This is a genomic window from Natrinema pallidum DSM 3751, assembly GCF_000337615.1.
In the GTDB taxonomy this organism is placed as follows: domain Archaea; phylum Halobacteriota; class Halobacteria; order Halobacteriales; family Natrialbaceae; genus Natrinema; species Natrinema pallidum.
Window position 1 is genome coordinate 1 of the sequence record NZ_AOII01000045.1, and the last position, 112716, is coordinate 112716.

Annotated in this window: 112 protein-coding genes and 5 pseudogenes (1 of these 117 only partly in view); 61 read left to right on the forward strand and 56 right to left on the reverse strand. The window is 65.2% G+C overall.

What is annotated here, in order from left to right:
- Positions 1 to 811 (forward strand): annotated as a pseudogene (gene tnpC / locus C487_RS08135) (IS66 family transposase); the annotation flags it as partial.
- A gap of 186 nt (positions 812 to 997) precedes the next feature.
- Here tnpC and C487_RS08140 read toward each other — a convergent pair.
- The gene (locus C487_RS08140) at positions 998 to 2164 is read right to left on the reverse strand and encodes an ABC transporter ATP-binding protein (RefSeq protein ID WP_006185243.1); all 1167 of its coding nucleotides are present in this window, start codon (positions 2162 to 2164) and stop codon (positions 998 to 1000) included.
- A gap of 99 nt (positions 2165 to 2263) precedes the next feature.
- The gene (locus C487_RS08145) at positions 2264 to 2734 is read right to left on the reverse strand and encodes a DUF5793 family protein (RefSeq protein WP_006185244.1); all 471 of its coding nucleotides are present in this window, start codon (positions 2732 to 2734) and stop codon (positions 2264 to 2266) included.
- A 331-nt stretch (positions 2735 to 3065) separates the two neighbouring features.
- On the opposite strand from C487_RS08145, the gene C487_RS08150 reads away from it, so the two are divergent.
- From C487_RS08150 to C487_RS08165, 4 genes are read left to right on the forward strand one after another with little or no spacing between them, the layout of a single operon-like run.
- On the forward strand, positions 3066 to 3539 hold the full coding sequence (locus C487_RS08150) for a 30S ribosomal protein S15 (protein ID WP_006185245.1): 474 nt from the start codon (positions 3066 to 3068) through the stop codon (positions 3537 to 3539).
- 6 nt (positions 3540 to 3545) lie between these two features.
- Positions 3546 to 4763: a hypothetical protein gene (locus C487_RS08155; protein WP_006185246.1), complete on the forward strand. Its 1218-nt coding sequence runs from the start codon at positions 3546 to 3548 to the stop codon at positions 4761 to 4763.
- Positions 4760 to 5074, forward strand: coding sequence for a KEOPS complex subunit Pcc1 (locus C487_RS08160; protein WP_006185247.1), 315 nt, complete (start codon positions 4760 to 4762; stop codon positions 5072 to 5074). Before C487_RS08155 ends, C487_RS08160 begins: the two co-directional genes overlap by 4 nt.
- Positions 5067 to 5705 (forward strand): 30S ribosomal protein S3ae, encoded by a 639-nt coding sequence (locus C487_RS08165; protein ID WP_006185248.1) that lies wholly within the window; start codon positions 5067 to 5069, stop codon positions 5703 to 5705. The genes C487_RS08160 and C487_RS08165 overlap by 8 nt, the downstream gene beginning before the upstream one ends.
- 106 nt (positions 5706 to 5811) lie before the next feature.
- Here C487_RS08165 and C487_RS08170 read toward each other — a convergent pair whose 3' ends face one another.
- Positions 5812 to 6243, reverse strand: coding sequence for a cupredoxin domain-containing protein (locus C487_RS08170; protein WP_006185249.1), 432 nt, complete (start codon positions 6241 to 6243; stop codon positions 5812 to 5814).
- Positions 6244 to 6350: 107 nt separating this feature from the next.
- Between C487_RS08170 and C487_RS08175 the strand changes: the two genes are divergently transcribed.
- The 3 genes from C487_RS08175 to C487_RS08185 all read left to right on the forward strand — a co-directional run bounded on the left by C487_RS08175 (position 6351) and on the right by C487_RS08185 (position 10292).
- The gene (locus C487_RS08175) at positions 6351 to 6965 is read left to right on the forward strand and encodes a CDP-alcohol phosphatidyltransferase family protein (RefSeq protein WP_006185250.1); all 615 of its coding nucleotides are present in this window, start codon (positions 6351 to 6353) and stop codon (positions 6963 to 6965) included.
- 66 nt (positions 6966 to 7031) lie between these two features.
- The gene (locus tag C487_RS08180) at positions 7032 to 8372 is read left to right on the forward strand and encodes a HEAT repeat domain-containing protein (protein ID WP_006185251.1); all 1341 of its coding nucleotides are present in this window, start codon (positions 7032 to 7034) and stop codon (positions 8370 to 8372) included.
- A gap of 117 nt (positions 8373 to 8489) precedes the next feature.
- A complete protein-coding gene (locus tag C487_RS08185) occupies positions 8490 to 10292 on the forward strand; it encodes a phospholipase D-like domain-containing protein (RefSeq protein ID WP_006185252.1) in 1803 nt (600 codons plus the stop codon).
- 292 nt (positions 10293 to 10584) lie between these two features.
- On the opposite strand, the gene C487_RS08190 is transcribed toward C487_RS08185, so the two are convergent.
- From C487_RS08190 to C487_RS08215, 6 genes are all read right to left on the reverse strand, one after another.
- Positions 10585 to 11019 carry a metal-dependent transcriptional regulator gene (locus C487_RS08190; protein ID WP_006185253.1) on the reverse strand — a complete coding sequence of 145 codons (435 nt, stop codon included), beginning with the start codon at positions 11017 to 11019 and terminating at the stop codon, positions 10585 to 10587.
- A gap of 133 nt (positions 11020 to 11152) precedes the next feature.
- Complete coding sequence (locus C487_RS08195) at positions 11153 to 11647, reverse strand: tumor suppressor TSBF1-like protein (RefSeq protein WP_006185254.1); 495 nt, start codon at positions 11645 to 11647, stop codon at positions 11153 to 11155.
- A gap of 91 nt (positions 11648 to 11738) precedes the next feature.
- Entirely contained in the window at positions 11739 to 12959 is a 1221-nt protein-coding gene (gene sufD / locus C487_RS08200; protein ID WP_006185255.1) for a Fe-S cluster assembly protein SufD, read from the reverse strand.
- 1 nt (position 12960) lies between these two features.
- Entirely contained in the window at positions 12961 to 14391 is a 1431-nt protein-coding gene (gene sufB, locus C487_RS08205) for a Fe-S cluster assembly protein SufB (RefSeq protein WP_006185256.1), read from the reverse strand.
- 60 nt (positions 14392 to 14451) lie between these two features.
- Complete coding sequence (locus C487_RS08210) at positions 14452 to 15363, reverse strand: ABC transporter ATP-binding protein (RefSeq protein WP_006185257.1); 912 nt, start codon at positions 15361 to 15363, stop codon at positions 14452 to 14454.
- A gap of 225 nt (positions 15364 to 15588) precedes the next feature.
- Positions 15589 to 19563 carry an intein-containing DNA polymerase II gene (locus tag C487_RS08215; protein WP_006185258.1) on the reverse strand — a complete coding sequence of 1325 codons (3975 nt, stop codon included), beginning with the start codon at positions 19561 to 19563 and terminating at the stop codon, positions 15589 to 15591.
- A 134-nt stretch (positions 19564 to 19697) separates the two neighbouring features.
- On the opposite strand from C487_RS08215, the gene C487_RS08220 reads away from it, so the two are divergent.
- From C487_RS08220 to C487_RS08230, 3 genes are read left to right on the forward strand one after another with little or no spacing between them, the layout of a single operon-like run.
- Complete coding sequence (locus C487_RS08220; protein ID WP_081603331.1) at positions 19698 to 19883, forward strand: DUF7331 family protein; 186 nt, start codon at positions 19698 to 19700, stop codon at positions 19881 to 19883.
- Between the two features lie 52 nt (positions 19884 to 19935).
- Positions 19936 to 20463 (forward strand): DUF7322 domain-containing protein, encoded by a 528-nt coding sequence (locus tag C487_RS08225; RefSeq protein ID WP_006185260.1) that lies wholly within the window; start codon positions 19936 to 19938, stop codon positions 20461 to 20463.
- Positions 20460 to 20921: a DUF7346 family protein gene (locus C487_RS08230; protein ID WP_006185261.1), complete on the forward strand. Its 462-nt coding sequence runs from the start codon at positions 20460 to 20462 to the stop codon at positions 20919 to 20921. Before C487_RS08225 ends, C487_RS08230 begins: the two co-directional genes overlap by 4 nt.
- Before the next feature lie 272 nt (positions 20922 to 21193).
- Here the strand turns inward: C487_RS08230 and rad50 are convergent, their stop codons facing one another.
- On the reverse strand, positions 21194 to 23878 hold the full coding sequence (rad50, locus tag C487_RS08235) for a DNA double-strand break repair ATPase Rad50 (RefSeq protein WP_006185262.1): 2685 nt from the start codon (positions 23876 to 23878) through the stop codon (positions 21194 to 21196).
- On the reverse strand, positions 23875 to 25215 hold the full coding sequence (mre11, locus tag C487_RS08240) for a DNA double-strand break repair protein Mre11 (protein ID WP_006185263.1): 1341 nt from the start codon (positions 25213 to 25215) through the stop codon (positions 23875 to 23877). The genes rad50 and mre11 overlap by 4 nt, the downstream gene beginning before the upstream one ends.
- A gap of 182 nt (positions 25216 to 25397) precedes the next feature.
- Between mre11 and C487_RS08245 the strand changes: the two genes are divergently transcribed.
- Positions 25398 to 25718 (forward strand): hypothetical protein, encoded by a 321-nt coding sequence (locus C487_RS08245; RefSeq protein ID WP_006185265.1) that lies wholly within the window; start codon positions 25398 to 25400, stop codon positions 25716 to 25718.
- Positions 25719 to 25826: 108 nt separating this feature from the next.
- Here C487_RS08245 and C487_RS08250 read toward each other — a convergent pair whose 3' ends face one another.
- The gene (locus C487_RS08250) at positions 25827 to 26096 is read right to left on the reverse strand and encodes a MarR family transcriptional regulator (RefSeq protein ID WP_006185266.1); all 270 of its coding nucleotides are present in this window, start codon (positions 26094 to 26096) and stop codon (positions 25827 to 25829) included.
- Positions 26097 to 26222: 126 nt separating this feature from the next.
- On the opposite strand from C487_RS08250, the gene pan1 reads away from it, so the two are divergent.
- Complete coding sequence (gene pan1 / locus C487_RS08255; RefSeq protein ID WP_006185267.1) at positions 26223 to 27440, forward strand: proteasome-activating nucleotidase Pan1; 1218 nt, start codon at positions 26223 to 26225, stop codon at positions 27438 to 27440.
- Between the two features lie 224 nt (positions 27441 to 27664).
- Here the strand turns inward: pan1 and C487_RS20985 are convergent, their stop codons facing one another.
- Complete coding sequence (locus C487_RS20985) at positions 27665 to 27802, reverse strand: hypothetical protein (protein ID WP_006185268.1); 138 nt, start codon at positions 27800 to 27802, stop codon at positions 27665 to 27667.
- Between the two features lie 215 nt (positions 27803 to 28017).
- On the opposite strand from C487_RS20985, the gene C487_RS08260 reads away from it, so the two are divergent.
- The 3 genes from C487_RS08260 to C487_RS08270 all read left to right on the forward strand — a co-directional run bounded on the left by C487_RS08260 (position 28018) and on the right by C487_RS08270 (position 31503).
- Positions 28018 to 28572 carry a GMP synthase subunit A gene (locus C487_RS08260; RefSeq protein ID WP_006185269.1) on the forward strand — a complete coding sequence of 185 codons (555 nt, stop codon included), beginning with the start codon at positions 28018 to 28020 and terminating at the stop codon, positions 28570 to 28572.
- A gap of 95 nt (positions 28573 to 28667) precedes the next feature.
- Positions 28668 to 29174: an LUD domain-containing protein gene (locus C487_RS08265; RefSeq protein ID WP_006185270.1), complete on the forward strand. Its 507-nt coding sequence runs from the start codon at positions 28668 to 28670 to the stop codon at positions 29172 to 29174.
- A gap of 1 nt (position 29175) precedes the next feature.
- Entirely contained in the window at positions 29176 to 31503 is a 2328-nt protein-coding gene (locus tag C487_RS08270) for an LUD domain-containing protein (RefSeq protein ID WP_006185271.1), read from the forward strand.
- A 51-nt stretch (positions 31504 to 31554) separates the two neighbouring features.
- On the opposite strand, the gene C487_RS08275 is transcribed toward C487_RS08270, so the two are convergent.
- The 14 genes from C487_RS08275 to C487_RS21835 form a co-directional block, all read right to left on the reverse strand.
- Positions 31555 to 31803: a DUF3194 domain-containing protein gene (locus C487_RS08275; RefSeq protein ID WP_006185272.1), complete on the reverse strand. Its 249-nt coding sequence runs from the start codon at positions 31801 to 31803 to the stop codon at positions 31555 to 31557.
- A complete protein-coding gene (locus C487_RS08280; protein WP_006185273.1) occupies positions 31804 to 32199 on the reverse strand; it encodes a prefoldin subunit beta in 396 nt (131 codons plus the stop codon).
- A 64-nt stretch (positions 32200 to 32263) separates the two neighbouring features.
- Positions 32264 to 32806, reverse strand: coding sequence for a DUF2243 domain-containing protein (locus tag C487_RS08285; RefSeq protein ID WP_006185275.1), 543 nt, complete (start codon positions 32804 to 32806; stop codon positions 32264 to 32266).
- Positions 32807 to 32912: 106 nt separating this feature from the next.
- Entirely contained in the window at positions 32913 to 33179 is a 267-nt protein-coding gene (locus C487_RS08290; protein ID WP_006185276.1) for a KEOPS complex subunit Pcc1, read from the reverse strand.
- Between the two features lie 5 nt (positions 33180 to 33184).
- The gene (locus C487_RS08295) at positions 33185 to 33319 is read right to left on the reverse strand and encodes a DNA-directed RNA polymerase subunit P (protein ID WP_006181151.1); all 135 of its coding nucleotides are present in this window, start codon (positions 33317 to 33319) and stop codon (positions 33185 to 33187) included.
- Positions 33320 to 33337: 18 nt separating this feature from the next.
- Positions 33338 to 33601, reverse strand: coding sequence for an eL43 family ribosomal protein (locus C487_RS08300; RefSeq protein WP_006185277.1), 264 nt, complete (start codon positions 33599 to 33601; stop codon positions 33338 to 33340).
- Positions 33602 to 33698: 97 nt separating this feature from the next.
- Entirely contained in the window at positions 33699 to 33905 is a 207-nt protein-coding gene (locus tag C487_RS08305; protein WP_006185278.1) for a hypothetical protein, read from the reverse strand.
- 239 nt (positions 33906 to 34144) lie between these two features.
- Entirely contained in the window at positions 34145 to 34906 is a 762-nt protein-coding gene (locus C487_RS08310) for a DUF2103 domain-containing protein (RefSeq protein WP_006185279.1), read from the reverse strand.
- 132 nt (positions 34907 to 35038) lie between these two features.
- Positions 35039 to 36646, reverse strand: coding sequence for an Ig-like domain-containing protein (locus C487_RS08315; protein ID WP_006185280.1), 1608 nt, complete (start codon positions 36644 to 36646; stop codon positions 35039 to 35041).
- A gap of 2 nt (positions 36647 to 36648) precedes the next feature.
- Positions 36649 to 38862 (reverse strand): type II secretion system F family protein, encoded by a 2214-nt coding sequence (locus tag C487_RS08320; RefSeq protein WP_006185281.1) that lies wholly within the window; start codon positions 38860 to 38862, stop codon positions 36649 to 36651.
- Between the two features lie 3 nt (positions 38863 to 38865).
- The gene (locus C487_RS08325; RefSeq protein ID WP_006185282.1) at positions 38866 to 40707 is read right to left on the reverse strand and encodes a type II/IV secretion system ATPase subunit; all 1842 of its coding nucleotides are present in this window, start codon (positions 40705 to 40707) and stop codon (positions 38866 to 38868) included.
- 82 nt (positions 40708 to 40789) lie between these two features.
- Positions 40790 to 41629, reverse strand: coding sequence for a 5'/3'-nucleotidase SurE (gene surE, locus C487_RS08330; RefSeq protein ID WP_006185283.1), 840 nt, complete (start codon positions 41627 to 41629; stop codon positions 40790 to 40792).
- A 68-nt stretch (positions 41630 to 41697) separates the two neighbouring features.
- The gene (locus C487_RS21830; RefSeq protein ID WP_006185284.1) at positions 41698 to 41934 is read right to left on the reverse strand and encodes a zinc ribbon domain-containing protein; all 237 of its coding nucleotides are present in this window, start codon (positions 41932 to 41934) and stop codon (positions 41698 to 41700) included.
- 15 nt (positions 41935 to 41949) lie between these two features.
- Complete coding sequence (locus C487_RS21835) at positions 41950 to 42129, reverse strand: hypothetical protein (protein ID WP_006185285.1); 180 nt, start codon at positions 42127 to 42129, stop codon at positions 41950 to 41952.
- A gap of 98 nt (positions 42130 to 42227) precedes the next feature.
- Between C487_RS21835 and C487_RS08340 the strand changes: the two genes are divergently transcribed.
- The gene (locus C487_RS08340) at positions 42228 to 42749 is read left to right on the forward strand and encodes a hypothetical protein (RefSeq protein WP_006185286.1); all 522 of its coding nucleotides are present in this window, start codon (positions 42228 to 42230) and stop codon (positions 42747 to 42749) included.
- 13 nt (positions 42750 to 42762) lie between these two features.
- Here the strand turns inward: C487_RS08340 and C487_RS08345 are convergent, their stop codons facing one another.
- From C487_RS08345 to C487_RS08365, 5 genes are all read right to left on the reverse strand, one after another.
- On the reverse strand, positions 42763 to 43089 hold the full coding sequence (locus C487_RS08345; protein ID WP_006185287.1) for a hypothetical protein: 327 nt from the start codon (positions 43087 to 43089) through the stop codon (positions 42763 to 42765).
- Between the two features lie 86 nt (positions 43090 to 43175).
- The gene (locus tag C487_RS08350; protein WP_006185288.1) at positions 43176 to 43472 is read right to left on the reverse strand and encodes a hypothetical protein; all 297 of its coding nucleotides are present in this window, start codon (positions 43470 to 43472) and stop codon (positions 43176 to 43178) included.
- Positions 43473 to 43618: 146 nt separating this feature from the next.
- Complete coding sequence (truD, locus tag C487_RS08355; RefSeq protein ID WP_006185290.1) at positions 43619 to 44980, reverse strand: tRNA pseudouridine(13) synthase TruD; 1362 nt, start codon at positions 44978 to 44980, stop codon at positions 43619 to 43621.
- 88 nt (positions 44981 to 45068) lie between these two features.
- A complete protein-coding gene (locus tag C487_RS08360) occupies positions 45069 to 45842 on the reverse strand; it encodes an ABC transporter permease (RefSeq protein WP_006185291.1) in 774 nt (257 codons plus the stop codon).
- Complete coding sequence (locus C487_RS08365) at positions 45839 to 46837, reverse strand: ABC transporter ATP-binding protein (protein ID WP_006185292.1); 999 nt, start codon at positions 46835 to 46837, stop codon at positions 45839 to 45841. Before C487_RS08365 ends, C487_RS08360 begins: the two co-directional genes overlap by 4 nt.
- A gap of 183 nt (positions 46838 to 47020) precedes the next feature.
- On the opposite strand from C487_RS08365, the gene C487_RS08370 reads away from it, so the two are divergent.
- Positions 47021 to 47977, forward strand: coding sequence for a TIGR03557 family F420-dependent LLM class oxidoreductase (locus tag C487_RS08370; RefSeq protein WP_006185293.1), 957 nt, complete (start codon positions 47021 to 47023; stop codon positions 47975 to 47977).
- Between the two features lie 60 nt (positions 47978 to 48037).
- Here the strand turns inward: C487_RS08370 and C487_RS08375 are convergent, their stop codons facing one another.
- A complete protein-coding gene (locus tag C487_RS08375) occupies positions 48038 to 49666 on the reverse strand; it encodes a potassium channel family protein (RefSeq protein WP_006185294.1) in 1629 nt (542 codons plus the stop codon).
- 263 nt (positions 49667 to 49929) lie between these two features.
- Between C487_RS08375 and C487_RS08380 the strand changes: the two genes are divergently transcribed.
- Together C487_RS08380 and C487_RS08385 are read left to right on the forward strand one after the other, a co-directional pair.
- Entirely contained in the window at positions 49930 to 50949 is a 1020-nt protein-coding gene (locus tag C487_RS08380) for an aldo/keto reductase (protein WP_049908035.1), read from the forward strand.
- Positions 50950 to 51034: 85 nt separating this feature from the next.
- Positions 51035 to 51499: a cupredoxin domain-containing protein gene (locus tag C487_RS08385; protein WP_241431073.1), complete on the forward strand. Its 465-nt coding sequence runs from the start codon at positions 51035 to 51037 to the stop codon at positions 51497 to 51499.
- 115 nt (positions 51500 to 51614) lie between these two features.
- Here the strand turns inward: C487_RS08385 and C487_RS08390 are convergent, their stop codons facing one another.
- Entirely contained in the window at positions 51615 to 52811 is a 1197-nt protein-coding gene (locus C487_RS08390; RefSeq protein ID WP_006185297.1) for a M24 family metallopeptidase, read from the reverse strand.
- Between the two features lie 103 nt (positions 52812 to 52914).
- Between C487_RS08390 and C487_RS08395 the strand changes: the two genes are divergently transcribed.
- The 3 genes from C487_RS08395 (at position 52915) to C487_RS08405 (ending at position 56981) form a co-directional block, all read left to right on the forward strand.
- Positions 52915 to 54060, forward strand: coding sequence for a LolA family protein (locus tag C487_RS08395; protein WP_049908036.1), 1146 nt, complete (start codon positions 52915 to 52917; stop codon positions 54058 to 54060).
- A gap of 120 nt (positions 54061 to 54180) precedes the next feature.
- Complete coding sequence (gene aroA / locus C487_RS08400) at positions 54181 to 55485, forward strand: 3-phosphoshikimate 1-carboxyvinyltransferase (RefSeq protein WP_006185299.1); 1305 nt, start codon at positions 54181 to 54183, stop codon at positions 55483 to 55485.
- Between the two features lie 353 nt (positions 55486 to 55838).
- Positions 55839 to 56981, forward strand: coding sequence for a thiolase family protein (locus tag C487_RS08405; protein WP_006185300.1), 1143 nt, complete (start codon positions 55839 to 55841; stop codon positions 56979 to 56981).
- Between the two features lie 205 nt (positions 56982 to 57186).
- Here C487_RS08405 and C487_RS08410 read toward each other — a convergent pair whose 3' ends face one another.
- Positions 57187 to 57762, reverse strand: coding sequence for a DoxX family membrane protein (locus tag C487_RS08410; RefSeq protein WP_006185301.1), 576 nt, complete (start codon positions 57760 to 57762; stop codon positions 57187 to 57189).
- Positions 57763 to 57993: 231 nt separating this feature from the next.
- Positions 57994 to 58827: a ZIP family metal transporter gene (locus C487_RS08415; protein WP_006185302.1), complete on the reverse strand. Its 834-nt coding sequence runs from the start codon at positions 58825 to 58827 to the stop codon at positions 57994 to 57996.
- 369 nt (positions 58828 to 59196) lie between these two features.
- Between C487_RS08415 and aroC the strand changes: the two genes are divergently transcribed.
- The 13 genes and pseudogenes from aroC (at position 59197) to C487_RS08490 (ending at position 73679) form a co-directional block, all read left to right on the forward strand.
- On the forward strand, positions 59197 to 60348 hold the full coding sequence (aroC, locus tag C487_RS08420) for a chorismate synthase (RefSeq protein WP_006185303.1): 1152 nt from the start codon (positions 59197 to 59199) through the stop codon (positions 60346 to 60348).
- A 1477-nt stretch (positions 60349 to 61825) separates the two neighbouring features.
- Positions 61826 to 62404, forward strand: a pseudogene (locus tag C487_RS22210) (eCIS core domain-containing protein); the annotation flags it as partial.
- Between the two features lie 631 nt (positions 62405 to 63035).
- Complete coding sequence (locus tag C487_RS08440; protein ID WP_006185305.1) at positions 63036 to 63995, forward strand: hypothetical protein; 960 nt, start codon at positions 63036 to 63038, stop codon at positions 63993 to 63995.
- A gap of 12 nt (positions 63996 to 64007) precedes the next feature.
- Positions 64008 to 64664: a hypothetical protein gene (locus tag C487_RS21305; RefSeq protein WP_006185306.1), complete on the forward strand. Its 657-nt coding sequence runs from the start codon at positions 64008 to 64010 to the stop codon at positions 64662 to 64664.
- Between the two features lie 68 nt (positions 64665 to 64732).
- On the forward strand, positions 64733 to 65620 hold the full coding sequence (locus C487_RS08450) for a hypothetical protein (RefSeq protein ID WP_006185308.1): 888 nt from the start codon (positions 64733 to 64735) through the stop codon (positions 65618 to 65620).
- Between the two features lie 88 nt (positions 65621 to 65708).
- A complete protein-coding gene (locus C487_RS08455; protein ID WP_006185309.1) occupies positions 65709 to 66974 on the forward strand; it encodes an eCIS core domain-containing protein in 1266 nt (421 codons plus the stop codon).
- A 3-nt stretch (positions 66975 to 66977) separates the two neighbouring features.
- Entirely contained in the window at positions 66978 to 67922 is a 945-nt protein-coding gene (locus tag C487_RS08460; RefSeq protein ID WP_049908030.1) for a hypothetical protein, read from the forward strand.
- 42 nt (positions 67923 to 67964) lie between these two features.
- Complete coding sequence (locus tag C487_RS21205; protein ID WP_006185312.1) at positions 67965 to 68831, forward strand: hypothetical protein; 867 nt, start codon at positions 67965 to 67967, stop codon at positions 68829 to 68831.
- A complete protein-coding gene (locus C487_RS08470) occupies positions 68831 to 69292 on the forward strand; it encodes a hypothetical protein (RefSeq protein ID WP_152422484.1) in 462 nt (153 codons plus the stop codon). Before C487_RS21205 ends, C487_RS08470 begins: the two co-directional genes overlap by 1 nt.
- Before the next feature lie 173 nt (positions 69293 to 69465).
- Positions 69466 to 69975 (forward strand): hypothetical protein, encoded by a 510-nt coding sequence (locus C487_RS08475; RefSeq protein WP_049908032.1) that lies wholly within the window; start codon positions 69466 to 69468, stop codon positions 69973 to 69975.
- Positions 69976 to 70097: 122 nt separating this feature from the next.
- Positions 70098 to 70444, forward strand: a pseudogene (locus C487_RS21475) (eCIS core domain-containing protein); the annotation flags it as partial.
- A gap of 392 nt (positions 70445 to 70836) precedes the next feature.
- Complete coding sequence (locus C487_RS08485; protein WP_006185314.1) at positions 70837 to 72741, forward strand: 2-oxoacid:acceptor oxidoreductase subunit alpha; 1905 nt, start codon at positions 70837 to 70839, stop codon at positions 72739 to 72741.
- A 2-nt stretch (positions 72742 to 72743) separates the two neighbouring features.
- Positions 72744 to 73679, forward strand: a complete 936-nt coding sequence (locus C487_RS08490; RefSeq protein WP_006185315.1) for a thiamine pyrophosphate-dependent enzyme — start codon at positions 72744 to 72746, stop codon at positions 73677 to 73679.
- 185 nt (positions 73680 to 73864) lie between these two features.
- Here C487_RS08490 and C487_RS08495 read toward each other — a convergent pair whose 3' ends face one another.
- Both C487_RS08495 and C487_RS08500 read right to left on the reverse strand, forming a co-directional pair.
- Positions 73865 to 75031 (reverse strand): LolA family protein, encoded by a 1167-nt coding sequence (locus C487_RS08495; RefSeq protein ID WP_006185316.1) that lies wholly within the window; start codon positions 75029 to 75031, stop codon positions 73865 to 73867.
- A 109-nt stretch (positions 75032 to 75140) separates the two neighbouring features.
- Entirely contained in the window at positions 75141 to 75455 is a 315-nt protein-coding gene (locus C487_RS08500; protein ID WP_006185317.1) for a hypothetical protein, read from the reverse strand.
- A gap of 153 nt (positions 75456 to 75608) precedes the next feature.
- On the opposite strand from C487_RS08500, the gene lrpA1 reads away from it, so the two are divergent.
- From lrpA1 to C487_RS08530, 6 genes are all read left to right on the forward strand, one after another.
- The gene (lrpA1, locus tag C487_RS08505; RefSeq protein WP_006185318.1) at positions 75609 to 76037 is read left to right on the forward strand and encodes an HTH-type transcriptional regulator LrpA1; all 429 of its coding nucleotides are present in this window, start codon (positions 75609 to 75611) and stop codon (positions 76035 to 76037) included.
- 79 nt (positions 76038 to 76116) lie between these two features.
- The gene (locus tag C487_RS08510; RefSeq protein ID WP_006185319.1) at positions 76117 to 76596 is read left to right on the forward strand and encodes an SRPBCC family protein; all 480 of its coding nucleotides are present in this window, start codon (positions 76117 to 76119) and stop codon (positions 76594 to 76596) included.
- Positions 76597 to 76677: 81 nt separating this feature from the next.
- Positions 76678 to 77283, forward strand: coding sequence for a nitrous oxide reductase accessory protein NosL (locus C487_RS08515; protein WP_006185320.1), 606 nt, complete (start codon positions 76678 to 76680; stop codon positions 77281 to 77283).
- Positions 77284 to 77338: 55 nt separating this feature from the next.
- Complete coding sequence (locus C487_RS08520; RefSeq protein ID WP_006185321.1) at positions 77339 to 78238, forward strand: DMT family transporter; 900 nt, start codon at positions 77339 to 77341, stop codon at positions 78236 to 78238.
- A gap of 58 nt (positions 78239 to 78296) precedes the next feature.
- The gene (gene mobA, locus C487_RS08525; RefSeq protein ID WP_049908033.1) at positions 78297 to 78929 is read left to right on the forward strand and encodes a molybdenum cofactor guanylyltransferase; all 633 of its coding nucleotides are present in this window, start codon (positions 78297 to 78299) and stop codon (positions 78927 to 78929) included.
- Between the two features lie 237 nt (positions 78930 to 79166).
- A complete protein-coding gene (locus C487_RS08530; RefSeq protein WP_006185323.1) occupies positions 79167 to 80393 on the forward strand; it encodes an iron-containing alcohol dehydrogenase family protein in 1227 nt (408 codons plus the stop codon).
- A gap of 93 nt (positions 80394 to 80486) precedes the next feature.
- Here C487_RS08530 and queC read toward each other — a convergent pair whose 3' ends face one another.
- The 4 genes from queC to C487_RS08550 all read right to left on the reverse strand — a co-directional run bounded on the left by queC (position 80487) and on the right by C487_RS08550 (position 83198).
- Positions 80487 to 81221, reverse strand: a complete 735-nt coding sequence (queC, locus tag C487_RS08535; RefSeq protein WP_006185324.1) for a 7-cyano-7-deazaguanine synthase QueC — start codon at positions 81219 to 81221, stop codon at positions 80487 to 80489.
- 34 nt (positions 81222 to 81255) lie between these two features.
- A complete protein-coding gene (locus tag C487_RS08540) occupies positions 81256 to 82050 on the reverse strand; it encodes a 7-carboxy-7-deazaguanine synthase QueE (protein WP_006185325.1) in 795 nt (264 codons plus the stop codon).
- Between the two features lies 1 nt (position 82051).
- The gene (locus C487_RS08545) at positions 82052 to 82519 is read right to left on the reverse strand and encodes a 6-pyruvoyl trahydropterin synthase family protein (RefSeq protein ID WP_006185326.1); all 468 of its coding nucleotides are present in this window, start codon (positions 82517 to 82519) and stop codon (positions 82052 to 82054) included.
- 322 nt (positions 82520 to 82841) lie between these two features.
- Complete coding sequence (locus C487_RS08550; protein ID WP_006185327.1) at positions 82842 to 83198, reverse strand: winged helix-turn-helix domain-containing protein; 357 nt, start codon at positions 83196 to 83198, stop codon at positions 82842 to 82844.
- Positions 83199 to 83385: 187 nt separating this feature from the next.
- Here C487_RS08550 and C487_RS08555 point away from each other — a divergent pair, with 187 nt between their 5' ends.
- Positions 83386 to 84087 carry a competence/damage-inducible protein A gene (locus C487_RS08555; protein ID WP_006185328.1) on the forward strand — a complete coding sequence of 234 codons (702 nt, stop codon included), beginning with the start codon at positions 83386 to 83388 and terminating at the stop codon, positions 84085 to 84087.
- Here the strand turns inward: C487_RS08555 and C487_RS21700 are convergent.
- Positions 84084 to 84218, reverse strand: a complete 135-nt coding sequence (locus tag C487_RS21700) for a hypothetical protein (protein ID WP_006185329.1) — start codon at positions 84216 to 84218, stop codon at positions 84084 to 84086. The genes C487_RS08555 and C487_RS21700 overlap by 4 nt on opposite strands.
- Before the next feature lie 152 nt (positions 84219 to 84370).
- On the opposite strand from C487_RS21700, the gene C487_RS08560 reads away from it, so the two are divergent.
- The 6 genes from C487_RS08560 (at position 84371) to C487_RS08585 (ending at position 88796) form a co-directional block, all read left to right on the forward strand.
- Complete coding sequence (locus C487_RS08560) at positions 84371 to 85549, forward strand: ATP-NAD kinase family protein (protein WP_006185330.1); 1179 nt, start codon at positions 84371 to 84373, stop codon at positions 85547 to 85549.
- A gap of 150 nt (positions 85550 to 85699) precedes the next feature.
- Complete coding sequence (locus C487_RS08565) at positions 85700 to 86731, forward strand: phosphate signaling complex PhoU family protein (protein WP_006185331.1); 1032 nt, start codon at positions 85700 to 85702, stop codon at positions 86729 to 86731.
- Between the two features lie 99 nt (positions 86732 to 86830).
- Complete coding sequence (locus tag C487_RS08570) at positions 86831 to 87016, forward strand: DUF7525 family protein (protein ID WP_006185332.1); 186 nt, start codon at positions 86831 to 86833, stop codon at positions 87014 to 87016.
- A gap of 113 nt (positions 87017 to 87129) precedes the next feature.
- A complete protein-coding gene (locus C487_RS08575; RefSeq protein WP_006185333.1) occupies positions 87130 to 87354 on the forward strand; it encodes a DUF7123 family protein in 225 nt (74 codons plus the stop codon).
- A gap of 125 nt (positions 87355 to 87479) precedes the next feature.
- Entirely contained in the window at positions 87480 to 87914 is a 435-nt protein-coding gene (locus C487_RS08580) for an SRPBCC family protein (RefSeq protein WP_006185334.1), read from the forward strand.
- A gap of 27 nt (positions 87915 to 87941) precedes the next feature.
- A complete protein-coding gene (locus tag C487_RS08585; RefSeq protein WP_049908037.1) occupies positions 87942 to 88796 on the forward strand; it encodes a carbon-nitrogen family hydrolase in 855 nt (284 codons plus the stop codon).
- Between the two features lie 390 nt (positions 88797 to 89186).
- Here C487_RS08585 and glmU read toward each other — a convergent pair whose 3' ends face one another.
- Both glmU and C487_RS20245 read right to left on the reverse strand, forming a co-directional pair.
- Positions 89187 to 90368 (reverse strand): bifunctional sugar-1-phosphate nucleotidylyltransferase/acetyltransferase, encoded by a 1182-nt coding sequence (gene glmU, locus C487_RS08590; protein WP_006185336.1) that lies wholly within the window; start codon positions 90366 to 90368, stop codon positions 89187 to 89189.
- Positions 90369 to 90515: 147 nt separating this feature from the next.
- A pseudogene (locus C487_RS20245) lies at positions 90516 to 90687 on the reverse strand (aldehyde dehydrogenase family protein); the annotation flags it as partial.
- A gap of 194 nt (positions 90688 to 90881) precedes the next feature.
- On the opposite strand from C487_RS20245, the gene C487_RS20990 reads away from it, so the two are divergent.
- A complete protein-coding gene (locus tag C487_RS20990) occupies positions 90882 to 91055 on the forward strand; it encodes a hypothetical protein (RefSeq protein ID WP_006185338.1) in 174 nt (57 codons plus the stop codon).
- Between the two features lie 172 nt (positions 91056 to 91227).
- On the opposite strand, the gene C487_RS08595 is transcribed toward C487_RS20990, so the two are convergent.
- Positions 91228 to 92037, reverse strand: a complete 810-nt coding sequence (locus tag C487_RS08595; RefSeq protein WP_006185339.1) for an RIO1 family regulatory kinase/ATPase domain-containing protein — start codon at positions 92035 to 92037, stop codon at positions 91228 to 91230.
- Between the two features lie 154 nt (positions 92038 to 92191).
- Here C487_RS08595 and C487_RS08600 point away from each other — a divergent pair, with 154 nt between their 5' ends.
- Positions 92192 to 93451, forward strand: coding sequence for a DUF7544 domain-containing protein (locus tag C487_RS08600; protein WP_006185340.1), 1260 nt, complete (start codon positions 92192 to 92194; stop codon positions 93449 to 93451).
- An 89-nt stretch (positions 93452 to 93540) separates the two neighbouring features.
- Here the strand turns inward: C487_RS08600 and C487_RS08605 are convergent, their stop codons facing one another.
- The 3 genes and pseudogenes from C487_RS08605 to C487_RS21895 form a co-directional block, all read right to left on the reverse strand.
- Positions 93541 to 94353 (reverse strand): DUF6517 family protein, encoded by an 813-nt coding sequence (locus tag C487_RS08605; RefSeq protein WP_006185341.1) that lies wholly within the window; start codon positions 94351 to 94353, stop codon positions 93541 to 93543.
- A gap of 126 nt (positions 94354 to 94479) precedes the next feature.
- Entirely contained in the window at positions 94480 to 95736 is a 1257-nt protein-coding gene (locus C487_RS08610; RefSeq protein ID WP_006185342.1) for a Glu/Leu/Phe/Val family dehydrogenase, read from the reverse strand.
- A gap of 575 nt (positions 95737 to 96311) precedes the next feature.
- Positions 96312 to 96791: pseudogene (locus C487_RS21895) on the reverse strand (HD domain-containing protein).
- A 253-nt stretch (positions 96792 to 97044) separates the two neighbouring features.
- On the opposite strand from C487_RS21895, the gene C487_RS08620 reads away from it, so the two are divergent.
- The gene (locus tag C487_RS08620; RefSeq protein ID WP_006185346.1) at positions 97045 to 98331 is read left to right on the forward strand and encodes a Cdc6/Cdc18 family protein; all 1287 of its coding nucleotides are present in this window, start codon (positions 97045 to 97047) and stop codon (positions 98329 to 98331) included.
- A gap of 235 nt (positions 98332 to 98566) precedes the next feature.
- Here C487_RS08620 and C487_RS08625 read toward each other — a convergent pair whose 3' ends face one another.
- Positions 98567 to 98779 (reverse strand): hypothetical protein, encoded by a 213-nt coding sequence (locus C487_RS08625; protein WP_006185347.1) that lies wholly within the window; start codon positions 98777 to 98779, stop codon positions 98567 to 98569.
- A 643-nt stretch (positions 98780 to 99422) separates the two neighbouring features.
- Here C487_RS08625 and C487_RS08630 point away from each other — a divergent pair.
- The 3 genes from C487_RS08630 to C487_RS08640 are packed head-to-tail and all read left to right on the forward strand — an operon-like array spanning position 99423 to position 100880.
- A complete protein-coding gene (locus C487_RS08630) occupies positions 99423 to 99647 on the forward strand; it encodes a hypothetical protein (RefSeq protein WP_006185348.1) in 225 nt (74 codons plus the stop codon).
- The gene (locus C487_RS08635; protein WP_006185351.1) at positions 99647 to 100273 is read left to right on the forward strand and encodes a PH domain-containing protein; all 627 of its coding nucleotides are present in this window, start codon (positions 99647 to 99649) and stop codon (positions 100271 to 100273) included. The genes C487_RS08630 and C487_RS08635 overlap by 1 nt, the downstream gene beginning before the upstream one ends.
- Positions 100251 to 100880, forward strand: a complete 630-nt coding sequence (locus C487_RS08640) for a PH domain-containing protein (protein WP_006185352.1) — start codon at positions 100251 to 100253, stop codon at positions 100878 to 100880. The genes C487_RS08635 and C487_RS08640 overlap by 23 nt, the downstream gene beginning before the upstream one ends.
- 30 nt (positions 100881 to 100910) lie before the next feature.
- Here the strand turns inward: C487_RS08640 and C487_RS08645 are convergent, their stop codons facing one another.
- Complete coding sequence (locus C487_RS08645) at positions 100911 to 101261, reverse strand: DUF5658 family protein (RefSeq protein WP_006185353.1); 351 nt, start codon at positions 101259 to 101261, stop codon at positions 100911 to 100913.
- A gap of 789 nt (positions 101262 to 102050) precedes the next feature.
- Between C487_RS08645 and C487_RS08655 the strand changes: the two genes are divergently transcribed.
- Both C487_RS08655 and C487_RS08660 read left to right on the forward strand, forming a co-directional pair.
- Complete coding sequence (locus tag C487_RS08655; protein ID WP_006185355.1) at positions 102051 to 103301, forward strand: hypothetical protein; 1251 nt, start codon at positions 102051 to 102053, stop codon at positions 103299 to 103301.
- A 53-nt stretch (positions 103302 to 103354) separates the two neighbouring features.
- On the forward strand, positions 103355 to 103591 hold the full coding sequence (locus tag C487_RS08660; protein WP_006185356.1) for a hypothetical protein: 237 nt from the start codon (positions 103355 to 103357) through the stop codon (positions 103589 to 103591).
- Positions 103592 to 103628: 37 nt separating this feature from the next.
- Here C487_RS08660 and C487_RS08665 read toward each other — a convergent pair whose 3' ends face one another.
- From C487_RS08665 to C487_RS08675, 3 genes are all read right to left on the reverse strand, one after another.
- Positions 103629 to 104498: a class 1 fructose-bisphosphatase gene (locus tag C487_RS08665; RefSeq protein ID WP_006185357.1), complete on the reverse strand. Its 870-nt coding sequence runs from the start codon at positions 104496 to 104498 to the stop codon at positions 103629 to 103631.
- A 1-nt stretch (position 104499) separates the two neighbouring features.
- A complete protein-coding gene (locus C487_RS08670) occupies positions 104500 to 105294 on the reverse strand; it encodes a class I fructose-bisphosphate aldolase (RefSeq protein WP_006185358.1) in 795 nt (264 codons plus the stop codon).
- A gap of 260 nt (positions 105295 to 105554) precedes the next feature.
- A complete protein-coding gene (locus C487_RS08675; protein ID WP_049908039.1) occupies positions 105555 to 106286 on the reverse strand; it encodes a hypothetical protein in 732 nt (243 codons plus the stop codon).
- Positions 106287 to 106493: 207 nt separating this feature from the next.
- Between C487_RS08675 and C487_RS08680 the strand changes: the two genes are divergently transcribed.
- Entirely contained in the window at positions 106494 to 107795 is a 1302-nt protein-coding gene (locus C487_RS08680) for a hypothetical protein (protein WP_006185360.1), read from the forward strand.
- 27 nt (positions 107796 to 107822) lie between these two features.
- On the opposite strand, the gene C487_RS08685 is transcribed toward C487_RS08680, so the two are convergent.
- Positions 107823 to 108242 (reverse strand): thiol-disulfide oxidoreductase DCC family protein, encoded by a 420-nt coding sequence (locus C487_RS08685; RefSeq protein ID WP_006185361.1) that lies wholly within the window; start codon positions 108240 to 108242, stop codon positions 107823 to 107825.
- A gap of 61 nt (positions 108243 to 108303) precedes the next feature.
- Positions 108304 to 109350, reverse strand: a complete 1047-nt coding sequence (locus C487_RS08690; RefSeq protein ID WP_006185362.1) for a phytoene/squalene synthase family protein — start codon at positions 109348 to 109350, stop codon at positions 108304 to 108306.
- A 130-nt stretch (positions 109351 to 109480) separates the two neighbouring features.
- Here C487_RS08690 and C487_RS08695 point away from each other — a divergent pair, with 130 nt between their 5' ends.
- The 3 genes from C487_RS08695 to C487_RS08705 all read left to right on the forward strand — a co-directional run.
- The gene (locus tag C487_RS08695; RefSeq protein ID WP_006185363.1) at positions 109481 to 110149 is read left to right on the forward strand and encodes an SDR family oxidoreductase; all 669 of its coding nucleotides are present in this window, start codon (positions 109481 to 109483) and stop codon (positions 110147 to 110149) included.
- Between the two features lie 292 nt (positions 110150 to 110441).
- Positions 110442 to 112094: a long-chain fatty acid--CoA ligase gene (locus C487_RS08700; RefSeq protein ID WP_006185364.1), complete on the forward strand. Its 1653-nt coding sequence runs from the start codon at positions 110442 to 110444 to the stop codon at positions 112092 to 112094.
- 200 nt (positions 112095 to 112294) lie between these two features.
- Positions 112295 to 112716 carry the 5' portion of an acyl-CoA dehydrogenase gene (locus C487_RS08705; protein ID WP_006185365.1) on the forward strand. 724 nt of this gene lie beyond the right edge of the window, so only the first 422 of its 1146 coding nucleotides appear in the window; its start codon is at positions 112295 to 112297; the stop codon falls past the right edge of the window.

Below are 112716 nucleotides of genomic sequence, written 5' to 3' on the forward strand. Positions count from 1 at the left end.
TCGGGGTGAACGTCATCTCCCAAGCAGCACTTTCTCGGTACGATCACCGCCTTCCCTACCGGAAAATCGCTGATCGCTTCGAGCAACTGCACGGGTTAGAACTCTCAGGCGCGTCCGCATGGCACGCGACCGAGCGCGCTGCGCGCGCCGGTCGCTGCGAATATGAACAGATTCGAAGACAGATTCAGCAAGCAGAGATCGTTCACGTCGACGAAACTGGTATCAAACGCGAGGGGGAGCAAGCATGGATCTGGACGTTTCGGACGGGAGAGCACACGCTGTACGCCGTAAGAGAGAGTCGTGGGAGCGATGTCCCCGCGGAAGTCCTCGGCGAGGACTTCGCGGGAACGGTCATCTGCGATGGGTGGACGGCGTATCCAGCGTTCACCAGTAATCTTCAGCGGTGCTGGGCACATCTTCTCCGGGAAGCCGAGGACATTGCTAGTGACCACGAGGAGGCAGAGCCGGTTCACCGGTATCTCAAACAGATGTTCGTCGGTCTCCAGTCGTGGCTGGAGACCGACCCGAGGCCTCGTGAGAGAGCACAGATGCACCGATCATGCCAGAACGGGCTTAGATCGCTCGTTGAGCGGTCAGTAACCGACGAGGCAGTGGCAACACTACTCGGGAAGATCGAAGGAGGGATCGACCACTGGCTCACCTTCGTCGGTGAGCCAGCGGTCTCCCAGACGAACAACGCAGCTGAGAACGCACTTCGNGCAATCCATACGAAGAACTTCGTCGAGTCGTCAACAACAATGAGATGCTCTCACGGGATCACGCTGTGCCGGCTGTCGAGACTTCGGGGTAAACTCATACGACACACGTATCAATATTTGGGGCAGTGGCTCGAACGCGACCGCGTGTCACGGCTGACCGACGGAGAAACTATCGTCCCAACTGAACGTCAGTGCACACCTGATCGCACGACAGCGTTGCGATCAGTGTGTCAATCGGTTCAGTCGTGACTATACAGTCGATGGCGTTTCGAAACGGATCAGTCGGCACCCGCGGAGGCTTCGTCCGTCTCCGGGTCCTCACGATGGTCGGCGGGGAACCACGCGAGTTCGTGGTCGGCGGTGACGCGGACGACGACGCGCTCGTCCAGGTCGATCCGGTCGGAGTGGTTGTGCATGCACTCGATGGTCTCGCCGTCGTCGAGTTCCACGCGATAGAGGACCGTCGGGCCGAGATACCGACGGTACACGACGCGGCCGTCGGCCTCGGCTTCCGCGGCTGGGTAGGCCGTCACGTCGTCGGGTCGGACCAGCAGGTCGACGATGCTCCCGTCGTACTGGTGGGCGAGCCCGTGGACATCGTCGCGGAGCACGCGGCCGAGCGCGGTCTCGACGTGGTCGCCGTGGACCTCGCCCGGGAGGAAGCTGGCGTGACCGAGGAAGCCGGCCACGAACCGTGATTCGGGCTGCTGAAAGACCTGTTGTGGGGTGTCGATCTGCTCGATATCGCCGTCGTTCATCACGGCGACCCGATCGGAGATCGATAGCGCCTCCTCCTGGTCATGGGTGACCGAGATGGCGGTGACGCCGGTTTCCTTGATGATGCGACGGACCTCCTCGCGCATCTCGACGCGCAGATCCACGTCGAGGTTCGAAAACGGCTCGTCGAGCAACAGCATCTCGGGTTCCGGGGCCAGCGAGCGCGCGAGCGCGATCCGCTGTTGTTGCCCGCCCGAGAGTTCGTCCGGATAGTCATCGCCGTGGTCCGCGAGTCCGACGAGTTCGAGGAGTTCGTCGACGCGGGCGTCGCGTTCGGCGTCAGCCCACTCCTGAAGGCCGAAGGCGACGTTCTCGTGAGCGGTCAGATGGGGGAAAAGCGCGAAATCTTGAAAGACGACGCCGACGCCGCGTTCCTCCGGCGGGACGAACCGCCCATCACCGGCGACGGTCTCGTCTTGCAGCCGGACTTGTCCGGCGTTCGGCTTCTCGAGGCCGGCGATCAGGCGCAGCGTCGTGGTCTTCCCACAACCCGACGGGCCGAGCAGCGTCAGAATCTCGCCGTCGCGAACGGCCAGCGAGAGGTCCCCGATGACGTCCTCGCTACCGAACCGTTTCGCGATGCCGTCGAGTTCGAGGACCGACTCCGCGGTCGTCGGTGCCTGCGCTTCGTCCTCGACCGCCGTCGTGAGTAGTTGTCCGTTCGCCATAAATCGACTCCGGCGTCTGCCGGCGTATGTTCCTTTAGGCATGCCTAAATGCTTATAACTGCCGGTCCGATCCTGGGCGATGAAAACGAACGGAGACGGCTACAGTTCGACGCCGCTGGGGATCAGGCTGTGCTGTCGGAGCAAGCTTCCCTCATCGTCGTAGACGAGAAACGTCCCTTTGTCGTAGCTGACGAACGGGTCCCCGTCGAGCGTAATCGCGACTTCGTAACGACCCTCATCGTCGGCGGCATCCTCGCCGTACCCCCGTGCCGCGCGGATAAACTGGAGGACGTCGTCGGCGTCCTCGTTGAGTTCGAGTATGAACTCGCCGGTGATGCGGTTGGTCACGCTCACTACCCCCGTGGTGTCGTCCCCGAGCGGTCCCTGCAGGCGGAGGGCCGCGTCCGTTTCGTTCGCCTCGAGAACGTCTCCGTCGGGACCAGTGAGGCGCTCGCGAAGCATGGTCGCCGGGCCGGTGAAATCGATCGATACCGATGGCTTCGCCGGCTCGCCGTCGGTTTCGACCCAGTCGATGTTGGTGACGTCTAACGTGAAGTGCTCGCGCCTCATTCCGTACCCGTCGCTTCGGACTCCCACGGTATGAACGTGACGCACGAAAAAAGACGGTCGACGGACAGTTCATCGAACGGACGGGTGGACACGGTCGCCCTCGAGCCGTCGGCGAGTCGAGAGCCGAACCGGCCGACCGTGCGCGGTGGGATGGCGATGTAGAAACCCTTTAGTCCCCGACGCGGGAAGTGAGCATGGGAAGCGCACGGCCGCAAATCCGACTGCGTCACCCCCTCTTTCGGGTGACTTGGGATTGCGGAAGTGCACGGCGAGAGCCAGTACTGTCGTTCGACAGTACACTGAGCGGTCAGTGCGATTCCTATCCTCAACAATGGCACGAATGCACACCCGCCGTCGCGGCTCGTCCGGTTCGGACAAGCCGTCGGCAGACGAACCGCCGGAGTGGAGCGACGTCGACCCCGAAGACATCGAAGACCGGGTCGTCGAACTAGCACAGCAGGGCCACGATCCCAGCCAGATCGGGATGAAGCTGCGTGACGAAGGCGTCACCGGCACCCCCATCCCCGACGTCAAGCTGGCAACCGGAAAGAAGATCACCGAGATCCTCGAGGAGAACGACGCGCGATCGGACATCCCCGAGGACCTCTGGAACCTGATGGAGCGCGCCGTGCGTCTGCGCGAGCACGTCCAGCAGAACCAGCAGGACCACCAGAACAAGCGCGCCCTGCAGAACACCGAAGCCAAGGTTCGTCGCCTGGTCAAGTATTACCGCGGCGACGAACTCGAGGCGGACTTCACCTATACGCCCGAGTTCGCGAAGGAACTCATCGAAGACGCCCAGTAACGTCAGATGTCCACCGAGGGTCGACCCGCCGAGCCGGCGTCCGCCACGAACGTCCTCGAGAGCGCTGGCTTCGTTCGCCTGATCGCTCGCGCCGACGGCGACGGGCTCGCGGCGAGCGGCCTCCTCGCGACCGCGTTGGCCGACCGCGGGACGCCGTTTCAGGTGACCGTCGGACGGACGGTCACGGAGCGCTCCGCGCGTGCTCGGACGCCGACGAACGAGGGCGACATCACGGTCGTCGTCGGCACCGCCGATACGGCAGCGGAGACCGACGACATCCGCCTCGCGGGGATCGACCGCCCGTCGACCCTCGAGGCCGTCGATCTCGTCCGCGAACTCGGCGCGACGCCGGACCCGGTGCTCGCGCTCGCCGGCGTCGTCGCCGGCGGGAGCGACCCCGGTGCGGGCGAGACCGAGTGGCTCCTCGAGACCGCGCTCGACCGCGGGCTCCTCGAGCAGCGGCCGGGCGTCGCGGTCCCGTCCGCCGACCCCGTCGACGGGCTCGCCCACTCGACGCGCGTACGCGCGCCATGGTCGGGGGATCTCGCTGCGACGCGCGATGCGCTTTCGGGCGTCGTCGACGACCCCGACGCACTCGATGTGGACGATCACCGCGCGATCGCCTCGCTGGTCGCGCTCGACGCCGTCGGCGCCGCGGAGGCGACCGACGCCGCGGCCACATCGATCGGCCGACTACTCCGCCCGTACGCCACACCCAGCCATGCCGTCGCAACGCTCGGCGGCTTGGCCGACGTGCTCGAGGCGCTGGCTCGAACCCAGCCCGGTACGGGAACGGCGCTCGCGATGGGACACGATGTCCGCGACGCCGCACTCGACGCGTGGCGTGAGCGCGGCCGCCGCGCCCATGCGGCGCTCGAGGGCGCGTCGACCGGCCGCTACGACGGTCTGTTCGTCGTCGGCATCGACGACGGTCCTGTCGAGGCGGTCGCGGCGATTGCGGCGGCCTACCGGTCGCCGGAGCCGGTCGTTCTCACCGTCGGAAACGGCGAGGCGGCGATCGCGACCCGCGAACCCGACCCCCTCGGAGCGACCGTCGAGGGAATCGCGCGCGATCTCGAGGGGACGGAGCCGGACGCGGAAACGGCGGCGGACGCCGACGGTACCGATGTCGAGTACGACATCGGCCGGCGGCGTGGCTACCTTCGGTACGACGGAGGCGTGGACGACTCGACGATCATCGCGGCAGCGAGGGACCTACTATGAGCCGGCGAGCGACGATTCGGACGGACCACGACGATGCGACGCTCGTCGCACGGGCGCTCGACCCGGACAACACCGACGAGATGACGACGACCGTCGAGTGCGACGGCAACGACCGCACAGGAACGGTCGTCACGCGGATCGACCGCGAGACGACCAGCGGCCTGCAGTCGACGGTCGACGACTACGTCGTCAACCTCACAGTCGCGATCGACGTCGCGTCGCAGGCGCGACCCGTACAGGACGACCGACCGACGGACACGGGACCTGTGTCCGACTACGATACCGACTCAGACACAACACACAATGAGTGAACGATCAGTTTCACGTGCGAAACAGGAAAAGCGGTGGTACACCGTTCTGGCACCCGAGCAGTTCGATCGCCAGGAACTCGGCGAAACCCCCGCTGACGAACCGGACAAAGTCTACGGCCGAACGCTCGAAACGACGCTCGGCGAACTCAACAACAACGCCAGCGAGAACAATACCAAGCTGACCTTCAAGATCACCGATGTCGGCAGCGACAGCGCGTACACGGAGTTCGTTGAACACTCCCTGACGCGGGACTACCTGCGCTCGCTGGTCCGTCGCGGTGCCTCGAAGATCGAGGCCTACGTCACCGTCCTCACGACGGACGACTACCGCGTTCAGATTCAGCCCGTCGCGTTCACGACCAAGAAGGCCGACGCGAGCCAGGAGAAGGCCATTCGCGAACGGATGGTCCAGATGATCGAAGAGGCGGCCGAGGAGCGTTCCTTCGAGGAACTCATCGACAGTGTCGTCGAGGGACGGCTCTCCTCCGGCATCTACGGCGAGGCCAAGACGATCTACCCGCTGCGCCGCGTCGAGATCCAGAAGGCCACCCTCGAGGCGCACCCCGAGGAAGTCGCCGAAGAGGAAGCGACCGCGGTCGACGTCGACGAAGACGACGTCTCCGCGGACTGATCGCGATCCGCGAGCCGACTCGAGTCTCGCCGGGGCGCGATTCGTTCTTTTGCAGTCGAACGCCGCGTAGCGCTCGCTGTCTTCGTGCGGGGACTCGACTGGGGAGTTACTCGACGACGATTTCGCCGATCATCTCGGCACCCTCGTGTGGGATACAGAAGTACTCGTAGGTCCCCGGCACCTCGAAGGTGTGTTCGAACGTATCGCGCGTTCCGAGGCGGCCGCCGCGGTCCTCCCAGGCCTCGTACGCGGCCGCTTGACTTTCGTAGCCGCCGGACGCGAAGTACTCGGCCTCGTCCGGAATGCCGCTCTCGTAGGCCGTGACGGTGTGGTCGGCCTCGCTGGTGTTCTTCCAGACGACCGTATCGCCGGCCGACACTTCGTAGACGGCGGGCGTGAACTCGGTGCGGTTCATACCGATGTGACACTCCTCGCCGCCACAGGGGTCGTCGTCGAACGCGCTGAGGACGGACGAACACCCGGCCAGGGTCGTTGAGAGCGCGGTTCCGACGGCGGCGAGACAGGCGCGCCGTTGCATACCGAAGCGTACGGAGAGTCGTGGTATAACCGCCCCGGTTCGGCTCTCGAAAACGCCGCCTGCGGAAACGAAAACACGTAAGGTAACGCCCCGCCGAATCCGGGCATATGCTTCCCCGGTTCGTCGGTCGGCTGGGTGTCGCCGACGCGGTGACGATCGCCAACGCCGCTCTGGGGTTCGTCGCGGTCGTCGTCGCGGTCGTCGACATCGATCTGGCCGCCCGCCTCATCCTGCTGGCGGCGATCGCGGACGGCCTCGACGGCATCCTCGCGCGTCGCTACGGCGGCACCGATGCCGGCCCCTATCTCGACTCGCTCGCTGACGTCGCCTCCTTCGCCGTCGCCCCCGCCGTCCTCTCCNGGATGTATACCGCCTACGACATCGCCGGCAGCCACACCGAGGGCGTCCAGACGACGCTGGCCGCGACGGTGCTCGGCGCGGCGATTCTCGCGGGCGAGCTTCGGCCGTGGCTCGTCCTCGCAGTGACCGGTGCGTTCTGTTACCTGATGGTCTCGCGAATTCGGTACCCCGATCTCCTGGCTCGAGACGCCGCGATCATGGGTGTCGTCCACGCGCTCGCGATCCTCGTCCCCGATTTCGCCGGTCGAACGTTTCCCTACGCCCTCCTGACGCTCGGACTGGCGTACATGACGTGCAGTCCCTGGTTGTACTGGGGCGACGCCGAACGGACCGGCGAGGTCGACGTGCATGGAAACGCTTAGGGCCGTGCTGACACGACCGTAGAGTATGTACACAGTCACGCGTCGGCGTCGTCCCGAGGTGGGACCATGAGCGAGGACGAGGCGAACGGTGACGACGCGGCCGACGAGACCGAGCCGGACGGAACCGCCGTCGATCTCGACGCCATCGGCGAACGGCTCGACGCTGTGGCGGCCGACATCGAGGAACTCGAGTCGACCCTCGAAGCGGCCGAGACCGAGGACGACTTAGACGTCGTCGAGGCCGATCTCGACTCCGTCCGCGCCGAACTCGAGAGCGTCGAGGTGCCGGAGCCACCAGAGACCGACGAGGAGGAAGACGAGGACGAGGAACCCGCCCCCGAAGAGGAACTGCAGGAGGAGTACGACGAACTGGAGAGCGATCTTTCGGATCTGGAGTCCGAACTGGACGACCAGCGCGGCCCCTACGGCGAGGACGTCGTGAGCGAAATCGACGACGCGAGCGACACGATCACGAGCACTCGCTGGACCGAAGAGGGCAACGCCGAACTGATCGAAGCGGTCGACGACTTCCTCGACGAGGTCGAGGGGCTGCTCGGGACATCAGTGGCGCTGGTCGACGAGGACGAGACAGTTGCCGCCCAACTCGAGGCGACCCTCGACGACGCGGCCGACGCCGTGGCGGACGCTGCCCTCGACGCCGACGACGACGCCGAAACGATCGCCGGGCTGCTCGAGGCGACTGACGACCTCCAGAGCGAGATCGACGACGCGACCGAGTGGACCGACCTCGAGGTCCGCGAACAACTCCGCCGGGAGGGCTACTACGACGTGCTCGACCACGTCAAGGACTTCCCGCCGGAGTGGCACGCACTCAAGGTCCACGAGAAGCAGGGCAACGTCGACCAGATCCTGCTCGCGCTCGAGACCTTCGACTCCGACTTCATGGAGGAGCACTGCATGGAGGCCTTAGAGCGGATGGGCCCCGAGGAGGCCATCGACCCGATGCTCCAGAAGGCCAACCGCCGCGATCAGGCGGCGATGCGTATCCTCGGCAAGATCGGTGTCGACGACGAGGAGGTCGTCGACACGCTCGTCGACTACGTCGACTCCAACCCGAACCTCCAGCGGCCGGCGTTCCGCGCGCTCGGCGAAATCGGTGCCACGGATGCGGTCGAGCCGATCGCCCACCAACTCGTCGCCGACGAGGACGACGTCCGCAGCTGGGCTGCGCGCGCGCTCGGACTCATCGGCGACACGCGCGCCATCGACCCGCTCGCGGATGTCCTCGAAGACGACGAGGCCGACCGCGTCCGGGCCAGTGCCGCGTGGGCGCTCAACCGCATCGGCACCCAGGACGCGCTCGAGATCGTCGCCAACTACGACGACGATCGGGCCTATCTCGTCCAGGCCGAAGCCGAAGGCGTGGACCTCGAGCCCGCGGCCTGACGAACGACGGGCCGGAACCGATTCGATCCGCCCAGTCCGACCCACTCGTCCGCAGTTAGCGCGAGACGGTCGAATTCTCCCGCGGGTTTAAGTACGAAAGGGCGGCCAGACGGAGTGATGAACCTCCGGCGTGTGGCCCTCGTCGCGGCGTTCGCGTGTGGTCTCGTCGCCAGCACCGCGCTAGTCGCGGGCTTCGTCGCCGACGGAACGACGGTGGACGGCCGGCCAATCGCTCAAGCACCTGCCGGCCCGGGCGCGAACGCAACCGCCCTCGACTGTCCGTCCCGAGCGAGCGACGCGACGGCCACGAGCCCGACGACGACCGACACACCGGCACGACCGCGGATCGCCGCTCTCGCCCCGAATCCAGCGACCAACGGCAACGTCGGCGAGTTCATCGTCCTCGAGACCCCGCCCGATACGCGACTCGAGAACCTCTCCCTCACTGACGGCCACACGACGGCACCCCTCCCGAACGAGACGGTTTCCGGCCGCGTCGCGCTGAGCACTGCCCCAAACGTCACGCGGACGCTGACCGACGCACCCGTCCTCGCACTCGCGGGCCGTCTTCGGCTCGCGAACGACGGTGACGAACTCCGACTCCAAAACGCCACGACCGAGATCGATTCGGTCTCCTACGACCGCGCGCCGACGGCAGCGCGGTGGTACCGAACGGAGCCGACTACCAACGGAGCGGGCGGCAGTAACGGCGGCCAGTGGTGGCCCACCGGCGCGACCTGTCTTCCCGTCGCGAGCACCGCGGTCGACGAGGCAACGGCGTTCGTCCTTCCCGACACCCCCGAGGTTCCGCGAGCGACGATCCGAACCGCGGACGACCGACTGCTGCTGGCGGGATACACCGTCACCTCCGACGCGATTGCCGCCGACCTCGTCGACGCGGCCGAACGCGGCGTCGATGTCGCCGTCCTCTTCGAGGCGAGCCCGGTCGGCGGCACGCCTGCACCGACCGAGAGCGTCCTCGAGACGCTCGAGGCCGGTGGCGTCGATGTCCGAGTCATCGGCGGCGAGAACGCTCGCTACCGGTATCACCACCCGAAGTATGCCGTCGTCGACGATCGCGTGCTGGTCACGACCGAAAACTGGAAACCCGCTGGCGTCGGCGGCGAGAGCAGTCGCGGCTGGGGGGTCCGTCTCGAAAGCGAGACGCTCGCAGCCCGACTCGCGACGGTTTTCAGCGCCGATTTCGAGGGCCGAGACACGACGGCCGGCAGTGCCTACCGCGCGAACGCCACGTTCGTCGACGATGAACCGCAGGGGCTCCCGTCGGCGGAAGCCGATCCCGAGTTCCCGACGGCTCACGATCCGGCGACGGTCCCGGTCGAGTCCGCCGAACTCCTGCTCGCGCCGGACAACGCCGACGCCCGGATGCAGGCATTGTTGGCCGACGCCGACGACGAGATCCTCGTCATCCAGCCCAGTATCAACGCCGACGTCTCACTGCTCGAGGCAACCCTTGCGGCGGCCCGCCGCGGCGTCGACGTCAAACTCCTGCTCGGCTCGACGTGGTACAACGCCGACGAAAACGAGGCGCTAGCCGCCGACCTCGAGCGAGTCGCCGACCGTGAGGACCTCCCGCTCGAGGTCCGCCTCGTCGAGGACACCGATCGGTTCGAGAAGATCCACGCCAAAGGCGTCGTGATCGATCGGGAGACGGCGATCGTGGGCAGTGCGAACTGGAATTCGAACTCGCTCGAGAACAACCGCGAAGTGCTCGTCGTGCTCCACGGTGTGGCGGCCGCGAATTACTATGCCGACGTATTCGACGCGGACTGGGCGGGCGACTCGTGGTCGCTCCCGATCGGCCTCGGCGTCGCGGTCGTCATCGCCCTCGCGGCCGGGGCGATCGTCGGCCGACGCTACGTCCGATTCGGTGATCGGGACGGGGCCGACGACCCCTGACCGGACGTGTCGTGCGGTGCAATCCGTTATTTCGGCGGTCGTTCCACCGAGTTCGGTTCAGCAGTCGCTCCCGATGTGGCGTTGCAGCACGTATCTCTGTAGTGGTCAATACGGCCCGCCGACCACGATAGCAATCGCTCGTGGGTATTTGAGAGACGGAGTAGGTCAGTCAGGTGAACACACGTGGAAACCACGCGTGCTGAAAGGTAGCTGTCTGACCGTGCCGTCTCCTAGTTCTCTCCGCTCCCCCTACAAAACAGCACCGGTATACGGGTCCGGTAACCGATCCGACTCAGTCGGCCCGACCGCTGGCCTCGAGTTCGAGCAGTTCACAGCAGTCCTGCTCGGCATCGAAACAGTCGGGACACTGGGCGGGCCGGTCGATGATGGTGTCGAGGCGTTCCGCAACGGTATCGTCGATGACGCTTTCCAGTGCGCGGGCCTCGTCGCGAAACTCCTCGACCTCGAGGACGTTCGCGAGGAATCGCTCGATGATACAGTAGGTCTGGAGGGCGTTGTGTGCCCGTTCGAGTCCGTCGTCGGTCAGACTGGCACCTTTGTATTTCTCGTGGTCGACGAGTTCCCGCTCCTCGAGTTTGCCGATCATCTCGTTGACGCTGGCCGGACTCACCTCGAGGAGGTCCGCGAGCGTGCCGGTCGATGCGGGGCCGTCCTCGATGCGCTGGGCCAGATAGATCGCTTTGAGGTATTGATCTGCAGTGTTCATGCCATCCCTCCGTCGGTCGCGTTCCGTGCGGTGTCGGTTCCTCGCCGGCGTGCTCGCGGCCGGGCGTCGATGCGTGTCGCGGACGGTGTCAACGCGGTAACTGCGGTGGCCGCAATCGTGGCGCTCACCCCGATCATGCTCGCTGCTCCATGACCTCGGTCACTTCCTCGACGCCCTCTTTCTCCTCCTCGCGGATGCTGTACAGCGTCTCGAGCAGCCGCTCGCGGTCGACGGCGAACTCGGACTCGGAGGCCTCGATCGCTTCGATCAGGTCGTCGTAGAACTTGTAGGCCGTTTCCTCGTTAGCCAACTGGTCGTAGAGGACGCCGTCCGTATCCTCCGGCGGCCCGTACTGGGCGTCGACCAGTGCGTTGATCTCCTCGTATCCGACCGTTTCCGCCTCGAGATCGTCGATCAGCGCCTCGAGTCGCTCGCGGTGGTCGGCCGACTCCGTGGCGGCCTCCGCGAGTAACTCTTCCACCTCCTCGTCGAATTCCGCCCGCTCGTCGGGGGGCAGGGACTCGATGTGGTGGGCGGCGCGTGACTCGACGAGTTCCTCCAGCACGACCCCGATCTGGAGCAATCGGGTCAGCTGGTGGTCGCTCGAGACACGCTGTCCCAGGCTCATATCACGACAAGGGAGCCGTGGTTACTTAGTCGTCTCGGAGCACGGACGGGGACAACGCGAAACGGCGGTCGGGACAGGGAACCGACAGCGATCAGTCGCGCTGTCGGAGTCGAGCGCCGATCAGCTCCTCGAGGTCATCGCGGAGCTCGTCGACGTCGACCTCCTCGAGAACGGGCACGAAAAAGCCCTCGACGAGCATGTTACGCGCCGCTCGCGGGTCGACACCGCGGGAGGTCATGTAGAACAGATCTTCCGCGTCGATCTGACCGACCGTCGCGGAGTGGCTGGCCTCGGTGTCGTGGTTGTTGATGATCAGCTTCGGGGAGGCGTCGGCCTCGCTCTCGTCGCTGAGCATCAGCGTATTCTCGCGCTGGTAGGAGCTGGTGTCCCAGGCATCGGCGCCGACGTCCTGGACGCCCTCGTAGACCGAGCGGGCGACGTCGTCAGTGACGCCGCGGGTGACGAGATCCGCGGTCGTGTGCTCGGCTCGGTGCCAGACCTTCGCGTCGAGATCGAAGTGTTGGTCGTTGTGGCCGTAGAACGCTCCGACGATCTGTGTCTCGGAGCTATCGCCGCTGAGCGTCGTCGAGACCTCCGTCTTCGTGAGTTGGGTCCCGAGGTTGCCCTCGATCCAGTCGACCGTGGCGTAGGTGTCGGCGACGCCGCGCTTGACGGTGAAGTTGTAGGCCTCCTTCGAGAGGTTCTGGAGGCTGCCGTACTGGACGTAACTGTTCTCGCCGGCGGCGACTTCGACGACGCCGCTGTAGTACTGTTCGTCCTGCTCGGCACCGGTCGACTGTCGCTCGAGGATCGTGACCGAGGACGATTCCTCGGTGACGACGAGCGTGTAGTTGAACAGCGAGCGGGAGTTCTGCTCGGTGCGGACGGTAACGTCCTCGGCGTCGACGCCTTCGGGGACGTAAATGACCGTCCCGGTGCTAAACAGCGCCGTCGAGAGCGCAGTTAGATAGTTCTCCTGCGGGTCGACGATACTGCCGAAGTGCTCCTTGAGGAGCTCCTCGTGCTCGGCGACGGCGTCGCTCCAGGCCAGGACCTCGGCCTCGTCGGGACCGACCTGATCCTTGTCCTCGGCCGCGTTGAGCGGATCGACGAGGGACTCGAAGTCCAGGTCGTGGAGGTTCGTCCAGTCCCGCCCCGGCGTCCGGATGACGTCGGGCATGTCGAGTTCCTCGAGGGCTTCGAGGGCCTCGAGACGGGTCTCCGTGAGCCAGTCGGGCTCGTTGAGGTCCCCGCTGATTTCGCGTACCTGTTCTTCGGTCAGATTGGCGTGTACCTGTGTTCCTGCGCTCATATTATCCGAGGCTCCCCTCCATCTCGAGTTCGATGAGACGGTTGAGTTCGACCGCGTACTCGATCGGCAGTTCCTCCGTGATCGGCTCGATGAAGCCGGCGACGATCATCTTCTTGGCGTCGTCGTCGTCCAGTCCGCGGGACTGGAGGTAGAAGATGTCCTCGTCGCCGATCTTGCCGACGGTCGCCTCGTGGGCGACATCGACCTTCGACTCCTCGATCTCCATGTACGGCATGGTGTCCGACGTGGACTCGTTGTCGAACATCAGGGCGTCACACTCGACGGCAGTGCTCGAGTTCTCCGCGCCGTCGGCGATGTGGACGAGCCCGCGGTAGTTGGTGCGGCCGCCGTCCTTGGAGATCGACTTGGACTCGATGGTCGAACTGGTCTCGGGCGCGTTGTGGTAGACCTTCGCGCCGGTGTCGATGTCCTGGCCCTCGCCCGCGAAGGCGATGGTGATGTGGGTGTCGGTCGACCCGCGGCCCTTGAGGATCGTACACGGGTAGAGCATGGTCGCTTTCGAGCCCATGCTGCCCGAGACCCACTCCATCGTGCCGTTTTCCTCGCAGATGGCGCGCTTGGTGTTGAGGTTGAAGGTGTTCTTCGACCAGTTCTGGACGGTCGAGTACTGGACGTGAGCGTCCTCGCCGACGAAGACCTCGACGCCGCCCGAGTGCAGGTTGTGGGTGCCGTACTTCGGCGCGGAACAGCCCTCGATGTAGTGGACTTCCGACCCTTCCTCGGCGATGATGAGCGTGTGCTCGAACTGGCCCATGCCCTCGGAATTCATTCGGAAGTAGGCCTGGACGGGCATCTCGACGGTGACGTCCTCGGGGACGTAGACGAAGCTCCCGCCGGACCAGACGGCCCCGTGCAAGGCGGCGAACTTGTTGTCGCTCGGCGGCACGCAGGTCGTCATGAAGTGCTCTTTGACGAGTTCGGGATGCTCCCGAACGGCCTCATCCATGTTACAGAAGATGACGCCTTTCTCCTCCCACTGCTCTTGCATGTTCTGGTAGACGACCTCGGACTCGTACTGGGCACCGACGCCCGAGAGGGCGTTCTTCTCCGCTTCCGGGATTCCCAGCTTGTCGAACGTGTCCTTGATCTCGTCGGGCAGCTCCGTCCAGTCGTCGACGCCTTCGCGCTTGTCGACGTCCGGTCGGATATACGGGATGATCTCTTCGACGTCGAGTTCGGAGAGATCGGGCATGCCGGGCCAGTCGGACGGCATCGGCATGTTGTGGTACTGCTCGAGCGCACGCAGGCGACGCTCGAGCATCCAGTCGGGCTCGTCCTTGTCCTCGGAGATCATGCGAATGACCTCCTCGGTCAGGCCTTTCCCGGATCGGACCGCGGCGTTCTCTTCCTTCTTGAACTCGAACCGGGCCTCGGTGTCTGTCTCTTGTAGGTGGTCTTGATCGGAACTCATTGGTTGATGTAGTTGTGGTTACGGCTGTAGCGTTATTACGGTTGTTCTAGTCGAATCCGGTTACGCGGTGCCGTAGACTTCCTCGCGGACCCAGTCGTACCCCTTGTCCTCGAGCTTCTCGGCGAGTTCGGGCCCGCCGCTCTTGGCGATCTGGCCGTCGAGCATTACGTGGACGTGATCGGGCTCGACGTAGTCGAGGATGCGCTGATAGTGGGTGATCTGCAGGACGCCGGTGCCTTGCTCGTCGCGCAGGGCGTTGATCCCGTTGGACACGTCCTGCAGGCGGTCGATGTCGAGCCCGGAGTCGATCTCGTCGAGGACGGCGATCGAGGGCTCGAGGATGGCGGCCTGTAGCACTTCGTTCTGTTTCTTCTCCCCGCCGGAGAACCCGGCGTTGAGGTAGCGCTGGGCGAACTTTTCGTCCATCTCCAGTTGCTCCATCTTCTCCTGGAGAATTTGCTGGAACTCGGCGACGCCGATTTCGCCCTCATCCGCGGGGCCTTCCATCGGCGAGGACTCGAAGCCCTCGTCGTCCGCCGCGTCGGACTCGTCATCCTCCTCGTCCTCGAAGAGTTCCTCGCGCTCCTCGATCTTGGCGTTCAGCGCCGTTCGGAGGAAGTTCGTCATCGTAACGCCCTCGATCTCCGCGGGATACTGGAAGCCGAGGAAGATACCGAGCGCGGCGCGTTCGTTCGGCTCGAGATCGAGGAGGTTCCAGGTACGCTGATCCTCGTCGATCTCGATATCCTCGCCGAACTCGTCGTCTTCGAGGTGAAGCAGGACGTCGCCCTCGGTGACCTCGTAGGCCGGGTGGCCGGCGATGACCTTCGCGGTCGTCGACTTCCCGGAGCCGTTCGGTCCCATCAGCGCGTGGATCTCGTCCGACTGAACCTCAAGGTTGACGCCCTCGAGAATGGTCTCGTCGCCCTCCGCTACTTCCGCATGCAGATTGTTGAGTTCGAGGCGTGCCATAGTATTCTGTCGTCTGAACAGTGGGTCGTATGACTGATAACGGTTTCGTATTCAATTGGATACAGTCCCGCAGAGTCAAAATAAGTTTTTGATTCGGAAACCACGGTTCGGGTAGTCCGATACGGGACCGTGATACGGCATCCGGATTTCGTCGGAGAAGCGGGCTTCAGATCGGCGTTACGTACCGATTCCCTGGACCGGACCGGTCGCAGTCAGTCGTTTAATTCACATGAACGAGTCGAGCCCCTTCTGCTCCTGCCCGCTTTTCACTTCGTCCCACGAGATATCCAGTGCTTCGAGGATGCGCTCGATCGGCCCCTGCAGCGTCTTCTCGAGCATCTTGTCGTAGTCGACTTCGAACGCCTCGGGGATCTGGTCTTCGTACTCGAAGCAGATGACATCGGGGTCGCGCTTGAACGCACCGTAGCGGGGGTCGGTGCGGGCGTCGAACCCCTCCTCGGCTTCAAGGCGTTCGAAGAAGGACGGATCGACGCGGTCGAGATAGAGTCGCTTGGGTTTGCTCCCGCGCTGGAAGTTGGTTCCGAGCAGGAGGTTGGCGTACTTCGCGCCCCGGACCTGGGCCGTGTCGGTGTCGTAGTTGTCGAGTCGTTTTCCGATCCCGCCGGGAATCGCGATCTCCTCGAGGGAGATGTCGCCCGCGAACACGTCTTCGATGACGCCGTTGACGTACTCCTTGGCACCCTCGACATCGCCCTCGCGGACGATCATCTCGATGACGCGGTGCTGGACCTCCTTGGTGATCGGCGCGATATCGGACCGCTGGTACTCGAAGCCGACGATGTCGATGTCGTTGACGTCCTTGCCCTCCTTCCAGGTGATGTGGCCCGCGTAGCGTTTCTTTTTGCCCGCCTGGAAGAACCGCCGGTAGAGTTTTTCGAACTCGATCTGGAAGCGATGGAACTCGGCACCTAGTTCTTCGCGCGCAAAATCGTCGTACCGACCGTTGATGTGGTCTTCGAGGTCGAACGACGTTTCGATAGCTTCCGCTTTCGATACGTCGGTACCGAGTTCGAGCATGACGCTGTCGGTGTCGCCGTAGGTAACCTCGTAGCCTTCCTCGGTAGCGGCGGTCTCGGTAAACTCGATGACTTCGCGACCAGTGGCAGTGATGGCAGATGCTGCTTCCTTGTCGTACAGGCGGAACTGCTCCCAACCCGAGACGCCGTACAGCGATTGACCGACGAACTGGAACTTCCCGTTTCGGCCGGCGAGCAGCGTGTGGTTGTCCTCGACGGTAACGCAGTAAACACCGTCGTCAGCAGTACTTCGAGACGCACTTCGGTGCATTCGAAGCGTGTTTTTCGAGCCCTCAGTGACATAGATGCGCCACGAGCCGCTATCACGATTGTAGTTTGCTGTTACGCCGAGATGTGCACAGAGACGGAGAACGTCGTCCCGAAGCCGGTCGCTCGAGGTCGTATACCGCCAGGAGTTGGCCTGCCGATCGCCATCGCCGTCGATGAGTACCTCGAGGAACTGTCGTTTCTGTTGGCTGCTGCACTCGAAGACAAACTCGGGGATTCGCTTCTCGAAACTGCCGTCGCCACAGTGCGACGTCAATAGATCACTGAGGAGTTTCGATGTGACCGTGTAACATCGATCATCGACGTAGTAGTCGAACTCCATGTCATCGAGCAAGTCGCCGATCGTCGCGTGGTGGTCAACGCCGCCGTCGGCAACCGGCAGTTTGTCCTGTGCCAGGGTTACCGTCGTTGCCGAACCGCGGAAATTCTCGCCGAACTGCTTGTCTTCGGACGTATAGACGTTTCCTTCCGTTACGAACCATGCAAGCAGGTCGAGGAAATCGTCTCCATCGTAGGTCCGGGGAATCCATTTCCGTCCGGATTCCCGGTGAATGAAACTTATCTCACAGACCTCTTCGATGTACTCTCGGTGTTCCTCGAACTCCTCGTTCGTGAAGACGTACCCCGTTTTGCCGACATCAGCTTTCGGTACGCGACGCGGCGTCCAGCCTAATTCCGCCGTGAACGTACGGCCGTGAACGGACGGCCTGACCCACACTTCGTATTCGCCGTCGATCAGTTCCGTGAGATCGACCTCCTCGAGCGTGTCTCCGTCGGGGCCCGCCCACCCGTGAGGGAGTTCATAGTTCGTCGCTCGGTCGAGGTTTCCGGCCTCGACAAAGCTGTACTCGTCGTCCGTGATCCCGTTTGTCTCGTTCTTTCGGACGAGCATGCGGTGATTCGGCGTGACGCGGAAGTCTATCTTGCTCGTCTCGATATCGATCAGATCGCCGTCGTAGTCGGGATAGTCGTGGGTTTCGACGACCGGCTTGATCTCCAGTTCTTCCGTCTCCGGATCGAGCGAATACACGTCGTCGCCGATCTCGAGATCGGTGATCTCGCGCACGCCACTAGGAGTCAAAACCTCCGTATCCGGCGTAAAGCAGTTCATGATAACCTTTACCGCCCCCTGCTGGCGGTCGTACTGCTCGTACTCGAGCGATCCGGGCTCGTGTTCGTTTCGCAGTTCCTTCTTCTCCTCGCGCTCGGCGAGCAGTTCCGTGATCATCTCGCGCATGACGCCGTCGGGTTCCTTGCGGAAGTGAATTTCATCCTCGCCGACCGGCGCGACGTAGGTGTCACCGTCGTACTCGTCGGGATCGACCCTCGTCTCGGGCGAGGCGTTGATCGTCGTCATACACATCGGGTACAGCGACTTCAGGTCCAGTACGGTGACGTTCTCCTTGACGCCCGTGATGGGCTCGAACACCGCGCCGCCCTCGTACTCCTCGCCGGCCTCCTGTTGCCCCTTCGATGGCAGCGCGAACCGCCCGTAGGCCTCGTGGAGGACGTACATGTCGACCGCATCGCCCGGCGTCGGCGCGTCCTCGAGTTTGCAGCCGACGAACGAGCGCACCTCGTCCCAGAAGGGGATGATCTCCTGTTGGCGGTCGAGTTCGACACAGAGTTCGACGTCCCGCAGGTTGTACTCGAGCAACTGCGTGGGGTCGCCCTCCCAGAGGTCGCCGATATCGCCGGCGTAGCGTTCCTTGCCGACGCCCAGCTCCGCCTCCCCGACGGCGTCGAGCCGGTACGAATCCAGTTCGGAGAAGACCATCCGCTGGTAGCCATAGAGGAGATCGAAGACGACCCGACCCTTGATGTCCGGGCCGCCCCAGTTGCTGCGCCAGACCTCGTCGACTCGCGAGAGGCGATCGATCGAGAGGTCGTAGTCGTGGTGAGGACCCGAAAGCTCCTCGAGTCGGTCGAGGAAGTACGGTGCGTCGAAATCCTCGAAGTTCCAGCCCGTGAGGACGTCGGGGTCGGTTGCCTCGATATACTCGATGAAGGCCTCGAGCATGGCCTCCTCCTCCCCGAAGCACCGCACGTCGTGGTCGATCTCGCCCTCGATCGGTTCGTACTCCGTAATCTCGGTCGGAATTTCGCCGTCGCCGACCGGGGCCTCGTAGAGCCACATGACGTACTCGTCGCGGTAGGAGTCGTGGCTGGTGAGACAGAGAATCGGCTCCTCGCCGTCCTCGGGAAAGCCCGAGCGGTCGTCGACCTCGATGTCGAAGGTATTCACGCGCGGAGCGGCGTCGACGTCGACCGCTTCGACCTCGTCGTGGGGGACGACCAGTGAGCCGTCGTCGGCGCGGCGTTCGGGGACCCGAATCCCGCTGCGAACGTCCTTGTCGATCAGAAGCCGGTTGGGAAACAGAATGTCGGCCTCGTAGTGGTCGAAGTCGTCGCGGACCTGCCCGACGTCACGGGGTGTCTGGCCGAAGATCTTGGTGAGTTTCTCGCCCCGAATACTCTCGTAGGGCTCGCCGTCCTCGTCGTACTCCCGACTACCAGTCAACCGGTCGTACTGTTCCTCCGGCGGTCGCTCTAAACTCTCCGTCGGCGCGTAGAAATACGGTTTGAAGCCGACGACCTGTACGTGCTCTAGCTCGCCGTCGGGCGTCCGTCCGAAGACGTGCATGATCGGCCGTTCCTCGTCGCCGTAGCCGGCGATCGTGTAGTCGACCTGCATCACGGCGAGTTCGAGGGTGCCCTCGGATTCGGGCAGCGTTTCCTCGACGACGTCGATAACCTCCGCGGCGTCGGACCCGCCGTTACCGGCGATGGCAACCGCCTCTTCGTCCGGCCGGTCGTCGGTCTCCGCGGAGTCGCCGCCGAACTCCGTGAGTCCGGTCTGGCCCGCCTCAGTCATGATGCCGAGATTCGCAGTCGGCGGATAAAAACCCCTGCAATCCCCATCTGCGATACCCGCTGACAGGAGTCCGTCAGCGGACGCTTGCGGGAGCAACAAGACATATAAAGTGGTAACACATAGCATGCGCTCAGGTGATCGACGTGTCCACCCATGTGAACGACGACGCGACGGATCGGAGCGAGCCGAGTAGTGAACCCGCGGGGACCGCAACGATCGAATCGTACGAGACCGAGGACGGCGTCGTCTTCTACGACGCCCAGAACCCGCTCGCGTGGGTCGAGACCTCTCGAACTCTCACGCTCGAGGATCTGGCCTGAGGCGACACTCGCGAAGCGAACGTTTTTCTCCTCCCTGGGCATCGACCCGCATGTGGTATTCGACCGGCCCGAAGACGAGCCCGACGAGTGGGACCCGGAAGTGGACCTCTACGACGAGGAGAGCGACGGGCTCACGATCCCACAGGTGTCGACCGAGGACGACGTTCCGGACAACGACCTGCCCGATCTGTCGGACGGGATCGACCCGCCAACCGTGTCCATCGACGAGACTGACGTCTCCGGCGACCTCCTCGAGGCGTTCTGGTCGCTGGTGTTGGTCATCAATGCCGCCGTGCTGGCCGTCTCGCTCGGGGCGCTATTGGTCGTGTTCGAGGGCGATCTGTCCCGCGGCGGCATCCTCGTCGCCGCCGGGGCCGTACTGTGCGGGTTCGCCGGCCGTCGATACAGAACGCTCAAGCGAGACCGCGACGCTAGTCTCGCCGACGGTTCAGAGGCCGACGACGGAGCCGATACCGACACGGGAACGGCTACACCGCGACCGACCGACGGTTCAGAGGCCGACCCGACGGCGGGAGACGTTCCCCGCTCACGATCACCGGAGCAAAACGACAGCCCATGAACACAGTCGAGGACGACACCGGCAAACGGTACCTGCTTCTCAAGCGATCGGACAGCGCGAGTCTCGTCCGTGACCCCGAAACCGGCAACGAGTGTTACATCCGCAACGACCGTCTCGAGGCCGTCGACGAGGGGTCCGTCCTCGAGACCGCGGCCCGAAGCGTTCCGGACCCCGTTCTCACCCTCCTGACGAACGTTCACGACGCGGAGACGCTGGGCCTGCTGATCGAACTCGCCGACCGGGGGCCGCTCGGGGTCCGGACCCTGCTCGACACCTACGACTGCTGCGAGAGCGATCTGCACGGCCGCCTAACGATCCTCTCGGCCGCCGACCTGCTCGAGGAAGCCGAAGTCGCGGGGGAACGCGGGTATCGAGTGACCGAGGACTGTGAGACGGCGCTCGAGACGCTCCGAACTGAAACGCCGGGACTCGACGAGTCCCCGTCGGACGATCCATGATGCACCTCTCGCCTCGACTGCAGTAATTCACGAATCGCGATAGTGATGCACGGAAGCGAAGTATCGACCATCCGGGACGGATTAGCGTGATACTGGGTGGTCAGTTACAGATCGGTGTTGTGCCGGGTATACTGGAACGATTCCGCTATTTGTCCCTTCGAGAGCCGATCGATGAGTAACCGGGAGCGGACCCCTCAATCGAACAGTCTCCCCCAGATCAGCATAACGTCTCGTGGTCGACCACCGTCTAGAGACGGTTCCAGCGAACGAGTCTAGTCGGACGCGAGTAGTTCTACGTCCGGCGGTTCACCATGTTCGAGCCGCGACCGGTTCGATGTCGCGTCCTTCTCGACGCGGACGAGCGAGTCGGCCGCGCCGACGAGTTCCTCGTCGTGGCTCACGACGACGATCTGTTCGACGCCGAGCTCGCGCATCGACTCGATCAGTGAGACGAGTTGGGTCACGTGACCCGAATCGAGAAACACCGTCGGCTCATCGAGAATCAGCGGCGGCATCGGTGCCGATCCGTCGACGCCCTCGGCGAGCAGCCGGTAGATCGCACACCGCAGGCTGAGGTTGAACAGTGCTCGTTCGCCGCCGGATAGCTGTTCGGGCTCGAGCGCCTCGCCGTCTTTCTGATACACCGTCAGCCGGTAGTCGCCGTCGAGATCGATCGCCGCGTAGGAATCGTTCTGATAGACCAGTTCGAACGTTTCGTTGAGCAGCCGCTCTAAGGTCTCGACGTTGTGTTGGCGCAGTTCCGCCCGCAGGTCACCGTACGTGGTCTGGAGGGTCTCGGCCTCCTCGTAGAGGGATTCGAGTCGCTCACAGCGATCCTCGACCGACTCGAGGCGGTCGCGAAGCCGCTCGAGTTCTTCGAGTTCGTTCTCGGCGGCACCGATGGCGTTTTGCATCTCGGTCCGCCGCTCCTCGAGTTCGGCGAGTTTGTCGTCGACCTGTTCGATGTAGCGCTCGGCGTTGGCCTTGTCCTCGCGTGCCGTTTCGATGCGGTCCTCGTCGAACTCCGACTCGAGGTCGCGTTTGCGGTCGCGCTTTTCGGAAAGGGTCTCGCGGCGCTCGTCGTTCATGTCCTTCCAGTCTTGCCGCCGTTCGCGGAGGGTTTCGATCTCGCTCTCGAGACTCGCCCGCTCGTCGGCGATCGCGGAAATGCGTTCGAGGGACTCGAGGGTCTCCGTGAGCTCCCCGCGCTCGGTGTTGATCTCGCCGAGTTCGGCCCGTGCGTCTGCCACCTCGTCCTCACGGTTGGCCGCCGCGGATCGCTTTTCGTCGGCGTCGGCGTCGTACTCCGCGGCGTCCGCTCGGAGCTGATCGCGCTGGTCGCGCCGGTCCGCGAGACGTTCGCGTTTCTCGGCGAGTAACTGTTCGATGTTGTCGCGATTTTCCGCGAGTCGCTCGACTCGCCGTTCGGCCTCCCGGAGCGCCTCGGCGCGGTCGATCCGGTCGTCGAGGTTCTCACGCTCCGCGTCGAGGTCCTCGCGGTCGGCCTCGAGGTCGGCGAGTTCCTCCCGGCGGTCGTCGAGCACGTCGACGTGGGGCGAGTCCTCGACCGGCTGGCCACACTCGGGACACTTCCCCTCCTCGAGCAGCCGTTCGCCCTCCTCGATCGCGTTCTCGGCGGTGCGTATGTCGGCAGTGATGTCGTTGATCGCCGCGTCCAGCTCCTCGCGTTCGGTCTCGAGGTCGTCGAGGTGGGACGCCGCCTCGCCGAACGTGATCGGCGCGTCGTCGAACGTCGCCCGCGCGGATTCGATCTCCGCCTCGAGGTCCTCGAGTTTCGCCTCGCGGTCCGCGATCGCCTCCTCGTCGGCCTCGATTCGCTCGTCGAGGTCGTCGGCCTCCTCGCGAGCGCGTTCGGCCTGCGCTTCGCAGTCGTCGGCCGCCTCGCGGAGTCGCTCGATCTCGTCGGTCCCGGTTTGAATCGTCACCGTCAACTCCTGTAGCTCGTCGCCGAGTTCCTCGTCGCGAGCCTCGAGTTCCGCGATGCGGTCCCGGACCGCACCCTCGTCGGGGTCGTCGCTCTCGAGGCCGACGGTCTCGAGGAGGTCGCCGCGTTCGGCCGCGAGTTCCTCGCGGCGGTCCCGAACCTCGCTGATCTCGTCGCCCGCCGCCTCGCGCTTGCGCTCGGTCTCGGAAATCTTCGATCGGAGGGCCTCGATATCGGCAGTCAGTTCCGCGATCTCCTCACGGGTCTCCTCGTGGCGGTCGAGGACGTCTTCGGCCGTCTCGAGCGTCTCCGTGGCCTGCTCGCGCTGTGTCTCGTAGTGATCGATCTCCTCGACGACGTCAGTTCGGCGGGACTCGAGGCTGTTCAGCCGCTCGTGGAGGTCCTTCGCCTCTTTCTGCTCGACCTGAGTGCGAACGTCCTCGAGGACCTCCCGCTGGCCGTCCAGCACCGCTTTGACGCCGAGGCGGGCCTCGCTGGCGCGCTCCCGGTAGTCCTCGAGCGCGCCCAGCTGGAGGAGGTCGTCGATCATGTCCTGGCGATCGCTCGGCGAGGCGTGGATGAGCTTGTTGACCTCGCCCTGCCGGACGTACGCGCAGTTGACGAACGCGTCGGCGTCCATCCGCAGGAGCTGCGTGACCTCCCGACGAACGTCGCGAGCGCCCTCGATCGTCTCGGTCGGCGTCTCGAGCACGCACTTCGTCGTGGCCGCGCGGTCGCCGCGCAGTTTGAGCCGGCGCTCGACGTGGTACTCGCGGTCGTCGTGGGTAAACCACAGTTCGACCGCCGCTTCCTCCTCGCCGGTCGTGATGACATCGTCGAGCGTGCGGTCGTCCAACGCCTTCGAGCCGTAGAGCGCGAAGAAGACGGCCTCGAGCAGCGTCGACTTCCCGCTGCCGTTGACGCCGTGGACGACGGTGACGCCGCGCTCGAGCGTGAGATCGGCGTCGCCGTAACACTTGAAGTTCAACAACTGAACGCGATCGACTCTCATGCGAAATCACCCAGCGAGGCGGTGTCGGCGTCGGCGGGCTCGTCGGGGTCATCGGTGCCCGCAGTCCCGCCGTCGTCGACCGCGTCGGCGCTGTCACTCGCCGCCCCTTCAGCGGGCGCATCGTCGGTCGACTCGGGGGCGGGCTCCGCACCGTCAGCGAGGTGGTCGGCAACGGTCGTCACGTCCTCGTCGCCCGGGTGGCGCTCCGGGGCAGACTCGAACGCCGAGTCGTCGTCCTCGAGCAGGTCGCGAACCCGCCGCTCGACGGCATCGCGGACGTTCGAGTCGGCGAGATCGCCGCTCCGGACGGTCTCGTCGATCTCGAGGGCGGCGTCGCTGAGACCCATCTCTCGCACCCGTTCGCGGACCGCATCGTCCGGGTTGGCGAAACTGACCGACACGTCCTCGTCCTCGTCCGGGAGGTCCCGGCGATCGTTCACGCGAGCGACGAGCGCGCCGCGGTCGATTGCGAGTTCCTCGACGGCCGCCGGGGCGATGGGTCGTCCCTCGCCTTCGACGGTGACGATGACGACTGTGTCCGCGAGGTCGTGCTGGCGGACCCGCTCCTGGACGCGGTCGATGCCCTCGTCCGCGGCGAGGGCAACGTCGACGAAGACGAACTCGCGGGTCGAGGGCAGGCCGCGGCGACTGATACCGACCGTCCCGTCGTCCGCGAAGTCGACGAGGTTGTAGCCTCGGTCCGCGCGCTCGCTGGCGCTCGCGCGCTCGGTCGAACCGCAGTAGGTGACCCACGTGTCCAGTACTTCGGCGGTGTCGGGTTTGTGGTTGTCCCCCAGCAGAACGGCGTCGAAATCGACCGTCGACTCGGCGAGGACGGTTTCGGTGTCCCAGTCGGCGTGTGCGAAGGGTTCGAAGAGACCGTGACTCACTAAACTCGCATGAGCAGCGTCGGCCGGCAGCGCGTCGAAATCGTAGGTGAGATCGTCCCGACGAGATCGAGGGACGAAGTCGAGTCCGTAGAAGGCGGTGTCGTCGACAACGACCGGCTCGGCCCCGAGCCGTGTCGCCAGACCGAGGTCCGCGAAGAGATCGAGCCACTGTGCGTCGCGTTTCGATTCGTGGTTGCCGACGACGGCGAGAAAGGGGATGTCGGCGTCGGCGAGCGTCCGGAGGATGTCGACGGTGCCCTGCAGGTCGACGAGGCTCGGCCGGCGGTCGTGAAAGAGGTCGCCGGCGTGGATCACCGCGTCGACATCGTCGGTGACGGCATCCTCGACGACCGAGCGAAAGGCCTCGAGAAAGTCCTGGCGTCGCTCGGGCGAATTATACTGCCGATACCCGATATGAGTGTCGCCCGTATGAATAACCCGCGTCATTGTCCCCTCGTTGGCAGGCGCTCCCTAAAGGGATTCCGTGACCGAAGTGAAAGTGAACCGGATGGGTCGCGTCAGTGGCAACCGAGGCGAATCGGGCTTGTGGTTGTGAACTATCCCACAATAATCACAGCACCTATTGGTTGGAGACGAAACATGCGTGAGTAGTGGGAGAGTTGCGTTGCATGAACGCCACGACCGCGAAGACGTTGGTGTTGTTGGTCCTCGTGATCGGGCTCTTGCTGAATCCGCTCTCTCTCTATCCGGACGACCTCGTCGGCTCAGGAACGGTATCAACGTATGACGTCGAGCGGGTACCGAACGAAAGCGTCGCAGAAATGGCCGGAGTCCGATCCGACCGAACGCTCAAATGCGGAACGGAGCGAGCCTGTGCCCTTGAGCGGGAAACCGCCGAGAACGTCTCGAGCGAGTCGGATCGATCGGAACTCCTGTGTTCCCGACTACTACTCCGGTCGATCGGGATGGTGTGTACCGCCGTCGACTGACATCGCCGTGGACAGCAGTCGCTCTCCTGACTGGTGGGCCGGAAAACGACGACTCGAGCCGCTGACGGTGGAATCCATCCGCCGCGAGAAACGACGATTAGATCGCGCTTACGAGTCAATCCCGAGGCTGTAGAGCCGCTTGCGAGCGTCGGAAAACGAGAACCGGGAATCGATGACGTTCTCCTCGTCGAGACGGTTCAACGCGTACCGGACCGTCCGGGACGGCAGCAGCGTCTCGTCGGCGATCTGTTGCTGGGTCATCGTGTCGTTGTATTCGAGGACCTTCGCGACGAGTTTCGCGCTCGGCGGCAGGTCTCGGACGTCGTCCCACGTTCCGCGCTCAGTAGTCTCCTGTCGAAGCCGCTCTGAAGCACTCATCCTACTCCCCCATTCCGAATACAGAGTAATAATATTTGCTATTCGGTTTAATATCCTACGGTTATATTTCGAGGACGAATGCACCTACCCGAAGTCTCTTATGAACCAGCACCCAAAGGGCGGGTAATGAGCGACACCGCGGACGACGTCGACCTCCCATACGACGAGGACGAGGCGTCCCAACAGGAGAAAATCCAGGCGCTCGAGGAACGGCTGGAGATCCTCGAGGCGCAAAACGAGGAGATGCGCGACAAACTCCTCGACGCCAACGCCGAGAACAACAAGTACCAGCAGAAACTCGAGCGTCTCACACACGAGAACAAGAAACTCAAACAGTCCCCGCTGTTCGTCGCCACCGTCCAGGAAGTCACGGACGAGGGCGTCATCATCAAACAACACGGGAACAACCAGGAGGCGCTGACGGAAGTCACCGACGAGATGCGCGCGGACATCGAACCCGACGCCCGGGTCGCGGTCAACAACTCGCTGTCGATCGTCAAGCCCCTCTCGAACGAGACCGACGTCCGCGCCCGCGTGATGGAGGTCACCGAGAGTCCGGACGTCAGCTACGAGGACATCGGCGGGCTCGAAGAGCAGATGCAGGAAGTCCGAGAGACCGTCGAGATGCCCCTCGAGAAGCCCGAGATGTTCGACGACGTGGGGATCGATCCGCCCAGCGGCGTCCTCCTCTACGGGCCGCCGGGCACGGGGAAGACGATGCTCGCCAAGGCCGTCGCCAACCAGACCGACGCCACGTTCATCAAGATGGCCGGCTCGGAGCTGGTGCACAAGTTCATCGGCGAGGGCGCGAAGCTGGTTCGCGACCTCTTCGATGTCGCCCGCGAACACGAGCCCGCCGTCATCTTCATCGACGAGATCGACGCCATCGCGGCCAAGCGAACCGAATCCAAGACCTCCGGCGATGCCGAGGTCCAGCGGACGATGATGCAACTGCTCTCCGAGATGGACGGCTTCGAGGAGCGCGGCGAGATCCGCATCATCGCCGCCACCAACCGCTTCGACATGCTCGACCGCGCCATTCTCCGTCCCGGCCGGTTCGACCGCCTGATCGAAGTGCCCAAGCCGAACGCGGAGGGTCGCGAGATCATCTTCGAGATCCACACCCGCGGAATGAACGTCGCCGACGACGTCGAGTTCGCCGAACTGGCCGCCGAGGCCGAAGACGCCTCCGGTGCCGACATCAAAGCCGTCTGTACCGAGGCCGGCATGTTCGCCATTCGCGACGACCGCACCGAGATCCGGATGGAGGACTTCCGCAGCGCCTGGGACAAGGTCGAGGCCGAATCCGACGAGTCCGAAGAGGTCTCGAAGACGTTCGCCTGAACGCACCCCGACGTCGACAGCCGTTCTCCTCTTTCGGTTTTCCGCCGCTCGAGCGACGGCGATATCGTCGATGGGCGGTCGCAGTGTGGACCCACCGCCGCGTTCTCTCTACCGGGATCGCTGCGGCCGCAATAGCTGACGGCCGGCCGCACCGCTCGGCGCTCTCGACAGGGACCGAGAACATCGAGTGGCAACGCGTTGTCCGTCGGAACGCCGGGTCGACGTTACAGCGACGAGAAGACGAGCCACGGAACGACGAACATCAGCAGTGTTAGCAGCCCGAGAATGGCGACATACCCGATACCCGTTCCTGCCGCAGTGAGCCACGACGGATGCTCGAATTCGCTGAGATCGACTGCCATGTCAGTTGTAACCGGTGACGAACGCATAAACATACCGGAACACCGAGTCGAAACTCGCCGTTTCCGTCGGGATGTGTGCCCTGCTTCCTGATCCTCCTCGTCACACCCATCCTCGGGCGGGCACTATCCGTAAGCCTCGCTGCGATCGCCGTCGTCACCGACGCCGAGAGCGGTTTTCGGACCGCTTTTACCGGGTGGGCCGCTACGGGCACCCAATGACGAAGATCGTCGTGGTGGACAACCACGGACAGTTCACCCACTTGGAGCGCCGGGCGCTTCGCGACCTCGGCGTCGACACGGAATTGATCGATAACGAGACGCCGCCGAAAGACGTCGACGCCGACGGCGTCGTCCTCTCGGGAGGCCCGGACATGGATCGGATCGGGGAGTCGCCGGCCTATCTCGAGGCGGACGTGCCGGTTCTGGGCATCTGCCTGGGAATGCAATTGATCGCCGCTGAACTCGGCGGTAGCGTCGGGAGCGGCGAGTACGGCGGGTACGCCGACGTGACCGTCGACATCGTCGACGACGACGACCCGCTGACCGGTTCGCTGCACCCCGAAACCCGCGTCTGGGCGAGTCACGCCGACGAGGTCACGGAACTGCCGGCGGGCTTCGAACTGACGGCGAAAAGCGACGTCTGTAACGTCGAAGCGATGAGCGACACCGACCGCGATCTCTACGGCGTCCAGTGGCACCCCGAGGTCGCCCACACCGAGGAGGGCGACGAGATATTCGAGAACTTCCTGGCGATCTGCGAATCGCGGTAGTCACGCGGCCGTTCCGAGTCGCGCCACCGTACCCTCACGACATGACAACGGGCCGACCGTCACTGTCTTTACCGTTCGCCCGGATGTGAGACACGATGACAGTCGACACTGTCGGCCGGTTCGAACGCGCACTCGAGGGACTCGAGGTTGGACTCGAGCGCGTGGCGGCCGCCGACGCGAGCGAGCGGATCGGAACGATCGCTGCGGAACCAGCGATCGGTGTTCCCCTCCCCTTCGACGGCGTATCGCTCCCGGCATCGGTGACGACCGAGCCGACGGCCGCCGAGCTAACGGCTGCTCGAACCGGCGTCACCCCGGTCGGGTTCGCGATCGCGGAGTACGGCACGGTCGCCGTCGAATCGACGGCCGGCGGCGCGGAACCGATCAGTCTCTACCCGGAGCGACACGTCGCCGTCGTCGCCGAGAGCGATATCGTCCCCGATCTCAGCACCGGCTTCGACCGACTCGCCGACGGGTTCGATGCGGGTCGTGACAGCGTCGTCTTCGCGACCGGCCGGAGCGCGACCGCCGACATGGGCGACCTCGTCCACGGCGTCCACGGGCCCGGCGATGTTCACGTGATCGTCCTGGAGGATCGATAGGATGGCCCAACGCACGCGCTCGGACCGAGCGGACCGGATTCGGCACCTGCTCGAGACCGAGGGACCGGCGATCCACGCCCAGGCGAGCGCCTCGAACGCCCGCCGAAAGGAGACCTACGGCGGGACCGACGACCTCGAGGAACTGCGGACGGAGGCGCGATCGATCAAGGAAGCCGCCATCGATCGGCTCCCCGAGTTGATCGAGACGGTCCGCGAAGCCGTCGAGGAAAACGGCGGGACCGTCTACGTCGCGGACGACGCCGCGGACGCGAACGCGTACGTGGCCGACGTGGTCAACCGCGAGGCCGCGAACGGTACCGACGGCGCGACAGCGGCCGCGTCGCCGTCGGTCGTCAAATCGAAGTCCATGACGACCGAGGAGATCGAGCTCAACGACGCGCTCGAGGCCGACGGGATCGATGTCACCGAGACCGATCTGGGCGAGTGGGTCCTCCAAATCGCGGACGAGACGCCCTCCCACATCGTCGGCCCGGCGATGCACATCTCCCGCGCGGAGATCGCCGAGTTGTTCAACGAGCGGTTCGACCCCGACGAGCCGTTCGAGACCGCCGAAGAACTCACGCGGTTCGCCCGGGACCACCTCGGCGAGATCATCACCGACGCCGATGTGGGAGTCACCGGCGCGAACTTCGTCGTCGCCGACAGCGGGACGATCGCGCTCGTCACGAACGAGGGCAACGCCCGGAAATGTGCGGTCACGCCCGACACGCACGTCGCGGTCGCGGGCGTCGAGAAACTGCTCCCGACGCTGTCGGACCTCGAGCCGTTCGTCGACATCATCGCAAAGAGCGCGACCGGCCAGCCGATCTCCCAGTACGTGACGATGCTGTCGCCGCCGACCGACTCGCCGACGCTGGACTTCGACACACCGGACGAGCCGATCACGGCCGGCGAGGGAGCGGCGGCCGACGGGACGGGAGCGGACGGACCCGGAGACCAGGACCGCGACTTCCACCTCGTCCTGCTGGACAACGGCCGCATGGACATGTGCGAGGACGACCAACTCCGGGAAACCTTGTACTGCATCCGTTGTGGCGCGTGCTCGAACTCGTGTGCGAACTTCCAGTCCGTCGGCGGCCACGGCTTCGGCGGCGAGACCTATTCGGGAGGCATCGCCACCGGCTGGGAGGCCGGCGTCCACGGTCAGGCGTCCGCGGCCGAGTTCAACGACCTCTGTACCGGCTGTACGAACTGCGTCGACGCCTGCCCGGTGAAGATCGACATCCCGTGGATCAACACCGTCGTCAGGGACCGGCTCAACCGCAGCGCCGAGGCCGAATCGTACGACTTTCTCGTCGACGGCCTCACCCCCGACGCGGAGTCGGGCGGGCTCGACCCCGGCAAACGCTTCTTCGGCAACATCGGCGCGGTCGCGAAGGCCGCCAGCGCGACCGCCCCCGTCTCGAACTGGCTTGCCGACGCCGGCCCCGTCCGCGCGGTTCTCGAGCGGACCCTCGGTATCGACCGGCGGCGCGACCTGCCGACCTTCCGTCGACAGTCGCTCGTCGATTGGTTCGAGGGGCGAGGCGGCGCGGACGCGTCGAGCCAACGGGCAGCACGAGCGAACTCCCGAGATGGGAGCACCGATGTCGACCGCGAGGTCGTTCTCTACCCCGACGTCTACACGAACTACGTCGACGTCGACCGCGGGAAGGCCGCCGTCCGTGCGCTCGAGGCGCTGGGGGTTCCGGTGCGAGTCCCCGACCTCCCTGAAAGCGGACGTGCGGCCCTTTCCCAGGGAATGATCGCCACGGCGGACCGGCAGGCAAGTCGCCTCTACGCCGCGCTGGCCGAGGACCTCGATGCCGGCCGGGACGTGGTCGTCATCGAACCCTCCGATCTGGCGGCCATGCACCGCGAGTACGAGCGCCTGCTGCCGGAGCACTCGTTCGAGCGGCTTCGGGACGGCAGCTACGAACTCTGCGAGTACGTCTACGGACTCCTCGAGAACGGGGCCGATCCGACGGCCCTGTCGACCGGCGACGGCGCAGCGCCGGTCGCCTACCACTCCCATTGCCAGCAGCGCACGCTCGATCTCGAAGCGCCAACCGTCGCCGTCCTCGAGCAGTGCGGGTACGCGCCCGCGACCTCCGACGCCGAGTGTTGTGGCATGGCCGGCTCCTTCGGATACAAGCGGGAGTACTACGAACTCAGTCTGGACGTCGGCGAGCGGCTGGCGACGCAAGTCGATGGTGCCGAGACCGTTGTCGCGTCGGGGACGTCCTGTGGCGACCACCTCGAGACGCTACTCGAGCGCGACGTTCCGCATCCGATCGAGTTGCTCGCCCCTGGTGGCCCTCGGACGTAGCGGCCGCTCTCCGTCGGTGTGCCGGGGAGAAACGACGTTCGGACGGACCGGCTACGCCCCGAACAGGTCGTCGACCGCGTGTCGCGCCGCGAGCGCGGCGTCGTCGGCGACCTGTTCGGGATCGGCCTCGTCCGCCGGCGCGTTGAGGTAGACGTCGACCTCGAGGACGCCGTCCTCGAAGACGACGGTCACGTCGTAATCGCGCACGTCGGACTGTTTGTACTGTGAAAAGATGACGCCTTCCGCGGCGTCCGAGGCCGTCTGAACGACGGTCTCGTCCGTCGGCTCGTCAGTCGGCATTTACGCGCCGCCAGCGCCCGGGCCGCCGGGACCGGCCGGACCGCCGCCCATGCCGCCGCCGAGCAGGTCCTCGAGTTCCTCCTGAAGGCTCTCGAACTGGTCCTGGACGCGCTCTTCCTGCTTCTCGAGGGTCTCGAGGCGGATTTCGAGGGAGTCGACCTTGTCCTCGAGGTCCTCCTCGGCCTGGTCGTAGTCGGTCTCGACGAGGAGTTCGCCGACGTTCCGGTACATCGTCGTTCCTTCGTCGATGTTCTCGAGTTCGTCGAGGGCGTTCTGTGCCTCGGTGAGACCCGATTCGGCTTCCTGTTTCTGGACGGCGACTTCCTGTGCCGTCTCCTGCAGATCCTGTAGCTGCTCGATTTTCTCTTGTGCTTCCGGCGGCAGGTTTCCTTGCATATCTCGACCGTCGCCCTCCGGACTGATAAAGCCAAGCTTTGTCTTCCGTCCGGGGGATCGGACCCTAGCCGCGTCCGTCCGTCGCGACCGCGTCGTCGCCGGCCGTCGGCGTCGCCGCGCTGTCGGTTCGGATCACGAGATAGCCGCCGCCGAGGAAGAGCACGCCCCAGAGCAGGAAGCCCGCGTCCCAGAGGACGACCGGTCCCGGGCCGGCGGGCCAGACGTGGTGAATTCCGAGCAGGTGGTGACTCACCAGTCCTTCGATGAGATTGAAACCGCCCCAGCCCATGATCACTGCGCCCAGTAGCGTCCGCCCGGAGTTCGGCACCGGATGAAAGCGCCACGCTCGCGAGAGTAACACGACGCCGATGACGGTGAACACGTACGTCGCGAGGTGAAAGAGGCCGTCGGCCAGCACGTTGAGTTCGAGGTCGGTCGCGATACTCGAATCCGGATAGGACGAGAGCATGTGGTGGAACTGGAGTATCTGGTGGAAGACGATGCCGTCGAAGAAGCCGCCAAAGCCGAGCCCGAGCGCGAGGCCGGCGAGCACCAGCGGCTTGGCGTCCCGCCGCAGTCCGAACCACGTTTCGTTCCGGTCGGCCATACGACGGGTTCGGCGACGACGATGAAGACCGCGTTGCCTGCCGGTACAGGGCGGGCTCGCTGGACTCGCCGCGAACCGACCCGGTCGCTCGGCTCGAGCAGCGTGGCTACTGGGACGTGAGAACGGCCTCGCCGGCGTTAGCGGTCCGTTCGGCGACATCGACCAGCGAGAACCAGGTGTTCAGCGCCGCTCGGAGCGCGACCACGTCCTCGGCGTCGATCTCGATACGAACGCACGAGCCGTCCCGCTCGAGGGTCGTCCGCGAGCGCTCGTCGTCGATCTCGCCGATCTCGCGGGCGACGCTCGCGGCGACGAGTTCGGCACGCGACGGCGTCTCGTAGTCGAACTCGAGTGTCGCGTCGTGAGAAGACACGGCGGTTACTGGACGTCGACTTCCTTGACGTCGCGACTGCGTTCTTTCAGGAGTACGCGGTGGCCGCAGTAGGGACAGCGGACGCCGCCGTACTCGTCGAGTTGGACGTCGCGTTTACAGCGGGAGCATTTGTAACTCATACTGGGTCTCGGAACGCGTTAGTCGTCGTCCTCTGCGAGGGCAGCGCGGATGGAGCGCTGGACGGTACGGCCGGCGGGGGTCTCGGGGCGGTACGCGCCGCCGGTGAAGACTTCGCCGGTTTCCTCGTTCTTCCAGATGCCGGTGCCGACACGGGTGACATCGTCGCCGTCGACCTCGGCGTTTTCCATGTCGTCTTCGATCTCGCTGACGCGACGTCGGGCGACGCGGCCGTAGCGGGCACCGAAGCGGCCAGCGCTACCGACCTGTCCTTTCTTGGCCATAGTGATCCACTCTATCGCCAGCGGATTCTTAAACCTGTTGAGTCGCGACGCCGTCCGGTTCGGATCGCGCCGCGGACCGGTCCGTCGACGGGCCCGATCAGGAGTCGCCGATCCGCTCGGCGATCGGCCACGCGAGCAGTTCCAGGAAGACGAGCGCGAGCGCGGCGAGGTAGCCCGCGACCGCGAGCGGGGCAGTGAGCAGTCCCGTGCCGACACCTGGGGCCGCAAGCAGCGTGCGAACCGCGAGGCCGCTTACCGCCAACAGCGGGATCAGGGTCAGGACGGCGTCCGGTCGCTCGAGCATGGCTAATTATATCTCATTACGACCGGGGGGTTAAGGCTCACACAACCAGCAGCACCTGACACTGCCATCGACTCGACACAATAGTTGCCGTGGGACGCTCCCGCTGACACTACTATAGTAGCAACTGAAAGTCAATGCACACCTGATCGCACGACGGCGTTGCGATCAGTGTGTCAATCGTTTCAGTTGCTACTATAACAGCAGCGGTTGGCAATTCGAACCGATGACCGAACGGGACGCTACTGAAACTCGGCGTCGGCAAGCACGTCGTTGAGGTCGTCGCGGATGCGCTCGCCCATCTCCCGGTCACGAGCCGTCGTCACGACTCGGTTCTCCTGAACGCTCGAGCCGTTGCGTAACAGCATGCGGACGTTGCCGCCGTCGTCGGCGCGGGTCACTTTCGCGCGCATGCCCGATTGGGACCCCTTCCCGCCGGCGTCGATGGGGCCGGGGATCACCTTCTTGACGTGGGGGTGGTCCGCGACGGTATGAATGGCCCGCATCCCCGTACGGCCGCCGATGAGCGTCGAGTGACTCCCGCTGATCTTTTCGGCCGGCGGCGTCTCGACGACATCGAGCGCGCGGTTACCGCGGCGCTCGAGGACCGCCCGGACGGGATCGTCGTCGTCGACGCGATAGAAGGGATGGTGAACGTCCTCGCGAACGGCGCGAATCACCGCACGGACGCCGCCCGCGTAGACCTCTTCGGGACGCTTCCGGCGGATTTCGTCGCCGATCAGCCCCGCGAAGTTGCGGAGTTCGATTGGCTCGTTCTCGCCGTCTTCGGGCGTCGTCGTGATCGTCGTCTCGCCGAGCACCTGCTCGTCGGCATTGATATCGTCGTCCCTCGTCGTCGGGTCGTCTGGTTCGCCGGCGAGCATCGTGATCGTCGCCCTGTCGCGTGCCGCATCGAGGACGATCGCCTCGGTGTTGGCCTCCCGACAGACCAGACAGAAGTCACCGGGTTTCTCGAGCGGCGATGCGCAGTGGCGACACTCCATGGGTGGATTTGTCGGGACGGATGTAAAACAGGTCTGTTTCCGACCGACTGCGGTCGTCGCCGATCGGACGCCGTCCGAACGGATCGAACGCCGGCCCCGGAGAGCACGACCGGGATCGATGTCCAGTCCGGGCTACCCGCTCCCGCGAACCACGACCTCGTCGCTCCCCGTCTGTCCGTCCGCATCGACGACGGTCGCGACGATTCGATACGTCGCGCGTCGCTCGCGCCCCTTCGCTCGCAGCCGTCCGGTCGCGGTATCGCGGTCGCCGCCGAGGTCCGCCGTCACCGTCCGGATGGGAGTCCCGGTATTGGGGTCCCGGAGTTCGAAGTCGACCCGCTCGAGATCGCCGTTCCCGTCGGTCGCCTCGATGGAGGTCCGGTAGCTGTCCCGCGGGTTCGTCGCCGTGACGTCGGTGATCGACACGCCCGGCTCGGTACCGGTTGCCTCGTCACCGCCGTCCGAACCTCCGCCGGGACTCGACGTCCCGCTGCCGCGATCCAGCACGCGAATATCGTACCGGACTTCGCGGTGCGCGCGCTCGCCGAACCGAAGCGTCGGCTCGACGTCCCGCGTCCCGTTTACGTCCGGCGGAGCCTCGTAGACGAACGTCGCCCGTCCCGCCGCGTCGGTCACGGGCTCGACGGCCCGAACGGTCCCGTCACCCCCGACGCTCCCGGTCACGGGAACTCCACTGACGGGGTTATCGAACCGATCGCGGGCTTCGACGACGAGCCGCTGGCGGCCGCTCTCGGGGACGGCCGTCGCGTTGCCCTCGAGATCGGTGAGATACGCCGCCGCCTCCTCGGTCGCGCCGCCGAGGGCGACGGCCCCGAGTCGAAGTTCGTAGGTGACCCCGCGCTCGAGCGTGAGCGTCAACTGGCCGCAGGGGTCCGGCGGCGCTCGCTGACAGTCGAGCCCCGTCACGTACCGGTCGTCGTCGGGATCGCCGTCCGGGTCGCGTTCGTCCGCGAGGAGGGCAGCCCACTCGTCCTCGGTGAGCCGCGTCGGGACCGTCAGCGTGACCGGCTCGCCGTCGCCGCGGATCGTCACCGTCCGACCCGGCGCACTGGTCGGCTCGAGGTCGATCGCGACATCGGTCGCCCCCGACGCAGAGCGATCGCCCGCCAGCGCGACGAGATCGAGCCGGCGGGCGTCGACGAGGTCCTGGTCCCCCCTCGCGACCGCCGTCCCGTCGAAGCGGTCGTAGACGACCCACGGCTCGGCCACCATCACCGGCGCGTCGCCGTACTCGTTGTAGTCGGGCACGTACTCGAGCGACCGCGTCTCGAACGTCCGCGTGGTCCCGTTCCAGTAGTCGCCGGTCTCGCCGGCCGCGGACGCGTTGGCGATTTCGATGCCAGCGGGGTCCGTCGTCCGAACCGTCCCCGCTGCTGGCGGCGGGTTGACGAAGAACAGCCGGGGCGGGTAGCGCAGGCCGGCCTCGATGGAGACCGTCTCGCCGTTCCCGGTCGCGGCCACCCGATCGACGGCTCCGTCGACAGCCTTCACGTCAGTCCGAACCCGCTCGTTGTGCTGAAACTCGAGGCCCTCGTTGACCGCGGGAATCGCGGTCGTCTGGAGGATCGCCAGCAAGGCGAGGAGGAGTGCGAACATGAGTATCGCGCCGATGACCGGCGAGACCGCTCGTTCGGAGCCGCGGAGCGCTCCGGTCCCGTCGAGTCGGGTCGTCGGCTGCGTCTCGGTTCCGTTCCGGCCGTGCGGATGCGAGTCGACCATGGTTACACCAAGAGGAAGAACGCGATGACGGTGAGGGCGATCAGTGCCAGTCCGTACTTGAGGCCGCTGAGGATGTCGTTCTCGGCCAGTTTCCCGGCGATCAGCCCGCTGCCGAAGCCCTGAATGAGCGCCGAGTGGAGGAACAGTAGCTCGTAGGTGTCGACGGGAATCGCGCCCAGCGAAACCGGTCCGCTGGCGGCCGCTGGATCGGTCTCGGCCGCCACCTCGGCGATCGGGGTGAGATAGCTCGCGCTGACCATGACGATGACCAGCAGATAGACGAGGAAGCCGATCACGACGATCGCGACGTACGAGCCGACTTCGCGCCGTCGCTCGCGGGCCAGTTTCGCCTGCGCCCGCGTGTTCGTCGCCGCGATCTCGAGCAGGCCGTGGAGATCGCCGCTCGAGCGGCTCCCCTCCGCGACGAGCGTCATCGTCCGAGTCAGTTGGGGCACGTTCAGTCGGTCGGCGAAGCCAAGCAGGGCGCGGGTCAGGTCGTGGTTCCAGGCCACGTCGTTGCGGACCCGGCGGAGTTCCGCGGCGAGGGTCCCGCTGGCCCACCGCGTGACCAGATCGAAGGCGTCGACGATGTCGACGCCCATCCGGTTCGCGCTGGCGAGGATGCTCAGCACGTCCGGGAACCGCTCGGTAATGACGGTCATCCGTCGGCGCTCGCGCTCGTGGAGGAGCGTCAACGGCGCGGTCGCCGTCACCAACGGGACGACGGCGAGCCCGACGGTCGTCCGGAGCGGGGCGGCGAGAAACGCGGCGGCGGTCGGCTCGACGAGTCCGGTCCGGATCGCGAGCCCGGCGACGGCGAGGGCGGCCGGCACCGTCACCCCGAGCGAACGGACGGGACGGCGGGTGATCGCCCGCAACGGGTCGGCGAGGAACGCACGGATGCCGGTCTCGCGTTTCGACCGCTGGTAGGCCAAAAACCGGGGATCGTCGACCACCTGCTCGAGGTCGACCGTTCGCTCGTCCGCGACGGCGAGGCTGGCGGTCGGCTCCTGGTACGGGCGCGAGAGCACGTCGACGAGGAGCAGGAACCCGCCCATCGAAAGCGGGAAGACGACGTAGACGAGCCCGGCGATCAGGCCGACGGTCTCCGCGCCGAGGAAACTCACCACCATCAACACGACGATCAGGAACAGCGGCGCGGCGACGAACGCGACGACGAACACTTCGCTGAGCATGCCGAGCGTCTCGATGAACGACGACTGCTCTTCGAGCGCGTCTTCGAGGGCTGCCTCGGATTCCGCCTCGAGGAACGTCTCGAGGTCGCCGCCGGAGTCGAGGACGCCGAGCAGGTCGTCGAGGAACCGCCGAAAGTCGTCGCTCGGCGTCAGCATCCGGACGTTATCCAGCGCCTGCAACAGGTCGTTGCCGAACAGGTCGATCTCGCGGACGACGAGGTCGAACTCGTTTGCGACCTCGCCGTAGACCGCCTCGCTGTTCCCGAGTCGGCGACACACCTCGATGACGTTCATCCCGCCGCTGGAGAGCGCGTACATGAACGTGATCGCGTACGGGAGGTTGAGCGCGATGCTGCGTCGCCGCGCCGCCACGACGCTGCGCGGGTAGTAGTAGTTCCGACCGACCCAGACGGCACCGCCGGCGGCGAGCGAGCAGAGCGGGGGAACGAACAGCGCGGCCACGACCAGCGGGTGCGTCAGGAACGCGTCCCGTGTCCGGCCGGACAGGCCGAACAGCGGTTCGAGCACGCTGAATAGCGTCCCCGTAAACACCAGCGCGACGAGTGCGACAGTCGCGAGGAGTCCCGCGGCGACCGCGGCGATCCCCGCCCATTTGGCGCTGTCGGTCAGGTACGTATCGTAGGTGTCCCGGATCCGGGCCTGCTTGAGCAGCCGCTGGAGCCCGCGATATCGCTCCGGTCGCGTCTTGAAGAACGCCCGCGTCCGGCCGTACGCCTCCCGGAATTCGAGTTGCTCCGCGGCACCGAGGTGGCGCTCCTCGGCGAGCGGCTGGCTGAGCGCTTCCTCGGGTTCCGGCTCCGCGTCGGCCACCGCCGCCCGTCGGTCGTCGGCCGCCGCGAACGGATCGGACGCCGCAGGTTCGCTCGAGACCCCCGCATCGTCGCCGAACGCGTCCTCGAGGACGGCCTCGACCGTCGCCTCGTCGAGCGCCGGGTCGCGGAACGCCGGCTCGTCGGGCTTGCGATCGGCGTCGTCGCTGGATGGATCACGGTCGGTCACGGATCAGTCGTCGGCCTCCGTCACCGCGATCCGGTCGGGGTCGAGGTCGCCGGCACGAACCTCCTCGAGGACGTAATCCGGATCGCGAATGAATCCCTGAATGACGCGGGCGACGCTCTCGTAGTCGGTGATACCCGCCTCGAGCAGGTACTCGAGGACCGCTTCGCGGTGGTCCAGTTCCCGTTCGATGCGGCCCGGCGTCCAACCCCGTTCGTCGGCGATGGCACCTAACACGCTCGAGCCCGTGGTCTGCTCGAACCCGTCCGAGCGGGGATCGTACCGAAACACCTCGTGTGGCTCGAGGTCGTCGGCGTCCGCGTCGCCGGCACCGAATTCGACGAGTCGCCTGTTGCGCCGAACGCGTTTGCCGTTCTGGGTCGTCTGTTGCTGGATCGAGACGATATCGAGGTTGGCGATCATCTCGGACGGGACGTTCAGCGGCTCGTTACTGAGTCGGCTCAACAGTCCCCTGACGGAGTCGGCGTGGAACGTCGTGTACGCCGTGTGCCCGGTGGCGATCGACTGGAAGAAGGTAAGCGCCACGTCGCTTTCGGTGCGGATTTCGCCGACGACGAGGTACTCCGGTCGCTGGCGCAGGGCCGCCTGGAGGAGGTCGAACATTCCGACGGAGCCACGCCCGCCGGCGGTGACGCCCGTGCGCGTGACGCTTTGAATCCAGTTGTCGTGGGGCAGCGTCAACTCCGGCGTGTCCTCGATGGAGACGACCTTGCTTTCGGGCGGCACGAACATGGAAATCGCGTTGAGGCTAGTCGTCTTCCCCGACCCGGTGCCGCCAGCGACCATCAGCGAGGCGTTGTTTTCGACGGCCACCCAGAGATAGGCCATCTGCGCGATGCTGAACGTCCCCCAGTTGATGAGGTCGACCGGCGTGAACGGCACCTCGGAGAACTTCCGAACGGTGAAGTTGGGTCCGCCGGTCGTCACCTCGCCCCCGAGCGTGAGTTGGACGCGTGACCCGTCGGGGAGCGAGGCGTCGATCAGGGGGTCGGCCACCGAGAGGTGTTTGCCGGCGCGTTGGGCGAGTCGCACGACGTACGCGCTCAGGCGCTCGTCGCTGAACGCGAGGTTCGTCCGCAGGTCGCGGTAGCCGTGGTGGTAGACGAAGACGGGTTTCGCCGCGCCGTCACAGGAGATGTCCTCGACCGCCCGGTCGCGCATGATCGGGTCGATCTTCCCGTAGCTCACGAAGTCCCGGCGGAGGTAGTAGCGGAGTTGCTGGAGGGAGCCGTCGCCGACGGTCGCGGCGTGTTCGCGCATCACCCGCGGGACTTCCTCGTCGAAGGTCGCCGCCCGATCGATCTCGCCGTCGAACTCCTTGTACAGCAGATCGCTGCGCAGCGACCGGATGAGGTCCTCGCGGACGTACTCCTCGAACTCGTCTAAGTCGGGTTCGACGACGTGATACCGGTTGGTGTTGGTCGCCTCGTCGTAGGGGATCGTCACGTAGGCGTAGGGGCGGTTCACCCAGTAGCGCTCGACCTCCTCGTAGTCCTCGAGATAGCCGAAATCGAAGAACTCCGCCTCGATGAAGGCATCGGACGGGCGACCGGGGAACGCGTCGTCGTCTCGGTCGTCGAACGACGCCTTCACGTCCGCGAGGACGGCGTCCCTGATCGCTTGCGTCGACTTCGAGTCCGACGGGGCGATAGCCGACATCGGCTCCGTATCGGCGTCGTCGCTCCCCGTCGTCCCGTCACCCGTCGGAGCGACGATCGAATCAGCCTCGGTCCCGAGACTCGAGGCCGGGCCAACGCCGCTCGGCGGCTGTGAGGGGATCTCACCCCGGTTGTCGTCGGTCTCGTCCGGTGGATTCCCGTCCGACATCGATCGATTGGCTGTCCCTTGTGAGCCGACTCCCTAAATTGTGCTGGCTCGTGACCCGACAGCGAACCGTGGCTGCCGGCCGTTACAGAACCCGATCGAAGACGGTCCGTACCGGCTCCGTGTCGACGACGTCGTACGGGACCCGAAGCGGGGAGATCGAGACCGCCTCCTCGAGGACGGCGTGGCGGTCGGTATCCTCGTCGTCGGGGATGTCCCGGTTGGACATCTGCTGCCAGAGGCGGTTCGTCAACTGGAACCGGCCATCCTCGAGGGCGGCGTCCATCTCGTAGACCTCGGTCGGGCGCGTGATCGCAAAGCCGTCGGGGTCGGCCGCCGGACCGGGGACGTTGACGTTCAGGTAGTCGACCCGATCGAACAGACCGGTCCCTGGCGCGCCGGCCACGAGATCGGCGGCGATCTCGCCCGCGCGCTCGAAGTCCGCGGGCTCGAGATCGTCGTCGTAGCCGAGCGTGTCCATCGAGACGGCGATCGACGGGGTGCCGAGGAAGGCCGCCTCCATGGCGGCGCTGACGGTTCCCGAGCGTGAGAAGACGTACGCACCGAGATTCGCGCCGTCGTTACAGCCCGAGACGACGATATCGGGGGCCGGCTCGAGCCCCTTCGCACCGACGATGGCACAGTCACAGGGGGTGCCGTCGACGGCGTAGCCCAGGTCGTGATCGGTGTGGGGGACCAGCGAGGTAAAGGAGTCGGCCTCGAGGTCCAGCGAGAGATCGCCGCCGTCCGAGGAGTTCGTCCGGCCGTAGGACAGCGACCGACCGACGGCGCTCCGGTTCCGGTCCGGCGCGATGACGGTCACCTCGCCGACCGCCGAGAGCGCGTCGTGCAGCGCCCGGAGGCCGGGCGCGTCGATCCCGTCGTCGTTCGTCAGGAGGATGTGCGGGTCCGAGTCCAGTTCCATTGGCTGGTCGATCGATCGGGGGCGAGCCACGTAGCTGTTCGGTTCAGCGAAGACGACATCGCTGCCCCTTACGACGGACTGCCGCCCGTCTCCGCGAGCCGCGTCCCGCAGGCCGGACAGTACCGCGAGCCCTTGGCGGCGACCGCGTCGCACTCCGGGCAGACGATTCCACCGTTCGGCTCCGGGACCTGCTCGAGGCCGTCGCCACAGGCCGGGCAGTAGTCGACCGACGCCGGGATGTCCGCGCCGCAGTGCGGACAGCCGACCGCGTCTTCCCAGGGAACTCGCCGCCGGGAGTTCGACACGTAGTTGTACGCCCCTCAGACGACGTTGCCGAGCCCCATCGAGAACCAGACCGTCAGGACCGCGACGAGGACGTGTGACAGCACCGAGCCGAACTCCCGGTCGACCATCACGACTCGGTCCGGCGTCTCCTCCTCGATCGTCCAGCCCCGAGACACGAGGTCGTCGATCTCCCGTTGCAGGCGGTTGCTTCGCATGGACGGGATAGGTCGCGGGCGGCCAAAAGGCTGTCAGCGAAGCCGGGCGACGGCACGTCGACATCGCCGTTTATGTACCGGCCGGGCCTTCAGGAATCATGATCGGACTCGACGGACCGACACTCGCAGTCGCAGTGGTCACACAGGTCGATCCCGGGACCGAGATCGAGATCGGGACGACCGACGGCCTCCTCGGGGGTGCGCTCGGGGCCGCCCTGACGACGCTCGTCGTCGGCGCGATCCTGATCGCGATCGCGCCCGACTACACGGACCGGATGATGGACGACGTCCTCGCGGACCCGTTCGGCTCGTTCCTCTACGGCATCGCGTCGCTGCTCGGAATCGGTCTGCTGACGCTGCTCCTTGTCGTCACGCTCGTCGGGATCATCGTGGCGGTTCCGCTGTTCCTGCTGGCGTATCTCGTCTGGGCGATCGGAGGTGCGATCGCGTATCTCGCCATCGCCGATCGGCTGGTCGGGCACGACGACGAGTGGCTCAAACGGCTGCTCGTCGCCGCGGCGATCAGCGGCGCGCTCGCGGTCACCGGCGTCGGGGGCATCCTCGCGGTCTGTATCGGTGCCGCCGGTTTCGGCACGGTGCTTCGGAGCTCCCTCGAGTGAGGCCGTCTCTCGGTCAGTGCAGGCGCGTCCTCGCCCGCTCGAGGAGCGGGCTTTGTGAGACGCCGATCGATCGATACAGCCAGCCCTGGACGAGGATCGAAACGAGGAACCCGAGGGACAGCATCGTCGGATACCACACCGTCGGGAGGCCGTTCAGTTGCACCCACGACGCGCTGGCAATGCCGGCGACGAGGAACGCAACCGAACTGCCGAGATGCACGCTCGCGGCCGGTCGTGCACGCGATCGCTGTTCGTCGGTGAGGACGCGCTGATCGGCCAGTCCCAGCAGGCCCTGCACGACGTACAGCGCCGAGGTAAACAGCGAGAACGGCTCGAACATACGACCCACGTCTCGTGACAGCCTCATACCTGTTTTGACGATCGATACCGCTTGCGGTTCGAACGCGGCCGAAACGGGCGGACGCGTCACCACGGCAGGTAGCGCCGGAGCCGATCGACCATCGATCGCTCGCGGCGGACCCGCAGCGTCGTGCCGTCGGCGTCGAAGGCAGCCTCGGTCGCGGGGATGCGCGTGCCGTCGGGCATCTCGAAGAACTGGTCGCCGGCGGGGACCGTTCCGCCGCTGCCCGCGCCGAACAGCGTCTTCGAGCGGCCCGTCGGCTCCGGGACGGGTTCGGTGTACTCGATTTCGTACACCGGCTGTCCATCGTCGGTCGTCTTCTCCCAGTCGACGATCTCACGGCTCTCGCTCGTGCCAATCATGCGCGGGCCCTACCTCGGTTCGATTCCTGCTCGGGTGCGGGGACCATTCCCTCGAGACTACTCGTGACACGGTGCTAAAAGCTTCGCCGCGATACGTCGAGCGGTGACGGTCGCCTCGAGCGGTCGGGTCCCTCACGGGCGTCGTCTCAGCCGAGGTCGATCGGATCGACCTTCAGGAACTCCCGGGAGACGACGGTCGCGTACGACCCCTTCGGCAGTGCGAACGTCAGCGTCAGCGGATCGGGTTCGAGCGAGAGGTCGGTCCGCAGGAGGACCGCCCGCCGGGTGCCGGTCGAGCCGAACTCCCCGGGCAGGTCGAAGTCCGCCGGCTCGAGGCCGAGGTCGTCGAGGACGGCGCGTTCGATCGCGCCCTGCTCGCCGTCGGCGAGTTCGGTCTCCGTGCCGACCAGCGGCGCGGTGACGAACGCCCGGCCGCGCTCGCAGTGGCGGGTCACCGAGTCGACCCGGCGCTCGTCGACCCGCTGGAGGCGGTCGGTATCGGGGAGCGCGAGCCCGTCGGGCGCGTCGGTATCGGTGAAACAGACGACATCGCCCTCGACCGGGCGATCGAAGGGGAGTCCACGCTCAAGGCGCTCGGAGAGCATCAGGTTGAACGCGTACGACTGGGCGGCGTGGACGAACAGCCGCTGGAGATTCGAGGGGACCCGCTCGAGGGCCGCTCTGAACTGCTCGGGGCCGGGCTCGCCGTCGTACTCGGCGAGCGCGTGGAGCATCGAGCGCTCGTAGCGCAGGCGATGGGGCATCCGCTCGAGGGCGTCCTGCCAGTCTCTCGTCTCCTCCACGAACGCGCGAGCCTCCTGCGTCCCCTCCGGCTCCGCGTCGGTCGGGTTTCCGAGGTAGGCCATCACCGCTCCTTCCCAGTCGTCGCGGGCGATAGCGAGCCCGACCTCGTGCGTGACCGGCCGCCGACTGCCGAAGCGCTGCTGACCGAAGAAATTGGGGACGCCGATCGACGTCTCGGTCCCGCTCGAGTCCGGTTGGTCGGTCTCGAGTCCGCCGAACTCGGCCAGCTCCGTCGTGATCGCGTCGGCGTTGTCCGGCCGCTCGGGATCGGTGACGACGAGTGCGAACTCGTTGCCCGCCAGATCGCCGAACTCGAGGTTTCGGCCGGCCCGGCCGAGGACCTCGATCTCGACGCCATCGATTGCGGGCAGGTCCGCGGGATCGGCCCCGTAGACCGAAAACAGCTGCGTCGTCACGGCGTATTTGTCCTTCGTGCCGGCCCAGTTGACCCGCTCGCGGGAGATCCCCAGCGCGTCCGAGACCCGCGCGGCGAAATCGTTGGTGTCCCAGCCCCGCAGCGTCGCTCGAAAGACGAGGTGCGGGTAGGCGTCCGTCGGCGCGTCGACGGGTTCGGTGTCGAAGCGCTCGAGTTCGCGCACTCGGAAATCGGCGTCGTCCTCGCGGAGACGGCCGCCGACGCCGTCCGCGTCGCTGACGTAGTACTCCATGCCGACAGCCTGCTCCGTGGGGTGTCCCGAGCGCATACTGGTTGCCGTCGATTCGAGTGCCGCGCGTAAATCGGTTCGTTCTCGCGGCGACGGAGCCCGCATCGCAACGATCCGGCCGCGACGGTCAGTCCGTTCGCGGGATCGACCGCGCGCCCAGCGCGAACGCGAGGACGGCGAGGACGGCGAGGATGACGAGGTTCGCGAGCGCGGGATCGACGCCGGCGACGGCTGCCGTGTCGGCCCCCGCGTAGGTCACCGCCCGCACGCCCCGCGCGAAGTACGTCAGCGGCGAGAGGTTCACCAGCGGGCCGAACCAGCCGGGGAGGAGCGCGGGCGAGACGAACGTCTCCGAGAGGAACAGGAGGGGAAGCCCGATCCCGTTGCTGGCGGCGACCGCGCCGTCCTGTGAATCGGTGTAGCTACCGAGCATCGCGCCGACGCCGCAGAAGCAGACGACGCCGACGAGGACGTAGGGCACTAACAGCGGCGAGACGACGATCTCCGCGCCGGTCAGCAGAATCACCAGCCCGAGGATGAGCAGGCTCGCCAGCCCGATGATCGCGGCGTTGACGACCGTCTGGGCGAGTAACCACTCGCCGCGGGTCAGCGGCGTCGTCGCGAGCTTCTCGAACCGGCTCCCCTCGCGGTGACGCGCGACCTCGCTCCCCATCCGCGACAGCGGAGTGAAGAGCACGACGACGGCGAGATAGCCCGGCACGTAGTAGGCTGCCGGCTCCGTGAACAGCCCGCCGCCGGTCGGGTCCGTCCGCACGAGCGCCCCGAAGATGACGATCAGGATCACGGGGAAGAAGAACGTGAAGAAGACCGCCGTCCGCCGGCGGACGAACGACCGCCAGCCGGCGCTGGTTTCGGCACCGACGCGTCCCAGCCGACTCATGCTGTCTCACCCGCCTGCGCGAGGTCGGACTCGTCGGCCACGCCATCCCCGGTCCCGCCGCCCGCGAGCCGATCCGTCCGCGCCCGCTCGGTCCCGTCGGCCAATTCGAGATAGACGTCCTCGAGATCGGGTTCGGCCCACGAAAGCTGCGTGTACTCGATCGCGTGGGTCTCGAGATAGTCGACGACCGACCCGATCGCGGCGGGGTCGATCTCGCGGACGACGACCGCGCTGTCGGGGTTTCGGGTCCGACCGCGCTCGGGGCGTTCGACCGGATACTCGAGGGCGTCGAACGCGGCCGGGTCGGCCACCGTCTCGATCGTGAGCCGGCTCGAGCCGCCGTGGTCACGGACCAGCCGCTCGGGCGGCCCCTGTGCGACGAGCGAGCCGTCGGCGAGCAGGCCGACGCGGTCGGCCAGGCGCTCGGCCTCGGCCATGTCGTGGGTGGTCAGGACGACCGTCGTCCCGGCATCGGCGAGGTCCTCGATCAGTCGCCAGACGGTGCGGCGGCCGGCAGGGTCGATGCCGGTCGTCGGCTCGTCCAGGAAGAGCAGATCGGGGTCGTTGACCAGTGCGGACCCGACGCAGACCCGGCGTTGCTGACCGCCGGAGAGGTTCTCGTACCAGGTGTCGCCGGTATCGACGAGGCCGACATCGGCGAGCACGTCGTCGGGATCGCGCGGGTCGTCGTAGAGGCCGGCGTAGTACGCGAGCAGTTCCCGCGCGCTGAGCCTGTCGGGTGGCGAGAACGACTGTGGTAACACGCCGAGCTGGGCGCGGTCGACCGTCGACGGTGACGCGCCGAGAATCCGTGCCGTCCCGCCGTCCGGCTCGGTTGTCCCCGTCAGCGTGCGGACGAGCGTCGTCTTGCCGGCACCGTTCGGCCCGATCAGGGCGAAGACCTCTCCGCTGCCGACCGACAGCGAGGCCCCGGACAGGGCGACCGTCTCGCCGTAGGTCTTCTCGAGGTCCGTCGCATCGACTACGGCTTCCATATGGATCGGTTCCGGCGCGGCGTGGGTAAGGGGTTCGGTTCGGCACAGTTCAGCGCGCGCCACGCAGGTCGGAGACGCGAGTCGCAGTACCCGGCCGGGGTCGCAGTCGGAACGCGGCCGCGCTCGCGCTCTTGCCCTCGCAGGTGCAACCGTTACCCGCCGGTTCGTGGTAGCGGGCCGGGAATGACGGAGTTCGGATACACGCTCTCGAGCGAGGAGTTCGGGCCGACTGAACTGGTCGAAATCGCCCGTCGCGCGGAGGCGGCCGGCTTCGACTTCTGCTCGATCTCGGATCATTTCCACCCCTGGGTCTCGGCGCAGGGTGAGTCGCCGTTCGTCTGGTCGACGCTGGGAGCGATTGCGGAAGCGACCGACGAGATCGAGATCGGCGTCGGCGTCACCTGCCCGACGATCCGGGTCCATCCGGTCACCGTCGCCCACGCGGTCGCCACCGTCGCCGAGATGCTCGGCGATCGCTTTACGTTCGGCGTCGGGACCGGCGAGAACCTGAACGAACACGTCACCGGCGAGCGCTGGCCCGAGCACGACGTGCGCCTCGAGATGTTGGACGAGGCGCTGAACGTCATGCGCTCGCTGTGGACCGGCGAGACGACGAGTCACCACGGCGAACACTACACGGTCGAGAACGCGCGGCTGTACACCTGCCCCGACGAGCAGCCGACGACGATCGGAAGCGCGTTCGGCCCGCAGACTGCCGACTGGGTGGCCAAGAACGCGGACGGGCTCTGGTGTTCCGGGCCGAAGTCCGAACCGGTCAAGGCCTACGAGGACGCCGGCGGCGACGGCCCCAAGTACACGCAATTGCACGGCTGCTACGCCGACAGCGAAGCGGAGGCGATCGAGACGATCCTCGAGCAGTGGCCCAACGGCTCGCTTCCGGGCGAACTCGGACAGGAGTTGCCGACGCCGGCTCACTTCGAACAGGCCGCGGCGCTGGTCGAGAAGGAGGACATCGCCGCGGCCGGTACCACGACCGAACCCACCGCGGAGGCCCACATCGACAGCCTCGAGCGGGCGATCGACGCCGGCTACGACCACGTCTACTTCCATCAGATCGGTCCGGAACAGGAGCAGGCGCTCGCGTTCTACGAGGACGAGGTGTTGCCGTCCTTCGAGTGACGCGGCCGACGCCGGATGGCGATGCGGCTACCGCTCGAGCCGACCGCCGGCACCGTGGTGTCAACACGCGAATGCGACGAACCGGTTGACCGCCTCGTCGCTTCCCGCGACGATCAGCATGTCGTCCTCGTGGACGACGAACTCCGGGCCGAGGTCGGTCAGCAGCTCCTCGCCGCGTTCGACCGCGACGACGGTACATCCGGTTCGCGCTCGCAGGTCGACCTCACCGAGGCTTCGTCCGGCGATTCCCGGCGCGGTCGTCCTGATGAGTTCGAACTGGGTCTCGGGCGTGAGGATTTCCTCGCCCTCGATCAGGAGAGAGCCGAGCATCCGACCGGTCACCGTCGAAAGCGAGAGGACGTACTCTGCCCCCGCGCGGTAGAACTTCGGAATGTTCTCGGTTTCGTTCGCTCGCACGATGATTTCGACCTCGGGGGCGACCTGCTTGAGGACCAGCGTCGCGTAGATCGTCGTCGAATCGTCGTCGAGAGTGAGAATGACCGCCCTGGCGTCGTCGACGGCGGCCGCCTCGAGAGCCGATTCGTCGGTGACGCTCCCGACGATATCGACCCCCGGCTCGTCCGCGAGGTCGACGACACAGGTCGAGACGCCGCCGGACGCCAGGGTCTCGACCGCGGTCCGGCCGACGACGCCGTAGCCGCCGACGACGATGCGGTCCGGGTTGTGCCGCAGCGCCGACACCGTCCGCGATTTCAGCTCCGTGAGATCGTCGCGACGCCCCGCGACGAGCAGGATGGTATTGCCGTCGATCACGTTTTCGGAGCCGGGAACGGGAACGAACTCCCCGCTAAACCAGGCTCCGATAACGGTGATTCCCATCCGATCCCGAATGCCGGATTCGGGAATCGTCTGCCCGACGAGGTCGCTGTGCTCTTGAACGAGCAGTTCGGTCACCGCGAGGTCCTCGCTGAACTCGATCGTATCCCGGAGTTCGGCCGAGACCGTCGTCGTGGCCTTCGTTGCGAGGCTCTGGCCCAACACCCGACGCGGCCGGACGATCTCGTCGGCTCCGGCGTAGCGGTGGTAACTCGCGACCTCGTCGTCCTCGACCACGCTGACGATGGTGAGGTCGCTCGAGAGTTCCCGCGCCGTGAGGATCACCATCGCGTTGGTCTCGTCGTCGATGTCGGTGACGAGCGCGTCGGCCCGCTCGGCGTTGGCGGCCCGCAGCGTCTCCTCCTGGTCGAGTTCGCCGTAGATAGCGTTGGTCCCCTCGTTGTTGAGGTCGACGACGAGTTCGGCGTCGTCGTCGACGAAGACGTAGGGGACGTTCGCCGCCTCGAGTTCACCAGCGAGAACGTCCGAGCGCGGCGTGTACGAACAGATAACAACGTGATCGGTGAGATCGGTCGACTCCGGCGGCCGGTCCTCGAGAGCCTGCTGAAAGAGCGGGACGACGATCAGCGGCAGGGCGAGAAAGACCAGCAGGACGCCCGTGAGGTTCATCACGATAACGATCAGGTTCATCGGCGTGCTCTGCCAGTCGTCCGCGTCGCCGCCGAAGCCGGCCGTCGTCAGCGTCTCGATGACGGTCCGGATCGCCTGGGCGTACGTCCTCGGCTCGCCCTCGAACGTGGCCATTCCCAGCCGATAGAGCCACGCGTAGACGAGGACGAGAACGAGAACGGCGACCAGCGAGAGGGCGATCCGCCGCCACCAGTGATTCATTATCCGTACGAGACTGGCAAGTGATTTGTAGCTTCGGAAAGCCCGGAGGCGGTCCCGTCGCGGTCTCCGCTCCGTCGTCGAATCGCTTCGTCGTTTCGCGTCCGACGTTGACGAGTAGCCGACCGCGCGTCGCTCGAGCGTGTGCGATGACCGCCGGGGAGATCAACGCGACGCTGCAGTGGGATGAGATCCCGATCGAAGACGTGGCCGCGGTGATCGCCGCTTCCGAACTCGTTTTGCCCCTCGCCACTGAACCGGCGACCATGGAGTACACGACGCTCGGAAAGACGGGTACGAGGGTATCGAAGCTCTGTTTCGGAACGTGGCGCTTCGGCAAGGAAAGCGACGGCACCGTCGAAACGGACCGCGAAGAGGCCTACGACCTGCTCGACGCCTGCTGGGAGCACGGTATCAACTTCATCGATACGGCGAACGTCTACGGCAATCCCAACGGGAAGAGCGAGCGCTGGATCGGCGAGTGGCTCGCGGACCGGGAGGACATCGACCGCGAGGACCTCGTCCTCGCCTCGAAAGTCTACTTCCCGTTCGACGGCCGCGGCGAGCCGGGGCCGAACGATTCCGGCCTCGGCCGCAAGCACATCCGGGCCCAGATCGAGGGCACGCTCGAACGACTGGGCACCGACTACCTCGATCTATACTACATCCACCGCTGGGACGAGGACACGCCGATCGAGGAGACGATGCGGACGCTGACCGAACTCGTTCGCGAGGGGAACGTCCACTATCTCGGGGCCTCGAGCATGGCCGCCTGGAAACTCACCAAGGCGCTGTGGACGAGCGACGCCGAGGACCTCGAGCGGTTCGACGTGACCCAGCCGATGTTCAACGCGGCCGATACGGACGACGTGAGCGACTATCTCGAGGTCTGTGCGGATCAGGACATCGCGGTCTGTCCGTACTCGCCGCTGGCCGGCGGCTTCCTCACCGGGAAGTACGAGCGGGCCGACGACGGCACCGTGATCGCGCCCGACGGCGCTCGCGGGAGTTTGACTGATCTCTTCGAGGACCGCTACACCAGCGACACCGCATGGGAGGTCCTCGAAGCCGTCGAGGGCGTCGCCGACGAAATCGACGCCACGCCGGCACAGGTGTCGTTGCGCTGGCTAATGGAGCAGGACCGCTTTACGTGTGTGCCGATCGTCGGCGCGCGGACGCCTGACCAACTCGCGGAGAACGTCGGTGCGGTCGACCTCGAACTGTCCGACGCGCAGTTCGAGCGGATCGACGCGGCCCGCGGCCCGGACGACGACGGCTATCGCTGAGTCCGAATATCGTCGCTGGGGCCACGTTCCCACCCGTTCGGAACTACCCTGGTGATTATTAACAATACCAGTCCAACCGAAGAGCATGGTACGAGATGGGGCTGTGTCCCGACGGCGGATGCTCGCGCTAACAGGTGTCGCAGCGTCGACGGCATTCGTTGCCGGTTGTGGTGGTGGCGGGAACGGTGACAGCGGGAACGGCGACGGCGATGGTGGTGTGGAGATCGATCCCGAAACACGGATCGAACTCGACGGACAGACGCCCGGTTGGGTGGGCATCAAACCCGATTCGATTGCGGACGAGACGAACCCGACGCTCATTCTTCAGGAGGGGGAATCCTACGAGATCGGCTGGACAACCGGCGATGGCAACCAACACAACATCGCGATCTACGACGAAAACGACGACGTTGTCGATGATCTCGTGACCGAACGGGTCACTGAGCCCGGCGACGATCAGTGGTTGGAGTTCGAGGCCAGCAGCGCGATGGTCACGTACATCTGCGAGGTCCACCCGAATTCGATGGTCGCCGATATCCAGGTCGAATAGCAGTACCGGCGACGACACGGTCGAATACCACCCACGATTCGACGTCACTCATTTTTGCCGGCTTCCGTGCGACGCCACCGGACTGGTCACGGGAGTCGCGATCGTCCGTGCGACGTCACTCCCGGGCGTCGGTCGTCGGTTCGAGCCCGATCCGATACTCGGTGAGGTTCTCGTAGCCGTCTTCGGTGACGACGACGAGATCCTCGATGCGGATGCCGCCGACCGCGGGGTCGTAAATCCCGGGCTCGATCGAGATCACGTGCCCGGGCTCGAGGTCGCCTCCGGACGGCGAGACGCTCGGCTCCTCGTGGATGTCCAGCCCGACCCCGTGGCCGGTGCTGTGGATGAAGCCGGTGTCGGTGTTGGGATCGCTGCGCAGCGTCTCGTAGCCCGCGTCCTCGATCACGTCACAGGCCGCGGCGTGAACGTCGGCCCCGGTCACGTCGGCCGCGACCGTCTCGAGGGCGGCCTCGTAGGCGTCGCGGGTGACCTCGTAGCGCCGTCGAGCCTCCTCGCCGGGGTCGCCGCGGGCGAAGGTGCGGGTCATATCGGCGAAGTAGCCCGTCTCCTTGTCCCGCGGGAAGATATCGATCACGATCAACTCGTCAGCCGCGAGCGGCCCGCTGCCCCGGTCGTGGGGGTCCGCACCGTCGGCCCCGCAGGCGACGATGGTCTCGTCGAGGGCACAACCGTGGCGTAGCAGGGTGACCTCGATCTCCTCCGTGACGCGTTCGCTGGTCAGAGGGTCGCCGTCGTGAACGAGCGTGCCGTCCTCGATGTCGGCGGTGGCGATCAGTTCCTCGGCCCGCGCCATCGCGGCCTCGTTGGCCCGCTGGCTCGCCCGGATCCGCTCGACTTCCCACTCGGTTTTCGTCGCACGGATATCCGTCACGATGCCCGTGCGTTCGGCCGTCACCGCGACCCCGTGCTCGCGAAGTCCGTCGGCGGTCCCCGTCGGGAACGTTCGGGGCACCGCGAGCGCATCGACATCGTGGTCCTCGAGAAAGGCCGCGAGCGTACGGATCGTCCCCTCGTACTGGCCGTGTTCGGCCACCAGTCGCTGGTAGTCGTAGGCGGCGCGGCGGCTGACCGAGTCCGCGTTGGCCTGGGCCGTCGCGCGCCCGTACTCGAGCCCCGAGACGAGCAGGTGGACGCCGTCGGCCGTCACGAGCGTCTGATAGGGGTCCGGCGCGGTAAAGCCCGAGACGTACCGCTGGTCGGCGTCCGAGGCATCGTCATCGATCAGGTAGCCGTCCAGGTCCTCGGTCGAGAGATACTCGCGCAGCGGGGCGAGATCGACGTCGACGTTCATGCTCGAAGATATGACAGCGGGACACATAATCCCGCGGATCGCGACCGAGAGCGGGTCGGTTCGAACCCGCAACCTTATCACCAAACGTGGTAATTCCCCGCGTATGAACCGTCGCCGGATCCTGGCAACGGGAGCCGCGGTCGCATTCGCCGGCTGTGTGAGCTATCCGTCCGACAGCGACGAGCCACCCTCGAGCCGGGCCCTCCTCCGGGACGCGATCGAGACGCGTCGCCACATGACCGATCTCACGGCCCGGCGGGTCATGACCGTCGAAACCGGGGACGAAACGGTCGAGCGAACGGAGCGGGTCGCGTTGCGGCCGCCGGCCAAGCAGCGTCGCGAGGTCGTCGAGTCGACCGATCCTGACGTGCCGGCCGGCTCGGTCACGGTGACGAACCGGACGACGACGTGGGAGTACAACCCGGCGACCGAGACGGTTGAGAAACAGTACCATCCGAACAAGACCGACACCGACCGTACGCGACTCGTCCTCGAGACCCTCCGCGACGACCACCGGCTCAGTTACCGGGGGACGGAGACCGTCGACGGTCGCGAGACACACGTCGTCGAGACACAGCCGCCGGCCGAGGATACCGGGCCGGCGATCGGCCTCGTCGTCGGTGATACGGAGTTCCTCGTCAAGCTCCGGGCGACGAGCGATCCGGAGGCGCTCTCCGCGACCCGAACCGTCTGGATCGACGACGAGTACCGGTACCCGATCAAGGAGCGGAACACCACCAGGATCGACGGCGAGGTCTACCACGAACTGACCGTCACCTACGAGGACCTCGCGCTCGATACGGGGCTCGAGCCGGGGACGTTTACGTACGACCCGCCGGCGGACGCGACGGTCACCACGGAGGGTGTCGGCCCGGACGGCGTCTTCGAATCGCGGTCGGCCGCCGAGGAGTTCGCGCCGTACGACCTGCCGGAGCCGACCGTTCCGGACTCGTACGTGCTTGATCGGATCACCGTCGTCGAGACGGCAGAGCGGTTCGGAACGACCACGACGCTGTGGTACACCGATCCGAACGTCGTCGCGCGCGAACTCTACGTTGCGGTCAAGGAGGTGCAACGGATCGATACGGCCGCGTTGGAGCCGATCGAGTTCGACGGCCACACCGCCTATCGCCGCGACGGCGGGAAACGGAGCATCTTCTGGCAGTGTGACGGACTCAACTACGAGGTCACGTGTCTGACCGACGACACACCCCTGCTCGAGATCGCCGCGTCGATCGGGTGTTCATAACCGGCCGGTGACCGGCGGGAGCCGCGAGCGACGAGCGAACCGGCCGAAGAGGGGCCGGTCGTCCCGTCGGGGACTCGTGGGATCGGTATCGGTAAGGCGAGGCCACCCCACAGAGCCATCATGAACGTCACGATCACGCCCTCGACCGTCGAGGGGACGGTCCGCGCACCGCCCTCGAAGAGCTACACGCACCGGGCGATCCTCGCGGCGGGATACGCCGACGAGACGACCGTCCGCAACGCGCTCTGGAGCGCGGATACGCGGGCGACCGCCCGCGCCGTCACCCTGTTCGGCGGCGACGTAACACGGACCGACGACGGAGCCCTCGAGATCGACGGCTTCGACGGCCGTCCGGACGTGCCGGCGGACGTCATCGACTGCGCGAACAGCGGCACGACGATGCGCCTCGTCACCGCGGCGGCAGCGCTGGCCGACGGCACTTCGGTCTTAACCGGCGACGAATCGCTGCGCTCGCGCCCGCAGGGCCCGCTGCTCGAGGCGCTTGCCGATCTCGGAGCCGAGGCGGACAGTACCCGCGGGAACGGGCAGGCTCCGCTGGTCGTCACCGGCCCGTTGTCGGGCGGCGACGTATCGATTCCGGGCGATGTCTCCTCCCAATACATCACCGCCCTGCTGCTGGCCGGTGCGGTCACCGAGGACGGGATCGCGATCGACCTCGAGACCGAACTCAAGTCCGCGCCGTACGTCGATATTACGCTCGAGGTACTCGCCGACTTCGGCGTCGACGCCCGCCACACGGACGCCGGCTTCGAAGTCGACGGTGGGCAGTCGTACGCGCCCGCCGGCGGCGCGTATGCGGTTCCCGGGGATTTCTCGTCGATTTCCTACCCCCTCGCCGCGGGGGCGATCGCCGGCGACGACGGCGCGGCCGTCCGAATCGAGGGCGCACACCCCAGTGCGCAGGGCGACAGCGCCATCGTCGAGATCGTCGAACGGATGGGTGCCGACGTCGACTGGGATCGGGACGCGGGGACGATCAACGTCGCAGCCGCCCCGCTCGCCGGGATCGAGGTCGACGTCGAGGATACGCCCGATCTGCTCCCGACGATCGCGACGCTGGGCGCGGTCGCGGACGGCGACACCCACATCACGAACGCCGAGCACGTCCGATACAAGGAGACCGACCGCGTGAGCGCGATGGCCACGGAGTTGGGAAAGTTGGGCGTCGAGACGACCGAAGAGCCGGATTCGCTGACGATCCACGGCACGGAATCGACGCTCGAGGGGGCGACCGTTCGCGGCCGATCGGACCACCGCATTATCATGGCGCTCGCGCTCGCCGGTCTCGTCGCCGACGGCGAGACCGTCATCGAGGGGGCCGACCACGTCGCCGTCTCGTACCCCGGGTTCTTCAGCACGCTCGAGGAGTTGGGCGTCACCCTCGAGCGCGACGACGGACACTAGACGGGACCGGACGGAAGGGAAACGGCCGTCGGTGCGGTCGCCGACGACGGATCAGTCGGGGATTCGGAAGCGATCGAGGACGATATGACGTTCGTGGGTCGGTCCGAGCCAGGAGACCGCGAGGTATTCGCCGGGATCAGCGTTCGGAACGCGACCGTGAGGGCGTCCCCAGCGGTGATCTCGCCGGAGAACTGTGCCTTGCCTCGGAACTGACCTGCACGTGCTCGCCCTGGAACGTGGGGCCGTCCTCGTGGCCGATCGCTCGAGACCGCCACCGATGGATGGGCGACGGGGCCGCCCGTCGCGTTCCGGAGGGCGCAGCTATTTATGACTACGAAAAATTGTGATGAACAATGTCAGGCAACACGCCAGTAATCGTTAGCGCTGTTAGGACAGCCCAGGGGAAAGAGGACGGCGCGCTCGCGGGCGTCCGCAGCGAGGATCTCTCGATCCCGCTGGTCGACGAGATGCTCGCGGAGACGGGCATCGAGGGCGACGACATCGACGACCTGATGTGGGGGTGTGCCCAGCAGCGCTCGGAGCAGCGGACGAACATCGCGCGACAGATCGCGCTCTTCTCGGAGCTGGGCGAGTCGGTCCCCGCGACGACCATCGACCGTCAGTGTGCCTCCTCCGCCCAGGCGATCATCAGCGCCGCGGACTCGATCGCCGCGGGCCGCCAGGACGCGGTCATCGCGGGCGGCGTCGAGAGCATGAGCCGCGTCAAGATGGGGGGCGGCGACGCCGGCGACATGTACCCCAAGCTCGACGAGAAGTACGGCATGCGGAACCTCCAGATGGGGATGACCGCCGAAAAAGTCGCCGCGGAGTACGATATCAGCCGCGAAGAGCAAGACGAGTACGGCGCACGCAGTCAGCAGCGTGCGGTCGAAGCCACCGAAGCGGGCCGGTTCGACGACGAGATCGTGCCCATCGAGACCGACGACGGCGTCCACGACGAGGACGAGGGGCTCCGTCCCGGCACGACCCCCGAGAAACTCGCCGAACTGCCGACCGTGTTCACGGAGGACGGTACCGTCACGCCCGGCAACGCCTCGCAGATCGCCGACGGCGCGGCCGGCGTCATGCTCACCAGTCGCGACTTCGCCGACGAGAACGATCTCGAGGTCCTCGCGGAAGTCGGCACCAGCTACGTCGCCGGCGTCGACCCGACGATCATGGGCGTCGGCCCGGTCCCCGCGACCGAGGGCCTCCTCGAGCGCGCGGACCGCGAGATCGACGACTACGGTCTCGTCGAGATCAACGAAGCCTTCGCCAGCCAGACGCTGTACTCCCAGCGCGAACTCGGCATTCCGGACGATCGGCTGAACGTCAACGGCGGCGCGATATCGATCGGTCACCCGCTGGGCTGTTCCGGCGCGCGCCTGCCGGTGACGCTCGTCCACGAGATGAACCGCCGGGGCGTCGACCGCGGCATCGCGACCGAGTGTGTCGGCTTCGGACAAGGTGCGGCGATCGAGTTCGAACTCCCCTGACCGGACCGGTCGGGGCGTTCCGGTCCGAGTGTTGCGAGCGGGAACCGCGTCGACGCGAACGGAGAGCCGAGCGATCCGCGAGCGGACGACGAAACGGACGAGACAAAAGGCGGTCGAGGGCGTCGGGTCGCCCCGCGCGGAAGGGCGGGACGGCGACCCGAGGATCGGGAACGGCGACCACGACAGTTCCGGAGAGCGAAACCCCTTAGCCGAGGATGTACTCGAGGCGGGGGTAGCGCTCGAGGAGGGGTTCGCCGCCGAGGTCGTAGCTCTCGATCCAGGCGTCGAGCCCGAGGATGCGCCCGGCACCGAAGGCGGCGACGGCGAGGAAGACGAGCATGTACGCGAAGTCGCCGTTGATGACCCCGTGGGCGATGTCCCAGTTCCCGAAGTAGAACATGAGCATCATGAGCGCGCCGAAGAACGCCGCGAGCCGGACGAGCGCGCCGACGAGCAGCCCGAGGCCGATCAGGAGCTCGCCCCACGGGACGGCGACGTTCGCGAACTCGACGAACCACGGCGTCGAGCCCATCCAGGCGAAGAGGTCCGCGAGCGGGTTGCCGTTGGTCGCCGCGACGGCGGTCAGGTAGCCGCCGGCGCTGAACGGTTCGGCCGCGACGAGTTTCGTGAACCCGGAGTAGGCGAACGCCCAGCCCATCATGAGCCGGAGCGAGAGGACGAACCAGGCCGAGAGGCTGTGGGCGCGGCCGCCGACCGTGTAGCCGCCGATGGTGCTTTCGAACGTGTTGCGCGTGTCTGTGACGAGAGTGGGTGCAGTCATGGTAGCGGAAGAAAACTTCCTACTGCCTAGAAGGACGGGATAGTATATAATCTTATTCTAATATGCAGTATCATGGATATTCGTAAGTTATGTAGATATAACGCATCAGTTCGTGAGGTGCGATCGCCGCGGGAACCGATCGTGCACGGGTCGTTCGGACGGGAGCGCGGTTCGTCACGGGGCGGGGGTCACCGCCGTCTCCGGCCGACGGTCGCTCGAGTCGGGGAGTTGCTATCCGAAACTGACGTCGAGGTAGAGCATTACGATCACGCCGGCCATCAGTCCGAGCGTCGCGGTCCGTTCGTATCCGTGGATGTGGGTTTCGGGGATGATTTCGTCGGAGATGACGAAGAGCATCGCCCCTGCAGCGAACCCCATCGCGTAGGGAAGGATCGGCTCGACGGCGCTCACTGCGAGCGCCCCCAGCACCGCGAGCGGAATTTCGACGAGCCCCGAACGCACGCCGGCGACGGCCGCGTAGAAGCGTCGGTCAAGCCCGGCGTTGATCGCGGCCACCGAGACGGCGAGCCCTTCGGGAACGTTCTGGATGCCGATAGCGAGCATGAGCGGGATCGCGTTCTCGACGTTGCCCGAGCCGAAGCCGACGCCCACGGCCAGTCCCTCGGGCATGTTGTGAAGCGTGATCGCCAGGATGAACAGGACGACGGGAGCCAACCGATCGCGATCGAGCGGAAGGGACGTGCTCGGATTCGCCTCGTCCGCCCGCCTGTTCCCGGTCAACAGATAATGTGCGTGCGGGACGAGCCCATCGGCCCGATCCAGAAAGATCGCCCCGAGCGCGACGCCCACGAGCGTCGGAATCGGGTTCCCGCCGGAGTACTGCTCGATTCCCGGGACGATGAGGCTCGTGAAGGCCGCGGCGAGCATCACGCCGGCCGCGAACCCGAGCGCGCCGTCGAGTGCGCGCTCCGATGGATCGCGCCAGACGAGCACCAGCGACGCCCCGAACAGGTTCAACGCCGCGATAACGATCCCGCCGAGGAGCCCCTGGATCACCGGGTCTTCGCCGGCGACTCGAACGAACAGGTCGATTACCGAGGTCATGCGTTCATCCCTCGAGTCATCGAAACGCGGCCGCGTCGTCTCCCGCGCTCGTCTCCCGCGTGGTTCATTTCGACACGCTACGCTATGGGCGGTGAAATAACTCATCGATGGCGTGCGGCGGGCCGCGACGACGAGGAGGAGAAAGGCGGCCCGGAGAATCGCACCCACGATGTCGAACCGCAGCCACTTCGTCTGGGGGGCCGTCACCCGAGGCCCTTCCGTCGGGTCCGTCCATCGGTGCCGAACGGTCGCGGAGGGAACTCGATGCTGCGACGAGGGAGCGACTTTCTCGAGCGAGGGACGGACGCTCGATCGCAGTTCGTGCGCGAACCTGCACCGCTAAGTGGCCCCGTCTCCGAAGACGTGGTAATGAACGGCAACCGCTTCGGTCGCCTCTTTCAGGTGACCACGTTCGGCGAGAGCCACGGGGAGGCGATGGGCTGTACCGTCTCGGGCTGTCCCGCCGGCCTCGAGCTCTCGGCGGAGGACATTCAGGAGGACCTCGACCGGCGAAAGCCGGGCCAGTCGATGATCACGACCAGCCGCGGCGAACCCGACGCGGTCTCGATCAAGTCGGGGATTCAGGACGGCTACACGACGGGGACGCCGATCGGCCTGGTCATCCAGAACAAGGACGCCCGCTCGGGCAAGTACGAACCCTTCATCACCGCGCCACGGCCCTCGCACGGCGACTTCACGTACTCGGCGAAGTTCGGCACGCGAAACTGGGGCGGCGGCGGCCGTTCGTCGGCCCGGGAGACCGTCAACTGGGTCGCCGCGGGCGCGATCGCGAAAAAGATTCTCGCACGGGAGGGGATCGAACTCAAAGCTCACGTCAATCAGATCGGCGACATCGAAGCGCCCGACGTGAGTTTCGCGGACATTCTCGAGCACTCGGAGGAGAACGACGTCCGCTGTGCTCACCCCGAGACCGCCGAGCGGATGCAAGAGCGGATCGCGGAGTACCAGGAGGCGGGCGACTCCATCGGCGGCAGCATCTACTTCGAGGCGCAAGGCGTTCCGGTCGGCCTCGGCGCACCCCGGTTCGACTCCCTTTCGGCGCGGCTCGGGCAGGCGATGATGGCGGTGCCGGCGACGACGGCGTTCGAGTTCGGGCTTGGTACCGAGGCGGCGGAGTGGACCGGCACGGAGCGAAACGACGAGTGGGCGTTCGACGACGACGGCGATCCGACGCCGGTCGAGAACGACCACGGCGGGATTCAGGGCGGCATCTCGAGCGGCGAACCGATCTACGGCGAGGTCACGCTGCACGCACCCACCTCGATTCCCACGTCCCAGCAGACTGCGGATTGGGAGACGGGCGAACTCAAAGAGGAGCAGGTCATCGGCCGCCACGACCCCGTGCTCCCGCCGCGGGGCGTGCCCGTCGTCGAGGCGATGCTCGCGCTGACGCTGGTCGACTTCATGCTGCTGTCGGGCCGGCTCAACCCCGACCGCGTCGACGACCGGCCCGGCGAGTACGACACCGAGTACCACCCAAGCAGCCCGCGCAACGAGTAGTTCGACGGGCCGCGCGTTCGTCTTCTCGGATCGACCCGCAGTCGGTATCGGTAAGCGACATCCCGGCCCGCACTGGCCACTCCGCACGCGGTGACCCGTGTGGATGCCGCCCCGCTCCCACCAGAGTCGGTCGGCCAACCCGACATGAGGGGACAGGGGTCGTCCTGTTCGATGGGACCGTTCGACGCCGGACCCGTCTCCGACGGGGATGGTTCCAGTCGGTCGCCACTAGATATAAGTCACTATAGGTAATAGCCCCTGGTGGAAGCTGTCGTCTCCAGAACAGTCGCGGGGGGCATGCGCTGAAATGCCCCGGGTGCTAAGGACACCCGAGACGTGGCTTCCAACCCGGTGAGGTCGAAGCCATGCTTGCGTATCCGCTCCCGAGACATAAACGTCTCGCCCGACAGTCCGTTCGCTCGAGACGAAGAGCGGTGCGTCCGAGGNTCCGACCGGGAGCGATAGCCCTGTCGGCTGGCTCGGACGACGGCGGCACCGGCGAGGGTGCACCTCGCCGCGCTCGCTCGAGCGGCCGCGTCATGGCGGCGACCGATCCGGATCGCTGCGCTGGACCGCGACCCACGGCCGGACCCGACTCCTCCTCCCCCGTCGACATCGATCCCGGCCGTGACGATCGCGGACGCTTCCAGCCTTCCCCGCCGTCGTTTCGACTGCTGACGCCTCACACGGCGGATACGACCCCGTCCTCGCCTCGAGTCGGTGGTGTCGACGGAGTAACGTCTCGGCGTCGATTCTTCAACGGGTGTCGCCCCGTGTACTACGCGGAGAGAAAGTGTTATACTATGATAGGAGCAAGTGGAAGCAAATGAGCCGTCGATTCCACGACGGACCCGCGATGGTCCGCTACGGCGGGCGGGGAGGGAACAGCGATGGGACATAAGAANTTATACTATGATAGGAGCAAGTGGAAGCAAATGAGCCGTCGATTCCACGACGGACCCGCGATGGTCCGCTACGGCGGGCGGGGAGGGAACAGCGATGGGACATAAGAACCGCACCCGGTCGAACCGCGAGTCCGAGGCCGAATCCGAGGCCGAGTCCTCGAGCAGGACCACAACGACGACGAGTTCGGTCCAGCGGACGCGCAAGCAGCACCCGGATGCGGTCGACCGGCCGGATGTCGTCGAGCATCCNGAGGCCGAGTCCTCGAGCAGGACCACAACGACGACGAGTTCGGTCCAGCGGACGCGCAAGCAGCACCCGGATGCGGTCGACCGGCCGGATGTCGTCGAGCATCCAGCCGCCGTTGAGTACCCGGACGCTGTCGAGCATCCGGGCGCAGTCGAGCACCCGGCCGCCGTCCCCGCTCTCGGGGACGACGACTTCTCGATCCGCGAGGAGAACATCCAGCGCGCGCTCAAGGGNCCCGGACGCTGTCGAGCATCCGGGCGCAGTCGAGCACCCGGCCGCCGTCCCCGCTCTCGGGGACGACGACTTCTCGATCCGCGAGGAGAACATCCAGCGCGCGCTCAAGGGCGCGGACACGACCGAAGACGAGGTCCCCGACGAGGTCCTGGACGTCATCGGCAGCGGCGGCATGCCCCTCGATTTCTCGATCCAGCGCGAACTCGGCGAACGGATGGACGCGGACTTCTCGGACGTACGCATCCACACCGGCGGGAAAGCCGCTCAGGCCGCCGAATCCATCGACGCGAAGGCGTTTACCTGCGGCAACGCGATCGTCTTCAATTCGGGCGAATACGATCCCCGGTCGGCCGACGGCCAACACCTGCTGGCNAAGCGGCCGAATCGATCGACGCGAAGGCGTTTCCCTGCGGCAACGCGATCGTCTTCAATTCGGGCGAATACGATCCCCGGTCGGCCGACGGCCAACACCTGCTGGCCCACGAACTCGCCCACGTCAAACAGCAACACGGCGGCGCACCGCTCTCGATGAAGCCAAAATCGAATGCGGACCTCGAGATCGACCCTGATCCACAGTTAGAACGAGAAGCCGACGAGGCCGCAACGGAGGCGTTGGCGGGTGAGCCACTGACGATCAACCGGATGGGAACGGACGTTCACGTCCAGCGATTGGGGAAAGCAGTAACAGCGAGCACCCTAGAGAACATCGGCTCGTTAGAAGAAGACCTCGCTGCCCTTGACGAGCAAGTTCAGGAGCACGACCAGAAGCTATCGGACTTCAATCCTAAAGACGTCAAAGGGACCGTCAATGATCACGACGAGAGGCTATCGAACCTCGAGGCGGTCGATGCTAACGACATCGACCTCAAGACGGACACGGAGACACTGCTGGGGTCGGAAGCGCTGGCGGAGTTCTTCTCCGGCAGTGGCAAAGGGAGTCTCAAGCGCGGTGCGGCAGGAGCAGCAGGGTTGATCGCGTCGGCTTCCGTCGGCGGGCTAGATGGTGGTACGATGGCGGCACTGATGCCGATGCTCGCGTCGACTATCGTCGGAGCGACGGCCGATGGGGCCGATGCGGCCCTCTCGGAAAGCGGTGGCGCAACCCCTGCCGCAGTCGCAGAACACGTCGAAGGAAAACTTACCCAGAGCCAGGAGTTCGCCGAAAAAATCGCCAGCAACGATGCCCTTGCAGAGCAACTTGCCACTAACGAGCAGTTCCTCGACAAAATTGCTAGGCGGTTCGATGGGGGAAGTGGACTGGGTGACTCCCAGGGTGTCGGAAAAGGAGGTGAAGTAACGAAATGAAAGCCGTCATCACCGGTGAAAACGATGAGCGAGTCGGTGTAAACCTCCTTGATAACAATGATGCTGAGCACGTCATCGAAATGGAGTTTGATGGAGAAATCAAGTACTATGAACAAGACGGGTATCCGGACGAGCCGAGCGAGCGCTCTCCGGACGGTTCGCGGCACGTGACACAGGCACAGCATTACGCGAAGTACTACGTCTACCAAGAGAAGGGGTATCAGACGATTCCTGCGCGGGAAGACCCGGACAGGCTCACGATTGCCGCTCTCGTCCTGTCGGCGATGGACACGGACACGTTCGAGGAGTACTTCGGCCCGTTCTACCAGCAATTCAAACACCACACCGAAGACGCCGAGCCGGCCATTGAGATTCCGGAGAAACTCTACACCGAGGATGTCTTTTACTACTACGCGATGGATATCTACCTCGGATTCGGACGGGACGGCATCGCGAAGTTAGTCGAACAGTTCGACGAGCCGGTAGTTCAGGAGTACTTGGACGAGGCCGAACGCGTCCTCGCGGGCGGCGATGCGGCGACCGTCGCCGACGAGTTGACCGCGCTGGCGAGTGAGCACGGACTGGCCGAACGGGAGCAAGCACTTGAGCCGGCCGACTGGATCGAAGCGACATCCGGCCTGCACATCAAATGGCAGATTGGTGATGAACTTTACGGCGAATTAAACGACGAACCAGCTATCGATCGAGGTCCAGATGCCCAACTGGAATTGATCCCACACAATCCTGACTCACTCGAAGCTCTCCAAGAGTACGCGGTCCACAACCTGAAATGTCAGGCTCGAGACTGCTACGTTCAGATGGGTGTGACACCACCCGAGCCGCTGCAGGTAACCGGTCCCGGCATGAACCGTCTGACGGATTGGTATCAGCGCTTTGCCGACTCTTTCCAGCCCTATCACGATCCCGACGCGGAGATCGACTGGGAGAACGTCTAACTAACACTCCCCATGTCTCTGGTGGTTCCTGCTCTCGAGATCGATCCCGACCCGCAGTTAGAGCGGGAAGCCGACGAGGCGGCCACCGAGGCGTTGGCGGGTGAGCCACTGACGATCAATCGGATGGGGACCGACGTTCACGTCCAGCGAGTGGCGAAGAGCGCCGAGTCGATGACCTATGAGGGGCTCGATACGCTTACTGACGCGGTGGTCGACCTGCAGGAAACCGTCACTCAAAATCAGCGGGAGATTCAGGACACGAAATCCAACCTGCGTGCGCTCGAGGACGAAGTGCACAGTGGCTGGACGGACAAGACGGCCGGTGCCGTTGCAGCTGTCGGGGCCAGTGGGATCACCGCGGGGACGCGAGCGGCGACCGAGACTGATCTCGGTGACGCCATCGCGGGCAACGAGATGCTGATGGAACTCTTGCCGACGCTCGCTCAAAACAGTGATGTCGTGGCCGCTGCCGGCCTGACAGCGGTTCTCGCTGGTGGCACCTACGGCCTCCAGCAGGCCATCGACGGCGCGGGAATGCTCGAGAAACTGGGTGACGGATTCAAGAGTCTCAAAGATCGACTTTCGATCTTCAACGACGACGAGAAAGGACAGCGTGAAGAGGCGGAAGAATCAGACGAAGATGGGCTGCTTGGGAAGGTTGGGCTGTAATCATGGAAGGGACTATAAAAGATGAGATTGCTGAGGGAGTAGGGCTGAAAATTATCGATGATCGTGAGATGGAACATAGAACGGTTGTTGGGTTTAATGGAGAAATAAAAGCCCATAAATCAGATACATATCCGAAGCCATCAGAACGTACAAATGAAGAGGATGAAAGTTTCTCGCAAGCCCGCCGCTTCGCCCGATATCACGTTTATCGAGAGCTAGATTACGATACGATCCCGAATACGGAGAATCCTGACCGGATCGCGGCCGTCCTGCTAGCGATCCTCGATCTGGGTGAAGAGGCGTTCGATCGCCACTTCCGGACGCTGTTCGAGCAGGTCGCGAGCCACGATTTCCCGGAGATCGAGCCACCGCTGGACCTCCCCCCGGAGGTCTACAGTCAGGAGGCACTCGTCTACAAACAGCACGTCTATCTCGAGGAAGACTTGGAGACGTTCCGCAAGGAGTTACAGCAGCCGGCGAGCGAGATTCTCGACGAGAATGCCGTGGATGACCTCCTGAGCGGCGGGAACCCGATTTCGGGAACTGGAAGCGGTGGCTTCATGTCGTCGGTTCACTCACTGCTGGGTGGTACCAGCGATTCGGTTGATCTCACCATCGAGGGTGTCTCCGGGATCGATACGATGTACTACGAAGACACCAACGACGACCGGACGATCGAGGGACCCGACCCCTTCGACCGCGACCCCGACGCGACGATCGAACTCATTCCGGCACAATTTGACGAGGACGTCTTCGGATTTTACCTCTGTCACAACCTCCTGTGTCAAATCCGAGACTGTTTCATCGGAATGGGTCTCGAGCCGCCACGTCAGTATCGGACGCTCGGCCACGGCAAGTACAAATACACCGGGAAATACCGCCACTTCGATTTCTATCCGGACTACTGGGACCCGGAAGCCGACATCCCCGGCTACCGCGCGCCGGTTCCGCTCTAACTCCAACCTCGAATCGTCGAATACTGTCTCCATTCACTCGAAAACGATCCCCTGCTCGAGCACCGTTCGGTCGACGATATCGCCCACGATGACCAATCGGCCAACTTCCCCACGGAACGCACTCGCTGGCACTGCCTCAACAGCTCCTACGCTGATCGACGAAAACGACCTACTCAGTCTCGGTCCGATTTCCCAGCCTTCAACCGAACAGCAGAATCAGAGCCCGCTCAAGGGTGCGGACACGACCGAGGACGAGGTCCTGGACGTCATCGGTAGCGGCGGTATGCCCCTCGATTTCTCGATCCAGCGCAAACTCGGCGAGCGGATGGACGCGGACTTNGACGAGGTCCTGGACGTCATCGGTAGCGGCGGTATGCCCCTCGATTTCTCGATCCAGCGCAAACTCGGCGAGCGGATGGACGCGGACTTCTCGGACGTACGCATCCACACCGGCGGGAAAGCCGCTCAAGCGGCCGAATCGATCGACGCGAAGGCGTTTACCTGCGGCAACGCGATCGTCTTCAATTCGGGCGAATACGATCCCCGGTCGGCCGACGGCCAACACCTGCTGGCCCACGAACTCGCCCACGTCAAACAGCAACACGGCGGCGCGCCGCTCTCGATGAAGCCAAAATCGAATGCGGACCTCGAGATCGATCCCGACCCGCAGTTAGAGCGGGAAGCCGACGAGGCGGCCACCGAGGCGTTGGCCGGTGAGCCGCTGACGATCAATCGGATGGGAACGGACGTTCACGTCCAGCGATCGGCCAAAGGCGAAGCCGAGTACGTCACCAAAGACGACGTCCTCGAGATCGTCGACAACTACTATCGCGGCCACGTCGAAGACCGGGCCGAATCAGATCCGACTGCGGCCGGTCCCGAACGCGATACTGCGCGCGGATCGCTCGAGCAGTCAGGCAACTCGGCTGAGAACAGTGGATTCCTGGGCAAGATGAGGTCGGTCGGAAGCGATCTCTCTCAGGCGATGACCAAGGGCGCGATCGGCTCGCTCGCTGGTGCAGGTGGAAAAATCGTCGGGAAGGTCGGCGGTGGAAGCCTCGGTACCCTTCTTGGGGGTGCTGTCGGGGGTTTCGCCGGGCCGGTTGGGACCGCTGCGGGCGCTGCCGCTGGGTACCAGATCGGCGGAACGCTGGGCGGCGAGATACTCGGCGGAGCCGCCAGTGACATGGCTAAGCAGGTAACCGATTATACGCTCCCAAAAGAGCACGCTGCGTCCATCGAAGACCTCCACCAGAAATATAAGAAACTTGAAGATAAAATCGAACGACTAGAGAATGAGAGAGAATCTACCGGATCTGAATTAACAGGTGTTGGCCAGGGGGGCCAGGTGTAATTCATGAAGGCTGTAATTACTGGTGAAAGTGATGAACTCGTTGGAGTGAATCTTCGGGATAATGATGGCGCTGAACACATTATCGAGATGACTTTCGATGGTGAAGTCACAGCACATCAGCAAGACGGGTATCCTGACAATCCAGCCGAGCGGACAGAGGAAGAAAATGAACGGGTGAACCAGACCCGCCGGTTTGCGAAATACTTCGTCTTGGCTGAACGAGGATACGATACGGTTCCAGCGGCTGAAAACCCCATTCGAATTAACGCCGTCCGGAAGGCGATCAACGAGATGAGTGCTGCGGAATTTGAACGCCACTTCGGCGACCTCTATCAGCAACTCGCTTACGAGGAGGGCAACGGCACCTCTCCTGCAATTACTGTTCCACCGGAAGCTACTGACCCAAGCATCTTCTGTCAGAAGATCTATCTTGGAGTTGATCCCTTCGAGACCGACATTGGTGGGCAACTTGCCGACGAGTACGGCCTTGATATCGACCAATCGGCCGCCAATATCGATCTCACTGACGTCTCGGCGGATGAGCTTGATACGTGGGCAGAATATGCCGGCGAATTCACTGGTCGTGTAGAAGAGACAGACTTCGACCTGAGTGAGGGCACGTATATCGACGAAACCTCCCAACTCTACGTCAAGTATCCGAACGGACCAAATCTGACAGCTGTCGACAACCATCTCGAGCCGGCAGCGCGCGACCCAGACACTGTCATCGAACTGTTGCCGATTGACCCGCAGGATCTCGAGTATTTCAAATCCTTCATGGATCACTACCTTCGCTGTCAGATTCGGGATTCGTTCGTCGAGATGGGTGTTCATCCACCAGAAGAGTTTCAGGTGATCGGGATGGGTCGGTTTATGTCTACCTGGCGGTACGACAATATTGAGTTCTATCCCGAATCCCACAATCCGGACGCCGAGGCGTTCCGCTGACTCCTACAAGACACCGTTCCGATCCAATTTAAACTGCACAAGATGATCGGTCTCACCCGTGTCCCTCAGGAGATTGGGGCTGATATCAGTACATGCCTAAGAGAGGTTGGCCTCGAGATTGATCCCGATTCCTCCCTCGAGCGCGAGGCCGAAGCGGCAGCCAAGAACGCGCTGGAAGACGGCCCGGTGACCATCAACCGGATGGGTGCAGAGATGCAGATTCAGCGGTCCACTGATGATGGTGCCTACACACCGTCACAAATTAAGAAATTGGTTGGCCAAGAACTCGGGAAGAAGAACATCGACTCCCGGCTTGAGGACGTCGAAGAGGAGATCAAAGACGTCAAAGGGACCGTCAATGATCACGACCAGAAGCTATCGGACTTCGATCCTGAAGACGTCAAAGGGACCGTCAATGATCACGACGAGAGGCTATCGAACCTCGAAAACGGGCCGATCGATGTAAATCTCGAGGAGGCCGCCGAAGGGTCCCAGTCGATCACGGAGCGACTCCAGAACGCGGTCACAAATCTCAACCCCCTCGATGAGAAGGGAGCGAAAAATGCAACCGAGGGCCTCGTTGCGAGCGGACTGGCTAGTGCGGGGGTACTGGCAACGGTTCTGAGTGGCGGCACCGTCGGGGCAGCCGCACTGACGGGAATCGCGACGGCGACCGTCGCACCGATGCTCCGCGGGGCTGCCTCTGACGGAATCGTCGGCGACGACACCAGCGTTCCCGACGCCATCGCCGGCAAACTCGGGACGGCACTCGCCGACAGCGAGGAGTTCGCCGAACGGCTTGGCAAAAATTCTGCACTTGCCAAGCAACTTGCCACCCACTTCGATGATGTAACGTACGGGAGCCAGACTGGTGATACTGAGGATCCCTATAACCAAGGTGATGAATGATGGATGCAAAAATTGAGGGAGAAGATGAAGATTATGTGAAAATATATGTGAATGACCACACCGGAATAGAGCATGATATCACGATTGAAAAAGAAACTGGGGATATTCCCTATCATGATCAGGATGGGTATGCCGACGACCCGGACGAACGCTCACCAGAAGGGATGAAACACGTCGGACAAGCACAACAATATGCGAAGTACTACGTCTATCGGGAACGAGGATACGATACTTTAGATGTCGACAAGAACCCGGACCGGCTTCTCCACGCTGCTATAATTGTTGCGGCGCTTTCGACGAACGCGTTCGAAGATCACTTCGGTGATCTCTATCGCCAACTGAAGAGTCACAACACCGATCAAGAACCGGTCGTACACGTCGAGGACGACGTTCGAGAGGACACGTTTTTCGTCTACGCTAAGGAGATCGCATGTGTTTACCCCCATAGAGTTCCTGGCTGAGCCACTGAGACGGCTGAAAACAGCACCCTCTATTTGATTTATATATCTCTCAGNACGGCGGTCGAATTTTACGGATTTCTAATTGAATTCCCCGATTTTGAACCTACTGTCCTCCTGCGATTTCTGGGGGTAAACACATACAGGAGATCTATCTCGGTCTCGAGGACGAGGAGTTGGCCGAGTTGGCGACATCGCTGACGGACGAGGATGTCATCGCCTACCTCCAAGACGCTGCCGAACTCCTCGAGAGCGAACCGACAGGATCGGTCGGTCTGCTCGAGAAGTTCCCGTCGCTAGCCGAGGAGTACGATTTAGAAGGGTTCATCGATGAAACCGATCCCGAGCAGTGGATTCGTGCAACGCCGACGGTCTATCCGAGATGGCGGATCGGCAAGGGAATTCACCAGGACCCTGATCAACTGCCGGACATCGATGACGATCCGGATTGCCGTCTGGAAATCGTTCCGTACGATCCCGACTCGATCGAGGACCTTCAGGAGTACGTCGTCCAGCACATCAAATGTCAGATACGAGATTGCTTTGTGCATATGGGAATGGTGCCACCAGAGCCGTTCCACGTCCAAGGGCCGGGCGCGGATATCAACACGATGCAGTTCCAGCGCTACGACTTTCTCCAGCCCTATCACGATCCCGACGCTGATATCGACTGGGAAAGCGTCTAACCAGAACGGTTCGCCACCAAGTCACCGGCGAGACGCAGACGCTGGCGTCCGTCCCCGAGCAGTGCGGTGCGTCACTGTTTCTAAACTATCTTTCGAAGCAAGTAGATCGGTAGTAGAGCGGAATGACAATAGTGCGAATTAAACACCCGACAGACGCTACAAGCCACCCTCCCCAGAACGAGCGATCCGATCAGATACTCGTCGTTATCGGCAGCGGCAGCATACCCCTCGAGCCGGACCCTCGGCAGTCGCTCAAGGAGCGGATGGACGCGGACTTCTCGGACGTACGCATCCACACCGGCGGGAAAGCCGCTCAGGTCGCCGAATCCGTCGACGCGAGGCGTTTACCTGCGGCAACGCGATCGTCGCCAATGCGGGCGAGTACGATCCCCGGTCGGCCGACGGCCAACACCTGCTGGCCCACGAACTCGCTCATGTCACACGACAGAACGACGGCGCACTCTTCTCGAGGAGCGTTGCCGAGTGCGACACGGTCGTCGACGGCTACGTCGAGCGATTCGTCGCATCGGAACTGGTCGATATCGCGGCGTCTGTGGACCGACTCGAGCGGACGCCGTCGTGTGGGGGTTGGCGACACAGGACCACGACCGGCGAGTGGCGCGGGCGGTTGGCGATTCGCAGCCGGTTCTCGAGCACAAGTCGGTCGGAGCTGACGACATCATCCGGCGCGCGAATATGGGCAATTATGAACGCGTCTCGTAAATACAGTAATGATCGTTCATACATATTCTTCAAAGGATGTCCATTCTTCACGAAAGTTCCTTGGTAATCTATAGCAAAGTCTTTAGGTTATGTGGAGCAAATTCCGAGTACGGTTGGCCACTGGCCACTGATCCACCTATGAGCAGCGACGAACTTATCTGGCGAATCGCGGGCGGTTCCGGCGACGGGATCGACTCGACGAGCCAGAATTTCGCCAAGGCGCTGATGCGCTCGGGACTCGACGTATTCACACACCGCCACTATCCGTCGCGGATCCGCGGCGGCCACACGTACGTCGAGATTCGGGCCGCGGACCACGAAGTACAGTCACGTGGTGACGGCTACAACTTCCTGCTCTCGCTGGGTGACTCGTTCGCCCGCAATCCGCAGGAGGAAGCCTACTACGGGAACGAAGAGATCAAACCCCTCTCGGAGAACCTCGATGATCTCCGCGAGGGTGGGATCATCGTCTACGATGAGGGTCTCATCGGCGAGGACGACATCGAGGCGATCGATCTCGAGGCCCGTGCCGAGGAGAACAACTGGCACGTCTTCCCGATGGACTTGCGCGGACTCGCGCGGGAACACGGCCGGGAGGTCATGCGCAACACTGCCGGCGTCGGCGTAACCGCGGCGCTGCTCGATATGGATCTCGAGCACATCGAGGACCTGATGGCCGACGCCATGGGCGGGGATGTTCTCGAGTCCAACCTCGAGATTCTCCACGAGGCCTACGAGACGACCCGGGAGGAGTACGAGTTCGAGCACGACCTGCGTGTCCCCGAGGGAACCCACGATACCGAACAGGCCCTGCTGTCGGGTTCGAACGCGATCGCCTACGGTGCGATCGACGCCGGCTGCCGGTTCATCTCCGGCTACCCGATGACGCCGTGGACAGACGTGTTCACAATCCTCAGCCAGAACTTCCCCGACATGGGTGGCATCTCCGAACAGGTCGAAGACGAGATCGCTGCAGCCGCGCTCGCGGTCGGCGCGAGCCACGCCGGCGTCAAGGCCATGTCCGGGTCCTCCGGCGGCGGCTTCGCGTTGATGAGCGAGCCGCTCGGACTCGCCGAGATGACCGAGACGCCCGTCGTCCTGATCGAGGCGATGCGGGCCGGCCCCTCGACGGGGATGCCGACGAAGCCCGAACAGGCCGACTTGGAGCACGTGCTCTACACGAGCCAGGGCGACTCCCAGCGGGTCGTCTTTGCACCGGGCAATATCGAAGAGGCCTACGAACAGACGCGACTGGCCTTCGACATCGCCTGGGACTACCAGATTCCGGCGATCATCATCTACGACCAGAAGCTCTCCGGCGAGAACACCAACGTCGATGTCGAGTTCTTCGACCGCGAGGTCTCGCCGGACCTGGGGTCGACGCTGACCGAGGACGAACTCCGCGAGGCCGCCCACGACAACTCCGGGAAGTTCAAGCGCTTCAATTACGAGGACGCCGAGAACGGCGTCGCGTCGCGCTCGATTCCCGGACAGAAGGGTGGGCGCTACCTCGCGACGGGTAACGAACACAGCCCCGTCGGCCACATCAGCGAGGACCCCGACAACCGCGTCGCCCAGATGGACCGCCGCCTCGAGAAGCTCGAGTCGATCCGCGAGGAACTCGACGAGGAACGCGAGTCCACCCAAACCTACTTCGGCGACGAGACGGCCGAGTACGGCATCATCACCTGGGGCTCCTCACAGGGTGCGGTCGAGGAGGCCATCGAGCGGCTCAACGCGAACGGCCACTCCGTCAAGGGGCTCAGCGTCTCCGATATGATGCCGTTCCCCGAGAACGAGGTGACCGAGTTCTTAGAGAGCGTCGACGAGGCGCTGGTCGTCGAGATGAACGCCACGGCGCAGTTCCGCGGCCTGCTCCAGAAGGAGCTGGGGCGGTTCGGTGAGAAGCTCACGAGTCTGCTGAAGTACAACGGCAACCCGTTCGAGCCCGCCGAAATCGTCGAGGGCTACGAGGTCAATCTCGCCGACGAGGACCGCGAACCGACCGCACAGGTACGAATCGAACCTGCTGCAGGTGACTGACAATGAGCGCATTCAACGCAATCGGAGAGGAGCGAGAGATCGACCGGGACGAGTTCACCCCCGGCGTCGAACCACAGCCGACCTGGTGTCCGGGCTGTGGCGACTTCGGCGTCCTGAAGTCCCTGAAACAGGCCCTACCGGAAGTCGGCAAGACCCCCGAAGAGGTACTGACCGTCACCGGGATCGGCTGTTCGGGCAAGCTGAACAGCTATCTGGACACCTACGGGTTCCACACGATCCACGGGCGTTCGCTGCCCGTCGCCCGCGCCGCCAAACTCGCCAACACCGACCTCGAAGTCATCGCCGCGGGCGGTGACGGCGACGGGTACGGCATCGGCGGCAACCACTTCGTTCACACGGCTCGGGAGAACCACGACATGACCTACATCGTGTTCAACAACGAGATCTTCGGCCTGACGAAGGGCCAGACCTCGCCGACGAGCCCGAAGGGGCACAAGTCCAAGACCCAGCCCTCGGGTAGCGCGAAGACGCCGATCCGGCCGCTGTCGCAGTCGCTGACCTCCGGTGCGAGCTACATCGCCCGCACCGCCGCGGTCAACCCGAACCAGGCCAAGGAGATCATCGCGGAGGCCATCGAACACGATGGCTTCGCTCACGTCGACTTCCTGACGCAGTGTCCGACCTGGAACAAGGACGCGCGTCAGTACGTCCCGTACATCGACGTTCAGGAGTCCGACGACTACGACTTCGACGTCACCGACCGACAGGAGGCCGCCGAGATGATGCACGAGACCGAGGACGTCCTCAACGAGGGAACCGTCCTGACCGGTCGCTACTACGTCGACGAGGACCGGCCGTCCTACCAGGAAGAGAAAGCCGCCGTCGGCGAACTTCCGGAGGAGCCGCTGGCCGAGCGCTACTTCGACGACGACGCCGAGTGGGAACGCAGCTACGACCTGCTCGAGCGCCACACGTAGACCAGCCGCCGACTGTCCCGCGGTTCGTCTTTTGCACGCGTCACATCCCGTGGACGGGTGCGACCGGCTCAGGTCGAGATCCAGCCACAGTCGATCGATTGCGAGAGCGCCAGCGCCGGACTCAGTCGGATCAGTTCAAGAGACGTTATCCGCGGCGGGCATCGTCGATCGGATACCGGACGGACTCAACAGTCGGTCGAAAGCGCCTTGCCGATCCGAAGCGCCGTTCCATCCTCGAAAGCGTGGCTCACTAACACCGAGTAGTACCGATCGCCACAGGCCCACTGCAGTTCGGTTGCCTCGTCGGTTTCGGCAATCGTCCCCGTCACGGTTCCGAGCGTGACTGCATCACCGCCGATCGCCAGTCGCCGCGGCCCGTCGCTCGTCGACACCGAGAGCGACTCGTCGTTCGGCAGCCGATACCGGACGGAGACCTGCGTTCGGTTCTCGTCGGGGAACTCGTATCTGATGATCTCATCGCGTTCGATCGTCTCGGTTACCGCGTCGGCCGGCAGATCGGCAACCGCAAACGGGACGCTCCGATTGGCCGCCTCGAGGCTGTCGTACGAGTCGATCGACGGCATGACAACGTCCCGGACTGCAGTCCCGTTGCCGTCGGTTGCCGGGTCGAACGTGAAGCGGTCGTCGTCGATCCCGGGGTCGATCGAGAGGTTTCGATAGGTCCGCTCGAGTGTCACCCCGTCGCCCTCGACGGCGTGCTTGATGGGGAACATCGTCTCCCGGTCGTACCAGACCTCGACGTGATCGGCGGCGCGCTCGACGGGGGCCCGCTCGCTGGTCGCCAACGGCACGACGTACTCGGTGTCGTCGATCAGGACGTTGATCGACCGCTCGATCGTCTCGTTTGCGGGGAGATCGAACGTGACGTGATAGGTGTCCCGGCCGTCGAGCGACGTTTCCTCGACCGCCGTGATCTCGTAGCGCTCGAGGTACCGCGCTTGCTGTGCATATACTCCCTCGAGATACGACATGGCCGCGGGATCGGTCTCGAGGCGCGTCGCCCAGTCATGGGTGGCATCGTAGTGCCAGCGACGGTCGCCATCGTCGACGATGACCGTTTCGGTCCCGCCGGCAGTGGTTTCGATCCGGCTCGCACCGTCGGCACGAAGCCAGACGGCTTCCGTGTACTGCGATGTCTCGCCGTCGACCGTCCGGCGAACGTCGACCGTCGCAGTGATCTCGGCTGGAGGATCGGCCGCGGTGATCTCCCGCTCGAGATCCGACGGCGCGGGGTCGTCACTCGGGAGTGCAAGGCACCCCCCGAGTACGAAAACGAGTACCAGCGCCACGGCGGGGAGGGCAGTGGCGAAGTCACCATCGCTGTCGAACATGTTATCTAGTTCACCTATCTGCCATCATTAACTCGTCGGTCCGTTCCGTGTCACCGCCGGCGGGTCGCGACCGTCGCCGCTGACTCCGCGACGGAGACACGCCGATCAGTTAGTCGCCAGCGCCGAACCCGCCGGCGAACAGTTTCGAGAGGTAGCTGAGGACGAGCAAGGTGACGACCAGCCCGGCGAGCAAGCGGGGCTGAAAGCCGTACCTGATCTCGCGCACGCCGTAGGCCACGACGAGCACCCCCATGAGCAGGGCTGTCCCGCCGGCCCACCGGGACACGTGTGCCGGATCGACCGACTCGTCGTAGTTCGCATGCAGGTCGACCCGGCCGCGAAAGGCGATCAGCGAGCCGAGACCCAGAATTGCGAGTCCACAGAGGACCCAGACCACGCCACTGACGAGATTCGGATCGACCATTCCGTGTCGGATCTGGGCCCACCGGGCGAATAAGTCCGCCGATTACCGATCCGAACGACCGGCTCCACGTCCGTTCTCGCGCCGTCTTCCGTTCGGATATCCGTCGTTTTCGTATTCAAAAGATATTTTTCCGCCGGAGCAAAACGTATACGCATGAGTACCCAGGCGACGGAAGATCGCATCCTCGAGGTTCTCGAGGAGGACGCCCAGGCGTCCTACGCCGAGATCGCCGAGCGGGCGAACGTCTCGAAACCGACCGTGCGCAAATACATCAACCAACTCGAGGAGGAGGGCGTCATCGTCGGCTATTCGGCCGACATCGATCCGAAGAAACTCTCGAGCAAGACCATCGCACTGGTCGGGCTTGACGTCGCGAGCGAACGCTACGTCGAGGCGACGCAGGCGATCAAGGACCTCTCGGAAGTCGAAGCGCTGTACAGTTCCAGCGGCGACCACATGCTGATGGCCGAAGTGCGCGCCGAGGACGGGGACTCGCTCGGCGAAACCATCTCCGAGGAGTTGCTCGAAATCGACGGCGTCACCGCGGCCCATCCCTCTTTCCTGCAGGAGCGACTGAAGTAACCCGCTCGGCCGTCGCCCCACCGTCGCCCGTCGTTGGGAGTCACGTTTTCACGCTGGCCGTCGTAGACCCGGACGGTTCATGCAGACGTACGATCGCGAAACGACCGTCGACTCGCCGCTCGAGGAGGTCTGGGCGTTCAATTCGCGGATTTCCGGGCTCGAGGCGGTGACTCCGGACTGGATGCACCTGCGCGTCGAGCGCGTGATCGGCCCGGACGGGGAGCCGGACCCGACCGTGCTCGAGCCGGGTTCGGAGGTCGCGCTGTCGATGCGGCCGTTCGGAGTGGGACCGCGCCAGCACTGGACCTCGATGATCACCGCTCGGGAGCGCGAGGACGGCTCGGCGTACTTTCGCGACGAGATGGTCTACGGGCCGTTCGACCACTGGGAACACACCCATTCCTTCTTCGCCGACGGTGAGCGAACGATACTCCGGGATCACGTGGAGTACGAACTCCCGGTGGGCGGACTCGGCGACGCGATCGCGCCGCTCTCGCGGCTCGGGTTCGAAGTCATGTTCCGGGCGCGCCATCGGTTGGCGAAAGCACAGTTAGAGTGAGCGGTCGAGGCCCGTGCCGCGCCGATCGGCTTCGAGAGGTGTACCAAGCTCGTTTTGCCGATCCGGTTGGTAGAGTCGGGCATGGCTGACTACGAGGGGCTGGACCGCCGGGGACTGCTGAGCGTGCTCGGCACGGGCGCGGCGGCGAGTATCGCAGGCTGTCTCCGGGGCACCCAACCCGGCAGCGGCGGGACGGATACCGATGACTCGCCGGCACACGTGTACGAACCGACGCTCGAGGGCGTGGCTGAGGGTCCCGTCGAAATCACGGACGAGCACAACTGTGCGGTCTGTAGCATGGGACTGACTCAGTATTTCGGGAACGGGCAACTCGTCCACGAAAGCGGGCTGGCGGCGACCGTCGACTCGCCGGGCTGTCTGTTCGCCTATCTCGTCTCGTCGACGCCGGACTCCCCGATCGCCGGTGCCTGGACGACCGATTACGAGACCGGCGATCTGATCGATGCAACTGACGCCCATTTCGTCCTCATCACCGACAAGCAGGCCGCCGATGATCCGATGGGGATCGACCCGCGTCCCTACGCCGACCGCGAGGACGCCGTCGCGTTCCTCGAGGGATGGGAGGCCGAGGACCTCGATCCGGATGCGGACATCATCGTCGGACTGGACGCGGTCGACCTCGACCTCGCGTCGATCTACCGCGGCGCCCGGCTGCCGGACGAGTAGCGACCGGCAGTCCGTTTCGGAACCCGTTTGATCCCTCGAGCGAGTCGGAACGGACGTGACCCGAACCCTCGAGGCGACGCCGGCGGCCGCGCTCGCCGTCGCGGTGTTCGCCGCGAGCACGAGCGCGATTCTGGTGCGCTGGAGCGCGGCCCCGAGTTCCGTCGCGGCCTTCTACCGGGTGCTCTTTACCACGGTACTGGTCGCACCGATCGCCGTCACCCGTCACCGCGCGGCCTTCGCGCGACTCTCGCGACGCGACCTCGTGGGGGCGGTCGCGGCCGGCGTCGCGCTGGCGATCCACTTCGCGGCCTGGTTCGAGAGCCTCGGTCACACGAGCGTCGCCGCGAGCGTCACGATCGTCCAGGTTCAGCCGGTCTTCGTCGCGCTCGGGGCCGCCCTCCTTTTGGACGAACGGATCAGCCGCGTGACGGGGGTCGGGATCGTCGTCACCATCGCCGGGGCCGCTGCAATGTCGCTGGGCGACGCCGGACGCGAGGCCCTTACCGGCGCGACGGCCTACGGCAACGCCCTCGCCTTGCTGGGCGCGGTGACCGTTGCCGGCTACACGCTCGCCGGTCGTTCGATCCGTCAACGCGTTCCGGTGTTTCCCTACGTGACCGTGGTCTACGGTGCCTGCGTGATCGCCCTGTGTCTCTTGGTCGGTGTGCAGGGTCATCCCTACGTCGGCTACCCCGATCGCGAGTGGCTGCTCTTTCTCGGCCTGGCCGTCGGCCCCGGCGTCCTCGGCCACACGGTGAGCAACTGGGCCCTCGCCCACCTCGAGTCGGTCGTCGTCAGCGTGGCCTGGCTCGGCGAGCCGGTCGGCGCGACCCTGCTCGCGTTCGTCGTGCTCGCGGAGGTCCCCGACGCGATCACGGTCGGCGGCGGCCTCGTCGTGCTCGCGGGCGTCGCCGTGACGACGCTCGAGCGGGAGCGCCGTCTCGGGAGTGACTGATGGGCTCGCCGGCGAGCGCGTCCGCACCCTTTTCCCACCGGTGGACGAACGGTCGACCATGTCCCGCGAAACCGGCCGCGACGAGCGTACGGGCGTCGTCCTCGCCGGCGGTTACTCGACCCGCTTCGGCGAGGCTGACAAGGCGGTCGCCGACCTCGCCGGCACGCCGATGATCCGCCGGGTCGTCGACCGGCTCGAGTCGGTCGTCGACGGTCTCGTCGTCAACTGTCGGGAGGAGCAGGTCCCGGCGATCGAGGACGCGCTCGAGGGTGGCCCCGACGCGACGTTCGCGGTCGATCCGGTGCCGGACCGGGGACCGATGGCGGGCATCATGACCGGCCTCCGGGCGGCGACCGGAGCGTACGCCGTCGTCGTCGCCTGCGACATGCCCTTCGTCGAGCCGGCGCTCGTCACGTCCCTCTTCGAGCGGGCCGCCGGCCGCGAGGCCGCAGTGCCGCGGCTCGACGACCGATGGTTCCAGACCACCCAGGCCGTCTATCGAGCCGCGCCGATGATCGACGCCTGCGAGCGTGCCCTCGAACGCGGGGAGCGCAACATCACCGAGCCCCTGCTGACCCTCGACTACGTCGTCCTCGACGAGGACGAACTCCGCGAGTACACACCGCTCGAGACCTTCAAAAACATAAATACCCGCGCGGAGCTCGAAGCGGCGAGCGACCGACTGGAGTGAGCGACCGCCGCCTCGAGGACGTGCAGAGCGATACCACCGCGGAGCCGTCCTACTCCGTTGGGTCGCGCCGCGTGCGGGGGTCGAGATTCGCGGGATGTCGCACACAGCCGGCGGGAATCGCGCTCACGCGGCCGCGTTCCCGATGCTCGGCTCAGCAAAACCGACACGGACCGGTATCGAGTGCCGTCAGACTGCCGGGGCTCAGCCTTTACCACCGCCGGAGCCGTACGGCCGGCCATGACAGGTTCCAACACGGGCGACCGCGATCCGGCCGTCCGGTTCGAGTACGATCCCGCGACGATCAGGTTCGGTCCCGGCTGCGTCGACGGCCTCGCCGCGGAACTCGAGGCGCAGGGACTCGAGCGCGCCTTGATCGTCTGTGGCTCGACGGTCGGCACCACACCGGCGGTGATCGATCCCGTCCGAGCGGGACTGGGCGACCGGCTGGCGGGCGTGTTCGACCGAACGACGCCGAAGAAGCGCCTCGAGACGGCCCTCGACGGGCGAGCGCGACTCGAGGCGGCCGACGCGGACGTCCTCGTCAGTCTTGGCGGGGGCAGCAGTCTCGACATCGCGACGGTCATCAGCGTCCTCGCGGCGGGCGACCGCACGGCGGCGGACGTGGCGACGGAGTTCGCCGAGAGGGGAACGATCACCGTCCCGGAGGACGGCCTGCCCCCGATCGTTACGGTCCCGACTACGCTGGCCGGGGCCGATCTCTCGACGGCCGCCGGCGTCACCGCCGCACCCGCGTCCGGGCTGGTCGACGAGGAACTCAGCGGCGGCGTTTCGGACCCGAGATTGATGCCCGCGGCCGCGGTCTACGATCCGGACCTGGTTGCGACCACGCCCGACTCGGTGCTCGCGGGATCGGCGATGAACGGCTTCGACAAAGGGATCGAGACGCTGTACGCGAGCACTGCGACGCCGGTGACCGACGCGACGGCGAGACACGGCCTCGAGACGCTCAAGCGCGGACTCGGCGCGTTCGGCGACGGAAAGCGCGATAGCGACACGTTCGAGACGATCCTCGAAGGGATCGTACTCGTCCAGTATGGCATCTCCCGGCCCGGCGAAACCACGCTCTCGATCGTCCACGCCTTCGGCCACGGACTCACGCGGACGGCCGACATCCAGCAGGGAGTCGCCCACGGCATCGTCGTCCCCCACGTCCTCGCGTATCTCTTCGACGAGGAGGGCGTCGACGCCCGGTCGGAGCGGCTCGCGAACGCGCTCGGCGTCGACGAGGCTGCGGACCACGAGGCCGCGATCGTCGACGCGGTAACGGCAATCCGGGACGGACTCGGTCTCCCGTCACGACTCCGAGACGTCGACGGCCCCGAGCCGGACGGGTTCGCCGCCGTCGCGGCAGCGATTCTCGATGACCCGTTAATGGCCAACGCGCCGTCGGGGCTCGATCCCACCGCCGACGAGATCGCGGGCGTGCTCGAGGCGGCGTGGTAGCGGTGACCGCCGTCATCGATCGCCGCTCCCGGTCAGGCGTCGCGTTCCGGTTCCCTCTGGGATCAACTCGCCCTCGGAAGTCGTCGTGAGCCGCTACGCGTCGTCGACGTACGACGGTCGCTCGGCGTACTCGATCGGGTCGCGAACCCCGATGTTCTGGAACGCTTGCAGCCGATAGGCACAGGCGTCACAGGTACCACAGGCCGGTTCGTTCTCGCGGTAGCAACTCCAGGTGTGTTCGTAGGGCACGTCGAGTTCCATCCCGCGGTCGGCGATATCGGTCTTCGACCACTCCACGAACGGGGCTTCGATCGAGATGTCGGACTCGGGTTTCGTTCCGACATCGACGACAGCCTCGAAGGCCTCGAAGAACGCGGGCCGGCAGTCGGGATATCCGGAGAAATCCTCGCTGTGTGCGCCGATGAACACCGCGTCACAGTCGTTTGCTTCGGCGTAGGAGACGGCCATCGCGAGCAGGTTCGCGTTCCGGAAGGGGACGTACGACGAGGGAATCTCGTCGCTTTCCATATCGGCGTCGGCCACGGGCATCTCGTCGTCCGTGAGACTCGAGGCACCGATCGCCGAGAGATGCCCCGTCTCGATCCGCAGGAAGTCCGCCGCGTCGAACGCCGCGGCGAGTCGGCGAGCGCACTCGAGTTCGCGGGCTTCGGTGCGCTGGCCGTAGGAGGTATGTAGGCAATAGAGTTCGTAGCCACGGTTGCGGGCCTCGGCGGCGGCGGTGGCGCTGTCCATCCCCCCCGACAGGAGGACGACGGCGCGGTTGGCAGTCGATGCGTCGGTCGGCGCGTCGGTGGTTGCATCGGTCATAGTGATCTCGAGTTGTGGTGATGAGGTGTCGTGATTACGTCTCAGGTGCGTCGTTCCAGAGGTCAACGTGTAGTCGCGGCGTGTAGCGGAAGCCGTACTCCATCGCGAGCTCCGCGACGCGAGCACGGGTTTCAGCGAGGCGGTCCCGGGTCGCCCCTTCGGGCATCAGGAGTACGTCGTCGTCGCTGACCGGAATGTCGGCAGCGGCCCGGAGATCCGCGAGCAACTCGCTGATCTCCGGCATGTCGCCATCGTCGGTCACGACGAACTTCAACTGGACGTCGTAGCGCTCGACGAGTCGGGCGAGGGCATCCATATCGATCCGGTCGGTTTCGTGGCGCGGTTCCCACTCGCCGTCGCCGGTGGGGTCGCGGTCGGGCGTCGGCGTACTGCTCGCGAGTTTCGGGCTCACGGACGCGAGATCGATCGGTGCGTCCCGGTAGATCGTCCCGTTGGTTTCGACGGTCGTGTGATAGCCGCGCTCGTCGAGGGCCTCGAGCAGCGTCGTGCTCCCCTCGTGGAGCAGCGGTTCGCCGCCGGTGAGGACCACGTGATCGGCGTCGTAAGACTCGATCTCGGCGAGGATCTCCGCGAGGCGCATCCGGGCGTGGGTCGGCTCCCAGGAGGTGTGGTAGGAGTCACAGAACCAACAGCGGAGGTTACAGCCGCTCGTGCGGACGAACACCGACGGAACGCCGGCGAGGGTTCCCTCCCCCTGGAGGGAGTAGAACAGTTCGTTGATCGGCAGACTCTCGTCCGTTTCGTCCGCGGTTCCGGCGGCGTCCGTCTCGATGTCGGCCGCTCGATCGGCGGAATCGGACACCGGCATCTCAGACCTCGCTGCCGCCGCAGAGTTCGCTCGTCTCGTTCACCCGGACGGCGACTTCGGTGACCGTCTCGGGCAGGGCCGCCTCGAGTTTCCGTTCCAGCAGCACGCTCATCACCTCGGCCGTCGGCGGCTGCTCGAGGACGACGATGCCGTCGGCATCGCCGGCCGCCTCGAAGGCCTCGACGAGGGGGTCGCCGGCCTCGAGCAGGAACATATGGTCCCACTCGGATATCACGTCGGTAATATCCCCTTTGTCCGCGACCCAGCCCTCCTCGGACAGGTGGCCCACGATGGTGACGGTGATCTCGTAGTTGTGGCCGTGAGGTCGCGAACACTTGCCGTCGTGGTGTCGGATTCGGTGCCCGGCGCTGATCCGGATCGGCCGGTCGCGACCGACGTGGAGGACGCGAGGGGTCCCAACCACTGCATCGTCCGTCGCCGCATCGCGGTCCGTGGCTGCTTCGGTCATATCTTTGTATTCCCTCGAGAATACTTAAGGATGGCCGAACGCCGATGGCTACGAACCGGACCCGGTGGCAGCGAGCGGAGCCGAAACCCGACCGCTGGCGACGGACAGCAACCGGCGGTGACATCCTCGCCCGCCGTAAACGGCGGGGCTTCCTACAAGGGAAGCCTCGCGTCGATGATCGACGCACAGGAGACTGGGACGCGCCGTGACGGCAATCCGACTACGCACCGAAATGGGATCGTCGGAAAACTGGCCGCCGATCGACAAGTGTTCACCCTCACTTGTACACACGGCGAGCGAGCGCAGTCGGAAAGGAGGCCGTTCAGTCCTCGAGTTGATCCTGAAGCCTGTTTTTGGCCTCGGTGCGGTGTTTCCGCGAAAACGCGGGAACGTCGTCGGAGAAGTCGATTTCGATCTCGTCCAACGTCCGTCGATAAATGTTGGTTCGCCGACCTTCTTCCGAGAGCTGTCGCCCTTCGCAGGTCAACAGCCCGGCGTCGACGAGTTCTTCGATCCGGCGGTAGCAGGTCGCGATCGGAATCTCGATGTCCTCGCTCAGTGCCTGCGCGGATTTCGGTGTTCCCGCCGCACAGAGAATCTCTGCGCTGTACTTACTCCCTAACGCAGAGAGAACGACGGTCGAATCCACCTCGTTGTATTCCGTCCGACTCCGAGACATACTCTCCCCCTTACCAATTATCAGGATTGAATCTTATGGTTACTGCGAGTACTCGAGAATATGACAAGCATTGTAAACTATACGTCTCTACAAGCAAAATATCTTTGATTGATGGTACGACCGCGACGCCGGCGGTGTCGGAACCGAGGGCGAGACCCATTTGAGGACCGGGCTCGAACGGGGCGATATGAACGTCGCGGTCGTAACCGTCGGGGACGAACTGCTCGCCGGACGAACGACGAACACGAACGCCACGTGGCTCTGTGAACGGCTCGACGATCGCGGCGTCGCCGTCGAGCGAGTAACCACGGTTCCGGATCGTATCAGCGACATCGCCCGCGTCGTCAACGAGTACCGCGCCGAGTACGACGCTGTCATCGTCACCGGCGGGCTCGGACCGACCCACGACGACGTGACCATGGCCGGCGTCGCGGCCGCGCTCGGCCGCTCGGTCGAGGAACACGCGGTCGCCCTCGCCTGGCTCGAGGAGGACGGGTACACCCGCGACGACCTCGCGTCGGGAACGGCGGACCTCCCGGCGGGGGCACGAGCGCTGCACAACGAGGCGGGCGTCGCCCCCGGCGCGGCTCTCGAGGGCGTCTACGTCCTTCCCGGCGTTCCCGCGGAGATGCAGGCGATGTTCGAATCGATCGTCGAGGAGTTCACCGGAACACAGACGTATCGGGAGGCGGTCGTGGCGGACGAACCCGAAAGCGCGTTGCTCGATCGGATTGCCGACCTCCGCGAACGGTTCGACGTCTCCGTCGGGAGTTATCCGGGCGAATCGGTCCGGATCGAACTCACGGGAACTGACGAGGCGACCGTCGCGGAGGCGGCCGCGTGGCTCCGCGAGCGGGTTGACTCACCGGAACGCCGCGATCGGAGTTAGCGGTAGAAAGAGACCAGCCAGGCGACCGTCACGAGCAGGCCCAGGGCGAGCGCGCCCCAGCCGACGAGTTGCATCGGCAGTTGCGGTTCCGTTTCCGTCGTGAGAACGGCGGCGTCGATCAGTGCGGACATGGTCTGCGATCGGTTCGCATCCCTCTTAACCTTTCAGAAACCGCGCCGATCCCTCGACCCGGTTCACGCCGCGGGCGGAGCCGATTCCCGAGAGACGGACCCGACGGCCGGTCTGCGATACGGCTTTCCCATTGGCGTCCCCACGTCCCCCCATGGAGTCCATCGGCGTCGTCGTCAACCCGATCGCGGGGATGGGGGGTCGGGTCGGGCTGAAGGGAACCGACGGAAACGTCGCGGAGGCGCGTCGCCGCGGTGCCGAGCCGCGAGCGCCGGCCCGTGCGCGAGAGGCGCTGCGATCGGTCCACCGGCGTGCGCCCTCGCTCACCGTCTACACGGCCGCGGGCGTGATGGGCGAACGCGCGGCGAGAGACGCCGGCTACGAACCCACCGTCGTCTACGATCCGTCCGAAAGCGACCGCGACACCGCGTCGGACGGGGCCGCGATCGCCAGCGATCCGGCGACCGCAGAGACGACGGCGGCCGATACCCGCGCGGCCGTTCGAGCGCTCCTCGAGCGCGACGTCGACCTCGTCTTCTTCGTCGGCGGCGACGGCACCGCCGTCGACGTCGCCGAGGTGCTCGAGGCGGAGGGCGACGAGACCGGGGAGACGCCGATGCTCGGCGTGCCAGCCGGCGTCAAGATCTATTCGTCCGTCTTCGGTGTGACGCCGGCCGACGCCGGCCGGATCGCCGCCGAGTTCGACCGCGTCGAACCGCGCGAAGTCAACGACATCGACGAGGACGCGTACCGCGAGGGGGAGGTTCGAACGGAACTGAAAGCGGTCGTCCCCGTCCCCGTCGCTCCGGCCGTCCAGTCGGGCAAGCAGGTCTCGAGCGGGAGCGTCGACTCGCTGGCCGCGGGGTTCGCTCGTGAGATCGAACCGGGACGGACCTACGTTTTCGGCCCCGGCAGTACCGTCGGCGCGATCGAGACGGAACTGGCGATCGACCCCTCCCCGCTGGGCGTCGACGTCTGGCGAGCAGCGAACACGGCGGGAGACGACGAAACGGCCGCTTCGGCGTCCGACGGGGAGCTACTCGCCCGCGACGCCGCGGAATCGGACATTCTCGACGCTCTCGCGGACCCAGTCACGATCGTCGTCTCGCCGATCGGGGGACAGGGGTTCGTGTTCGGTCGCGGCAATCACCAGATCTCCCCGGCGGTGATCCGGCGAGCCGACGACATCGCGGTCGTCGCCGCCGGCGAGAAACTCGACGACATCGAGTCACTGCGCGTCGACACCGACGACGAAGCGGTGGACGACGACCTCCGCGGCTGGCTGCGAGTGCGGACCGGCCGGTTTACGACCCGACTCGTCACCGTCGTCTAATGCACCCCGCCGCGACGACGGCGCGGCCCCTTGCTCGAGATTATATAAGGAGGGAGTCAAATCCGGCAGTATAATCAACCGTATAACGATTTCCCGCGCGATAATGAGTGTATAGTCAGGACTAAGGTCGAGTCCGTCATACGATCTTCCATGGAAACGCGGAAAGTGCAACGACTCGGTCCGTCGACGCTCGCGATGACGCTCCCGGCGGAGTGGGCGTCCGAACACGGCGTCGAGAAAGGGGACGAAGTCTCGCTTCGAACCAGCGGCAAAGGGACGTTGACCGTGATGCCCGAGTCCGCCAACTCGGAGGAAACGGAAGCGATCATTCACACCGACGAGCTCGACGCCGACGCCGTCGAGCGCGCGATCGTCGCACAGTACGTCCTCGGCCGGCGCATCATCCGCATCGAACGCGAGGACGGTGCCCTCGAGTCGGACCACATCAACGCGGTCTATCAGGCCGAAACGCAGCTGATGGGGCTTGGCGTCATCGAGGAAACCCCCGAGAGCATCTCGATTCGCTGCTCGGTCGATCCCGAGGACTTCACGCTCGATAACCTCCTCGAGCGCCTCGAGCGGACCGGCCAGACGATGCGCGGCGAGGGGATCAAGGCCTTAGCCCACGGCAACCCCGATCTCGCTCAGCGCGCCCTGAACCGGGAGCGACAGGCGAACAAGATCTTCGTCCTGTTGCTGCGCCTGATCTTCACTGCGTACCAGAACCCCAACCTCGCGCGGGCGGTCGGCCTGAATACCGGCTTCCCGCTGATCGGCTACCGCTCGATCGCGAAGAACCTCGAGCTCACCGCCGACAACGGCGAGGACATCGCCGATATCGTCATCGAGACCGAGGGACACACCCTGAACGTCGACAGTTCGGTCATGCGCGAGATCCGAGAGTTGAACGAACTGGTCGACGAGATCACGTCCCGCGCCGTCGAAGCGGCCGTCGAACGCGACTACGACAAGTCCAACGAGGTCCGGGCGCTGTTCCACGATATCTCCGACCTCGAGCAGGAGATCCTCACGGGGCTTCCGGAGATGGACAACGAGGACCTGCTGCGGATCCGAGAGGTACTGGTCAGCCTCCAGCAGACCGCCCAGTACGCGATGCGAAACGCCGAAATCGCGGCCAACCTCGCGCTCAACGAGGAGTCCATACACACCACGATCAAGTGAGATCCTCCGCGCCGGTCGACCGGGCGGTCGTCCGCCGGTCGTGCCGGCAGTCGCTCAGCAATGAGTGAAGTTAAGAGACACCATACACAACGCTCGAGCATGGCTACGGAAACCGAGGCGACGGACAAGGGCGTTGGACTGGCGCTTGCACTGGGGGCACTCGCGGTGATCGGCGCACTGTTGATGTACGCCGGTGCACCGGATGTGACGGCGGCGTGGGGCTTCGCCGCGGCCGTCCTCTTTAGCTCGCTGGCGGTCGTCGGCATCCACCTCTACTGGCACTGAACCGGCAGCGGCGACGATCGATCCGCTGATCGAGTGGTAAGCCGCGTTCGAACGGGACCGTACTGGGCCGTTAAGAGTTAAGACCAGCGACTCCTTACAGAGACATACGGACGATGACCGATTACTCCGACGAAGAGCAGCGAATCATCTCGTACCTCCGCGAGAGTGCCGCCCGTGGCGAGCAGTATTTCCGGGCGAAGAACATCGCGAACGCAATCGGACTCTCGTCGAAACAGGTCGGCGTCCGCCTTCCCCACCTCGCGGAGAAGGCAGACGAGGTCGACATCGAAAAATGGGGTCGGGCACGGTCGACGACCTGGAAAGTAACGATCAGTTGACCGGTGTCGGCGGACGACGACCGGTCCGGCTTCGTTCCGACCGGGACCCGACAGCACCGTTCGCATCGGACGGCGCTCGCACGCGGTCCACGGTCTTTTTATCCGACAATCGCACACGTAGGGGCATGACTGTACGGGTCGACCGGTCGTTCGACGTGGCGGCGTCGCCTGAGCGGGTCTGGGAGTTTATCGCCGATCCGGCGAACCGCGCGCGGGCGATCAGTGTCGTCCAGGAGTACGCCGTCGACGATGCCGACGGCCGACGGGTAACCTGGCACGTGGAGCTGCCCATCCCGCTCGTGCGAAAAACCGTGACCGTCAACACGAAAGACGTCACGCGCAGACCGCCCGAATACGTGAAATTCGTCGGAAAATCCAAAGTGATGGACGTGACCGGCGAACACGACATCGTCGACACCGAGGACGGCACGTGCCTCGAGAATCACTTCGTCGTCGACGGTAAACTGCCGGGCGTCGAGAAGTTCTTCAAGCGAAATCTCGACGCCGAACTCGGGAACCTACAGCGCGCGCTCGAGCGGGACTTGCAGACGACACAGTAACGGTGGTTGGGCGACGACTGTGCGACCATGACGTTCGATACGGACGCCGACGCCGCTGGTGCCGATAACGGGGACGCGCTGACGCTGGCGCTCGCACAGCTCCATATCGAGGCCGGCGAGGTCGAGGCGAACGTCGACCGGGCGCTCGAGGCGGTCTCACGAGCCGCCGATCGCGGCGCGGACCTGGTCGCCCTGCCGGAGCTGTTTACCGTGGGCTACTTCGCGTTCGATCTCTACGCGCGCAACGCGGAGCCGTTCGAGGGCGACACGTTCGGCCGGCTCCGGGAAGCGGCGGCCGAGCACGGGATCGCCGTGCTCGCGGGCAGCATCGTCGAGAATCTGTCGGCGACCGAGCGCGTCGATACCCCCGCCGACGAGGGGCTCGCGAACACGTCGGCGCTGTTCGATGCCAGCGGCGATCTACAACTGATCTACCGGAAACACCACCTCTTCGGCTACGAATCCGCGGAATCGGAGCTGCTCGTTCCCGGCGACCGGATCGACACGGCGACGATCGGCGACGTCACCGTCGGCGTGACGACCTGTTACGACCTGCGGTTCCCCGAACTCTACCGGCAACTGGTCGACGACGGCGTCGAACTGGTGCTCGTCCCCAGCGCGTGGCCCTACCCGCGAGTCGAACACTGGACGACGCTTTCGCGAGCCCGCGCGATCGAGAACCAGGCCTACGTGGCGACGATCAACGGGGCCGGGACGTTCGACGAGGCCACGTTGTTGGGTCGCTCGAGCGTCTACGACCCCTGGGGCGTGTCGCTGGCCTCGAGCGGCGACGGGCCGGCGCTGGTCACGACCGAAATCGAGCCGGAGACGGTCGCGGCGGTCCGCGAGGAGTTCCCCGCGCTTCGGGACCGACGGCTGTAATCGACGCCGGTTCGATACCCTCGCCGACCGCTGACTTTTTATTTCGGCGCGCCATTAGTACGGCTGCCGGCACAGACGCTTTTCACGTCTCCCCGGCATTGCGCGTCGCTCCGGCCCGTCGCGCGCTCGGTTTCCCGCGGGAACCGAGCGACCACGCCCGCATCCGTCTCCTCGTCCCACCTTTCGCCTCGTTTCCGCCTTTCGACCGTCTCCCTCGAGACCCGTCCCGGAACTGGCTCCGTCTTTCGAGTTCGGAGCCCGATCCGGCTCGACGGGCCGGGACCGGCCGAACGCATCTCCCAGTACAGCCGGCGCTCGCCGGGTAACGGGACTCCGAAGCGCTGGGCCGAGCGGATCGTGACGATGCGGAGCGCCGACGGTGGCCGACGATTACCGATCCCGCTCGACGGTTTCGCCAGGCATGGTCGTCGCGCCGGACTCGAGTCGCAGTCCGGGCGTCAGACTCGTGTTGATACCGGTCTTGACCCCGTCGCCGGCGACGACGCCGAACTTCCGCCGTCCCGTCGAGACGCGGTCGCCTTTGACGGTGAACTCGATGTCCGCGTCGTCGTGGCGGAGGTTCGCCACGTTCGTCCCCGCGCCGACGTTGACGTCCCGTCCCAGGACGCTGTCGCCGATATACGAGAGGTGACTGACCGACGTCCCGCGCGAGATGACGCTGTTTTTGATTTCGACCGCGTGACCGATCTCCGCATCCCGGCCGATCAGCGTCGCGCCGCGGACGTAGGCGTTGGGCCCGACCTCCGCACCCTCGCGGATCAGAGCCGGCCCGTCGATCACGACGCCGGGTTCGACCGTCGCACCCGCCTCGACGACGACCTCGTCCTCGAGGTGGGCGTCGTCGCTCACGTCGCCGTCGATCCGGCCCTCGAGTTCGGCGAGGTGCCACTCGTTGGCCGCGAGTAACTCCCAGGGGCGGCCGACGTCCAGCCACCGCTCGAGGGTCACCGGCGTCACGTCGTACTCGTCGATCACCCGCGCGACGACGTCGGTGATCTCGTGTTCACCGCGCTCGCTCGCGGGCACCGCGAGCCACTCCCGGGCCTCGGCCGGGAACGCGTAGGCCCCGGCGTTGGCGAGGTTCGTCGGCGGTTCGTCGGGTTTCTCGACGATCCCGGTGACACTGTCGTCGGCGGTGCTGAGGACGCCGTAGTTGCGCGGCTCGTCGACCTCGATCGCGCAGACGGCCGGACAAGCGTCGAACAGCCGGTCGATCGCCGCCGGATCGTAGAGATTGTCGCCATTGAGAACGGCGAAGGGGCCCTCGAGAGCGGCGCTGGCGGCGTCGACGGCGTCGGCGGTCCCGGCCTGTTCTTCCTGGACGGCATAGGTGACCGGGACGCCCCGGTACTCGGGGCCGAAGTAGTTACGGACCGTCTCGCCCTCGTAACCGATCACGAGGACGATTTCGTCGGCTCCAGCGTCGATCGCCGCGTCGACGGTGTGGGCCGCGAGCGGTCGGTCGGCGACCGGCAGCATCGGCTTCGGCACCGATTCCGACAGCGGTCGCATCCGCGTTCCCTGACCCGCCGCGAGAACGACTGCCTTCATGTACTCACCCCTTCCACGAAACGTCTGATAAGCGGTTCGTTCGCGAGTAGAAACTGAGAGTCCCGCGGTTCGCCGGTACTGACGGGGCGACTGGGCGGTATGGCCCTGTCGACGGTGCCGCGGGAGTCAGGGCTGTGTCACGACGAGTCAGTCCTCGTCGGTTTTGATGTCGGCCGACAGCCCTCGGCCATCTCGATCTCCGTGGAGTTGTTCATCGTCCAGGCGGTGCGCTCGGTGACCGCCTCGATGGCCTCGCGGGCGCTCGAGTAGCGTTGCCGGACTTCTTGACCCCGCCGAACGGCAGCTGAACCTCCGTGCCGCGCTGGAACGTCGCCAGCGTCTCGCCGGTCGCGGGGCTTTCGCTCTCGAAGATTCGACCCGCTCCCGTCGGGCGATCGACAGTCGATTCGGAGGCCGATCGCCCGACGGGAACGCCAACGAACGTCCGTGACAGGCTCTCTCGGCCCCGTTCCGAATCGTGTTCGTTATCCGCTGGCGGCCCCGAAGACGCGTGTGACCTCCCCTGAACCCCGCACCGACGAGAGCCAGCCGCTGACGAGTCGCGGGTACCGCATCACCGTCGACGACGGCCGGGACTCGTTTTTCGCGATCTGTCTCGAGGAACCGGACAGCGAGACGGCCTGGATCATGTCGGATACGGTTCGAACGCTGGACGGCATGCGATAAGCCACACGCCGACATCGACTCACACCCGGACCGGATACTGACTCCAACGGCGGCCGGGCGGGCTATCCCGCCGCCGGTCACCGGTCCTCCTCGCCGCGCTCTTCGGTGACGATCCGCTCTCCCTCCGGCGGAGCGTCCGCCATATCGGGATGGCGCTCGTCGCCGGTTGCCGTCACCCACCACCCAGATCGGCCGCCTTCTCGAGTTCGCTGCGCAAGGTCGTCGAGTCGAACTCGTGGTCGGGACGGAGCCGGACGAAGTCGAGGAACTCCCGCGCGGCGAGCAGATGCGAGGGCTCGTAGGCGGTCGCGGCCGCGTCGACGGCTTCCCGCGGCCCGATCCGTGGCTCGAGAATGGCCAGCGCACAGGCCAGATCGTAGGCGGTCGTCTCGTCGACGCGGTCGTCGTGGACGCTGGTCGCGTCGATGAAGTAGAACTCGTCGTCACAGAGCAGGACGTTCTCCGCCCGCAGGTCACCGTGGGCGAGCCCGTGCTCGTGGAGCGTCGCGAGCATAGCGAACAGTTCGGGCGCTCGCCTGACGACCACGTCGTTGGAAACGTCGTCGAGCGACCGGAAATCCGGGAGATACTCGAGGACGAGGACGCCCAGCCCGTTGACCTCGAAGGCATCGATGGGCCGGGGCGCGTTGAGACCGATTTCCCGCATCCGTTCGGTCGCCGCGTACTCGTGTTCGACCATCTCGCGGGGCGTGTCGAACCGATCGAAAAACCCCTCGGTGCCCGAGGAGAAGGCACCCACGTTCCGGCCGGTCGTCAACACCGCGTGGACCAGGGCGTTCTGTCTGGAGACGATTTTGACGAACCACTCGTCGTCGATGACACACGGCGTCGACAACCAGTTGTCGGCCTCGAGGAACTCGACGCGGACCTCCTCGCGGTCGTAGCGATCCGCCAGCGTACGGACGACACGCTCGATGCGGTCCCACTCGACCGATCCACGTGCGAGCCGGCGGATGTCCATACGGGACCTGTCGACGGTCGGCGTTAAATGCCCCTCGAAGTGTTACCGGGTGAACGTATTCGCGTTCGGTCGGACGGGCCCGCAATCGTTTACGTCCCGGATTGGTCCGTCAGAACAGTAGTATTATCGCTGTGTCGATGCTAGCGTGAGTACTATGGACGCCATCGACGATCTCGGGGACGCCATCGACGTTACCCGGACCCGGCTGACGCCGTTTCGAACGGGGACGTGGCTCAGGCTCGCGCTGATCGTTTTCTTCGTGAGTTCGCTCGGACTGGGCGGGCCGACGATTCCGGGCGGGGACACCGGCACGGTCACCGACGACCCGGCCGTCGAAGAGCAGCCACAGGAATTCGGGGGAGTCGCCGGCGAGGAACTGCTCTTCTGGGCGCTCGTGATCGTCGCAGTCGTCCTGTTACTCTGGCTGCTCTACGAGTTTATCGGCGCTGTCATGGAGTTCGTCTTCCTCGAGTCACTTCGTTCGTCCGAGGTCCACGTGAGGCGCTATTTCTCCGCAAACCTCCGCAAGGGACTGTGGTTGTTCCTGTTCCGACTCGGTCTCCGGATGCTGCTGGCGGTTGTCGCCATCGCTCCGGCCGCGGTCTTCCTGCTCTCGATAGGATCGGGCCTCGACGGTCTTTCGATGGGGGTGCTCTTACTCTACCTCCCCTACGTGATCGTCCTGGGCTTGCTCTACGTCATCACGATGCGGTTTACCACCGAGTTCGTCGCACCCATCATGCTACTGACGGATCGCGGCGTCCGCGACGGCTGGGGTCGGTTCTGGTCGACGATGACGGCGAACTGGAGCGACTACGTCGTCTACCTCGTGCTGGTTTGGATTCTCCAGTTCGTCATCGGCATCGCCGCCACGGTTATCATCGGCCTCAGCGGACTGCTGTTGGCGATCCCGTTCGTAATCGTCGGCATCCTGTTGCTGATCGCGTTCGATGCCGCGGGAATCGTCCTGGCCATCCTGCTCGGCGTCGTCGGACTCGTCCTCTTTTTGCTCCTGGCGTTGCTGCTCTACGTCCCGGTCGAGACCTACGTCCGCTACTACGCGCTGTTGCTGCTCGGCGATACCGACGCTGATCTCGATCTCATCCCCGACCGACGCGGGGCGGTCCGCGGCGGCGGGCCGGTCGATGGCGGCAATCGCGGTAGAAACGGCCCCGCCGGGTTCGGGGGCAGCGATCCGGATTTGGACCGCTCGAGCGATCGGGACGATACGACTGGCTGGGACGATCCGAGCGGCCGGAATGACGACCGCGACGATACGAGTGGGTGGGACAGTACAAGCGCCTGGGACGACGACCGCGACGAGACAGATGGCTGGAACAATGACCGCGACGACACCGCGTCTCGAGAGGATCGGTCGGACGACCGCGACGAGGACGACGAGTACGGCTGGTAAGCGGACGGGTCCGGGGCTCGGAGACAGTCGAAGCCGAACCCCTCGACGGACCTCGAGTACGGTCGCGATCCGAACAAGTTCGGCCGAGATCAGCTAAGCAGGTCGTCGTCGCTCCCGTTGCCGTCGAGGTCGATGCCGCCGCTTCCGTTGCTAGTGTCATTTCCGCCGTCGTCGTGGGTGGAATCGGTTCCGTCCGTCCCCTCGGAGTCGTCGGTACTCTCGGCTCCCCCGGCGTCGGACCCGCCGTCGTCGCTCGAGGCCCCCTCGTCCACATCGGTAGTCACCGACTCGGCGAGCAGCGTGGCGTTCGGGTCCTCCCGGCGCTCGACGTACTCGGGATAGACGGCAATCGTCACGAGCAGGTCCTCGTCGGCCTCGACGGCCTCGGTGATGGAGATGATGACGGGTATGTCCGCGCCGTCGAACTCCGCGTCGGCGGTGAACTGCGACCGGGTCGTCGACTGCTCGAGGATCGTGATATCGGAGTCCGCGTCGTGCGAGATGTTCTCAATCCCGTCGTAGTTGCTCCTGACGAGATCCATCAACTCCTGCGTGGACATCTCCCCGACCGGGTTGAGTTCCTTGCCGAAGATGCTCACCTGTGGCGTCGTCAGGACGTTGAACACGGCACCGCGCCGACTCCCGAGCGGCCCCATATCGACGGCCTTCTCGTGTTTGGTCATGTGATTGGAGACCGTGACGGTCTCGTTCGTCGGTCCGACATCCCGTTCGATGGAGAGCGTTTCGATAGCGGACTGCTCGTAGCCCGTCTCCGCGCGGGCGTCGGCCTCGACGCCGGCGGGTGACGATTCGTGTTCGGCCATTCCGAGCAGTCCGAGACAGCCCGACAGGCCGGCGAGGCCGGCAGCCCCGAGTCCCGCGATGACGGTTCGTCGATTCATTTCCCTACAGATGTCGATTCGGGTACTAAGTGTTTGTTGAATCCGCGATCGTTTGTCAATAGAAGGACGTATCGGTGCCCGATTGTCGAGTTTCGGTCGGTCGTGACCGACGGCGACGGGTCCGACTCAGGGCCAGCTACCGGCTTCCTCGAAAGCGTCGGCGACGCGCTGGATCGCGACGACGTACGCCGCGGTTCGCGGGTTCTCGAGGTCGTGGCACTCGTAGGTCTCGACCAGCGCGTCGAACGCGTCGACGATGATCGTCTCGAGTTCCTCGTTGACGCGCTCTTCGGCCCAGTAGAAGCGCTGGCGGTTCTGGACCCACTCGAAGTACGACACCGTGACGCCGCCCGCGTTCGCGAGGATATCCGGGATGACGAAGACGTCTTTCCCCTCGAGCACCTCGTCGGCGGCGGGCGTCAGCGGTCCGTTGGCGGCTTCCGAGATGACATCGGCGTCGACGGCTTCGGCGAGGTCGGCGTCGATCGCGTTCTCGAGTGCCGCGGGAATCAGGAGGTCGACATCGAGGGTGAGGACGTCGTCGTTGGTGAGTGCCGCCTCGCTGTCCTCGAAGCCGACGACGCTCCCCGTCTCGTTTTTGTGCTCCTTCGCCGCGACCGGGTCGAAGCCGTCGGCGTTGTAGATGCCGCCGCTCGAGTCGCTGGCAGCGACGACGGTCGCGCCCATCTCGTCGATCAGTTTGGCGGCGATCCAGCCGGCGTTGCCGTAGCCCTGCACCGCGACAGTCGCACCCTCGAGATCCTTGTCGAGGTAGTCGAACGCTTCGCGGGCGGCGATGACGGTCGAGCGACCGGTCGCCTCCACGCGCCCCTCGCTCCCGCCGGAGTCGAGCGCCTTGCCGGTGATGACGCCCGGTTCGGTCGTGTTCTCGATGGTCTCGTAGGTGTCTTTGATCCAGTTCATTTCCCGCTGGCCCGTGTTCACGTCGGGCGCGGGAACGTCCCGGTCCTCGCCGATCAGAGGACGCAACTCCTTGGCGAACGAGCGGGTGAGTCGCTCGAGTTCCGCTTCGGAGTAGTCGTCGGGATCGACGACGATGCCACCCTTACCGCCGCCGAGGGGAATGTCGACGATCGCGGTCTTGTACGTCATCCAGCCGGACAGCGCCTTGACTTCGTCGCGGGAGACCTGTGGGTGATAGCGGATACCGCCCTTGTAGGGACCTCGATCGCCGTTGAACTGCGACCGGAAGGCCGTGAATCGCTCGAGGTCGCCGTCGTCGCGTTCGATCGTGAGGTTCGTCTCGAGGACGCGTTCGGGGTGTTTGAGTCGCTCGATCACGTCGTCGCCGACGTCGAGGTACGCGGCGGCGTCGTCGATCTGCGATTGCAGACTTTCGAACGGGTTGACTTCGTCGGACATGGGAGTAAGTTCCGAGGAAACCAAAATAAACGTGGCGGTGCCCTTCATATGCCATATATTCCAATATAAGGACACCAGACATGATTATATAGTGAACGACTATCATATCGACTGCCGGCCTCCGAGCGACGGTACTGCCGCGACGACGACGGAAGCGACCGCCCTCGGGAGGGATGTGCCGGCATGGTGACGGACACCCCTCGTTCAGAGTGAAACTCAGTCGACACGCGTAGGGTGGAGTCGATGCCGCGACCGGCTACGGGACGTGAAATCGTCCCTCCCCTCGTTCAGACTGAAAGCGGTTCGGTTTCGGCGACTGCGTTTCAGTCTGAACTGGGGGTGGGACGACGGGTATCGGCATCCCGGAGTGGACGACGGGGCCCACACCCCCTGTTCAGAGTGAAAAGCATCCGAACGGAGGTGGGGGTGGTAGAACGGCAGGCGGTACTGGTATTGAGATAGGCAACCGTGCGGTGGGAAACTCGGACGAAAACTCTCCACACGACAGTTCCGTCCTGATTTTACAGAGATACAGCGAGAGTGCCTCGGGGCTTGTCCTCGAGGTCCTTCACGGGTTATTCCGTCGATTCGATGTGATATTCCGCCGATTCGATGTCGAGTTCGCTCGCAAACTGTGTGAAGAACTCGTCCATGAAACGCCAGCGGGACGTCCCGAGGCGGCGTCCGGGTGACGTGTACAACTGCTCCAACCGCTCTTCCGCCCACTCTCGAAGGAGCATGATATCCGGAAGCTCCGAGGAAACACCCCTCTCGACTGCTGGAGTATCGATCACCGCGGGCTTCTCGCCTGCGCGTCCCGATCCACCGACTGCTGTGCGTCCGAAGACAGTGCTGGATCGCATCGATCCGATCAGTTGCTACCAATCGGCCTCGAGCAGATCTTTCGCTTCCGTCGCGGCCCAGTCGCCGTGGTTTTCGATCGTCCCCTGTCGTTCCAGTGGGCGGCCGATGTCGTGTAACCACACCGCTGCAGTCAGCACGCCTCTATCGACAGGTCGCTCGTGCTCGTCCGCTACTCCTGTTTCATAGCAAATCCGCCCTCTCCAATATTATACATCCCATGAGTAATTCAGCCGACAGGACGGAAACCGGCGGCCGCCGATACCGACCGATTTCAGTCTGCACGAGGGGTGAAGTCATCGTCGGACGGGATTTCAGTCTGCATCCGGCAGCGTCTTCGAAAACCACGAACCCGTCCGGGAACGGCTACGGACGGTTGCTACCTGCCCGTTATCAGTCTGAACTACCTTCCATAGTTTTATAACGAGTGTCTCCCAGAACAGAACTATGGCTGAGCAGACGGGTGGGGACCCGCTCTTCGAATCTCACGACCCCATCTTCGATCGAAAGGAACTCCTCCACGTCGGCCACGTGCCCGACGAGGATCGGATCGTCGGGCGCGACGACGAGATCCAGTCCGTCGCCGCCGAGGTCGGTGCGATCACGCGAGGTGATCCCCCGAACAACGTGATGATCTACGGGAAGACCGGAACCGGAAAGAGTCTCATCTCACGGCACGTCGCGACCCGGGCCCAGGACGCTGCACAGGGCAACGACATCGATTGTGGCGTCCTCTACGTCGACTGTTCCGAAGCGAACACGGAAACCCGGACGACGCGACAGTTGGCGCTGAGTCTGAAAGAGCAGACCGAGTATCAACAGAACATCCCGCTTCGGGGGGTCGGGACCATGGAGTACTATCAACACATCTGGGGCATTCTCGAGGACTGTTTCGACGCGGTCATCGTCATCTTGGACGAGATCGACAAACTCGACAACAGCAATATCTTGATGCAACTCTCCCGCGCTCGCGAGGCGCGAAAGACCGACGCCTACATCGGCGTCATCGGGATCAGCAACAAGGTCCAGTACCGGGAGACGCTCGACGAACGCATCGATAGCAGCTTCGGTCATCGGGAACTGTTCTTCCATCCGTACGACGCCTCGCAGCTCCGCGAGATCATGCGCAACCGCGAAGACGCCTTTCAGCCCGACGTTCTCGAGGACGGAACGATCGAACTCTGTGCCGCTCTCGCGGCCAAGAAACACGGCGACGCGCGGAAGGCGATCGAGATCCTCAAGGAAGCCGGCGAACTCGCTCGACGCATCGGTAGTGAGACGGTTTCGGAGGACCACATCCAGCAAGCCCAGGAGGTCGCCGAAATCAATCGTATCGAGGAACTCACCAGCGGGGCGACCGTCCACGCGAAACTCGCCCTGTACGCGCTCGCGAGTTGCATCATCACCGGCGATCGGGAGACGTACAAGACTCGAGAAGTGTACGAACGCTACGTCGGGATCTGCGAACTGGTCGCTACCGATCCGATCACCGAGAACGGTCTCTATCGACAGCTGAAGGAACAGGCGTTTCTGGGCGTCATCGAATCGGAGAAAACCGGCGGCGGACGATCACAGGGGAGTTATCTCTTACACCGTCTCGTTACCGATCCGAAACACATCGTCAAGGCGGTTCGTCGGGACGCCTCGCTCGAGGATCTCCCGACGTACGATCGGCTCCGCGAGACCAGTCCGTCGACAGGTAACCGTGATATCGATCTCACCAGCTTCTCGTGAGGGACCCGGTCTTGGTAACGGAGCCGGTCTCGAGAGCGGCGCGTCCTATGAGTGGAGTCAGTGGCCTATCCGAGCCGGTCCCGGTACCGGAATCGCCACCCTAACCGAAGCAGCGAACAATGGGGGCACCCTCGCACCCACGCTTTCACTCTGAATTGGGGGTGGGGGCCCATGAGTCGAAACGAACCAGCCGGTCTCGAGTCGGACGCCGTGATAGAAGGCCGTCGGTCTCCGGTTACGCTGGCTCGACGAGTTCGGACCCGTCTCGAGACCGGCGGTCGACGACGGAGCCGCAGTCGGTACAGACGAGCAGTCGCTCGTCGCCGACGGTCGTGGTCTCCCAGTCGCCGGCGATCGGACTCTCGTGGTCACATTCCGGACAGAAGAGGACGGCCTTTCGCTGCGCTGGCGGCGGGTACGAATCGTCGTGACACGTGTCGGTTGTCATTACCACCAGTAGGGGTTCGACGTGAATAGGAGTTGCGTGAGACGATTGCCCGTGCCGAACTGTCGCCGTCCTCTGGTGGGCAGCCCCGGCCTACTCAGCGGTTCAGTCATTCCGTCGAGACGGTTCCCCAATCGAGAACGACGGTCTCGAGGAAAACAATTGGAAACACAGCTATGGACGCACTACTGCTGGTGGAGGGCAGTGACGGGCCAGTAAGCCAGTCAGGGGGGTCGATACGTCGTACACCGACTGCAGTACGTCCGTAGTATATCGGCTGCAGTACATCCGACCGCAGCACACGTGACTTTCGTCGCGTTTCAGAGCGTGCTCACGGCAGGCGGTGGCGCACACTGGAGTCAGGCGGTGGCGCACACTGGAGCGCGGTGAGCGAACGGCGAACCGCGGTCCGACCGTGTGCGAGGGATGAGTGAGCGACGAGGGGAGCGAACGAACCGGTTGGGGAGGCCGTGGCGATCCCCTATTGAGAGCGTGGCGAGTCCGCATTAGGGGCGTAGCGGCCCCCTGTTGAGGCTGTAGCGATGCCCTGTGGCTTTGACTGCTCCGTGTGTGTCGGCCCCTTCTCTCGAGTGGTACTTCTCGAGGGAGAGACACGTTTTTGTGTATACTGCGCGACTGCGAACGTATGATCGAACTGAACGACGAGGCGTTTCCGGTCGGCGAGACGATCGAACACGAGCGCCGGCGGCCGATCTCCGAGAACGACGGTCGGAACTGCCGTGAGCCGACCACGGTCGAGTGGCCATCGCACCTCGGCACCGTGTTCGCGACCGACATCGGGAGCGGCCGGGCCGTCCGCTCGCTGACACGCGAGCAGGCTGCCGCGGCCGGAGACGAGGCAGGCTCGTAATGACTGCCGAAACCGCGGCCGGAGACGCCGGGATGGACCTCGCATGGCTCTCGCTGGACGACGACGAGGCAGTAATCTGGGCCAGCGGTCCGGACCGGCGAACGCTCATTCCGGCGTTCGTGGTCGGGCTCCCGCTTTCGATCGTCCTGATCGGGCTCGTCATCATCGTCAGCGAGTACCTCCGCGTGACGAACACCCACTACGTCGTGACGAACCGCGCGCTGTACGAGAAAACGGGCGTGTTCTCGCGGGATGTCAAGCGGATCGAACACGGCAAGGTGCAGGACATCTCCTACAGCCAGAGCGCCCTGGGGACTCACTTCGGCTACGGAACCGTCGAGGTCAGTACCGCCGGCGGCTCCGGCGTCGAGATGGCGTTCAAATCGGTCCCCGATCCGAGGGCCGTCCAACAGCGCATCAGCGATCGGCTCAAACGCGAGCGCGGCGACTCCGGGACCGACCGGACGAAAGACGACGTGCTCGACGAAATCCTCACCGAACTCCGAGCGATTCGAGCGGCCGTCGAAGACAGTTCGGCCAGTCAGGTGCCCGGTGCGGACCGGTCCGCGACTCAGCGTGCCGACGACCGCCAGTCCTACGAGTATGACGAGGACCAGTCGATCTGAGGCCGGCGGGCCGGACGGAGGGACGGACGAGTCGACGCCGACCGCCGATCCGTCCGCGTCGACTCCTCCATGGCTCCCACTCGAGGAGGGCGACCGCGTCCACTGGCAGGCGGGACCACGAATCCAGACCGTCCTCCCGTGGATCGCCGTTGCTGCCGTCGGGACGGGAGTCCTCTTGGCCGCCATCGCCGTCGAGGTGCTGCCGATCCTCGCGATCGGCGGCGTCCCGGTCGTCCTCACACCGGCGCTGTGGCAGTACGCCCGCGTCTCGCGAACGGCGTTCGTCGTCACGAACGGGGTCGCCGCCACGCGGCGTGGTGTCCTCGGGCGAACGGTCAGGATCGTCTCTCTCGAGCGGGTCCAGAACACGACCGTCGAACAGGGCCCGATCGGTCGCTACGTCGGGTACGGGACCGTCACGATCGAGACCGCGGGCGGCTCGCCGCTCCGGTTCCGGAATATCGAGCGGCCGGGCGAAATTCGCAGCCGGCTCGAGGCGGAACGCGACCGACTGACCGGCAGCGAGGTCCCGGGGGGACGCGACCAGTGGGAGGCGGTCCTCGCCGAGGTCCGGGCGTGGCGACGCGCCCTCGAACACGACGCGTAGCCGACGCGCCGGTCGACGAAGGACCCGCAGTCAGAGCGCGCTCGAGATGGTATACACGTTGAGAACGGCGGCAGCCAGCCACGGTACTGCGAGTCCAGCCGGCACGATCGGGCGGTACTCGCGCTCGAGGAGGAGCCGACAGAGCAGTCCGACGCCGACCGCGAAGGCCTTCAGGGCGAGCATGCCGGCCAGGCCGTGGCCCTCGATCACCCCGCGAGCCGCCGGGTTCGATTCGGAGAGCCCGATGCGGAGACCGACGAACGTCGTGACGATGTCGGCGGCCAACGCCAGGAAGACGACCATCCAGAGCAGTCGCTCGAGGTCGACCGGCGTCACGTCGCCCGGGAGGCGATGGCCAAAGAACGCACCCTCGGAACTCATAGGCTCCCCGCCGGAGTCGAACCGGACCGTTGCGCCCCTGAGAGCACGCGTCGGTTCGCTCACGCGGGGTATTGTTATGCCAGGCGTAGGATGATCCGGACCTCGAGTAAGTGCTCGTAACTTCCCACCCATTCGCTCGACGCGAGCGAGACGGGGCGAAAGACAGTGGCGGACGGTCGGAGACTCGTTTGGGCTCCCATCCGGCAGGGACGCCTCGATGTCTTCGTCGCCGTCGAACCGAGCGGTCGGTTCTCCGTCCGAAATCGGCGGCGCATGGTGAGTAAGGAAACGTTGAACGATGTGGGGACGACTTCCGCGACTCGTTCGGCAGCGTCTGGACCGATCGCTCCGGTTTGGTAGGCGGGTGGGCTGGCGCGATTCCGGGCGCGGCGGCGACCGCCGATACGGGTGTTGGCTGTGACGATCGTCGACCCGTAATCGGGGCGTAACTCGAGCGAAGGGGTGTCGTCGACCCTGTCGGTGGACCGACGGGACTCGGCGGCGAGCGGAGAGGAGGAACGAACGATCGGTTCGCGCCCGCGAGTCGCCGCCGATCACGGCGGTCGCTGCGAGGGAGGAGGATCGCTGCCGTGGCGCGGACCGATCGACCGTGTTTGTCTCCGTGATCACCGGCACGGAGACGACACGTACTGGGGCGGGGACCGACACGAACGCTCGGGTACAGTCGGACAGCCATTATACCGCGGTCCCGGCGTCGTTCCGGAGGGCTGATATCCTCGGCGGCACCTGCAGGCAGAATCGCTTTGATCCGATTTGTCGTTTCCTTCAATGGTTATCGATCCCGTGTCCGTGCACAGACGCGTTGGCGGAACGGGGCGCAACGCGACCGAACACCTGCAACGCGGCATGTCTGAGGTCCGCACCGAGCGTCTCGTCCGGCGACTCGGGGCGCTTCCCGACCAGGTCGAGACGGGAATGGACCGGCGGGAATTCCTGCGAACCGTCGTCAGTGGCGGGTTCGCCGTCGGGATGGCCCAGTGGCTCGGCGTCGACGACTTCCTCGCCGCCGACGACGGCGAGGTCCCCGTCGTTACCGCTCTCGTCAGGGACGATCCAGACGATCCATGGTCCGTTCGGGAACGGACGCGTTCCGTCCCCGCCGAGTGGTACGCCGCGGTGAAAAAGGCCTTCGAGCTAAACGACCTGCTCGCCCGAACCGCATTCACCGGCTACCTCGGTAGTGCGGTCGTTCCGGGGGACTACGAGAGCGGCACTGCGACCGTCTCCGTCGGCCTCTCGAGCGACGGCCACTCGCTGAGCGAACTGCTCGGAGAAGTGGCAGCGGGGATCGACATCGACGCCGAGACGATCATCGATGTCGAGGAGATTCAGGACGGACCCGAGTCCCGGGAGCCGACCTTCGTCGACGCCGCGATCGACGGCGGCGTTCCGAGCGGCGTCGCCTGCGAAACTCCCTCGAGCATGGCCACGCTCGGGCCGGCACTGTACGATCCCGACAGTCGGCAGCGGTTCTTCGTGACGGCCGACCACGCCTTCGGCGAGGAGCACGACGCGGCCGACGATGCCCTCCTGTTACCCCGGGCGGGTGACGATCCCGTCGAACTGGGCACCGTCGTCCGCTATCACCCGGTCGAAGACGTCGCGGCGGTCGAACCCAACGGCTGGCTCGAGCCCACGAGCAGGATCGCGGCACCATCACAACCCCGCGTACGCGGCCAGTTCACCAAGTTCGGACTGGCCGATCTCGTCGCCCGTGACGAGGAACTCGAGAAGGTCGGTGCCCTGAGCGGCCACACCACGGGAAAGATCCAGGGGATCGATGCGGTCACCTGCTTCACCGACGAGTTCTGTCGCCGCGGACAGATCCGGTGGGGCGGCGAGATGGACCTGACCGACGGCGACAGCGGCTCCGTGAGCTACCACCGTGACCCCGACGGCGAGGACGGCGACGTGCTCGTCGCCGGGTTCAACAACGCCCGCACCTGGTGGCCCGGACAAAGCTACGTCTGGGGCGTCGGTGCCTATCGACTGACCGAAAACCATGGCTACCACTTCTGACCGGCGGTCGCCTCGGTTGCGGGTCGACGGCCGATCGCGATACCCTGTTACCAATGAGTAACGATACGCAACGATCCGCCCGTTCCGGCCGCGGTCTCGTCCGGACCGTCGTGAGCGGACTCCTCAGGATTCTCACCGACCTGCTCGCCATCACGCTGTGGGTGCTATTTCTGACGCTGCTCTTTCTCGAGACCGGCTGGCCCCGCTGGGCGTTCTACGGTCTGCTCGTGGTCGGCGTCGGGGGGTACGTGACCGTGACGGCGGCCTGGACGGACGACGGCGACCAGTGACCGCCGGAATTACCCAACGGCCCGCCGGCCGCAGCGACTACGCGAGCGCCGCCTCGAGTCGGTCGATCAACTCGCCGTTCCCGACGTGGAGCGGCGTTCGATCGTGGAGGGCGTCGGGTTCGACGGTGAGCAACGACTGCGTCCCGTTCGAGGACCGCCCGCCGGCCCGCTCGACGACGTAACCGATCGGGTTCCCCTCGAACTGGAGTCGGAGTTTCCCATCCGGTCGGGACTCGAGGGCGGGGTAGCCGAAGGTGCCGCCGTAGGTGAGCACCTGGTTGACGTCGCCGATCAGCGCGCCGCCGTAGCGGAGTTTGAGTTCCGATTCGATCTCGCGAGCGTACGCGCGGAAGTCGTCGGGCCAGTCGGGAACGCGACCGCCGAACCCGTAGACGACGGGCTCAGCGGGGATGGTGAGATCACGCTCGACGACCGTTCGCTCGCCGCCGGAGAGTTCGTACTCGGTGACGGTCTCGTCGGTCGCGAGCACCATCGTCGTGATCGGGCCGTAGAGGACGAACCCGGCCGCGACGAGCGCGTCGCCGCGGGCCGGAAGCGCAGCGTCGTAGACGCCGAAGATCGTACCCATCGTGTTGTTGGACGTGAGGTTCGAGGAGCCGTCGAGCGGGTCGACAGCGACGGCGTACGCGTCGGTCGCCGCGGGATCGTCGCCGCAGTCGACGACCGCGGCGCGTTCCTCGCTGGCGTACTGACCGACGCCGCCGATCCCGGTGAGACGATCGCCGAGCAGTTCGTCGGCCCAGACGTCGGCCTCGGCCTGGGTCTCGCCGCTGGGGTTCTCCTCGTCGACCGTCCCGCGGCGTCCGATCAGCCCCTGCCGGATCTCGGTCGCCGACCGGCCGATCGTCGCCACGACGGTCTCGACGACTGGGTCGGACACCGTCATCCTATTCGGTCGCCTCGAGCGCGGCGTCGGCGGTCGCCTCCTCGTAGATGACGTCCTCGAGCGCGTCGAGGATTCGGGTCGGGTCCTCGCGCTGCCAGATGTTGCGGCCGACCGCGAGCCCACTCGCGCCGGCGGTGATGGCGGCCTCGACGGTCGAGCAGAAGTCGTAGTCGGACGTCTTCGAGCCGCCACTCATGACCACTTTCATGTCGCCCGCGGCCTTGCAGGCGTGTTCCATCGCGTCGGCGCTGCCGGGGTACTTGACCTTCGCGATGTCGGCCCCGACCTCGAGAGCGATACGGGTCGCATAGGAAATCGTTCCGGGCTTGGTGTCGTTTTTGAGCCCCTGACCGCGGGGGTACGACCACATGACGACCGGAAGGTCGTACTCGCGGGCTTTCTCCTGTACTCGACGGAACTCCTCGTACATCTCGACCTCGTGGTTCGAGCCGCTGTAGACGGTAAAGCCGACCGCGTCGGCACCGAGTTCGGCCGCGTAGTCGACCGAGCAGTTGATCGCGGAATCGGGCTCGCCCATCCACATGTTCGACGTCCCGTTGAGCTTCAGGAGGAGGTTGACGTCGTCCTCGTAGCTGGGGTAATACCCCTCCGCGATCCCCTTCTGGACGGCCATGGTGGTGACGGCGTCGTGGGTTGCCGTCTCGAAGACCGTTGCCGGATCGAGTTTCTCCGGTACTTCCTCGAAGTCGACCGGGCCGTGCTCTAACCCGTGGTCCATCGCCAGAATCAGTGACTTGCCGTCGCGAACGATCGGAGAGTCGTCGATCGGAATCATCTGTTAGACGGTCCAACGGGTCGCTATAAATCTCTGATGGTCCGAGTTATTGAAATTGAGTATAAAAGTAGTAATTGATGGGGTTTCGACCGACGATAGTGACGCGAGACTGAGTAATCGGGCCGGAATCAGTCCGGTAAAGCGACGGATCGATACCAGTCGAATCGACTCCGGTGTCGACTCCTGCCCGTCGATCATCCAGTCGCGGCGTGAACCGCTCGAGTACCGTGTCGAGCCACGTCGCGGCCGCGCCGGTTCGCTCAGTTTCCGAGGAGTTCCCGCGCGTTGTGTCGCCACGTTCGGACGTGGAGGACGTTCAATTCGAGGACGGTGGCGACCGCCATCGCATCGATCGTCGCGAGCCGCTCCGCCGAGCGGATGCCGGCCTCGGCAAGCGCCTCGGCGTCGTCGGGGCCGACGCCCGTGACCGCCGTGACCGGCGTCGGTCTGGGGTACGGCCGCTCCGACGGGCGCTCGCGCTCGACTGCAACGGGTGCCGAGTGCTCGTACTCGAAGGCCTGCCAGTCCTCGCCGTCGCTGACGGCGATCCACTCGCGTTCGGCATCGCCCAACCCTCGCACTTCGCTCGAGCGCCGGTCAAGGTCGCCCTCGCTTTCGAACGACCAGGGCAGCGAGTAGCGCCGGCGGAGGGTGTCCGCGATCGGTTCATCGACGCCTGCGTCGAGTAACATGCGGTAGGAGTACTCCTTGTCGGCGATCGTGGCCGGATCGATATCGACCGTCTCGAGAACCTCGCGCTCGTCCGGTTCGATCGCTTCGGTCGTCGGCTCGGCGTCCGTGTCCGTCGCGGTGTCGGCCGCTTCGAACAGGTCCGCCTCGTCGAACTCGAGTTCGACGGGAGCGTCGGCAGCGGTGGCCGAGTCACCGTCGTCGCTGACGTCGACGGTGATCCCGATATCGACGACACGGCCCCCCTCGTCGCTCTCAGTCGTCCCCGTCTCCGTGTCGCTGACGGCGTTTTGTTCGCTCACGCGGGTCACCGGTTGTCCGTAGCTCACACTGTCTCGTCTTGAAGCTTATCCTCGACCGCCGCGTCCGGAGCGACCGGCGGCGGAACCCGGCGGCGACGGACATCGACGCGGGGAATCGAACTGGGCGATCGACACTCGTCTCTCACGCCGAGAGGTGGGACTACCCTGGAATAAGTTATTTAGTATTGATGCACGAGGTCCGAAACGATGCGACCTGCTCGACTCGCGTTCGCCCTCTGTTGGTGTCTCGTCGTCGGTGCCCTCTGTGTCACCGCCGTCGCGGGCGCACCACCTCCGGAACAGATCTGTGGCGTCTGTGGGCCCAGCACCGCCAACGACGCCGAGGTTACGGGTGCAACGGCTCGCGGCGTGCTCGACATATACATCGATGACAACGGGGATTCCCGGTGGCAAGCCCGCGTGCCGGTTACCGAGACTGCCGCCGAGCGCTACCGGACGAACGCGACCGCGCTCGAGGGCGCGGTCGACGACGCCTGGGCACGGTACCACGCGGCCGACGGTGATGTTCGAGACGTGAGATCGAGCGTCCGGGGCGAGACGGTCGTCGTAAACTACACTGTCACTGACGTTGCCAACCGCGGCGTCGGCGATAGCTGGCTCATCGATTACTTCGCGACCGGGACATCGCCCACGCGCTACGAGATGGCGGCCGATCGGGTGACGATTCACACGCCCGCGGGAACAGTCGTCACGAACCATCCCGCCGACGCCACTGTTGACGACAATACCGTGACGTGGGCCGCCGAGGGGACAGCGGGCGGTGACTTCGACGACCAGACCTACGTCACGTACGGCAATGACGGCGTCCGCGGCACCGCGAGCGGGTACGCTACGCTCGGCCTCGAGATCGGTCCAACGGCACTCGTCCACGGCGTAAGCGGCGGGCTCATCCCCGCGATACTCCTCGGGATCGTCGGACTCGCGATCGGTCGCAGCGACTTCGGCCGCGACGCGTTCGATGCCGCGGCGCTCGAGCGACTGATCGTCGCCGTCGGTGCCGTCGGCGCGGGTGGTTTCCTCGTCGTCGGCGTCGCCGCGACCGGTGCCGACCCCGCGTCGGGTGCCGTCGCACTGGCCGCACTCGGGGTCGGCTACGCCCTGCTCGGGAGTACAGCCCGCCGGTTCGGGGCCGGACTCGAGACTCGCGGGCTGGTCGGGCTGGCACTCCTCGCGACGGTCGTCGCCGCGGGGGGACCCCTCCTGCTCGTCGGCCCGCCGGTGTACGCGTTCCCGCTCTGTTTCGGCGCGGCCACTGCGTTCTGTCTCCCGATGGGGTACGCCGCCGAACGGGGGCGGTTCCCACTCGCGCTCGTCGCGGTCGCCGCGCTCGCGCCGATCGTTGCGCTCGCGAGCATCGCCCCCGTCTCCGTGTTCGGATACGGGCCGGTCGTCTACGGTCTCTTGCTGCTCCCATGGGTCTGCGCCGTCGCTGTGTTCGGCTATCCGCTCGCACTGCTGGGTCGACGGCTGGCTATCGGTAGCAACTGAAGACGCAAAGCGCGACGGAGCGCCGACTCACTCGAGGAACCGTGCACTGGCGTCGACATCGGCCGGGGGCATCGCACACTGGTCTTTCTTGCCGAACCAGCGGTAGCGGCGGGCAGCGACGAAATCGTAGACGCCGTCCCGGAGTCGTCGCGGGAGGAAGCGAAACGGTCCGAGCAGCCGATAGACGCCGCCCAGCCGGTTCGCGATGCGGATGACGGCGGCCGATTTCACGTAACAGTCCTCGCCCTCGATCAGGACGACGGACTCGAGGTCGTCGGTCGGGAGGTCGTGTTCGGCGAGCAACTCCGTACCGATGTCTGACTGGAGGGAGGCAAAGCGGAACTGACCTTCCGTATCCCGGGGAAGAACGAACTGGACGAACCCGTTACAGAGGTTACAGACGCCGTCGAAGAGGATAATCGGGCCGTCCGGGGCAGCCGAACTCATTGGACACGTATCAGTACGTCCCGGCGCGAGTTCAACGTACCGGTCGGCGAGGTCCCGCCCGCTACTGGTGGAGCGGCTGTTCCGCCATCTTGCTGCGGAGTTCCTCGAGCCGAGAGCGGGAGACGCCGTCCTCGAACTGCTGGAGAAGGGCGAACACTTCCGCTCGAGAGACCTTGACATCGCCCTCGCGGACGACGTCTTCGGGGCGCTCGCGCAGTTCTCGGAGCGTGCCGACGGCGAGCAGGTAGGGGATCGCCCACGCCGAGAGACGGTTGCCGTTGTGTTCGGGGACGACTTCGAGGTAGCGCTGGGCGTCGTCGAGGTAGCTCTCGGCGCGGCCTGTCACCCGCTTGATGACGTTCGTGACGCCACCGTGGTGGGCCTCGTCGGTGACTGCCTCGATGTCGACGTCCTCCGCCGCGAGCCACTCGGCGGGGAGGTAGACGTTGTTCTCCTCGTGATAGTCGTCCTCGACGTCCTTGGCGATGTTGACCAGTTGCAAGAGAAGGGCGAACGACCGGGCGTTTTCCCGCATTTCCGTCGCCCGTTCCTGCGAGGTGCCGCGAGCAACTAGCCCCGTGATCAGAGTGCCGACGGTCCCGGCTGCGTACCAGCAGTACTCCTCGAGTTCCTCGATCGTCTGGAGCCGCAATCCGCCCTCAGTGGCGTACCGGTCGGTGAACATCGCCATGCCGTCGACGAGTTCGCGGACCGGTTCGCGCATGATTTCGCGGGGCTCCTCGTCGAGCGACTCGAAGGTTCGCAGTACCCGCGGCGTCTCGGCGACTACGTCCCAGTCGTCGGTTCGGTCCTCGGGAATCCACGGCTCGACGTCGTCCATGAAGGCCGTGATCGATTCCTCGGCGTCCGGATCGAGCAGTCGGTCGTACTCGGCGAGGAGTTCGGTCTGTGCATCCGGCGGGATATGCCCCGCATCCTCGACCGTGTCCGCAATCCGACAAAGGAGGTACCCGATACAGATGTGTCTCGCCATCGGCTCCTCGAGCCGATCGATCGTGATCGAAAAAGTCCGCGAAACGCCGTGAACCGCGTCGTAACACCACTCGAGATCGGCGTCGGTGGGAGGTTCGGGCTGGCCCGTGGTCATCTACTCGAGTTAGTTTCGTGACCCCTGGGGAAAAACACCGCGGTCGCGGCGTGCTCTTCCGGCCGGCGGAAATCCGGACGGCACGGCGACTCGCAGCACCCACTCTTCGGCGGCGAACGACACAACCGGTATGTGGCCGAGCGACGAAATGACGGCCATGAGCCAGCCAATACTCATCGCCGGTTCGCACGGTCAGGTCGGACAGCACGTCACGGAACTGCTCGGCGAGAGCGAGCGAACCGCTCGAGCGATGATCCGAACGGAATCGCAAGCCGACGAGATGGCCGCCCTCGGCGGGGACCCGGTCGTCGCGGACCTGACCGGGGATGTCGAGCACGCGGTCGAGGGCTGTGATGCCGTCGTCTTCGCAGCCGGCTCCGGCGGGGACGACGTCTACGGCGTCGATCGCGACGGCGCGATTACCCTGATCGACGCGGCCAGCGAAGCGGGCGTCGACCGGTTCGTCATGCTCAGTTCGATGGGTGCCGACGAGCCGGCGGCGGGACCCGCGCCGCTTCGGGACTACTTGATCGCCAAAGCCGAAGCCGACGAGTACCTCCGGGCGAGCGCTCTGACGGAGACGATCGTTCGCCCGGGCGAACTGACCACCGACTCCGGAACCGGCGAGATCCGAGCGGGCAACGGACTCGATCCGGATTCCGGTTCCATTCCCCGCGAAGACGTCGCACGGACGCTCGTGACCGCGCTCGACTTCGAGCCGGTGTACGGGGAGACGTTCGAAATCCTGTCGGGAGCGACGCCGATCGAGGACGCGCTCGAGACTGTCGGCTCGAGTTGAGGCAGGGACTCGAGCGACGGCACAGCGTCGGCATACCGGCAACGAACGCCGCCCGCACGGATCGCCCGGAGGGGTGACTGCTGTCGTGGGACGTTTCGCCTTTCACGAATGTCGGCTCCGTGGAGCTGGCGGTCACACTATTGTTCTCGTTGGTTCGCGTATCTGAACCGAATTGGTTATTTTCTCTAGATGTCCGTTCATCCTACTCGGTCCGGTACGATCGGAAATCCGGTCATAACACTGTGTGTATGAAAAGAATAATACAGTCATTGTGCTACAGTAGAACACGAAGATGCCAGGCGGAACAGATCAAACACTTCGGCCGTTCTTGTGGCGTGCGACAAACCTCTATTCCGACACGGAAATCGTCTCCCGGAACCACGACGGGATGCAACGATACACCTACAGCGAGTACGAGGGGCGAACGAGCCAACTCGCGAACGCCCTCGACGAGTACGGGATCGAGAGCGGCGACCGGGTCGGGACGTTCTGCTGGAATCACTCGCGTCACTTCGAGACGTACTTCGCCGTCCCCTCGATCGGCGCACAACTCCACACGATCAATCCCCTGCTTCCCGACGCCCACATCCAGTATATCGTCGACAACGCCGACGATGAACTGATCTTCGTCGACCAGTCGCTCGCACCGAAACTCGCCGGTGCCGTCGCCGACGCCGACGACGAGTTCGACGGCGTCGACTTCGTCGTCATGGGACGCGAGACGGTCGACGACCTCGAGGCGACGCCGTACGAGTCGTTCATCGAGGGCCACGCGACCGAGTACGACTGGCCCGATGTCGACGAGGACCAGCCCGCGGGGATGTGTTACACCTCGGGGACGACCGGAAACCCGAAAGGCGTCGAATACACCCAGCAGATGCTCTGGAGCCACACGATGGCCTCCCAGACGCCACAGGGGATTCCAATGGCCGACGACGACGTCGTCATGCCCGTGGTGCCGATGTTCCACGTCAACGCCTGGGGAATGCCGTTTACGGCGACCGCGGGCGGAGCCAAACAGGTCTTCCCCGGCCCCTCCCCGGAGCCAGAAGACCTCGCGACCCTCATCGAATCCGAGGGCGTGACCATCAGCGCGGGCGTCCCGACCGTCTGGCTGGGACTGATGGAGTACTGCTCGGAGCACGACGTCGACCTTTCGACGCTCGAGACCATCATCGTCGGCGGCTCGGCGGCACCGAAATCGATGGTCGAATGGTTCGACACTCAGGGCGTCGAGGTGCTTCACGCCTGGGGCATGACCGAGATGGCCCCGATCGGCTCGGTCTCCCACCTCAAATCCGATCTGGCGACTGCGGACTACGACACCCAGGTCGAAAAGCGCAGCAAACAGGGCCTCGTGGTCCCCGGCCTCGAGTTCAAAGTCATCGACGACGACGGCGAGGAGATCGAGTGGAACGGACAGGAGTTCGGCGAACTGTGGATCCGCGGGCCGTGGGTGACGACGGAGTACTTCGAGCGCCCCGAGGCCAACGAGACGGACTTCGAGGACGGCTGGCTCAAGACCGGTGACGTCGTCACCGTCGACGAGGACGGCTACATCAAGATCGTCGACCGGGAGAAGGACGTGATCAAATCCGGCGGCGAGTGGATTTCCTCGGTCGAACTCGAGAACGCGATCATGGCCCACGACGGCGTCGCCGAGGCGGCCGTCGTCGGCGTGCCCCACGAGCGGTGGCAAGAGCGACCGGTCGCGTTTGTCGTGCCCGCGGCGGGTGCCGATCGCGAGTCGCTCGTCGACGAGATCAACGAGTCGCTCGCCGGCGAGTATCCGAAGTGGTGGCTGCCGGACGAGATCGAGTTCATCAAGGAAGTGCCGAAGACGGCGACCGGGAAGTTTTCGAAGAAGGATATCCGTGAGGAGTACGCCGACCAATCCCTCGTCGATGGACAGGTTCCGGACGAGGCCGCCCCGGACCGTAACTGACTGTCGTCACGACTCGTTTTCGCCGGGAGTCACGACACCGGTCGTCAGCGGCGGGACGCCGACGGCTCGGCGACGTAGGCGGGGGAGCCGAGTTCGCTGCTGCCGGCCGTGGCCCACGAGTGACTGGTTTCCCTCCCGCGACCGAGACGGGACGGACCGAAGAAAGAACAGTAAAGGGTAATGATTCCTAATGCGGCGATATGGACTTTGGACTATCGGCCGAGCAGCAACAGATTCGAGACATGGTGTCGGAATTCGTCGACGAGGAGGTCGTCCCGGTCGCCGAGGAGATCGACCACGAGGACGAGTTCCCCGCCGACCTCGTCAGTGAGATGGCCGACCTGGGGCTGATGGGGATGCCCTTCCCCGAGGAGTACGGCGGTGCCGGGCTGGACTATCACTCCTATGCGATCGGGCTCGAGGAGATCGCTCGAGGCTCGGGCGGTCTGGGGACGATCGTCGCCGCCCACACGTCGCTGGCTGGGAACATGCTCTACGAGTTCGGCGACGAATCCCAGAAAGAGGAGTATCTCACCCCCGTCGCGGCGGGCGAGGACATCGGGGCGTTCGCGCTCTCGGAGGCCGGCGCTGGCAGCGACGTGCCGGCGATGGAGACCGTCGC

Bases quoted from the DNA above. Each gene is read 5' to 3' on its own strand.
- C487_RS08410 (WP_006185301.1), bottom strand. From the start codon at position 57,762: ATGACTGCACCCACTCTCGTCACAGACACGCGCAACACGTTCGAAAGC.
- C487_RS08625 (WP_006185347.1), bottom strand. From the start codon at position 98,779: ATGACAACCGACACGTGTCACGACGATTCGTACCCGCCGCCAGCGCAG.
- C487_RS08485 (WP_006185314.1), top strand. From the start codon at position 70,837: ATGAGCAGCGACGAACTTATCTGGCGAATCGCGGGCGGTTCCGGCGAC.
- C487_RS08165 (WP_006185248.1), top strand. From the start codon at position 5,067: ATGAGTGAACGATCAGTTTCACGTGCGAAACAGGAAAAGCGGTGGTAC.
- C487_RS08670 (WP_006185358.1), bottom strand. From the start codon at position 105,294: ATGATTCCGATCGACGACTCTCCGATCGTTCGCGACGGCAAGTCACTG.
- C487_RS08665 (WP_006185357.1), bottom strand. From the start codon at position 104,498: ATGACGGTGTCCGACCCAGTCGTCGAGACCGTCGTGGCGACGATCGGC.
- aroC (WP_006185303.1), top strand. From the start codon at position 59,197: ATGAACGGCAACCGCTTCGGTCGCCTCTTTCAGGTGACCACGTTCGGC.
- C487_RS08515 (WP_006185320.1), top strand. From the start codon at position 76,678: ATGGCTGACTACGAGGGGCTGGACCGCCGGGGACTGCTGAGCGTGCTC.
- C487_RS08470 (WP_152422484.1), top strand. From the start codon at position 68,831: ATGGATGCAAAAATTGAGGGAGAAGATGAAGATTATGTGAAAATATAT.
- mobA (WP_049908033.1), top strand. From the start codon at position 78,297: ATGTCCCGCGAAACCGGCCGCGACGAGCGTACGGGCGTCGTCCTCGCC.
- C487_RS08210 (WP_006185257.1), bottom strand. From the start codon at position 15,363: ATGGCACGCCTCGAACTCAACAATCTGCATGCGGAAGTAGCGGAGGGC.
- C487_RS08250 (WP_006185266.1), bottom strand. From the start codon at position 26,096: ATGAGTGCTTCAGAGCGGCTTCGACAGGAGACTACTGAGCGCGGAACG.
- C487_RS08340 (WP_006185286.1), top strand. From the start codon at position 42,228: ATGATCGGACTCGACGGACCGACACTCGCAGTCGCAGTGGTCACACAG.
- C487_RS08155 (WP_006185246.1), top strand. From the start codon at position 3,546: ATGTCCACCGAGGGTCGACCCGCCGAGCCGGCGTCCGCCACGAACGTC.
- C487_RS08610 (WP_006185342.1), bottom strand. From the start codon at position 95,736: ATGTCCGACGAAGTCAACCCGTTCGAAAGTCTGCAATCGCAGATCGAC.
- C487_RS20985 (WP_006185268.1), bottom strand. From the start codon at position 27,802: ATGGCAGTCGATCTCAGCGAATTCGAGCATCCGTCGTGGCTCACTGCG.
- C487_RS08685 (WP_006185361.1), bottom strand. From the start codon at position 108,242: ATGAGTTCGGCTGCCCCGGACGGCCCGATTATCCTCTTCGACGGCGTC.
- C487_RS08620 (WP_006185346.1), top strand. From the start codon at position 97,045: ATGGCTGAGCAGACGGGTGGGGACCCGCTCTTCGAATCTCACGACCCC.
- C487_RS08495 (WP_006185316.1), bottom strand. From the start codon at position 75,031: ATGTTCGACAGCGATGGTGACTTCGCCACTGCCCTCCCCGCCGTGGCG.
- C487_RS08635 (WP_006185351.1), top strand. From the start codon at position 99,647: ATGACTGCCGAAACCGCGGCCGGAGACGCCGGGATGGACCTCGCATGG.
- C487_RS08510 (WP_006185319.1), top strand. From the start codon at position 76,117: ATGCAGACGTACGATCGCGAAACGACCGTCGACTCGCCGCTCGAGGAG.
- C487_RS08300 (WP_006185277.1), bottom strand. From the start codon at position 33,601: ATGGCCAAGAAAGGACAGGTCGGTAGCGCTGGCCGCTTCGGTGCCCGC.
- C487_RS08460 (WP_049908030.1), top strand. From the start codon at position 66,978: ATGAAGGCTGTAATTACTGGTGAAAGTGATGAACTCGTTGGAGTGAAT.
- C487_RS08160 (WP_006185247.1), top strand. From the start codon at position 4,760: ATGAGCCGGCGAGCGACGATTCGGACGGACCACGACGATGCGACGCTC.
- glmU (WP_006185336.1), bottom strand. From the start codon at position 90,368: ATGAAGGCAGTCGTTCTCGCGGCGGGTCAGGGAACGCGGATGCGACCG.
- C487_RS08530 (WP_006185323.1), top strand. From the start codon at position 79,167: ATGACAGGTTCCAACACGGGCGACCGCGATCCGGCCGTCCGGTTCGAG.
- C487_RS08395 (WP_049908036.1), top strand. From the start codon at position 52,915: ATGAACCGTCGCCGGATCCTGGCAACGGGAGCCGCGGTCGCATTCGCC.
- C487_RS08185 (WP_006185252.1), top strand. From the start codon at position 8,490: ATGAACCTCCGGCGTGTGGCCCTCGTCGCGGCGTTCGCGTGTGGTCTC.
- C487_RS21205 (WP_006185312.1), top strand. From the start codon at position 67,965: ATGATCGGTCTCACCCGTGTCCCTCAGGAGATTGGGGCTGATATCAGT.
- C487_RS08365 (WP_006185292.1), bottom strand. From the start codon at position 46,837: ATGGAAGCCGTAGTCGATGCGACGGACCTCGAGAAGACCTACGGCGAG.
- C487_RS08280 (WP_006185273.1), bottom strand. From the start codon at position 32,199: ATGCAAGGAAACCTGCCGCCGGAAGCACAAGAGAAAATCGAGCAGCTA.
- C487_RS08645 (WP_006185353.1), bottom strand. From the start codon at position 101,261: ATGAGTTCCGAGGGTGCGTTCTTTGGCCATCGCCTCCCGGGCGACGTG.
- C487_RS08180 (WP_006185251.1), top strand. From the start codon at position 7,032: ATGAGCGAGGACGAGGCGAACGGTGACGACGCGGCCGACGAGACCGAG.
- C487_RS08640 (WP_006185352.1), top strand. From the start codon at position 100,251: ATGACGAGGACCAGTCGATCTGAGGCCGGCGGGCCGGACGGAGGGACG.
- C487_RS08360 (WP_006185291.1), bottom strand. From the start codon at position 45,842: ATGAGTCGGCTGGGACGCGTCGGTGCCGAAACCAGCGCCGGCTGGCGG.
- aroA (WP_006185299.1), top strand. From the start codon at position 54,181: ATGAACGTCACGATCACGCCCTCGACCGTCGAGGGGACGGTCCGCGCA.
- C487_RS08215 (WP_006185258.1), bottom strand. From the start codon at position 19,563: ATGACTGAGGCGGGCCAGACCGGACTCACGGAGTTCGGCGGCGACTCC.
- C487_RS08195 (WP_006185254.1), bottom strand. From the start codon at position 11,647: ATGAGCCTGGGACAGCGTGTCTCGAGCGACCACCAGCTGACCCGATTG.
- C487_RS08315 (WP_006185280.1), bottom strand. From the start codon at position 36,646: ATGGTCGACTCGCATCCGCACGGCCGGAACGGAACCGAGACGCAGCCG.
- C487_RS08350 (WP_006185288.1), bottom strand. From the start codon at position 43,472: ATGATTGGCACGAGCGAGAGCCGTGAGATCGTCGACTGGGAGAAGACG.
- rad50 (WP_006185262.1), bottom strand. From the start codon at position 23,878: ATGAGAGTCGATCGCGTTCAGTTGTTGAACTTCAAGTGTTACGGCGAC.
- C487_RS08170 (WP_006185249.1), bottom strand. From the start codon at position 6,243: ATGCAACGGCGCGCCTGTCTCGCCGCCGTCGGAACCGCGCTCTCAACG.
- C487_RS21835 (WP_006185285.1), bottom strand. From the start codon at position 42,129: ATGCGAAGCAACCGCCTGCAACGGGAGATCGACGACCTCGTGTCTCGG.
- C487_RS21305 (WP_006185306.1), top strand. From the start codon at position 64,008: ATGTCTCTGGTGGTTCCTGCTCTCGAGATCGATCCCGACCCGCAGTTA.
- C487_RS08630 (WP_006185348.1), top strand. From the start codon at position 99,423: ATGATCGAACTGAACGACGAGGCGTTTCCGGTCGGCGAGACGATCGAA.
- C487_RS08570 (WP_006185332.1), top strand. From the start codon at position 86,831: ATGGCTACGGAAACCGAGGCGACGGACAAGGGCGTTGGACTGGCGCTT.
- C487_RS08190 (WP_006185253.1), bottom strand. From the start codon at position 11,019: ATGAACACTGCAGATCAATACCTCAAAGCGATCTATCTGGCCCAGCGC.
- C487_RS08690 (WP_006185362.1), bottom strand. From the start codon at position 109,350: ATGACCACGGGCCAGCCCGAACCTCCCACCGACGCCGATCTCGAGTGG.
- C487_RS08295 (WP_006181151.1), bottom strand. From the start codon at position 33,319: ATGAGTTACAAATGCTCCCGCTGTAAACGCGACGTCCAACTCGACGAG.
- C487_RS08545 (WP_006185326.1), bottom strand. From the start codon at position 82,519: ATGACCGAAGCAGCCACGGACCGCGATGCGGCGACGGACGATGCAGTG.
- C487_RS08440 (WP_006185305.1), top strand. From the start codon at position 63,036: ATGAAAGCCGTCATCACCGGTGAAAACGATGAGCGAGTCGGTGTAAAC.
- C487_RS08265 (WP_006185270.1), top strand. From the start codon at position 28,668: ATGACAGTCGACACTGTCGGCCGGTTCGAACGCGCACTCGAGGGACTC.
- C487_RS08450 (WP_006185308.1), top strand. From the start codon at position 64,733: ATGGAACATAGAACGGTTGTTGGGTTTAATGGAGAAATAAAAGCCCAT.
- C487_RS08275 (WP_006185272.1), bottom strand. From the start codon at position 31,803: ATGCCGACTGACGAGCCGACGGACGAGACCGTCGTTCAGACGGCCTCG.
- C487_RS08595 (WP_006185339.1), bottom strand. From the start codon at position 92,037: ATGGACATCCGCCGGCTCGCACGTGGATCGGTCGAGTGGGACCGCATC.
- C487_RS08500 (WP_006185317.1), bottom strand. From the start codon at position 75,455: ATGGTCGATCCGAATCTCGTCAGTGGCGTGGTCTGGGTCCTCTGTGGA.
- C487_RS08305 (WP_006185278.1), bottom strand. From the start codon at position 33,905: ATGCTCGAGCGACCGGACGCCGTCCTGACCCTGATCCCGCTGTTGGCG.
- sufB (WP_006185256.1), bottom strand. From the start codon at position 14,391: ATGAGTTCCGATCAAGACCACCTACAAGAGACAGACACCGAGGCCCGG.
- lrpA1 (WP_006185318.1), top strand. From the start codon at position 75,609: ATGAGTACCCAGGCGACGGAAGATCGCATCCTCGAGGTTCTCGAGGAG.
- C487_RS08345 (WP_006185287.1), bottom strand. From the start codon at position 43,089: ATGTTCGAGCCGTTCTCGCTGTTTACCTCGGCGCTGTACGTCGTGCAG.
- C487_RS08655 (WP_006185355.1), top strand. From the start codon at position 102,051: ATGGTTATCGATCCCGTGTCCGTGCACAGACGCGTTGGCGGAACGGGG.
- C487_RS08325 (WP_006185282.1), bottom strand. From the start codon at position 40,707: ATGTCGGACGGGAATCCACCGGACGAGACCGACGACAACCGGGGTGAG.
- mre11 (WP_006185263.1), bottom strand. From the start codon at position 25,215: ATGACGCGGGTTATTCATACGGGCGACACTCATATCGGGTATCGGCAG.
- C487_RS08560 (WP_006185330.1), top strand. From the start codon at position 84,371: ATGGAGTCCATCGGCGTCGTCGTCAACCCGATCGCGGGGATGGGGGGT.
- C487_RS08375 (WP_006185294.1), bottom strand. From the start codon at position 49,666: ATGAATCACTGGTGGCGGCGGATCGCCCTCTCGCTGGTCGCCGTTCTC.
- C487_RS08270 (WP_006185271.1), top strand. From the start codon at position 29,176: ATGGCCCAACGCACGCGCTCGGACCGAGCGGACCGGATTCGGCACCTG.
- C487_RS08390 (WP_006185297.1), bottom strand. From the start codon at position 52,811: ATGAACGTCGACGTCGATCTCGCCCCGCTGCGCGAGTATCTCTCGACC.
- C487_RS08585 (WP_049908037.1), top strand. From the start codon at position 87,942: ATGACGTTCGATACGGACGCCGACGCCGCTGGTGCCGATAACGGGGAC.
- C487_RS08680 (WP_006185360.1), top strand. From the start codon at position 106,494: ATGCGACCTGCTCGACTCGCGTTCGCCCTCTGTTGGTGTCTCGTCGTC.
- surE (WP_006185283.1), bottom strand. From the start codon at position 41,629: ATGGAACTGGACTCGGACCCGCACATCCTCCTGACGAACGACGACGGG.
- C487_RS08370 (WP_006185293.1), top strand. From the start codon at position 47,021: ATGACGGAGTTCGGATACACGCTCTCGAGCGAGGAGTTCGGGCCGACT.
- C487_RS08540 (WP_006185325.1), bottom strand. From the start codon at position 82,050: ATGCCGGTGTCCGATTCCGCCGATCGAGCGGCCGACATCGAGACGGAC.
- sufD (WP_006185255.1), bottom strand. From the start codon at position 12,959: ATGAGCGCAGGAACACAGGTACACGCCAATCTGACCGAAGAACAGGTA.
- C487_RS08555 (WP_006185328.1), top strand. From the start codon at position 83,386: ATGAACGTCGCGGTCGTAACCGTCGGGGACGAACTGCTCGCCGGACGA.
- C487_RS08145 (WP_006185244.1), bottom strand. From the start codon at position 2,734: ATGAGGCGCGAGCACTTCACGTTAGACGTCACCAACATCGACTGGGTC.
- C487_RS08415 (WP_006185302.1), bottom strand. From the start codon at position 58,827: ATGACCTCGGTAATCGACCTGTTCGTTCGAGTCGCCGGCGAAGACCCG.
- C487_RS08245 (WP_006185265.1), top strand. From the start codon at position 25,398: ATGAACGCCACGACCGCGAAGACGTTGGTGTTGTTGGTCCTCGTGATC.
- C487_RS08285 (WP_006185275.1), bottom strand. From the start codon at position 32,806: ATGGCCGACCGGAACGAAACGTGGTTCGGACTGCGGCGGGACGCCAAG.
- C487_RS08695 (WP_006185363.1), top strand. From the start codon at position 109,481: ATGTGGCCGAGCGACGAAATGACGGCCATGAGCCAGCCAATACTCATC.
- C487_RS08140 (WP_006185243.1), bottom strand. From the start codon at position 2,164: ATGGCGAACGGACAACTACTCACGACGGCGGTCGAGGACGAAGCGCAG.
- C487_RS08605 (WP_006185341.1), bottom strand. From the start codon at position 94,353: ATGAATCGACGAACCGTCATCGCGGGACTCGGGGCTGCCGGCCTCGCC.
- C487_RS08660 (WP_006185356.1), top strand. From the start codon at position 103,355: ATGAGTAACGATACGCAACGATCCGCCCGTTCCGGCCGCGGTCTCGTC.
- C487_RS08600 (WP_006185340.1), top strand. From the start codon at position 92,192: ATGGACGCCATCGACGATCTCGGGGACGCCATCGACGTTACCCGGACC.
- C487_RS08150 (WP_006185245.1), top strand. From the start codon at position 3,066: ATGGCACGAATGCACACCCGCCGTCGCGGCTCGTCCGGTTCGGACAAG.
- C487_RS08550 (WP_006185327.1), bottom strand. From the start codon at position 83,198: ATGTCTCGGAGTCGGACGGAATACAACGAGGTGGATTCGACCGTCGTT.
- C487_RS08575 (WP_006185333.1), top strand. From the start codon at position 87,130: ATGACCGATTACTCCGACGAAGAGCAGCGAATCATCTCGTACCTCCGC.
- C487_RS08700 (WP_006185364.1), top strand. From the start codon at position 110,442: ATGCCAGGCGGAACAGATCAAACACTTCGGCCGTTCTTGTGGCGTGCG.
- truD (WP_006185290.1), bottom strand. From the start codon at position 44,980: ATGCGCTCGGGACACCCCACGGAGCAGGCTGTCGGCATGGAGTACTAC.
- C487_RS21700 (WP_006185329.1), bottom strand. From the start codon at position 84,218: ATGTCCGCACTGATCGACGCCGCCGTTCTCACGACGGAAACGGAACCG.
- C487_RS08260 (WP_006185269.1), top strand. From the start codon at position 28,018: ATGACGAAGATCGTCGTGGTGGACAACCACGGACAGTTCACCCACTTG.
- C487_RS08490 (WP_006185315.1), top strand. From the start codon at position 72,744: ATGAGCGCATTCAACGCAATCGGAGAGGAGCGAGAGATCGACCGGGAC.
- C487_RS08385 (WP_241431073.1), top strand. From the start codon at position 51,035: ATGGTACGAGATGGGGCTGTGTCCCGACGGCGGATGCTCGCGCTAACA.
- C487_RS08380 (WP_049908035.1), top strand. From the start codon at position 49,930: ATGGAGTACACGACGCTCGGAAAGACGGGTACGAGGGTATCGAAGCTC.
- C487_RS08230 (WP_006185261.1), top strand. From the start codon at position 20,460: ATGAACACAGTCGAGGACGACACCGGCAAACGGTACCTGCTTCTCAAG.
- C487_RS08310 (WP_006185279.1), bottom strand. From the start codon at position 34,906: ATGGAGTGTCGCCACTGCGCATCGCCGCTCGAGAAACCCGGTGACTTC.
- C487_RS08565 (WP_006185331.1), top strand. From the start codon at position 85,700: ATGGAAACGCGGAAAGTGCAACGACTCGGTCCGTCGACGCTCGCGATG.
- pan1 (WP_006185267.1), top strand. From the start codon at position 26,223: ATGAGCGACACCGCGGACGACGTCGACCTCCCATACGACGAGGACGAG.
- queC (WP_006185324.1), bottom strand. From the start codon at position 81,221: ATGACCGATGCAACCACCGACGCGCCGACCGACGCATCGACTGCCAAC.
- C487_RS08405 (WP_006185300.1), top strand. From the start codon at position 55,839: ATGTCAGGCAACACGCCAGTAATCGTTAGCGCTGTTAGGACAGCCCAG.
- C487_RS08580 (WP_006185334.1), top strand. From the start codon at position 87,480: ATGACTGTACGGGTCGACCGGTCGTTCGACGTGGCGGCGTCGCCTGAG.